Here is an 82027-nt window from a genome sequence, read left to right as displayed (position 1 = left end):
AAACAAAATAGGAACGTGTCCATAGACTTGGCAAGTGTTGAAGATGAGGAAACTCTCCTCTCAAACGCTTCGATGTCACTCCTTTAATTTTCGCCATTGTGTCAGCAGGACTAAGTGTTGGTAGTGTGTTTAAGAACAAGTGAACGTGGTCTTTGTCGCATTCCATTGCGACAATAGCAACATCCATTTCTCCGCATATTTCTTGAACCAACTCTTTGAAACGTTCTTCTACTTTTGTGTTAAGAAAAATCTTTCTTCTGTATCGCGGGCAAAACACAAAATGGTAGTTAATTAATGACACAGTTGTTTTGGTTCTTCTATAACCATTTATCATATTCACATTGTATCAGTTTTACTTTTAAACTACACCACAAAAGATACCAATATTTCGGATACTTAAAGTACCACAAACTTAGCGATTTTTAGTGGTACTCCGTATCCAACCTCACTTTCATCCCATGCCTAAAGGCGATGGGCTTTCCCGTTCGGAAAGAGCTGTAATAATGTCATTTGCAGCATGGAGTGCAATTTTCACGACTTTAATAGGGGCAATATCCGGAGCAATTTTTGGTACAATCTCCTCTAGAAATTAAAGCAAAAATGAAATACTTACGTAAAAACGAATTTCTAAAAAAACTCTATACAAAAAAATAGCCTATAAAGTTTTATAGGCTATTTTCCATTTCATCATTATTACTTAGCTAATTCTTTCGTACCTTTCATTACATCAACGAAGAATCCCCAGTTATTCACAACAGAAGAAATACTAATATGTTCATCTGGGGTATGGACGTTGAATATATCTGGACCGAATGAAATTGCATCTAATTCAGGCATCTTTTGAACGAATACACTACATTCAATCCCAGCGTGTACAGCGAAGATTTCAACATCTTTATTGTATTTTTCTTGATGCACTTTTTCAAATAAATTACGAATTTGTGAATTCGGATTGTATGGCCATTCTGGATACTCTGACTCGATTTCAAATGTTGCACCAACTAATTCGGCAATACATTTAATCTCATCTGCAATATGTTGTTTTAAACTACTTACAGAACTTCTCACTTCGTTACGTAATTTAATTTCATCTTGCAACGTTTCAATAACACCTAAATTTGTTGAGCTTTCTACTAGACCTTTAATATCCATGCTCATACTTTGAATGCCGTTCGGAATTAAGAATAATGATGAAATAAGTTGCTTTTGTGTTTCTTTAGCAAATACTTTTTCTACTTTCTCATCTAATTTTGTAAGTGTAACATGAACATCTGGATCAACAGCACGCATTTCTTCTTGTAATACTCGTGTCCATGATTCTAGTTTTTCTTCTACTTTCTCTACATCTTCTGTACGTAATACGATTGTAGCTACACTTTCACGCGGAATTGCATTCGTTTTTAATCCACCGTGAACTTCACTTATATCAAATTGAATATTTACTGATAAATCATGTAATACTCGTCCTAATACTTTGTTCGCATTACCACGTTGTTTATCAATTTCCATACCCGAATGTCCGCCTTTTAAACCACCAACATATAATCGGTATGCATCCGTATTCGATGGAGCTTCATCCCAAATTACTGGAATTGTTTCAACAGCTTTCGCTCCACCTGCGCTACTTACAAGTAATTTATGATCTTCTTCAGAATCAATATTAATAAAAATCTTTCCTTCAAAATGATTTGAATCAACAGCGAAAGCTCCGCCCATTGTCGTTTCTTCTTCAGTAGTAATAACTACTTCTAGTGCTGGATGTGGAATGTCTTTTGAATCTAATAAAGCTAATGCATATGCAACTGCAATACCATTATCAGCTCCTAAAGTCGTTTGATTTGCATATAACATGTCCCCGATAATTCTTAATTCAATTGGATCTTTTTCAAAATCATGTACGGTTGCTTGATTTTTTTCGCAAACCATATCCATATGACCTTGAATGATAATAGCTGGTACATTTTCATAACCAGCAGTTGCTTCTTTTTTAATAATGACATTTAATGCTTCATCTTGAATCACTTCTAAATTACGCTCTTTCGCAAAGCCAACTAAAAAATCACTAATTTCCTTTTCATTACCTGATCCTCTAGGAATCTTTGAAATTTCTGCAAAATGATAAAATACAGGGTGCTTTGTTAATTGTTCTAAAGTAGAATACATTTTTAAGCTCCTCTCAAAATAACAAAATAATATGTAAGTCTTTTATCATTATACCATGATTCATAATTTTACTTTTCTTTTAACTTTTAATATGATGTTCATTTTATGTACAACACTATTACAACATTGTAAGGATGTTGTAATTTATATCGATTTTTCTCATTTCACAATAATCATATACTGTGTAAAGAAACAAATTGAAGGAGATAAAGAAAATGAAACAGTTTGTAGCAATTATTACACTATGTTTATTATTTTCTAGTTTTACTATTGACTGTGAGAGAGCATCACTAAATCGAATTGGTAAAGATGTATATTACGTACAGATACAAGGCGAGGGAACTATCGAAAAAGTTGAAGGTAAAAACTTAAGAAACTACACACTGCCTGCTTATGACGAAGACGGAGTAAAAAAACAAATTACATTTAGAAGTAAGAAAGCATCAAACGAACAGAAATTAAATGAAAATGCATTTTTATGTCTTTATGTAAATCAAGATGATAAGAGCAAAAATGAAATCTCATCAATTGAAGTGAAGTCATATGAAGAGGTTCAGGAAGCTGAGTTACCTGCAAAAGTAAAAGAAAAATTAAATGCTAAATAAAAAACAAAAGAAAATGCTCTATGCATTTTCTTTTGTTTTTTTCACCCGTATATATTTTGAACTGCTATTATTCATCAGTTTCTCTAATCGATTTATATTTTCCGTTAATGCACCTTTCACAAGAGAGAAATCTGTATTCGGTTCTTCTTTTTTTTCTTTAAAAAATGAAGACTTTTGTATATTTACTTCAGCCATCTCTTCTCCCCCTTTTCAAAAAGATACAACCTTCTATTTATATTATATCGTAAATGTAGACAGCCTGTACACGTATCATTTTCTTTTTAATTCTTCTTCTAAATCTTCTACTTGCTGTAATGTATCTCCTTTTATTAACGAGAAATCCGTTGTATCTTCATTGTCTTCTTTAAAAAAATCATTGTCATTATTTTTTATCACTACAATCACCTCTACGTGCTAGTGTAGGAATGATTGTCCGATTTTATACAAGTTTGTCTAAATTCGCTTTACCTTTATGTATAAGTGAAAAGGACAGAAAAAATTTCTGTCCTTATTTACTAAAATAACTATGATGTATTGTTAAATTATATACATTTTCAAAATCTCGATCTTGCAGGTTATTTTTCTTCCCATCAATGACAATGAAAACATCACTCACTATTTTTGCTGGTATAATTCCGACATTTTCTACTTGTACTGCTTTCTGCTCATTCAATTGCTCAATGTACTCTAATGGAATAATCGTACTAAATTGAGAACGGATACCGCGAAAGTTTGTATTTAATTCCTTTACCGCTTCAAATACAACAATTTTTGCTCCAATCTTTTCCCCATACGAATCTAAAAATGCGTTTAAGCTTTTTGTATATTCTTCCTCCGTATGCCATTCCATCGTACCGAACACTGCTGGATTGACATTTTGAATGATTGTTGTGTATATTTCTCCTCTTGCTTTAGAAGCAATTAATGACCGTTTTATCGATTGAACTGTCTTGCCGATATCGCTAAATTTCGCTCCCCATATTTCTGAAATATTAGGTGTTAAAATAAATGCAATATCAACGAAAATAACCATTGCAGTGAACATTAAAAGATTTTTCCAGAGGGTTAAATCAATTCCTTTTATCATGAAATACACGGTGACTGATATTATAAACAACCCATACCAAGTCTTTCTAATACGTTGCTTCTTCTCCTCGTACAACTCTTCGTTTTTCCAATAAAAGAAAACAAGTACTAGAAAAACGATTGCTAAAATAAATAAGCCGATTCGAATGTTAGAGATCACCAATGACATCACCCTCCATTCAAAAACTACTCACGATATCATTACATGCACAAGCAACTCTCTTTATGACAAAAGACGTGGACAAGCTTCTAAATTTAGCTACATTGCATATACATTAGAAGGTGCCACGTCTTTTATCCTGAATCTACATTGTATATGTAGACAAGCATGGGTTTCAAATTTTCATGTTAAAAAGTAATATGTTTCGGAATTTCTCCTTCAGGTACTTCTCCATCCATACTTAAGTAATAATGGCGAATCGGACGTAAATTTTCGTCTAATTCATACACGAGCGGAATACTCGTTGGAATATTTAATGAAACAACACCATCACTTGAAAGATTGTCTAAATATTTTACTAGCGAGCGAATTGTGTTACCATGCGATGAAATGATTACTTTGTTACCATCCTTTAATTTCGGTGCAATTTCTGAGTGCCAATAAGCAAGTACTCTTTTCTCTGTATCCACTAAACATTCTGTCAATGGAAACTCACCTTTTTTCAGTGTTTTATATCTTGGATCATTCATTTCATACCTAGGATCATCCTCAGTAAGAGCAGGTGGTCTTACATCAATACTTCTTCTCCAAATATGAACTTGCTCCTCACCATATTTTTGCGCGGTTTCATCTTTATTCAAACCTTGCAATGCACCATAATGTCTTTCATTTAGCTTCCAAGATTTATGTACTGGTACCCAGGCAAGATTCATTTCATGAAGTACAATCCATAACGTCCGAATTGCTCGTTTTAATACAGATGTATAAGCTACATCAAAAGTATATCCATTTTTCTTTAATATCGCTCCTGCTTCTCTCGCTTCACTTAATCCATTCTCTGATAAATCTACATCTGTCCATCCAGTAAAACGATTTTCAAGATTCCATAAACTCTGTCCGTGACGAATAAGTACAAGTTTTATCATTATAATTCCCCTCTCGGAAATGTGAATTTTATTGTTCCATTGCGTACACGTATAAAGTATCTAGTAATGTATCTTTTTATCCATTCACTCTATGATAGCTCCATAGTTGCCAAATGTATGGATAAAATTTGTTCTTTTTCAAACTATAAAAACAGATATATTTCTTTTTATTTTTGATCGATTGCAACTTCCCTTTTCGATATCCAAGCATCAAAACCTGATCGGCTATGTGCCATTTCATTCATAACTTGATGCCAATTTTCTTCACACGATTCACCAAATTTTGAAAAAATGGCACCCATTTGTTGTCTTTGTACATCACTCAGTTTCTTTTCTAAATCGGCACCTTTTTCTGTTAAAGATAACTGTTTCACACGGCGATCATGTGTAGCTTCATTACTCTCAATTAAGCTCTTTTCCACAAGTTGTCGTAATGGTCCGTGAAGAGCTTGTTTACTTATTTCTAGTAGTGATAATAACTCATTTACACTTATCCCTGGAAAGCGTGCGATAAAAAATAAAATTCGATGATGTACTCTTTGAATACCATACTCTTTTATAATTTCATCTGGCTTTTCAGTAAATGTTTTATATGCAAAGTAAAATAAGGCTAATGCTTTATTCATCTGTTCTTCTTTATGTTGTGTCATCTACTTTCCCCCTGTATGTAAATTATACCACATTCTCGTAATGAATTTTTAAATCCATACTCTAGAGCTACTTTCGTTTATTACAAGACAGCAAAACAACGAGGAGATGATTCACTTGAAAACGCAATATACTGTTAGTACTTATTTATTAGACCGACTAAGCGAATTAGGAATTGAACATATTTTTGGTGTCCCTGGTGATTATAATTTGGCTTTTTTAGATGATGTAATAGCACATGAAAATGTAGAGTGGATTGGTAATTGTAATGAATTAAATGCGGCATATGCTGCAGATGGATATGCTCGTATAAAAGGAATCGGTGCTCTTATTACCACCTTTGGCGTTGGGGAATTAAGTGCCATTAACGGAATTGCTGGTTCATATGCTGAAAATGTACCCGTTATAAAAATAACAGGTTCGCCAACAACAACTGTAATGGAAAATGGAGAGCTCGTTCATCATACGTTAGGCGACGGAAAGTTTAATCACTTTTCCAATATGTATCGAGAAATTACCGTTGCACAAACTAATTTAACCCCAGAACATGCTGCTGAGGAAATTGACCGTGTGTTACGTGCATGTTGGAATGAAAAACGCCCTGTTCATATTAATTTGCCGATTGATGTGTATAATAAACCAATTAATAAACCTACAGAACCAATTTTACATAAACCGATTTTAAGTAATAAAGAAACACTGGATAAAATGCTTCTACATGCCATTTCAAAAATAAATAGTGCAAAGAAACCTATTATTTTAGCTGATTTTGAAGTGGATCGTTTTCATGCTAAAGAATATTTATATCAATTTGTAGAAAAAACAGGGTTTCCTATTGCAACGTTAAGTATGGGAAAAGGAATATTTCCAGAAAAACACCCTCAATTTATAGGGATTTATACTGGTGATGTAAGTTCTCCATACTTGCGTAAAAGAATTGATGAATCTGACTGTATTATTAGTATTGGTGTGAAGTTAACTGATACTATTACAGGTGGCTTCACACAAGGTTTTACGAAAGAACAAGTTATTGAAATTCATCCCTACACTGTGAAAATTACAGATAAAAAATACGGGCCAGTTGTAATGAAAGATGTTTTACAACAGTTAAGTGATGTAATTAAGCATCGAAATGAAGAAACGCTTGATATTAAGCCATTTATTTCAGAATCGCTATCTATGACAGAAGAGTTCAATCCAAAAGCACAAATGGTTACACAAAAACGCTTTTGGCAGCAAATGTACCATTTCTTACAGAAAAACGACGTCTTACTTGCAGAGCAAGGAACACCTTTCTTTGGTAGTGCCGCTATCCCTTTACCAAACAACACTACATATGTAGCGCAACCATTATGGGGATCGATCGGCTATACATTACCTGCTCTACTTGGTACACAGCTCGCTAATATATCGCGGCGCAACATTTTAATTATTGGCGATGGTTCTTTCCAATTAACTGTCCAAGAGTTATCGACCATGCTTCGTCAAAATTTAAAACCGATTATATTTTTAATTAATAACAATGGTTATACTGTTGAACGTGCAATTCATGGTCAAATTGAACCATATAATGACATACAAATGTGGGAGTACACAAAACTAGCGAACGTATTCGGAACAGAAGAGAAAAGCCTAACATGTAAAGTGGAAAATGAAATAGAGTTACAAGAAGTCTTAACTAAAATAAGTAATGATAAGGATCAACTTACCTTTGTTGAAGTTGTAATGAGCCAAGGGGATCAGCCTGAACTGCTAGCTAAACTTGGGAAAAGATTCGGCCAACAAAATTCTTAATATAAAAAGCATAACCTAATTATATAAAAAGAAAAGGATGGAAAGTTCCACCCTTTTCTTTTTATATATACTATTTTAAGAACCTTCTTCGACTAACGTCTCGTGTGACAAGTCAAAATTCTTAATCAACCTTTAACTTTATAGCTTTTGTAGCAATAAATGTTTTAATATGCTTATCTAATATCCTTGTTCCACCAAAATCATCCTCATAAAAACCTGTTATAATAAAACCCGCTTCAATTTGGCCTTGGATTTGATCTTCCAGTGTATGCGCATATTCTATTGTTTGATTTGAATCGATGTAATCTTGAACTTCATCCTTTGGTAAATAATCCAATGTCGATGAAGGGATTGAATGTTTTACATCAAGAATACCTTTTTGTTCTTGATTATCATCAAAAATCCATAGTAACGGATTTGTAAATCCAGAAATGAGAATACCTTTATTCTTTAAAACCCTTGAAACTTCATTCCATACAAGATGTACATCTTTTACAAATAAATTAGAAACAGGATTTACAACAATATCAAAATATTCATCCTCAAAATCACTAAGGTCTGACATATCTCCTTGAACTGTTTTTAAAGTTAACCCATCCCGTTCTGCTACCTTTTTATCTTGTTCCAACTGCTTTCTTGATATATCAGTAACTGTTACATCCGCCCCAGCAGCAGCTAGAACAGGTGCTTGTTGCCCTCCACCTGACGCTAAGCAAAGTATCTTTAATCCATCTAATGATTTTGGAAACCAATCTCTAGGAACTGATTTTTCTGTGGTAACTGTGATTTCCCATTCACCTGATTTACTTCTTTCAATAACCTCGCTACTTACAGGTTGTGTATATCTAGAACCTTCTTCAACCTTTTTATCCCATGCATTACTGTTTTGTTGAGTTGTATCCATTATAACTATTCCCCCTAGCTATCTTGTTACATTTTAAGTGTAAGATCATTTACTATTTATGCTTTTTTTCTATTAACCTAACCAATAATTAATACATATTTTTCTATATTTATATTAACAGATAAAAAGTAGTAAGAAAAATAAAATATTCTAAATAGAAAAAATACAAATTCATTTAAACAAATAAAAAGGCATTCCAAACTTGTTGACGGTTGGAACACCTTTTTATTTGTTATTTAAATTTTCAACCTCTTAACTACACCCATTAAACAAATCAATTACAATTTATTCCGCAAGCGTTAACTGCCAAGACACACCATACTTATCATTTAACCAACCAAATCTTTTGCTAAACGGATAGGCACCTAAAGGCATAAGTACTGCTCCATCCTCCGCTAGTTTATTAAAAGCTGTTTCAATTTCTTCTTCCGTATCACAAGTTACATAAAGAGACATAGCTGGAGTGAACGTAAAATTATGATTTACATAACTATCAATACACATAAACTCTTGGCCATTTAGCGTAAACGTTGCATGAATTACAGTACCCTCTTTACCAGGTCCGTTTTCATCGTAGCGAGAGATATTTACAATTTCTGATTGATCGAATAGCGACGTGTAAAAGTTCATCGCTTCCTCAGCTTTGCCTTCAAACATTAAAAACGTAGTAATTTTTTGATTTGTGTTACTCATTTAGAGACAACCCCTTGCTATGTATTTATGCAAAATATACATCGGTTAACAAAAACGAACATACATTCTCATAAGTGTATTGTCCATAAAAACGATGAGTTTGTCAATTATCTACTTTCTTAATTCTTCTTAAATAATGCTGTCCAAAGAAATGATTCTCCAAACATAGTATTTGGTTGTTCAATCTGTTCCATCTTTCTAATTTCAATCACTTTAAATCCTTTAAATATCTCTCTTAATTTTTCTTCCGAATAAGCAAGACCACCTTGTAGACTCCATCCTCTATATACGTCCCAATCTGTTATTTCTGATCCATTTCGCTCATCTAAATCACCTGCCGCAAAACATGTTAATCCGAAATAACCACCTGATTTCAATGCGTTTTTAATTAAATCTACATAATTCACTCTTCTATGTGGTGGAATATGATGTAAACAGCCCGAATCATATACAAAATCAAATTCATTTTGAACCTCTAAATTAAAAATAGAATCACAAATAAAATTAATTTCTATTCCTTTTGCTAACGCCCTTTCTTTCGCCCAATTAATGCCCTCTATAGATAAATCTACTGCTGTTACATCAAACCCTTCATGTGCTAGATAAATTGCGTTTCTACCCGGACCACATCCAAGTTCCAGTACTTTCCCTTTTGAAACCCGTTTTTTTTGTATATACGAAACTAGATTCTCATCTGGAACATTTTCAAAAAACGGAACATCTTTTTCTCTATTCGCATAAAATTCATTCCAAAATGGTTCTGCTGGTCTTAATAATGAATCCAGCATTTTAATAATATCTTCTTGCGTGTGCAACGTTTCATTTTTCATTTGCACCCCTCCAATTTTAATATTCAGAAAATTATTATATATCTTTTAGAACTTTAAGACAAAGAAAAAACTCCTACATTCAATAGGAGTTTTTCTCTTTAAAATCCAAGTACAGCTAACCAGTTTAACAACTTCTCTTCTCGCGCTTTTAAATCATCGTTCCTAAGCTTACCTAACTGTAACTCACTAACAATTTCTCCGTCCGCCATAAAGAGCACTCTTTCTGTTTTTGCTGCTACTTTCACATCATGAGTGACTAACATAATGGTCGTTCCACCACGATTAATATTTAATAATATTTGCATTACTTCTTCTGTTGATTTTAAATTTAAAGCACCAGTCGGCTCATCTGCAAAAATAATATTTGGATTATTAATGAGCGCTCTACAAATAGAGACTCTTTGTAATTGCCCCCCAGATGCTTCGGTTATATAATGAGATGCTATATCACTTATCCCCATATTCTTCATTAGCTCTAGAGCACGTTTATTTACTATTTTCTTACTCTCACATTTCGCTAAATATGCTGACAAGATGATATTATCAAATAGGTTCAAGTTTCTAAGAAGGTTGCTCTGCTGAAAAATAAATCCTATTTCAGTAAGGCGTAATTTCGCTAACGCTTCTTCTTTCATACATGATAATTCTTTACTATCAATTTTTACACTTCCTGATGACATTTGATCCATTCCACTAATATTATATAGTAACGTCGATTTCCCAGAACCAGAAGGCCCCATGACCGATACAAATTCTCCCTCATAAATCTCTAAATCTATATTTTTTAACACGTGATAATTTGTATTTCCATCCATTGAATATGTTTTGTTTACTTGCTTTACTTCTAAAATTTTTTTCAAGTGATACACCCCTACTCCCCATTTGGCTTTACATCGTTTGTTTGCTTCATAGTAAAACTACTGAAAAGCGTTGTTGCAGTCACACATATACATAATATAGCTGGACATATTACATAAGAAACGATAGGATTCACGACAAACTTTATATGAGCAGCTCCCATAAAAGACCCTAACCAACTTACTAACATTTCACCAAACGTAGCAGCTATACATGTCCCTATCACAATGCCTAATAATACAATGACGATAGAACGTGTTATATACTGTATACGAATATCTTTACTAGAAAAACCGATATTTTTCATAATTAAAATTTGCGAAGAATCTTTTGCTAATAACATTTTAAAAAACATTGCAGTAATTAAAACTGATATCGATATCGCAATCAAAATAGCCACTTGTGTCACGAGTCTTAATTGTTTAATTGTTTCTCCTAAAGTTTGCGTTACATAATCATTTGTATCTGTTATTTTTACAGAACTAAAATTTTGTTTATACTCCTTCACTTTTTCTTGCAAATCCACTTTAGGCTTCATATCTACATTTACTACATACCATAATATATTTTCATTATTATTAGAAAAACTAGCTTTAGCTGTTTTCCCACCATTCGTTACATCTTGATACATACCACTAATCGTTAGTGTTTTCTCTTTCCCATCAACAAATAAAACGATATGATCCCCTACATTCTTTTTTAATTCATTTGCGTTCATATAAGAAAGAGCAATTTCATTTTCATTTTTTGGTTCCCTACCTTGCATATAGTCTAATGGAAATGTAGTGAAGTCTCCCACTTCTACATTTAAGTTTTCATGTGTACCATCAGCGTTTACCATTTTAAGTGTACTCGTAACAAATGTTGCATATTTTTCTACTTCTTTATCATTTTTTACATATGAAATAACACCCTTAAAACGTTTCTCTATATTTTCAGTTTGCTGTAAATCTATTCGAATATCACTTTTTCCTGTCCCCATATAATTTACAAAATTCGGTGACTGAATCGTATACAAAAAGTTAACGGGTACAACAATCATAAACACAGCTATTATTAATACGATGCTTAATACACGATATAACTTAAATCTTTTTATAACATCTTGTATACCAATAAATACATTTACATTTTTTAATTTAGACCGATTGAGTGAAAAGGAGTTTCTAATTTTTCTCTTTCCTAGTTTATCTCTTGATTGTAAAGCGTCTATTGCTGTAATTCCCCTAAAATTCCGCAAAATAATACGACAGAACAGGATAACGACTAAAAATAACAATGTTGTAATTATGAATGGCACAATATTGTGTAAAATGCTTTTATTTGCCGCCCCCATATAAAGGGTGATATTTGAAGTGAAGATTTTTGTAACAAATAGTGAGAGTATATATCCACATATACATCCACCAGCTGAAATCACAATATATTTTGTTATATATAATTTTTGAATATCTTTGTTATGAATCCCAATTGCTTTCATAACACCAATTTCTCGATACTCTTCTTCCATCGAAGTAATGATCGTAAATCTAATACATAACATTGCAATTAACATTAATAATCCACTTATTATGATAAGTACGGCAGCTATTATTCCATCTGTTAATGAATTGAGTGTTTTAAATAGTGAATACGTAATAGAGGGACCTTTTTGTGGTAAGTTCGATGACTTATATAGATTTTCAAATTCATTTATTTTATTTTCGTCTGTTAGCTGGAATTCAATAAGATATTCGCTTTCTCCAAAATTTCTTTTTATTCTTTCGAAATCTTCATTGCTTATTACAAATCGTTTTGAACTAACGATTGATGGGTTCATTTGAACATCACGAACAAATGCTGAAATCGTAAATTCTAGTTCATTATTATCTTTAATAACCCATATTTTATCTCCCATACGCAAATTATATTTTTGCATATAATAAATGGGTACACCTATTTCCCCTTTCATAACATCGACCACTTCATTATTTAAATTTAATAAAAAATCAAACTTACTATTTTGTTTCGCGAAACTAATGTCCATTACACTATTATGTTCTGCTTGATTTTTCTTTTTAATAAAAATGTTAGATCCATTTATTTGAACCATTTCAGCCGTTTGCTGTTTTTTTACAAACGGATTTTTTTCTACAAAGGAATCAATTGACTTTTGATTTACTTCTCCGGCATGCATTTGTACGAAGTGCGGTGCGTTTGATACTTTAACCAATTGATCCATTGAGTTCAATAGATTTATAACATTACTTGAAGCACTAGCCATTAAAAGACTTGATAACATGATAAACATAAATAAAATAGTAATTATCATTTTATTTTGAGAGAAATTTCTTTTTAACATTCTCCTAATCATATAAAGCTAGTTCCCTTCATTCGATAGTATTTTCTTCGTCACAACTGCTATTAATAACATTATGAAACTAATAACTAATATAGGTAAATAAATTTTCATACTGAATTCTTCAAACATAAAACCATAAACGACTTGCCCAATCGGTGCCATGCATTGGGATACCGCTGTTATAATTGCCATTATTTTTCCTAAGTTCTCATTTGGTGTTTTCTTTTGAACTACAGTAATCACATAGATGGATACAATTGTCATGATCATTGCAATTAAAATAGAAGAAAGTATAAAGAGGATAAATGGTGGATAGTGTCCTAAATTAAGAATAAATGGTGTGACCGATAGCGCCACCGGTATTACTAATAGAGCTATAATAAGCATCCAATAATATAATGTTTTCATCTGTAACTTTTTAGCAAAGAAACCGATTGACAATGCACCTAATATGGTGGCAAAATCAATTAACCCCATCCCGATTCCATACATCGTATCGCTAATCTGCATAGTTACTCGTAAAATAATAGGTCCTCCAACAATAAATAACGGTGTCAAAATTAAGTTTAGTAAAGCTGCAAGTAACATAGCCTTCAAAATAAATGGTTGTTTTAAAACATATATAAACCCTTCTTTCATATCCTTTACAATTGTCGGTATGATATGGCTTTCTTGCACTCTCTTTATAAAAGGTATTGTAATAAACATTTCTAAAATCGCAGATAAAAAGAAAGCAAGACAACTTATTATCAAGAGCATTTTCAAACCAATTATGCCGTACAATATTCCTCCTAATACAGGAGCAACTATATTAGATAATGCTTGCACACCATTTACGATACCGTTCGCTTGTTCTAATTTTTTCTCTGGAACTAATTGCGGAATACTTGCCATTACAACTGGTGCGTACATTGCATTAACGATTGCTAGTAAAAACATAATTGTTCCGATCAATAGAATAGATACAGATCCAGTAAATAACAAAACTATAAAGCTTAATACAATCGCAGCGTTTATAAAATCAAATATAACCATTACATTACGACGATTGAAACGATCTGCTATCGCTCCGCCAAGAGGAGCTAGCAAAAACGGAATACTCGTTATCGCATATAATCCTGCGAATATATCAGCACGCCCTGTTAAATCTAGCACATATAATGACAGAGCAAAACGTAAAAGTGTTGAACCCAAAATAGTAATAATTTGCCCACTCACCATTAAATAAAAATCTTTCATCGAAGGTTTTATACTAATAGATATCATAATCACACCCTTCCCTTAATTTAGACCGACTGTCGGTCTATAATAAACAAACAGAAAAAATATTATTTCTGTTTCATTAAAACCTCCAGCATATAATTAAAGGATCCTTCTTTCGCTCCAACAGATACTTCCATCATTTTAATATAAGCTTTCACTCTCCTCATCATTTCTTCCGGCTTCCATTGGAATAACCCATCATCAAATATGACTTGCGCTGAAGATAGTAATAGTTCAATCGTTTCTTGTGGATATGAAGTCGAAAATATCCCTTCTTCAATTCCTTGTTCTAAAATTTCTGTTAATACAGGAGATAAATGAATAATAGATTGCACTAAACTTTTTTGATGCATTTCTGCATTATTTGGTTGATGAAATTGCTCAATCATTTTATCTTTTATATCACCTGATTTTGGAGATTGCTCCATTAAAACTCGAAATAACTTTTCTAATACTGGTATATTTGGATTAGAAACGATTACTTTCGCTTTAGCAACATCTTCTTTAATAATCCTCATAATAATCTCATCCATTACTTCTTCTTTCGATTTAAAATAATGATAAAACGTCCCCTTTGCTATCCCTATCTCTTTTAAAATGTCATTTACTGTTGTTTTCGTATAACCTTTCGTAATAAATAAACGTTCAGCCGTTTCTAAAATTTCTTTTCTACGCTCCTCATATTCCTTTACTATTCGCATTCAAGTTCCCCTTCCCATCAGACCGACTGTCGGTCTATTTAAATTATATGCTTAGTTAGTAAAAAGTTTCCTATTATCGTATATATACAACTCCCTACTTTCTATTTCCTTTATAAATTTTTATTTTTTAACTTCCGTTTAATTTGTTTAAAATGTATCTCATGTTTCTTACCGTCACCTTTCATTTGAGGAAAAGAACGATGCCCCCGCTTGATCCTATTTTTCTTGATTCTTCATTCAAACGCACAATACTTTGTAGTTTTTCAGCTCCTTTACCACAAATCTACGCATCTCCTTTTCATCGATGACTTCAAAAAATGACAATTGATTCATACGAAACGGTTTCCCTCTGTTCGATCTATTTACTTATGAATGGATTATTTTGTTAAGTTCCAATATGTAATTTTGCATATTTCATACTTTTAATTTTTGCACATGCGATAATTTATTTATAAAAATATAAATTATTAATAAGGGTGATTTATATGAGCAAGTTCCGAAATAAGATGATTAAATATTTGCAAACATTTTGGGGATGCTTAGCATTTGGTGTATTAATGTTTGCTATCTTCTTAATTATGGATTTAACAGATGCATCTTTAAATACATTAAGCTGGAGAGACTGGCTAGGTTCTGTAGCAGGCGCAGCCATTTTATCTGTTGGGATGTTTACTTTAAATAAATTGGATTTAAAATAAATATTCGGTCAATACTGAATGTAGGCTGTATGCCAACATTCATGTAAAGTAGTCTTCTCTGTATCTCCTTGTATTGAGCAGTTAGCTTGTGCTAGCTGCTCTTTTATTTTGATCCAGTCCTTACCTCTTAAAGAAGTCTTTAACTACGCTTTCCCGATTAGTCCATATATCCATTCTCCTTTTCTATAAAATGAAATTTTTATTTTGTTATTCACTTCTATTCGTTCCATATGCATTCGCCCTTTCTCAACTATTAACCGGACAAGCATATATTATTGTATGGAGGAATCCACTCATAAAACTCTACCTTTCTTGTCAAAGAGCATGCTTATATGTATGTTCCTTTTTATTATGTTTCCTTTCATTTCTAAATAGCATTTTCAACTCTATTCATACTATTTTTTCAACTTTAGGTTACAAACTATTTCTGTAAGCGTAGTATCTCCTTTGTACAATAGGCAATTAGTGTTACCCATAACAGTACACCTCTGCACTATTCACTATAAATTTTCATATATTGTATTGTGCTTGTCCAAAACGTGAGGTTGTTACTCACGCAATCTAAATGAAAGAAAGGAGTGAAAATATGCGATCATCTAGTCGTAAGCTCACAAACTTTAATTGTAGAGCACAAGCCCCCAGTACACTACCAGCTCTCGGTTTTGCTTTTAATGCTACTTCACCTCAATTTGCCACACTATTCACGCCACTACTACTACCTAGTACGGGCCCAAATCCAAACATTACTGTCCCTGTAATCAATGATACAATTAGTACAGGAACTGGTATTAGAATTCAAGTAGCTGGTATTTATCAAATCAGTTATACATTAACAATCAGCCTCGATAATGTTCCAGTAGCCCCGGAAGCAGCGCGCTTTTTCTTAACACTAAACTCATCAACTAATATTATTGCAGGATCAGGAACCGCAGTCCGTTCTAATATCATTGGCACTGGTGAAGTAGATGTATCCAGCGGTGTCATTCTAATAAACTTAAACCCTGGTGATTTAATTCAAATTGTACCCGTTGAAGTAATTGGTACAGTAGATATTCGTTCTGCCGCTTTAACAGTTGCACAAATTCGTTAATAAAAACAATATGCTTGGCTAATTAACATTTAATATTCCTTATACACCCCAAAATATATGTTATAGATTTGACACACATTTATATCAAACAAGCATATTTTATTGTATGGTGACTATGTAGTCACACAAATCTAAAGCGTTCATAAGAGCACACTTATATGTGTGCTTTATTTTTTATGAAAATTAAGCTTTAGTATTCCATGTTTCTTCACCCCTTGAATATTTTTCAAATAAAAATACATACTATTTTCAAGCCGCCGTGTCCACAGCTAATACTTCTTTCTTTTGTTACAGCAGAAGCAGATAGATTTTTCACTTATCTGCTTTCTCTGTATATTTTTTAGGGAATCGAAAATAATACGAACAAGCTGTTTGAACTAGCAGCTTCACTCTTCTCGCAATGGGGATGCAAATTATCACAATTAGCTAACTCATTGAGCTCACTAGCAGACAACCAAAATCGTTGTCTGCTTTTTGTATGAGATTTTTTGTTTTACATATACTACTTTTGAACCTGCAGACCAATACGAGCCATTTTGGTGCTTGGGATTTCCCTTCCGGGGATAAGTATTTTTTACTTATCCCTTTTTTTGTATAGACACTTATATTTAGGGTAAAACTAATCACAAGCAGATTTTCTGTTTATGCGTAGTTCTAAACAAGATTACTTTTTCTCCTATTAAAGGACAGCAGGTACGACTGCTAGTCCTTTTTCTTATTTCGCATACTATCCCTTCTGTTAACTTCACACTACATTACCTTCATCGCCGTAGTAAGTAACTTCCCAATAAGGATGGCAGTTGTGCATCTCGAGTTCCCATCGAACAAAACTAACAAAGTTACAAATTTCTTTCACCAAATCGGCCAATTCTTTGTTTGCAAAAGATGTTTTTATATCGTTATACCAATTGATTTTTTCATAATTCGTATCATCATCAGAGGGGCTAGTACGAATTGCTTTCTCTCGATTTTTTTCGATTAAATATTGTCCATACGTAAGTTGCACTTGTTCTTGAATTACGACATGGTTGTAATACCCTTGTTCTACTGGTTTTGGACTATAAACTTTCCTTTGTAAGTTTTAAATACGGTGAATGAAATTTCCGTTTTTTTCTTGCTATCATCCTTGTTCTATACAAACAAAAAAAGAGCCACAATATTTTGCGACTCTTTACAATTATAACTATTTAACGACCACGTCTTTGCTGACCTTGCTTTGTACTACCTTTTTTATTACTTGGCTTATTAAATGATCGGTTGTTTTCATTTCTTGAACTATTTCTTGCATCACTTCTTGAGCCATTTCTCGAACCACGTCTTGAATCACTTCTTGAACCTTCACGGCTATCTCTTTGACGATACTCGCCTGATTTCTTCGGAGCCGGCTTTGGTAGCGGTTTTCCATTTTCATCTACACGTTTTATCTTCGGTTGTTCGATTATTTCTCTTTGTATTGGTGCGCCAAGCGTTTTTTCAATTTCTTCTAAATGTTTTTCATCTTTCGCTGCAACGAACGTAATTGCAAGACCTGATCCACCTGCACGTCCTGTTCGGCCAATGCGGTGAATGTAACTCTCTACATCTTCAGGGATATCATAGTTAAATACGTGCGTTACACCATCTACATCAAGTCCACGAGCTGCTACATCCGTTGCGATTAGGTACTGAATTTTAGCTTCGCGGAAACTCTTCATAACTCTTTCACGTTTCGCTTGAGGTATATCACCATGAAGTTCAGCACAATTATAACCTAGTCCTTTTAAATTATCATAAAGCTTACTCGCTCTAACCTTTGTACGACAGAAAATAACTGCTAAAAATGGCTGATCACGATCCATAACAAAACGAAGTGCATCTGGCTTTGCACGATCTGTCGTCTCAATGACACGCTGCTCAATTGTATTTACCGTTACTTCTTCACTTTGTACTTGAATCATTTGCGGCTCATCCATATAACGCTTCGCCAATTTTTTTATATCTTTTGGCATCGTTGCTGAGAATAACATCGTTTGTTTACTGCCAGGTGTCTCATCTAAAATATCTTCAATATCATATAAGAAACCGAAATAAAGCATTTGATCCGCTTCATCTAGTACAATCGTTGACAGATTACTTAAATCAATTGTTTCACGTCGTATATGATCTAATAATCGTCCTGGTGTCGCTACAACAATATGTGTATTACCTTTTAACTTTCTCAATTGTTGCGCTACATCTTGCCCACCATAAATCGCTAGAACATTAATATCTTCTCTTTGCACAAGCATTTTTTTAATTTCAGTTGTAATTTGCAGTGCTAGTTCCCTAGTTGGTGCAACAATTAAAGCCTGAACATCGCTACATTCTGGATCGATTTTTTCTAAAATCGGTAACACAAATGCTAACGTTTTACCCGTTCCTGTTTTCGCCTGCCCAATAATATCTTTACCTGACAGTATAACAGGAATTGCCTGCTCTTGAATTGGGGTTGCTTCTGTAATTCCATTTTCACGTAATGTATGATTAAACGTTTCACTAATTCCTAATTCTAAAAAGTTTTTCACATTGACCACTTCTTTTCCTTATTTTTCACATTAGCTTTCATTGTACCATTTGTTTCCCCAAATATGAAAAATAAAAAAATTCTTATCTTCTTTTTTTATATTCATCATGTACTAGTTGGACAAGTTCTTTTTGTTTTTTCTCAGAATTTATTAATGCTTCCATGTTAGTAGAAGACAAAATGAACTTCTTAACTTTTCTATTACTCCAAATTAATCTTGTATACTTTGTATCTTCGTGTAACTTTCGAAACCACTCAAATTCGCTTAATTTGGCAATATGATGTTTTAATTTCATGTCATTTTGAGGGGAAAATAAAATGATATCTGCTATTACATCAAATAATAAACTCATCTTCTCCCCCTCCTGTACATATATATTTCAATGTTACGGAAATATAGTTATAGGGTGATAAAATTGACAACTACATTCATAAGGATCTTTTGCATATTTTACTTACTATATTTTCAATCCACCACAATTATAACGGCAAAATCTCAAACAGATGTAATCAGTGAATTCAAACATGCTTTGCTCAAAAATGATAAAGAATTAATGCAGTCCTATATAACAGAAGGGATTGAACTACAATGTTAATGATTTGATTAGAATTGCGGAATCTATGAATTAAAAAACCGATTTTTTCGATATAAGAAAGATCAGCTTTTTAATATTTTATATCATGAGCTTTCCTCCGTGATAACAATAATACTTTACAGCTTTAAGGTCTTTAATCCTCTTTAAAGACTCTTCCGCTTTTTCTATATCTAAACAAAAATTCGGATTAGCTATTACTAATTCACCATTATCTTGAACGGCTGCATCTCCTGTAATTACACTGTGTAAGTCCGGAAAATATAATGAAATATGCCCCGAAGTATGTCCTGGTGTTGCTACTATTTGACATTCATTATTCAAAATCATTTGGCCATCATGTACTTTTTCATCGACGAAAATATGTCTTATATTTTTTAACTGTTGTATAAACCATTTACCAAATTCTTTTTCTTCATTTGGCATACGTTCTAACATTTCTTCTGCTTGAACTAATCTCTCTGATTTTATATCACCATTAATATAGTTAGATTCAATTTCACTAGCAATAATATGAACGTGAGGATATTTAACTTGGAAATCATATAAAGATCCTATATGATCGTCATCATAATGAGTAATAATTATATTTTTTAAGTTTTTCAGCTCATACCCATGTTTTAATATTGCATTTTCAATTAAAGGTAAAAAATTTGTATATCCTGTATCGACTAATGTTAATTCATTATGTAATATAATTAAACTTGGAAAAATACATTGTTTTTTCCCGTTAAATTCGAATTCAATTGGTAGTTCTATTATCTTCATTTTTCTTCCCCCATACCGCTTAATAAATGTTTAATAAATTAAATCATCTACATACATTTCTTTCAAATTCACGTTTAATGTGTACATTCTATATAACAAAGAAAAAAGCATCCGTTATGAATGCTTTCCTTATCTTACCTGTTCAACTACATAAATTAACTTAGGCCTATCCGAAACCTGATATGTATAGTCTTTATTTTTATGCATATATGTTTCTATCCTATTTATCACTTTAAACATTCTGTCTGAATTCGCACTGAAACGAGATACTGAATCACATAAAACTATTGACCCTTTCTTGTAAAAATTTACAATTTCATAAATATCTCGTTCTAAACAAACTTCTCCTACTTGCAAATCCTCTTTCGCTTCATAGTTATAGATTCCCATTCTCATTCCCCCAAAAAATTATATTTTTTCTTACAACATCCCCTTGTTACATAAATAATACCACGATAAAATTCTAAAACTCAAACTCATCGGATTTATCTGAGAAAATAAAAAAGCCATTAACGAAGCGACAACTTTCAAAAAGATGGGAGAAAAGTGAGAAAAAAAGGGTTCAAAACAAAGTAACACCTGAACTGCTAGATGAAATGGCCAATCGTGCAATTAATACCAGAATCACATTAGCAGCTTATGAATCACCAGCGAGTAAAGGGGCTATTCAAGAATTACTAAATTTCTCACCAATAGATTATTTAGAAGTAATTCAACATTGTACGAATGCAGAGATTAATGTGAAAAATTAACTTTAATACGTATTACCACCAAACGTTATCTACGTAGTACCTTTACTTGGAACGAACATATACACTGTGAGTCGTTACATAACCAACATTCTATTATTTTGAACAGGTAATTCCCTATTTTTATTGAAATATACATTAAGAAAAACTATAAAATTGATTAGTCTCTCACTTCTTTGTCTATCCTTTTAAAAAATCTATTTTTTGTAAAAGGAGTGTTTATATGGAAAAACAGACACTTTGGAAAAAATTCAAGAAAAGCTCAGCAAACCTCGGTAAATCTAGTGTATATGAAAGTATTATTTTATATTACATAATGAGAAAAAAAGGGTTACCTACTAAAGCGAAATTCATCATATTAGCCGCTTTATCCTATTACGTATTAACAATTGACTTCATTCCAGATATAGCTGCTATTATTGGGATTGGCTTATTAGATGATGTTTTGGCGATCGCTGTAGCTCATAAATACGTGATGCGCCATGCAGACGCTGAAATTCGAGAAAAGAGCAAAGTAAAAATGGAGTCATTATTTACTCCCGCACAAACATAATGAAAAAGGAGCTAATATAATTTCATTTAGCTCCTTTTTCATAAAACTATTTCACTTCATTCGCCACAAAAAATTGTTCACAAACACTCGATATGCGCTGTAAGTCTACGTTCCCACCAGATATAACTGCTACTACTTTTTTCTCTTTAATATATGTATCCACTTTCCCTGCAAGTAGAGCAGCAGTAGCTAATGCGCCTGCACCTTCTACAACAGCTTTCCCGCGTTGTAATAAGTCTTTCATCGCTAATTCCAGCTCTTTTTCTGATACTGTTACAATATCATCTACTAATTCTTTTACAACTTCAAAAGTTAAATTGCCTGGTATTTTTACCGCGCAACCATCTGCTATCGTAGGTGCCTCATAATGTTCTATAATTGTACCTTTGTCATAAGATGCCTTCATCCCATGAACATTTTCTGCTTGGACACCAATTATATGAATCGACGGATTAAAAGATTTTAATGCAACAGCAATTCCAGAAATAATTCCTCCTCCACCAATTGGTACAATGACCGTATCAACATCCCACATATCATCAAGAATATCTAATCCTATTGTACCTTGACCAGCCATTACTTCTACATCGTCATATGGATGTAAGTATGTTTCACCTGTTTCTCTAATAATCTCCTCACATTTTGCCTTCGCATCATCAAAGGTTTCACCATGTAAAACCACTTCAGATCCATATCCTCTCGTTGCATCAACTTTCGCTTGAGGGGCAGAAATCGGCATTACAATTTTACTTTTAATACCGAGTAAATGAGCAGATAAAGCAATTCCTTGCGCATGATTACCAGCAGAACAAGCAATTACTCCTCTCTCTTTTTCTTGATCTGTCAGCTGTGACATTTTATTAAACGCACCACGGAATTTAAACGAACCTGTTAATTGCATATTTTCTAATTTTAAGTGAATTTCTCCACCCGTTTTACTAGTCAAGTAAAATGATTTTACTAATGGAGTTTTACGAGCATTTCTATCCAGAATACTTTGAGCTTTTTTAATATCGTCTATATGCAATGGTAGTTTTTTAGTTATCATACTAACACCTCTTCCAATGTTCTATTCCTAAGTTTTCGTAAGTCGCAGCTCCTTTATACGAAATGAAAAAGTCTTTATATATGTACCCCACTCTGTAATACATACATCTGAAAACAATTTAACATCCTCTTCATATCACGTTCTTTATAATGATTTAGGCATGCGATTTGGATCCAGTTATTCTTTTGTAAGTACGCTGATTCATAATGGACAATATATCCTTGTAATGCTAACGCATCACCGACCGCTTTAGAAGAAAGACCTTCATTTAATTGAATCGTAAGTATAATTGGTGCGGCATGTTCTTTAGGTGAAACAAGTTTTAGGCCTATACTAGTCATAGCTTCTTCCATATAATCATATGTCTCTTTTATTTTTACAAATGCTGTTTCATCTTCAAATCTCTTCAATGCTTCTTGCAAAGCATAAATTAAATTCCATGAATGAGAATATGGAATACTTTCATTTTCTTCGTACATACCAATGTCCATATAGGCCGGTACTGCTTCATTTATTTTTACAATATGGTTATGAAAAACAAAAGATAATCCTGTATATGATTTAATCGCTTTTCCACTAACACCGCTTGCAAAATATATATCCTTTAAATCTATCGGTATTGCTCCAATCGAACTGATACAATCTACACATAGTTTCAGTTGATACTTGTTACTTAGAGCATTTAGCTCGTCTAAATCATTTAACATTCCGGTAGATGTTTCATGGTGAACAAACCAAAGCCATTCATAAATTCCACTTTCCATTACTTTTTCTAATTCTGTATAAAGAAATGGTTCCCCCATTTCTTTTTTATACGTATCAAAATGTAACTCTGCGCGTGTTGCATGCCCGACTAATCTATTACCAAATTCCCCATTTGTTAATACGAGCCCCTTTCCTTTTAAAGAACGTAACTGTAAAGCAATGGCATCATTCGCTAATGTCCCTGTTCCTAACATGATTTGCACACGTTTTGCTTTTGTCATTTGAAGTAATCGTTTCTTTACATTATCCATCGTCACTTGAAATGACTTAGAACGGTGTGAAATAGGCTTAGTAGAAAATGCCTTTCGAACATTCTCTTCAATATCTACTGGGCCGGGTAAAAACGTATACTCTTTCGTCATAATTCCGCCAACACTCGACGCTTCAAACATAGCAGGGGTAACATACATTGGCTGGAATGCTGCTGCTTCTGTACCAACTAACGAATGGAAAGATTTGAATCCCATTTGCTCATATAAAGGTAGTTCACGTGTTGTTGCAGAAATGAGTGCCAATTCATATCCATTTAGAAGCAAATAACGATGTAAAAAGCGAATTAAACCTAATAACGCTCTTCCATTTCGATATTCACTTTCTACTGAAAGTAAACGAATTTCATATACGTTTTCTCCATGTACTTGCAAATAAAAATCTAGATTTGAAATTTTATAATCTAACGAGAATGGTCGTTTTCCTCGCAACGCAACCATACCTACTAACTTATCGTCATCTAAACAAATTAAATATGTATTTTCTTCATGAAAACGATCTATACGAACACGATCTTTCGTTTCTTCATGTTGCGGAATTTCTTCTACAAATGTTTTATAATTCAATTTATGTATACTTTCAAATTCCCAAACTTGATCAGCAACTTTATAAATTAACCCCATGCCCTATCTCCTTTATCTATTTAATAAAAAATGATAAGTGGAGATTACCCCCACTTATTAAATGTTTATTTCATTCGCGATTTACATATAAAATAAGTACAATGATGAGTGCACTTAAAATAGTCGTAACAATTGAGTAAGAATACAAAATCATGCAAAGTGGTAAACAAGCAATTGTAATTAGTCCTGGCTTCGTAAATCCTTTAAAGATTAAATAAAATATAATGAAAACTGCAACGAGGGTAAGCGCTATCAAATAATCAAATGCGATTAGTCCTCCGATAAATGTTGAAATGCCTTTACCGCCCTTACCTTTAAATAAAACTGGATAAATATGTCCAATTATTACAGCCAATAATGTTAGCATTACGAATGTAGAATCTTCAAAAAGGTATTTTGCAATAGAAACTACGATTGCCCCTTTGATCGCATCACCTAAAAATGTAGCAACGAAATACCCTTTTCCATATACGCGCCCCATGTTTCTTGCGCCAGGATTACCACTTCCTTCATCACGAATATCAACGTTATGTCTCCATTTCGTTACTATATAAGCGGTCAATATGTTTCCAAATAAATAAGAAGCGACCAAATACAAAAATTGCATACTATTAATCATGTAATCATTCACTTTCTACGTAGGAGTACTTATACAATATTCAAGAACTATGTATATTGTACGTTTCTATCCACATCCCTTTATACATTTTAACATCATATATTTACAAATCATACAAAAATTCTCATACAGCTATTTTTTAAAATATGTATTTTTCATTAAATAATATGTTCCTTTCACTGCAGATTGTGATTGTGATATAAATGTAACTTTTCCTATGCTTTTCTCACAGCATTTCTTAAATTCATCATATATTTCAGGAATGAAACGTAATATGCTGCCACTTACTGCAATTGAAGTTGATAAATCAAACTGCATCTTGTTATAAACATTTACCGTAATCCTTCCTAATTCATTTCCAGCTTGCATCATAATTTCATGTGCAGCATCATTCCCATTTCTAGCTTCCCGAATAACTAATGGTGCGATTGCTGCAACTTTATCTTTTGAAGAACTATAAACTAGTCTTTTTATATGAGACGATGTTAATAATTGAAACTCATCTTGAATCCTTAAGCTTAATGTACAAAGTGTAACGCCTTGATCAAATTGATTTGCCATTCTCTTTAAAGCTTGTAATGCAATCCAATATCCACTTCCTTCATCACCTAAAATATGTCCCCATCCCCCACTATACTCGTACACTTTTCCTTTCTTTCCAATACAAATTGCACCTGTACCACCAATGGTTAATATTCCATCTTTCCCTTTTAAAGCAGCGGCATGTGCTATCATTGCGTCATTAAAAACTTCAATTTGTATTCCGTACTTCTGTTTTAGACGTAATGTTAATTCATTTATATTTGCGCCACTTATACCTGCTAATCCTAAACAAATACAAACGCAATGTCCTTTCACTACATTTTTCTGGCATTGATCAATCGCTTCCATAATATGCACAAGAGCTTCTTCAAAATCTATTAATATATTTCCAAAACCGCTCTTACCACTTATAATTTCCTTTCCGTCTTGATCGAAGGCAATTGCTTCTGTCTTCGTTCCGCCACCATCTACTCCAATCATATACTTCATATATGTTCACCTCATTTTCTTCATACCGGAGGGAATGTTATATTCCCTAAAACTACAGATTGCTTTGCACCTGTTGCGCTTGGCACATTACTCGGATTGCAATGATGCGTTTCGTTTGCTAAAATTGCAAAGGCGATAGCTTCTTTCGCCTCTGAAGAATAGCCTATATCTTCTTGAATGAATATTGCGCAGTTTTCATCCTTCAATCCATTTCGCAACATTTCAACAAGTGTGCTATTATAACTGCCACCACCGCCTAATATCACCTCATCGATTTCATAATACGGCAAGATAAACTTCTTATAATGATGAACAATTGAATTTGCAGTAAACATCGTGACAGTCGTCAATATATTTTCTTTACTATGCTTTTCAAACCGCTTCAATAATTCACTTGCAAATTTTTCTCCAAACTGTTCTCTACCTGTTGATTTCGGTGGATTCATTTTCAAAAATGGATGACTCATACAATATGTCAAAATTTCATCTACAACTCTACCCTGTTTTGCAATTTCACCATTTTGATCATATGGCAACTGAAATAACCTTTGACATACTTCATCAATTATCATATTCCCTGGACCAGTATCAAAAGCTATAACGTTCTGATCACTTTGTTGATTTGGTATTACTGTAACATTACTAATCCCACCAATATTTTGTAGTAGTCTATTTTTACTTGGATCACGATACAAAATGACCTCTGAATATGGCACAAGTGGTGCACCTTGTCCTCCTGCTGCCATGTCCATCGTTCGGAAATTTGAAATAACCGTCGTGTTCGTTTCGTATGCTATTACTGCAGGTTCCCCAATTTGCAATGTGGAAGGTATCCTATTACCATCTTGTTTCGGCTGATGATAAATCGTTTGTCCGTGAGAACCTATCAAATCTAATTGTTCCAAAGAAAAATTGGCCTCTTTACAAACTTCCTTTACAGCATTGGCAAAACATAAACCGAGCTTAAAATTCAAACTACATATGAGTTCGACATTTGAATTTTCTATTGATAACGCTTGTTGTATTTCACTTTTTATATCATTACAAAATGGAACTGTAGTAAAATGGATGAGTTCGACCTTAGACTCTACACCACTCCCTTCTATACGAACGAGCGCTACATCTATTCCATCTAATGAAGTACCGGACATTACCCCTGCAATATACATAACATGCATGACCTCCTATTTACTAAAAAACAATCATGTAAGTTACAAATGTACAACCGATCGAAAACAATATAAATCTAAAAAACAACTGAGCTTTCGATGCAAACGATCCATCAATGAAAGAAACAACTACTGTAAGCAAAATACTTGCCGCAATGCTTGTAACGAGCCATATACTATGCATTTGTGATAGATGTAGCATTCTTAATATAGGCACAAAAAGTAAATTCGCACATATCACTCCAAATAATAATAAAAATACACCTTTATAACTAAATTTTATATTCATTCAATTCACCCTCTCTCAACTTAATGTGAAAGAAGTGATAGACAAAAAGCCTATCACTCACAAAATAAAGCATAAAGATTATGGATTAACAGATTCCCCTTCACCATTCTTCTCAATTTCAAGCATATTTTTGTCGTACATTTTAAAGAATGGTAAATAAATAAGGAATGATATTGCTATATTTATTAAGACTAATACAATTGCACGCCAATCTCCTCCTGTAGCTAAATATGCACCAATTGGGGCTGGTAATGTCCATGGCGGCATAATATGAGTTGGCGTTACAAATCCCATTGCAGTTGCAGCATAAGCGATAGTCGCTGTTACTAGCGGCGTAATGACGAAAGGAATAATTAAAATTGGATTCAATACAATCGGCAAGCCGAATATAACTGGTTCATTAATATTAAAAATCCCAGGCACAATACAAGTTCTCGATAATGCCTTCGAATATTTTGATCGACCAAATACGATCATCGCTAACACAAGCCCTAACGTTGCACCCGAACCACCAATCCAAATAAACCATTGATAAAACGGTTCTGGTGCAATGAATGGAAATTGACTCGCACCACTTGCTACAGCTTCACCATTTTTCCCTAAATATACATCCCAAAGCGGTCTCGCCACAGTACCTACAACCGATACACCATGTATTCCGAAGGACCAGAAGAATGTAATTAAAAATACAGGTATTATAACGCCAAAATAACTATCACCAGCTTTGACTAACGGTGCGGCTAATTTATCCACTACGTAATGTACATCAACTTTAAAAACAACTGTAATAAGACTCATAATAATAATAACGAATGCAGCAGGTATAAGTGCTTCAAACGAACGTGATACTGACGGCGGTACTTGTTCTGGCATTTTGATCGTTACGTTGTTCTTCTTACAAAATCTTAAAATCTCAACTGATAAAATAGAAACAATCATTGTCACGAATAACCCATGACCTCCGAGATTTGTCATCGGAAGCATAAATCCTTTTTTATCAATTAATTCAGGAGTTAATGTTAATAGCAGTGAACATACTGCTAGCTGAGCTCCCGATAAAGCATCTAATTTATAACTTTTCGCCAAATTATATCCTATTCCAAATGCTATATATAAAGACATAATAAACATCGTTAGGCGATACGGTATTAATATACTTGTTTGATTTTTTAATGCCCAAACAGATATGAAACTATCTTTCGGTAATGGTGGAAATGCTACGATTAAAAAGAAACTTCCTACGATGATAAATGGTAATGCTGAAATAACTCCATCACGGATTGCTTGTAAATGTCTCTGTTCAGAAAGTCTTGCCATCGGTCCAGATAAGTTTTTATCGAGAAACGTGACAAACTTATTCATAACGGTTCCCCCTAACGAATTAAATCATTTACAGTCTTTAATAAAGTCGGTCCACCAAGAGGTGTATATGCTTGCGGCGGTATAATACCGCACGGGATAGATTCCTCTTCTGCGAATTTTTTAACAGAATCAAATCGATGTCTAACTTGAGGTGCAACCATTACAACGTCCCAGCCATTCTTTACTTCTTCCTCTACCTCATTTGTTCCAATCGCATGCACTTCCATGTTCATACCCTTTTTCTCCGCCTCCTTTTTTAAAGCGTTTACAACAATTGCGCTGGACATTCCTCCAGAACAAACGAACAAAACCTTCATTTATGAATCCTCCTATAGTTATAATTTACTACCCTTCAAATGAAAGGAAGTTTCACTTTACTAACAAGCATATGAAGTAGTGAAAGAATTTAGTTATAATGAAAGTAAATTTCAGTAAAAATATTTTTCCTATTAAATTAATGTTTCAATATTTATTTTTCTCAATTGTAAGAACAACCTCATCTCGGATATCATAATAGTTAACCACATAATAGGGAGGCGTATAAATGATTGTTAAACGTTTATTAATGATATGTTGTATCGTCATCTTTTTTATTCCTTTCACTTTCATTTCCCCTCACTCTACTTATGCTGAAGCTAATACTACGTATAAAAAACATGAATTACGTGCTGTATGGATCGCATCTGTTCTTAATATTGATTGGCCCTCAAAAACCGGCTTACCCATCGAAAATCAAAAACAAGAGTTTATTAGATTATTAGACGATGTAAAAAAAACCGGTATGAATGCAGTCGTTGTACAAATCAAACCAACCGCTGATGCTTTCTATCCTTCAAATTACGGTCCTTGGTCTGAATACATTACGGGCACACAAGGAAAAGATCCTGGTTATGACCCACTCGCATTTATGGTCGATGAAGCACATAAAAGAAATATAGAATTCCACGCATGGATTAACCCATACCGAATAACGATGAATCACACTGATATAAATCGATTATCAAATAATCACCCTGCAAAACAACACCCCGATTGGATTGTACCTTATGGCGGGAAGTTATATTACAATCCCGGTATTCCAGAAGTGAAAAAATTTATAACTGAAGGTGCTTTAGAAATCGTGCAAAATTATGACATTGATGCGCTGCATATGGATGATTATTTTTATCCATATAAAGTAGCAGGTGAACAATTCCCCGATCAAAAAACGTACGAAACGTATAATAACGGTAGATTTACAAATATAGAGGATTGGCGACGTAACAATGTAAATGAACTTGTAAAAGATTTAAATACTGCTATAAAACAAGAAAAATCATATGTAAAGTTTGGCATAAGTCCGTTCGGCGTATGGCGAAATATAGCTGACGATCCAACTGGCTCTAACACAACTGCAGGTCAAAGGAACTATGATGACCTTTACGCTGATACACGTGAGTGGATACAAAAAGGATATATTGACTACATTACTCCGCAAATCTATTGGAATATTGGTTTCACACCAGCTGCATATGACATTTTAGTAGATTGGTGGGTAAAAGAAACAAATAATAAACCGATTCACCTCTACATCGGTCAGGCAGCCTATAAAATTAATAATAATTCTGTCCCAGCTTGGTCTGATCCAGAAGAATACCCAAGACAAATTGAATTAAATCGGTTATATCCTGAAATAAAAGGTAGTATGCATTTTAGCTTGAAAGATATTAATAACAATCCACTAGGAATTAAAGATAGACTCTCAAAAGACATATATAAATATCCTGCATTAATCCCCTCTATGCCTTGGCTTGATCATGATCCACCAAAACAACCGACTTTAAAAGGTGCTATTCCAAGAGATGAAGGTATTGCTGTAGGTATCATTGATAATAGAGAGAATGATTCTGCTTATTACGCTATTTACCGCGTGAATGGAAAAAGTGAAGTGAATATAGAAAATCCGAAAAATTTACTTACTACTGTAAGAAAGACAAAGCCTGGAGAAATTTATGTAGATAAAACGGCTATTCCTGGAGAAACATATACGTATGTAGTAACTGCGGTTGATCGATTGCATAATGAAAGTGTTGCATCTAGTCATACTACCGTTAAAGCAAAATAACAGCTAATAAAAAACGCCTTAAAGCTAAGTATTAAAGCTTTAAGGCGCCTTTTTTATTTATTTTTAAACTTCTCAGTCGCTGCTCTCATCTTCACATTCAAATCGTGATCAATCGAGTCACGAATATCCCGCTCTACTACTTCCATTTCTTTTTGGAAATTTTGTAAGTAGATTTTCAATTCTTCTTCTTTTTCGGGACGTTGTGATGGTGGTAGTTGCACCACTAAAGATAACATCGCTATTAAATCTTTCATTAAGAACGTTTCAAGTTTATGTTGTTGTTCAAACATACGTTGCTCTTGATAGTACGGCAGTGCATTTAATACTGAAATTGTAATATCATCAACTGTTTTTTGTAATGAAGGATTTATTGAACGCTTATACGCTTGAATTGTATTTAATGCATCTGGATATCGATCATAAAAATACAATTTATAAAACGATAAATCTGTCGGTTTTACTGTTTGCTGCGTTTCTTGTCTTAAAAAATCTTTTACTTTCATCGCCGCTACATCAATATCTTCATTTGTAAGTTTTTTCGTTGTTTTTGCCATTACATGTACTTTTTTCTGTTTTTCTTTCGGTAACATTGAGAATACTTGCTCTCTCGTACGTTGACCCGATGCACAGAAAAGCGTGTTTAATATATGTTGTTCTTTCTTTCCTTCCGTACGAATCCAGCGATAAAAGAGTGGATGTTGTGTAAATTCTTGTAGAAACGGTAATGATTTATTCGATAACTTTTCTAAAGAATCGTGTGCTCTTTTATATGGCTTCGTCCATGAAAAATACAGTTTTCGTCCGAAATATACGACTAAAACAACGACCGTAAATGCGATTAAAAGCAATGTACCGAGTAATAATAGTACGGTTTGAATGAAACTCATTTTTTCACCTCCTCTAAAAGTCTGCTATTTTCTTGGACGCTGAATGAGTTTTTGTTTCATTTCATCATTAAATGTGTCTAGTTCAATAACAAACTTCTTACTTGACTCGATAATACGTTCTGACGATTTTTCAGAAGCTTCAATTGCAGCAAATACGTTTTGGAATGATTCACGTAATTTATCCATGCTAATTGCAGGATTTTCAAGTAATTTCGTTGTTTCTTCTGTATTTTGTTTTAATGCCTGAGAATTACTTAATACCATAGACTCAATTGCTTCATTTGTTGCATTCACTGCATCAATTGTTTTACGCTGATTTGTTAATGCTAACTGGATAGCAGCAGAAACTGTTACAACGTTTTGCGTCATCGTAATTGCATTACGAATTGCCTCTGTTAACTTTTCATTATTTTTCTTAATAATGTCTACTGATGCGATAGATTGTAATAACACACTTTTCGCTTGCTGCATATTGCGCGTACGCACTAAAATCTTTTCTAATGCATCATTAATTAATGGAATATCCCTTTGACGTTCTGGATTTTGTTTCTCAGCTTCCAGCATGCCAGCAAGTTTTTTCCCTAAGTATACTTGCTTATCAAGCGCGTGAATTTTATCGTGTGATTGCTCTTTAAGCATTTCAAGACCGACTGTATCTTCTTGTAAATTATCACGACCAATTAGAAGCGATCTTATAATCTCCTCAATTTGCTTATCTATAGATTGATATTTATGCACGTATGTTTCAAGTGGATTTTTCTTGAATACTTTAAACATAATTTTCTTCATGCCACTTGCTTTTAATGAGTTCGGATCAAGCTCTGATACTACTTTACGTAATTCTAACAATGTATTTGGAATTTCTTCATTTTTCCCGTTCATCATCGCTGTGACAGGACGTTTTAATGCTGATAACGTTTGTCCTGCTGCTTGTTGTTCTTTATCCCCTAAATCTCCTAGCTGAGACAATACTTTCGATAAATCTGTATTTTGCTCGCTATTTAACTTTTGTACATAAAGATCGGCTTCTTTATTTAGTTCCTCTAATTCTTCATCTTTTATAACTGTATCAACTACTACTTCTACATTATTATCTTTCACAATTGATACGGGTTCTTTTTTCTCGAGTTCAGTCAACAAAATCGCTCCTTTATTTATATGTGCGAATTTATGTGCACTATATTTCATCTAATATATTGTATTTCATGTGCAACCAGCCTATATGAAATCAATTTTCAAGAAATACCTGCTTATGCAGTCATTCCCTGTTTCTTACTATAAGTATACCTGTTCTCAACATTATTTTCCTCAGACTTAAGACCTAGAGAACAACATACTGAAGACGGATTCTTCGTATGTTGCATATATAAATTACGTCCTTCCCACCCTACTGTACTCAATCTTTTGACATACACCCTTTTTCAATGTGATAATTATATTGCGCTCAATTCTATTGCTTCTTACGCGCTACAAATGCACCATTTTGAAATGCCAGTAAAACTGTTTCAAATCTTTCATCCTCTTCAATCATTTTTATAAACTCAGCTAATTCACTCGCATGAGAAGTAGCATTATCGACAACAAGAAGACCTTTTGGTTGTAAAATGCGTTTTATATGCTCAAGCCACCACATGTATTGCGTACGCTCTGAATCTAGGAAAATAAAATCAAATGAATGATCTAGTTGCGCATCTAAAAATGCCCCTGCTTCTTGATTGTGAACATCAATCCTTTGTAAAAGGTTTGCCTTTTCAAAATTGACAAGTGCCTCTCCAACTCGTTCTGAAGAAAGCTCCACAGTTGTTACATTTCCATTTGTTTCTTCTACCGCATTAGCTAACCACAATGTAGAATAACCATTAGAAGTTCCAATTTCTAAAATGTTTATTGCGCTACACCCTTTTACTAAAATTGATAAAAACTGCCCCATCTCACGAGAAATATTCCGTAATTTTTCTTCCCGTGTTTTTTTATTTCGATCATGCTCTTCTCCATATTGTTCAAGTTGAAGTAATAATGAATCTAACGTATCCATTCTTTTCATCGCCTTTCCAAAGCAATATGATGAGAAAGCTCTCGTTGCCCGTCTACTTTCATTATATGCGAAACGAAAACCTTTTTCTCGTTATATGATAAAGATTTGCAATTTTTTATAGCATATTGTTTCGTTTTTTGGTAAAGTTAATTTCTACGTGCAATTATTCCATTCATACTATTTTTATTTCAATTGCAGTTGTTAAATCATATAAACCTCATTTAAATGAATCGGTATTTCAAATTCAATTAAGCGCCCTTTCCGGACGCATTTTCTTTTGTTTATATATTTATTAGAAGAAAGGATGCTTACAATGAACGTGATTAGCTTAGATGCCGCTCGAAAGCGAAAGCAGCATAAAAAATTAATGATTACTATACCGATTATTTCACGTATTTATGAAGAAGACGGGGAAATTAAATTTGAGGTAGCTGGCGAAAAAGACGTACCTCTTGAAATGTTAGAGAAATAATAAAAAGACGCACTTCTAAAGAAATGCGTCTTTTTTATACTATTCTATTTAAGTGCATAAGTTTTTCAGGATTAACCATCATATAAATATTTGAGATTTTCTCATTCTCAAATGTGAATGAAAGTACATAAGTCACTTTGTTTTTCACTTTAACAATAACACCTGGGGCACCATTTACTATCTTATAATCAACATTGTACGCTGATGGGAACTTACTTCTAATTCCAGAGAATAAACGAATAATTCTATCTGCAGAATAGATTGGATGAATTGCAGTTGTAACTTTGCCACCACCATCAGCTTTCAATATCGCATCTGTTTTTAATACTTCTAACATGCCTTGCGCATCTCCACATTGTAATGATGATACAAACTTTTCCACATAAGCAGCCATTTGTTTCGTACTTAACTTTGACTGCTTCGGCTTATCTAAAATACTTTTTCGTGCACGTTGAAAGATTTTCCGGCAATTCGCACTACTCCTATCAACAATCGAAGCGATTTCTTCGTACTCATAATCGAAAACTTCTCTTAATATGAAAACAACCCTCTCTACTTCAGACAATTGTTGTAAAAGTAATAAATATGCCGTAGAAATTGATTCTTTCATTACAAATGACTCTGATGGGTCATCAGTCTCTTCCACAAATGGTTCTGGTAACCACATTCCGACATATACGTTCCGTTTATGTGCTGCTGAACGTAATTTATCAATGGATCGATTTGTTACCATTTTACATAAATATGCTTTCATATTTTCTATAGATTGAACGTCCTCTATTTTATTTAACGAGATAAAAACGTCATGAACGATATCCTCAGCATCCATAACACTCCCAAGAATTCTGTATGCTAATGAAAATAATAATGGTTGATATGCTTCATATAACTGCTCCGTTTCCATGATGAACTACCTCACTTTCGGAATGCTTTAAAATGTGTAAAGCTGCACGTTTTCCGCTTGCCACTGCAGCATCAGCTAATATTTCATCATGCCCTACCCAATCTCCTGCTACATAAACACCTGGCATTTCAGGTATATTAGGACCTGGTTTTTCAACTCGGTTTATATGAAGAAAATCATATACTACTGTTATTTTCGGTAAATATTGCTGTGCAACAACTTCTCTTTTCCAATTTGGATGTAGCAAATCCATTGTACTTTCTAACAGTTCTTTATCTTCATGAGTATGTTTCATCTCTAGTACAGGATTATGGTACTTAATTAAACTCACTGCAATTGATCCATCATCACTTAATTTAGCTGCTCTTGATTGATTCGTGAAAAATATAGGCTGATCTAACCCTAATGCAAATTGATGTGTCGGATTAGGTAATCGTCTCAAACCAATATCTAATGCAGCAACGGTAACCGGTACTGATTGTTCACTCCACCTTTGCAAACTTGTTCCTTCAGCACCTTTTATCATTTTACAAGCCTCTTTCGGTGGGGTTGTTACAATAACTGCATCTGCTTCAAATACTGCATCGTCAAAACAGTATATTCTTTGTTCCCCTTCACAATGCTCTATTTTCAAAACATGCTTTTTAGCTAGAATTTGCACACCATTCGTATTCGCTATATCCCTTAAAGTTGTTATTATCGTCTCCCAACCACCATCTACATAAAGTACTCCTTCTTTCATAGAAAGCTGTATCTGCTTTAGTACTGAAGATGCTAATTGTATTGTAGGAGCATACGTATATGTCGTTGTTCGGCATAATGCATAAAATATATTTCGAACCATTGGATCTTTAATTTCATTTTCTACCCATGTAGTTAGACTCATTTGGGGAACTTTTCCTACATCTAAATTTCCTAAATGAATCATAAGCCGAGCGAACTGTACTTTTGCAGACCATGAAAGTAACGGTGTTGATAAAATTGAGCGAAAATCTGTTGGGAGGGTGAAAATATCTCCTTTCCATATTCCGTGTGTTTTTGTAGATGGGATTCCACCTGGAAGATTTATACCTAACTCATTAAAAGTTATAAACGCTTCTCCTCCTCTATATAAAGCATGTGCACCAAGGTTCATACAAATGCCATTTTTATTTATAGTCATCCCTCGACCACCTAAGTGACTGGACTTTTCTAATACAATAACTTTCTTTCCAGCTTTCGCTAAATATATAGATGCTGCTAATCCAGCAAGCCCACCACCAACAATGGCTACATCAAATTTCTTCATAATAAAATCCCTCCTTATCGTTCTACATACAAGACGAACGATTAAGGAGGGATGTGACATAAAAATATATTTTTACTCATCTATTTTATTTCATTATTTTTTTATTCGGTCATATTGCATACGAAATAACTCAATTGCAAATGGTATATCCTCTTCACTCTTTATATAATAACTTATCCATCCTGATTCAGGTAATACGTGATGTGGTTTGACCAATCCTTGTTTTACTAATTCATCCCGCTTTAACTTTGGAAATGGTAAATCAACTAACTTATCTCCATGCAGATGACCAAGTTCTTTCTTGCCATAATTTATTTCAATGCCGCCAAATCGATGCGGTTTTTCAGAGACACCTGCCCAGCCAAGCACTTCATTTCTAATCATTTCACTAAATGACATGAACCTTCACCCCTTATTAATGATTGATGTAATATTAAATTAACACGTTCTTTACTTTTTTCCATCAATCCAAAGTATGAATGGATATACGAATATAGTTTCATCTCAACACCTTTATTTTTTACATAATTAAAATAATTTCAAAGGGGATTTATTCTATTATATTGAATTACTATTAAAAATAATTTTAAGGGACGGATTTATATGAGCGAGGTATTATTACAAAAGGCAAATTATCTACAATCTAATGAATTAAAACTCTTGAAAAAAGCTATATATTTTGCAGAGCAAGCACATGATGGACAATACCGTCAAACTGGAGAACCATATATTATTCATCCTTTCGCAATTACAGAAATACTGCTAAATTATAAAGCTGACATTACAACATTGATTGCTGCTTTATTACACGATGTTGTAGAAGATACCGAATATTCTCTAGAAGAAATCGAATCACATTTCGGTGCGACAATTCGATATATTGTAAATGGATTAACAAAAGGGAAAAAACAACAAGATCAAAACAAAGTATTATACGAAGCAATTAATTTTAAAAAACTACTATTATCCTCTCAACATGATATACGTGTTGGCATTATTAAAGTTATAGATCGCCTTCATAATATAAAAACTTTGAATGTTAAAAAACCCGCGAAACAAGTAGCATATGCGAATGAAACATTAACACTTTTTGCGCCACTTGCAAAGCGACTTGGATTATATACAATCCAGTATGAATTAGAAAATCTTGCTTTTCAATATTTACATAAAGAAAGATATAGCAAGGTACTTAAATTCTTAACGGGATATGTTCCACATCTTCAAAAAAATATAACCGATTTAAGCAAAGGAATTCATTCTTTTTGTGATACTAACCTTTCATTTGAAATAAGCTATGAGTTCTCTCCGATTTATACTGCTTACTCACAATTACAAGAAATACAAAACGTATCAGAGGTTTCGCAAATTTGTATTACAACTACAAGTGTACTAGATTGCTATAAAATTCTTGGAATGATACATCAATTATACAATCCAACTATAAACTATTTCGAAGACAATATAGCACTTGAAAATAGCTATTTTAATAACAATTTAAAAACTAAAGTCAATATGAATAGTAATGAACAAACAATTATCATTCAAACACAATTAGCAAAAACATTAAAAGATAACGGCATTTTTTCTTTATTAAATAATAGAACTGCAAATGTCCAATCCATATCTTATAAAATAATGAATGATACAATTGTGCATAACAATTTATTAACTACAGATCCAATTGCGTTCCACAATCTAGTATCGTACGAACTATTTGAAAATACCATAACGGCTTATACTTCAGATTTACAACCTATTTATTTACCAGATGGTGCTACAATTATTGATTTTACTTTCTCTGCATTTCCAAAAATTGCACATAAAATGAAAAATGCAAAAGTAAACGGTATACCTGTTCCACTTAAAACAAAGGTATCTCATTTTGACATCATAGAAATCCATTTTGGTTTAAAACAAAACTTGGCATTAGAGTGGCTAAATTACGCCAATACCGCTAAAGCACAATTAATTATTCAGCAAAAGCTATCTTGAATAACAGACCAATACCTCTATGAAAAAGGATTGGTCTGTTATTCAAAATGCGAAATACAACCCATATTCTTTATGGAATAGGCAAATTTATTATGATACCAACAACTGCACATAACAAATACTAGACACATATCCTAATTTTATAACCTTACTTACTAATAGAAAGGCAGGTAATACAATTGACTTCTAATATCGACTACACCTCCCCCTCAACTAATTTCACTTATGATTTAAATAAAAGTAATTTTTTTCAGAAAGATGCTCAAAATTATATAAACGTACTTGGCATGAAACAATTAAATACGTTAGAAAACACTTCTTTATTAGATATTTATTTAAGTTCAGGTAATGTTGTAGAACCACATATTCATCAAAATGCAGCTGAACTTGTTTACTGTATTTCAGGATCTGCGGTTGTTTCTTTACTTAATCCATTTACGAATCAAATATTAAACTTACCGATAAAACCAGGGCAAGTTGCCAACATTCCACAAGCGTGGTGGCATTATGAAATTGCTACAGCAGATAATACTCATTTATTAGCAATTTTCGATGCCCCAACACCAGAAGTTATTTTTGGTTCTGATATTTTAAGATTAACTCCCGCTAATATAATGGCTCATACTTACTGTCTCGATGAACAACAATGGAAACAAGCGGTATCCCCTATTCAATCCACTACAGTAATTGGTCCTCCAGCAAATTGTAATCAGAACCGCAGAACGATACCCCCTGCAACTCAGCCTCCTAATCCACAACAAAATTTATATTATCCAGATTCATATTATTTCCCTCTTTACTGGGGATATTAATTCATATTGTGAAGGGACAATTATTTATCTCCTCGGGAAATACGTAGGAGATTTTTTTATTGTATACCCATTCCTATTTATTATCGTAACAATCAATAGAGTACATACATATAATATTTATATATTTAATTGGAGGTGATAGTACTATGAGTAATTATAACTATCGAAAAAACTACTCTCATAATAAAAATAGTAGTTCATCAACATCCTCTCAGTCTTCGAATTCTCAATCTTCCAATTCCCAATCACAAAGAGACTTAGCCGAGCAAGGCTATGTAAAGAAAAAAGGATGTAACTGTAATAAAAACAAATAGTTTATTATTAATTTGAACAATAACATTGCAACGCTCACGATAAATAATGTACTTCCCTTTTATTTAAAAGATGAATTCTATTTCTAATAGAATTCATCTTTTTTATTTATAGATAATTTTTCATATCCTATAACTTATTCCATAAACAATAGATTATAAATCATAAATTTTGATTTTTTTAACAAAGAGTACTTTCTCAATTGATTTATCGCCTATCTTTCCATAAAATATAGCCCTTCCTAATACAATTAGGAAGGGCTATATACAAATGCCAGTTCAAATTTCTAACAGACATTACAGTAAACTAGACGATATTAATACCTGCACTTACAAATCCAGCTACTGCAGCTATTGGACTTGCTGCTGTTAAGGAAACATATAATAATACTTTATCCCCAGCTGCTACTGGAATAGCTTCAGGTATGATCCCTGATGCTGTAGAACCAATTGCTATCGCAGCAAATGCTGGTGTTAATAATAGAGGTGCGCCTTGTACTGTAAACGTATTACTTGCAGCTGGTGCAGTTAATATTTGTATCTGCACTTGAACAGGTGATAATGGAGATAATGCAGCTGTTGCACTAAAGAAACCTGCTAATGACGTAATAACACCTGCGCGTGGTGCTACAAATGCATAATCACCTACACCTAACGCTAACGTGATACTTGTTCCACCAGCTAATCCTATACCAGGCTGACTAAATCCAAATCCAAGTAGAGTTCCTGTATTAGCTATTAACGCGTTAACTAACGCAGCTGGTGTTGTACCCGAAGCGAATGGAATAATAGCTCCGCCACCAGTTGCTCCTGTTGCTCCCGTTAGGCCTGTTGCTCCTGTCGGGCCTGTTGCTCCTGCTAGACCTGTTGCTCCTGTCGGGCCTGTTGCTCCTGCTAGACCTGTTGCTCCCGTTGGACCTGTTGCTCCTGCTAGACCTGTTGCTCCCGTTGGGCCTGTTGCTCCTGTTAAACCAGTTGCACCACCAGTACCTGCTGGACCCGTCGCTCCTGTTGGACCGGTTGGACCTGTTGCTCCTGTTGGACCTGTTGCTCCTCCTCCTGGACCCGTTGGACCGGTTGGACCTGTTGCTCCTCCTCCTGGACCTGTTGGACCGGTTGGACCTGTTGCTCCTCCGCCTGGAGTAGCACCAATTAGTTGAACTAATAAGTTTAATAGAAGTTGTAAGCTTGCAGGATCAAGAATTAAAGAGAAGAAGAATGGTGCAAGAGCACTGAAGAATTGTTGTAATAAAGAAAGTAATTGACTTAGATTTGGATTAGGGGATTGAAGTAAGTTAATAATACTTTGAATTAATTGTTTTAAGAAATTTCCTTCTGGAGAAGGTGCTAATTCATTTAGCAAGTTCAATAGCTGAGTAAACAAATTGAGTAAAGCTAATCTGTTTGCATCACTTGGATTTGCAAAAAACGCTGCAATAGCCGCAATTAAAGAGTTTAGTAAAGTTATTAATCTTCCTAATTGTTCGCTAGTAATTGGAACTGTTTGTGGATTGTTACAACAATCTGGTGTGAAAACAATCGGATTATTGCAGTTGTTATGACCAAAACAATCGTTATGTTTCATTTATTTCCTCCTTACTTATTTTTATAGTTGAGTGTTTTCCTATTATAAGAGTTAAAAAAGATCCAATCGAAAAAAGTAATTGAGTTATTTGTTCCGCTTAAAATAGGAAACATGAACGATAATTAAGCTTGAAAACATTATTTAATTATGTTCATGACTCACATATTAATTATATGTTTTTAATAATTGACTGCTTAGATTAAACACCTAAACTTAAGAGTTTATTTTATTTTTCCACGTTTATCTCTTAGGTCCAAAAGCACATTTTAACTTGAGTATAAAAACTAAGCATTAGCATATAACCACCAAGTAACAACAATACCTTTACTAAAATTGTGTTCCCTCTACTATCATGAAGCCGTTTCTATTATCAAAAACTTTCATACAATATATTGGACAAGTTATCCCATACTTTGTTCAAAAATAATTTAGGGAGTGAAAAATAATTGCCAATTATTCAACCATTTATGGCATCTAGAAGATTCACATCTACATTAGGAGCTGGTACAGGAACAGGTGCAGCTTTTGCAATTGCTGCTACAGCTTGTTTAAACGATGCTGGTACTACTGCAACTGCTTTTCCGACCTTTACGTATTACAACTTATATGTAAACGGCATTCTTCAACCTAGTGTGAATTCGAGTGTTACTACTGGACCTACTGGTGCTATTACAATTCCTGGCGGAGATGCATTAGACGGTGGAATTCCAATTACAATTGAATTTATCGTCACTTAGTTTTAACTACTTTAATGTAGAGCAAAAAGACAGATTCTTTTTATTTAAGAATCTGTCTTTTTTAATTAATAATGATAAATTGTAAAATAATTGAAGAACCTTGTGATGGTGGTTGATTATCTAATAAAGTTAGCTGACCAGTACTAACCTGATATAATGGTTGTGGTTGAAGTATTCCATTAATAAACAAATTAATATACGAAACCTCATTAGGAGATAATATGTGAGTTGTACCATATTGAGCTAGCCCATCTGAATCTGTATATATAAGTTTTTCTCCATCTGAAAAAGTGTAAAATAATAAATTAGTTGTTGTTATGGGGCCGATAACGCCAGTTGGACCTGTTGTTCCTGTTACTCCCGTTGCTCCTGTTACTCCTGTTGCTCCTGTTGTCCCTGTTACTCCCGTTACTCCTGTTACTCCCGTTACTCCCGTTGCTCCTGTTGTCCCTGTTACTCCCGTTGACCCTGTTGCTCCTGTTGCCCCTGTTGCTCCTGTTGCTCCTGTTGCTCCTGTTACTCCCGTTACTCCTGTTGTTCCTGTTACTCCTGTTACTCCCGTTGCTCCTGTTGCTCCTGTTGTCCCTGTTACTCCTGTTGCTCCTGTTGTCCCTGTTACTCCCGTTGCTCCTGTTACTCCTGTTGCTCCTGTTACTCCTGTTACTCCCGTTGCTCCCGTTGCTCCTGTTGCTCCCGTTGCCCCTGTTGCTCCTGTTGTTCCTGTTGATCCCGTTGCTCCTGTTGCTCCTGTTGTTCCTGTTACTCCCGTTGCTCCTGTTGATCCCGTTGCTCCTGTTGTTCCTGTTACTCCCGTTGCTCCCGTTGCTCCTGTTGTTCCTGTTGCTCCTGTTGATCCCGTTGGAATATAAATTGGCGGAAGAACCGGAAAAGTAGGTCCAATATTTTCTGGTCTTACCATACCTTTATTCAAAGATAATTTTTCATCGCTGTTCAATTTACTACCTCATTTCACATTTTGTTTACTAATTAACAAAATAAAACCTCTATCATTTTAGAAAAATTCCATAACTACTTTTTCATACTCAAATGATTTTACATAAAGTAAACTTTTTACCGTTACTATAACTAGTAGTATTAATATAATAAAATGATAGTTCCATTCCAAAATACTAAATCGGTTACATTTTAATTTAAAAATGAGGTGATTTATATTCAAGATAAGAATGAAAAAATGAAAAAAGGACTATTATCAATAGCTCTTGAAATTATACTTCCATACAGGCTTACAGGTCCTACTGGTCCTACTGGGCCTACAGGCATCACCGGACCTAATATTACAACAAACTCCATGTTCGCTAATAATACGTCAGGTGGTCCCATTTCAGTTATATTAGGCGGAACTAATATTCCACTTTCTAATAACCAAAGTCTCGGGAATTTTACAGTGAACGCTTCAAATAATATATTTACAATTCCTGTTACTGGGAGATATTATTTAACTTATCAAGTTAATACGACAACTGCACTACTTGCTGGTACAAGGCTACTATTAAACTCTTCGACTCCACTTTCCGGATCTATTTTTTCTCCCGCATTATCAACTTCAAATTATAATAATAATTTAATAATTAATTTAACTGCTGGTAATACAATTTCACTTCAACTATTTGGCGTATTATCCATAGTTAATTTAGTTGGAGGTGGTTCAACAGGTACCTCTTTAACAATTATACGAATCGATTAAAAAATGATTCATTCTTTTTATAATAATCATTCTTAAATGCTAAAATAGTAACTACTAGGTCATTCCTTTAGTTTATATTTTAATAACTTCACGTAAGTGATTATGCAATAAGAAATACTTTGTACTATATTCATAGTACAAAGTATCTATACTAAATTTTCCGTATATACATTATCAATTTACACTCCTCACAGCTAATGTTACATTGAATATGAAGATAGTTTCTCAAATGCGAACCATCTCAAAACATATTTGAGAAACATACTCCAATCCTATACGCGAGAGCAATACTATGTTGACACTCAAATGAGTGTCTTTTTTTGTGGATTATAAAAAATAAAACCATCTCTTATAGATGGTTTTATCATTACGTCTTTCTTTGTTTTTCAAGGTAGCTGTAAATTTATGAAGTTGAATAATAAATAGTCATATTTAACCGGGTTTGCGTTCTTCCAAAATTACGATAGGCATGCGGTCTATCCGCCTTAAAGCGAATTGAATCCCCGCTATTTAATTTATACTGACAATCATTTATTTCAATTGTCAATTCCCCTTCAAACACCGTTATAAATTCTTCAGTCCCTTCTTTATGACCTTCCGAATTTAACTTTCCTTCTGTTTCAATTTCAACCGTATAGATTTCAAAGTTCCTTTCATCTTGGAAAGGAAAAGAAGGATACACTTTATATCTTCCATTGTCTTCTGATAATACTTGAACATCATTTCGTAAAACAACTTTCGTATCCGGTTGCGGATTATTGATTAAAGAAGTAAAAGACACTTTCAAACCATTCGCAATTTTCCATATCGTTGTTAATGTTGGACTTGACTCTCCACGTTCAATTTGTCCAATCATCGTTTTACTCACACCTGTTAATTGGGAAACCTTTTCTAAACTTAACTTTTCCTTCTCTCGTATTGTCTTTAAATTTTTCGCCAAAATAAGTTGAATTTCTTCCATAAGAAACACCCCTATACTATATACAATATAACGACCGTTATGTATAATAAAAAGCACACGTTATATTGTTCTTTTCGGTCATTATAACATACAAAATAATTAGGGGGTTTTGAAATGCCTATATTTTCTTTTTTGTTATTTGTTTTTATAAGTAGCTTCACACCCGGACCTAACAATTTTTTAGCGATGACATACGCTAATCAACATGGTTTAAAAAGGAGTATGCAATTTTGCTTCGGAGTAGCTTTCGGTTTTTTCATCCTAACTTCCTTATGTAGTTTCTTTAATATTGTACTAATTAAAATCCTACCTATAATCGAATTCCCTTTAAAAATCTTAGGTGTAGCATATATGCTATATTTAGCTCTTAAAATACTCACAAGTAAAACTAGCATAAATCCCGATGAAAAATATAATAAAAATTTATTTACAGTTGGGATTTTCCTTCAGTTTATTAACCCTAAAGGAATACTATTCGGACTAACTGTAGTATCAACTTTTATTCTTCCTTACTACAATTCATATTCAAGTTATCTACTTTTTTCATTATTTCTAGGTGTAGTTGGATTAATGAGCACATTTAGTTGGACATTATTCGGTTCCATGTTTCAAAAACTTTTGTTGAAGCATACTAAATCATTTAACATCATTATGGCCGTTTTATTAGTTTTCAGTGCGCTTTCCATTATAACCAATTAAATTTCCTTTATAAAAAAAGAGGATTACTCAATAAAAGTATCCTCTTTTTGAGGCCGAGTGATTTTTCTGTTTCACTAAAATAAAATCTTTACTTAATTTCATACGACCAGCCTCTACGCTCAAGGTAATCCGTCATTCCTTTAAGTTGCGGCCTCTACTTTTTATCATTCATTTTAAAATCTCTTTATAATAATACAGAAAAATACGCTATAATATAAGTTATTGTTCTTTAGGAGGGGTTTAATGGCTGATAAGTATAAATTTTTAATTCTTGTTGTTACAGCATTTTTTCCTTTCTTTTCCTTAATAAAAGATTTCCGTAACACTTCAAAAAGTTTCTTTTGGGGAAGCTTTGCAATCCTAACAAGCTTTATATTATTATTAACACACGCTTTAGAGTTAACTCCAATACTTCTCCATTCAGCCCAGATAGCTCTTGAGATTATTACAATACCTCGTAAATTATTGTTCCCGTCTGGCACTGAAGTTGCTAGTATTTGCTAACAATTCGTGTATCTAAAAAATTTCAAGTCTATATTTCTAATTATCTTTATAAATATAAAAATGCGGTTTCTCCTTTCTAGAGAAACCGCACCCTATCAAAAATTCTTCTTAAAATTTAAACTGACTCGTATACAGATCAAAGTAAAATCCTCTATCTTCCATGAGAGATTCATGGTTCCCTTTTTCCAAAATACTTCCATCTTTTATAACAAGGATTTGATCTGCTTTTTCAATCGTTTTCAGTCGATGAGCGATTACGAAACTTGTTCGACCTCTCATTAAATTGTTTAGTCCTTCTTGTATTTGTAATTCTGTTCTCGTATCAATATTAGATGTTGCTTCGTCGAGAATTAATATATCTGCATCTGCTAAAATTGCCCGTGCAATCGCAAGAAGTTGTTTTTGTCCTTGACTTAAATTCGATCCTTCTGAAGCAATTTTCGTTTCATATTGATTCGGTAAATGTTTTATAAAAGAATGTGCAGATGCTGCCTTAGCTGCATTGATTACCTCTTCATCACTAGCATCTAATCGACCATAACGTATATTATCCATAATCGTCCCAGCAAATAAATACGTATCTTGTAAAACTACTCCTATTTTACTTCGCAACGAATTCATATCATATTCTTTTATGTTTTTTCCATCAATATGAATTTGCCCTTGCTGTATATCGTAAAAGCGCGTTAGCAAATTAATGATTGTTGTTTTGCCCGATCCAGTTGGACCTACTAAAGCAATTGTCTCCCCTGGCCGCGCTTTAAGACTCACTTCTTTTAAAATCGTTTTATTTTCCTCATACCCAAATGAAACATTCTCGAGTGCAACATGTCCTTGTAAATTTTGTACAACGAATGCATCTTTTTTATTTTTGATTTCCGGTACTTCATCCATAATTTCAAAGACACGTTCCCCACCAGCCACTGCCGCTTGAATCGTATTCATTAAAGTTGCGAATTGACTGAGTGGTCTTGAGAATTGACGAGAATAATTAATAAAAGCTGCAATGACACCTACTGTTGTCATTCCATTTAAAACCATTACTGACCCAGTCCCAATTACAAGTCCCATACCTAAGTTGTTAATAAAGTTCATACTCGGAAAAATAAAAGCTGAAAATGTATCCGCCTTCGTTGCAGAAACTCTTAGCTGTTCATTAATTTTATTGAAATTTTGTACGGTTTCTTTTTCTTTCCCATATAACGTTGTAACATCCGCACCTGTTATAGCTTCCTCAATAAATCCATTTAATTCGCCTAAATCTTTTTGACGCTTTGCAAAGTTTTTACCACTATAAGCAACTAGTTTTTTTGTAACGAAAAACATAATAGGTACTGTAATTAAAGTAACAATCGCTAAAATCCAATCTAATGCGAACATCGCAATCGTCACACCTATAAAAGTTAGCGCTGATGAAATAATTTGTACAACACTTTGTGTCAACGCTTGATTCAAATTATCTATATCATTTGTTACACGACTCATTAAATCCCCTTGAGAACGTACATCAAAGAACCGTAAAGAAAGCGTTTGGATTTTCTCAAAAATATCTTGTCTTATTTTTTGTATCGTTTTTAATGCAACGTTAACCATGACAAATGTTTGTAACCAAGTTAAAAACACTGTAATACCATAAATTGCGATAAGTAACATGCACATTCTTGCTGTGCCATTTAAATCTTTCGGTACAATATATTGATCTATAATTACTCCCATTAAATAAGGACCTAATAATCCAAGTAACGTTGTAGCAAATACTAAAAATATAACGAACGTAAGAGCAACTTTTTGATACCCCATATAGTTCCATACTCGCATTATAGTTCCTGTCGTATTTTTAGCTTTCCCTAACTTAGGCGCGTTACGTCCACCTTTATTAGCAAATTGCCCTTGAAAATTACGCATGTTCTTTCCCACCTTCCTTATACAAATTGCCACCTTGGGAAAGATAGATTTCTTGATAAACCTCGCATTGTTCTAACAGTTCTTTATGTGTACCATCACCAACTAATTCACCATTATCTAAAACGAGAATTTTATCAGCATCTATTATTGATGAGATTTTAGAGGCAATTAATAATGTTGTTGTTCCTTTATATTCTCTCCTTAATGCTGATTGAATGTTAGATTCTGATTTAGCATCAACTGCTGATGTAGAATCATCTAATACAAGAATAGATGGCTTTCTCACAAGCGCCCTTGCAATGGATACACGTTGTTTTTGTCCACCTGATAAATTCGTCGCACCTTGTGTTACATGATATTGATAAGAATCTTCCAGTTTGTTAATAAACTCAGTCGCACAAGCTGATGAAGCCGCCACTTCCAGCTCTTCCTTCGTTGCATCTTCTTTTCCATAACGTAAGTTCTCTTCTATACTACCTGAAAACAACAATGCCTTTTGAGGTACGAACCCGATTGAACCACGAAGTTTTTGTAAATCGTATGCCTTAACATTTATTCCATCAATACATATTTCACCTTGATCAACATCGTATAAGCGTGGTAACAATTTTGCTAAAGTAGATTTACCACTTCCTGTAGAACCGATAACCCCTACTTTTTCACCTTTACATATGCGAAATGAAATATCTTTTAAAACATATTCATTATTTTTCGTATAACTATAACTAACATTTTTAAAATCAATATTCCCCTCAATTTCCTTAGGTACAAGCGCATTTGTTTCGCTCGTAATATCAACCTCAGTATTTAAAACTTGCTGTACTCGATCCGCAGACGGAAATGCTCGCGCGATTTGCATAAATACCATACTGATAGACATAAGTGACATTAAAATGATATTCAAATAATTTATAAACGCTAATATAGCTCCTACTTGAAGAGTCCCGTTAAATACTTTTTCTCCACCAATCCATAATGTTGCGACAATCCCTCCGCTTACAACTAACATTATGATTGGCATCATTAAGGAAATAAGCTGCACCGCTCGAATATTTATCTTCGTTAAATTTGTATTAACATTTCCAAACTGATTAATTTCATATTTTTGTCTTACATACGCTTTAATAACACGTACTCCAGATAAATTTTCTTGTAACTTTGTATTCACTTTATCTAATGCTTCTTGCACCTTTTTGAACGTCCCGCTCGCTTTACTCGCAATGAATATAATCGCAAGTAATAAAATTGGAACGACTACGAGTAATATAGGAAATAACTCGCGTGCTGTTACAAAAACAATTATGATACTTCCCATAAATAACAAAGGACCACGAACAAGAACACGTAATGTCATCGTCATCGCCGATTGAATAGATGTAATATCATTTGTCACTATCGTTAATAACTTTCCAGTTCCAAACGAATCACGATTTTCACTAGAAAATGTTTCTATTTTCGCAAACACATTTTTTCGTATGTCAGTAGCGAAATTAACAGCTGCTTTTGTAGAATACATCATACACCCAAGCCCTCCAACTAAACCGAGTGCTGCAGCTCCTATCATAAGAAGTCCCATTTTTATTACATAATTCATATCCCGATTTGCTATCCCAACATCAATAATATGTTGCATAATAGTCGGTTGAATTAAGTCCATCGCAACCTCAAGTACCATAAATAGTGGTCCAATAATAGCGAAGAACATGTATGGTTTTAAATACTGTAATAATTTACGAAATGATTTCATACATAATCTCCTTTTCCCATGAAATTACCCCCGAATAACTCATATCCCTCCTTATTTAAGCGCTGTAGTTTGTAATTTCTTTCTTATTCCTATTATATTATGTAAATTAATATTTAACATTATTAAATGATAAGCATTAATGACTTTACGGTCAATAAATGTGCTTTTTATTATATACATATAAAAACCGCATTCCTAATGAAAAGAATACGGTTTTTCATCTATATTTTTTCAGTTGTAAACTCTAAAAACTCAGTCTCAAATCCATTATTTTTAGACGGACTACACGTGTAAAAACCTATTTTAATAGGCTTATTTCCTATATCCTCCATCAAATGAGCGATTCTTATTTGTTCCCATTGGTGGATCTTCTTCACATATATTGTATAATCACCACGTTTACGAACAATTCGAAAACGAAGTTGCTCGTTAGCTAATTCTGTCGGAAAGTCTTGCGTGGACCAATCGGAATATCCATTATTCGTTACGACTGCTCCTAAATGAGATGGACCATCTGGAATATATTCTAATGAAGTTTTCAGCCAACACTTTTCCGAAACCATAACAAAAAGACCAGCTTGATCGAATTTTGAATTTGGATTCATACGCAATTGAACTTCAGCTTGAAAGTCTGTCGTCGTCTCTGTATAAAACACATGACCATTCATTACTTCGAATCCATAATGTGTTTTAAGCCAAAAATCTGTTTCGGCTTTCGAGCGGACAATAAGCGCATGATTGTTATTAAGCTTATAATACTCAGGTACATTCATTATAGTAAGTTGCTCAATATGTTCTGGTATATGTGATATTTTCATAGTTCCTCCCTAATAAAGCATCTATATACACATTTAAAATTCTACTAATACTGGGAATTTATAACCTTTCAAATCCAACTCTCTATTACTTCGAACCATTAAATACTTACTTGACTGTAATTCTGTAAACTGTACATCCTCAACCCCTAATTGATCTGGAGAGAAGTAAAATTCGATTTCTGTAAATCTTTCAGCAATTTCCCCGCATATTTCATCTAAAACTGGAATTACTGGTGCAAACACTCCATATAATTTCAACTTTTCATTATCTACTTCATACACAATTAGAGCATCTAGCTTCTCTGAATAATACAATTTTCCATTCCATTCCGAATCATACATATTCAAATAAAACGAAGGATGGAAGTTTAATGTTGAAAAATTATTTGAAAGTCTTTGGCTACTATCTATAGTTTCATGTATTAATTTTCTATCCTCTTCCATATAATAATCTAGCTCTCTAAGTAAGGAATCATTATTATTCTTTTTATCATATGGAATAGTCATCAAATACTCCTGCACAACTTTAAAACCATATGATGTATATAGTTCAGGTTTTTCCGTAAACAATAATGTGCATTCACATTTCTTATCGATTTCTTCTATCATTTTACTCATTAATTGTGTCATGAGTCCTTGTCTTCGAAAATTAGGGTGTGTCATTACCGATTGAATGCCTGCTGCATTTATTCTTTCACCATTCACTAGCAATGGTAACGAGAATACCGCAACGTTTGCAATCGCTTTATCTTCTTGTAAAAATGATAAAGCTTTATATGTATCATCCCAATAACCTCTCTCTGAAAAATCATGCAATGTTTGACTTGGAATCCCAAACACTTCTTCAAATAAAGGAAATAACTGCTCTCTTTTCGGTTCTTCTAAAAGAAGTTTTTCAAAACTTTCAACATTCCCCATGTTGTCCCTCCATATGTTAATTCCATCAAATTAGATATAGTTGTAGAACCTGCTCTTAAAGTAATAGGTCTTACCAATCAATATACTATCATAAAATATAAAAAAAAAGTCTAATTAATTTTATGTTTCGACTATTCTAAAATAAGTCGAATAAAACAATATTAGGATTTTTGAATATTAATGAGTTTATTATATAAAAATAGCGCTTTCTAATTAGCTTTTACTAATAGAAATACACTATTTATAATAAAAGATTTTTATTCTTTTATCCCTTCAAGTCTTTCCTTCGTATTAATTTCTTCTCCACTTATACGCTTTTCAAAAGACTTTCTCCAACTACTTGAAAGTGCATTTACTTCTAATATCCTTTTTACCCCTTCAATATTTTGCTTTTCCTTGTGCATGATACGGTTAGCAAACGCTACTGAAACACCTTTTGGATCAGACTGTAGTCTTTTTAAAGTATCGACTGATGATACCCACCCTTCTTTTAATACACGAAAATAAAATCCTGTATATCCTGTTTCTTGAAAATATAGTGGTAACTTTGGAATATTATATTTTTTTGCTAATTTAAAACAAGGTTGCCTTGGTTGTGTTACCTGTACGATTGCCTGTCCGAGCTTAAACTTATCACCAATACAAACATCCTCTTCGCGCATACCACTAACTGTTATATTTTCTCCGAAAGCCCCATATACAAGATCTTGATTCAACTCTTTTTCCCAATATGGATAGTGATCACCAGTATAAACACAAACTGCTTTATCTACTCCTCCATGATGAACTAAGTCAGCTTGTCCATCCCCATTAAATTTTACAAAAGATAAATATACCGGTTCCTTTACTTGTTTCTTATTTATGCCTGTATGAATTACTTTTCCGCCGTATGTAACCTCTTTTGGTAATCCTATATTTAAAGATAATAATTGATATTCATTAGCCATTCTATTTCCTCCTTTAAAGGTGTTACATGTATTTTCTCTCGGTTAATTTTTACAACCCTCTCTGTTATATAAAAATGATTATAAAACCTCTAAAATCATTGTTCAATTCAATTATTTATATAATAATGATAGGTATAACCTATTATTATACTTGAGGTGATTCCAATCGAATTACGACAACTTGAATACTTTTTAGCTGTTTCAAAAGAATTACATTTCACAAAAGCAGCTGAGAAATTAAATATTTCACAGCCTTCACTAAGTCAACAAATACGTGCATTAGAGCATGAAGTAGGAATGCCCCTTTTCGATCGAATTGGTAAAAAAATATCTTTAACCGAAGCTGGGAGGATTTTATTATTACATAGTAAAACAATTTTTCATGAAGTTGAACAAGCCCGTTCTGCTATTCAAGATTTAAACGGATTACAACAAGGTTCCTTAACAATTGGATCATTATTAACCGTCGTAAATTACTTACTACCACCAGCTATTTTAAATTTTAATAATTTATATCCCAATATAGAACTTTCTGTATTAGGACTTCGCACAGGAGATATTCGTGAAAAATTATTACAAAACGAACTAAATATTGGCATTACATTTCTACCGGTGCAAGATAAAGAAATTATTTCTATCCCTCTCTACAAAAGTGATCTTATAATAGTCGTACCAACTGGTCATCAATTAGCTGAACATAATCATGTATCTATTGCTGAATTACAGAACTACCCTTTAATTCTTTTACCTAAAAATTTCTTTTTAACCGAACTAATTACATCTCATTGTCAAAAATTCAACTTTAAACCAAAACCAATTTTAGAAATTAGTACAATGGAATCTTTAATCCAAATGGTTTCAAAAGGCATGGGAATTACAGTTTTACCAAAACCGTATATAGACTTTTTACAAAATACAAACATTCAAGCTATTAAAATAGAAAATCCTACTCCAACAATAGAAATAGGGCTTATTTATAGAAAAGATAAATATATGTGTGCTGCAACTCGAGAATTTATTAAACAATTGAAACTAACCGTACATTCTTTACAAAATTAAACGAACAAAAGAGATTATCCTATGAAGTCATTTCATAACGACCTAGTAGAATAATCTCTTTTCATAATGAAATAAAGTATTAACTATAAGTTTCAGTGTACCTTTTTGGAAATTGGAATATATTTTGTAAAATAAGCCCCAACTAACAATAATACGATTGAAAATAGCACTGTCAACATACCACCGAACTGAAACCAATATGCGAACAAATTAAAAATTGCAAGTGAAAAGAAACAAATTGAAGTTAATGCACTCTTCAATCCTTTTATTTCTGCTTTTTTTCTTTTTTGATACGCAATATACATGGAAACGGCTAAAAAAATGATAAAAACAATCATTAATAAAATGTTTAGCATCGGTAATCCCTCCAGTATAAATAACCTCCTTCGGTGCTACCATATTACCCCATTTACCCTTTTGGAATCAATTTATTATTCTCTTCTCTCCAAAAATCAGTATAAGTTTTATTTTCAAAGTTCACATTCACCTCAGAAAAAGGAAGACTCTCTCCAACCTCCAACGAGTACCAGTCATTTAAAAGTGGAGACCCGAAACAAATATTCATTGTGCATTCATGCAAATCAAACAATACGGAATGTAAAGTTCCAAACCATTCTTCATAATTATGCACCGTCAGCCCGGCAGGATATTCTTTTTGTACTAATCCTTTTAAAGACTCTATACTCACTTGTTCATTTCGATTTAAATGTTCATACAATGTGTGATATCGGTTTGTAGATTGTTCTAATCTTCTACTATTCAGTTTTTGAATAGGTAAACTAATTGCATGGTTTGTTGATACGATAAAATCTTGGCTTTTCTCAACAATTGTGATTATTGATTTATATCCATCAAATATTTCAATACATACTGCATCTAAAGGGTCGGCTACTATTAGATTCATATTACTAGCAATTGGTATTTCTTCTATTAGTGACTTAGCCTCCTGCACATTTTTGCATTTCTCCAATAACAGTCGAATTACTGCAAAACATTGTAAACCACTTACTACTGGCTTTCGTAGACCTTCAATATTTCCTACTGGTTGACCACATGCTGAAAATGTAACAGCTAATCCATGCTCGTTAACCCCTTCCGTTCGGCCAAAATATTGAGTAGAAAAGCCACTATGTGCATACGCACCTTCAACATGAGTTGAACAAAAACGCATATCATCTATTTTTGGTGACAAATCATAATTTCTTAATACATAAGTATGCTTTAAATCTGTCTTTTTAGGTAAAACAGCACAATGGCTACAACCTGCTTTTAATAGTGTTTGATAATAATACATCATATTTTCAGATGGAATTTTTAATACTTCACAAAATCCTTCAATCTCTTCATTAATTCCTGGACAATAATTATGTAATATGTTCCTAGATTCTGTCCAATGCTGATGCGATATTAACTTTTCTTTCTGTATAAATTGCGGAATAAGGTAAGGATGTTGTTTTACAAATTCCCCTTGTTGCTTACCGATTTCATAATGACTTCCTTTTAGCGATGAAAAATAACCCTTTACTTGATACATCTAATTCCCCCTTATTGAATTTATCCATATCGTACCAAATAAACTGTATTCATTCTTGATGTTTTTTACTGTCTCTCAAATTAAATACGGCTGGAATAAAGCGAACAGTTATAAAATAAAAACTAGGAAACTGTAATCTTTAACAGTTCCCTAGTTTCCTTCATACTAAATGATTCCCTCTTCCACCATCGTTTCTGCAATTTGCACCGAGTTCCACGCCGCACCTTTTAATAAATTATCGGAAACGATCCAAAGATGGAATCCGTTTGGTGTATCAGGATCTTTTCTAATTCTACCGACAAATGTATCTATTTTCCCTTCTGCGTATAATGGCATTGGATACAGCTGTTCACTAGGGTTATCCTGCAAAATAACACCTGGTGCATCAAACAATACTTCTTTAATTTCTGCAACAGTTGCTTCTTTTTCAAGCTCTATATAAACCGATTCTGAGTGACCTGATATGACCGGAACACGCACACAAGTAGCTGCCATTTTCAAGTTTGGGTCTTCTAAAATTTTCTTCGTTTCTTGTATCATCTTTACTTCTTCAAAGGTGAAATCATTATCCGTGAATATATCTACTTGAGGAAGTACATTAAATGCAATTGGATAATGTTTTTTATCTTTTTTCGCTGGTAATATAGTACTCTCCACTTCTTCACCTGCAAGTATTGACTTAGCCTGTTCTTTTAATTCTTGAATCGCATGAATACCAGAACCCGATACAGCCTGATAAGTGGAAACGATAATTCGTTCTAATCCGAATACTTTTCGTATTGGCTGAAGAGCTGTTACCATCTGTAATGCTGAACAATTCGGAACTGCTATTATCCCTTTATGTTCCTTTAAAGTGTGCGCATTCACTTCCGGAACAACGAGCGGTACATCATGTGCCATTCGGTATTCGCTTGTGTTGTCAATGACGATGGCACTGCTAGAGACAGCTTGATTTACAAATTGTCTAGAAACTTCTCCTCCAGCGCTAAAAAAGGCAATATCTACCCCTTCAAAACTATTTATTTTTGCTTCTTGTATAATGATCTCTCGCCCTTTAAATTGTACTGTCTTACCAGCTGATCTTTTTGACGAAAGTAACGTAACTTCAGCTATATTAAACTTTGTTTCTTTTTCTAACAGTTCAATAATTTTCTGACCTACTGCACCCGTAGCCCCAACAACAGCTACATGATAGCCCTTTTCACTCATCTTTTCTCCTCCAATGTTAAATGAATAAATATTTCTACAATTTCATTTTATAAGGAATTTAATCATTTGGAAAATTGAAATACGTGATATAATCATTCACAAATCATGATAATAAAAGAGGGATTGTTTATGGAAATGAGACACGTTAAAACATTTTGTGCGATTGTTAAGTATGGTGGTTTTTCTAAAGCTGCTCATGCATTAGGTTATGCGCAATCTACAGTTACAGCGCATATGAAAGCATTAGAGAACGATTTACATATTCCTCTTTTCGATCGGTTAGGAAAAAAAGTACTTCTTACAAAAGCAGGTCATCAATTTCATCCTTATGCTTTAGAATTACTTGCAATTTATGAAAAAGCGCAAGAAATCCCTCAAAATACCGATCAATTAGAAGGTACATTGAGTATTACATCAAACGAATCATTAGCAGTGTACCGTTTACCACAATTATTACGCGCTTATAAACAGAAAAATCCGAAAGTAAATATCGTACTTGAAACAAACACAAACGAACAAGCATTACAAAAATTACGTGAAGGAGAAACAGACGTTGTCTTCATAATTGGAGAAAGTATAGAACATAATGATTTTATTACACGTACTTTTAGTAATGAAACATTTGGATGGATTTTACCTCCCCATTACTGTATACACTCTAACCCATTTTATTTATTAAAGGATACTCAGTTTATTTTTACCGAACAAAGCTGCGGTTATAGACCAATGGTAGATCGTTTTTTACGTCAAAGCGGGAATATTCCAGCTAAAACATTTGAAACGTCCAACGTTGAAGTTATTAAACAATCTGTTATGTGTGAGTTAGGAATTTCAATTCTTCCTTACATCGTTGTACAAGAAAGTTGTCAAAAAGAGCAACTCTGTTTTCAGCCTATTGAAACTCCAACAGTTATTCAAAGCCATGTAATCTATCATAAATCTAGATGGATTTCCCCTGTAGTACAGTCGTTTCTTTCACTATTAAAGGTTATGAAAGTATAAAATAATATGAAAGAAAACATGAGTTGAAATCCTTTAAAGAATATCAACCCACGTTTTCTTTACTACTACTTATATAGTCATCTTCTTTTTATTAGGTGATGTTTTTTCTTTAACTAGAACAAATATGATTGGAAGGACAAGTAAACTAGCAATTGCACAGATTGTTCCTAAAGAAGAAAACGGAAATCCATTACTTATGGCAAGTGACGCTATGCCAGAAGCAATAGTCATCCCAATATACATGGCAGAGCTATTTAATGCCATTACAGTCCCTCGCACAGCTGGTTTTAATTCTGAAATTAGTGCCGTTAATGATGCTTGGCCAAATCCAATAAATAAACTCCAAATAATATGTACAATAATTGCAATTACTAGATTTCCTGTGGAAAGCGAGAATAACATTACACTAATTGAAGATACAATACTCGCAATGACTATAACATTCTTCTTTCCTATTTTATCAGCTAACTTTCCACCTAAAATATTACCAGCTACACTACCAACTCCCGCCAAAAAGATTACAATACCTATTTCACCAACGGAAAGGCCAAAATTATCCCCATAATAAACACCTATGTATGAAAACATGCCGTGTAATCCAATTGTCCATAGAAAAGTTGCTAATAATGCAAATAAAACTGATATATTTACTACAGTCATTTTCAATGGTGCATCCACCGTTTCCGTTAAAGAAACATGCACATCATCTCTCTCTTTTTCATTTCTTAATATGTGATTAATTAGTAATGTCAGAAATAAAGTTAAAAGTCCTATACTATAAAATGTCCATTGCCAATTTCCTACTTCAGATAAAAATGCACCTATAGGTACTCCAATGACTGTCGAACCTACCATTGCTCCCATAATCGTTCCCATCGCTTTTCCTCTTGACTCATATGTAACTTTATCTCCCACTAATGCAAAGATACTTGGCATAATCATCGCACCAGATAAACCTGTTAGACCGCGAAATAATAAAAGAATTTCAAAACTCTTCGCTAATCCCGTACAAAATGTAGAAATAGAAAAAATAATAAACCCTATTATAATCATACGTTTCCTTCCAACTCTATCAGACATCATTCCAAATACGGGTGCAGTTATTCCATAACAAAGTGCATAAATAGTAATTAATAACCCTCCACTTCCATCAGGAATACTAATTGTTTCTGTAATTACTGGTAATAAAGGTGCGACTAATAATGAATCTAATCCAACAAAAAAAGCTACAATTGCCAAAATGCGTATCATTGACTTTAACTCCATATATAACTCCCCTTTATTTCATATATAAAATAACTCTTTATTATGACCTCTTCTTCAATTTTTACTACTCTACATTTTATTTCATATATGAAGTATTTATATAAATAAAAATGTAACAGAGTGTTACATTTTTACTATATTTAATTCAAGTGCTTCTTCCACTTTAATAATAAATCCTCTAAAATCCCTTCTTCTTCTTTCGTAAAACAACCACAATTCTCTTTTAAAAAATCACTATATTGCACATCGACTTGCTTTTTCGTCTCTTCACCTTTTTTAGTTAAATAAACGAGCGTTTCACGTTGGTCATTCGGGTTCTTCTCTGTCATTACGTAACCATCACGCTTCATCCGTTGAATCATTGTTGTCATATTACTTGGAACGCATCCCATGTTTTCAATTAACTTTGACATAGATACTTTCCCAGATTTTGCGAGTACTTGAATCACTCCAAATTGTACGTAACTTATATCATACTGTTCAATTGCTTTATCTAGATTTTTTTGTAGTAAATGATAAACATCACGGATATTACCGTAAAGCTCTCTGTTATTCATATGTATATTTAAGCCCCTCTAATTTATTTCATATATGAATCATATTCCCATTTATTTCTTGTGTCAATAAAAAACACCTTTGTAATAATGACAACAAAGGTGTTTCAACATATCTCTTATTTATTAGTCTGTCCCCCACCTGCAATTAATTTACTGCCTGAATATGTACTTTTTTGCATAAACAGTTGATTAATTAACTCTTTTTGTTCGGCTTCTGACATTACACCTTTTCCTTCGCCTAAATTTCCACTTTGTAATTTCCAAATCTTGTTGTGATCCGCGTCCATTTTTTCATATTTCCCTTGTTTCCATCTTTCTAAAATATCTGCATATGTTTTTCCTTGTACTAGATCATTGCTCTTTACAATATCAAGTAAACTTTCAATACGTTCTTGTGTAATAAAAATATAGCCCCACTTTTGATCAGCTTTCGTTTTTTGATGTGCCATTTCATGTAACGCTGTCTGTATTTTCTCATCTGTCCATTTAAAATTTTTATTAAAGCTGCTATTTGGTAATGAATGATTGCCATTTTCTAAAACCTTTGCATCTTCAGCTTTTACATTACTATCAGCCAGCACTTCTGCTGCCGGAGCAGCTGGTGATGCCTTTTTCGCAGCTGGTTTACTATTATTTAAATAATACAGCATACCATATGTTAAACCTACTCCGATTACCGCCATGCCAGCTATAATTCCAATTATTTTAAAGAATGTTTTCATCTTGCTTGTTTCCTCCCGCATATCTCATTTCATATTTTCTATTCCCTAAACCACATATGTATTTCCTTATATTATATTTCTTTCTTTTATAAATTGAAAGATTATTCTGTCAAAAAACACCGTCTTTTTCAAATGCAACTTCACCTCTAAGCATTTCATTTTAATTTTATAAAAATATGTGCTAGCCTATCTATAAAGGAGATGAATAAATATGAGTTTATTGCATAACGGTTTAACTTTTTTAAACTTTGATGATACGTATTTATTACAAAATAAACTACATTCTTATTCACATGAAGATATTGATTTTACTCATTTAGAACACGCAAATCTATATTGCGAAAACACTTCTTTAATGCATATAAAAAGAGCATTAAATCGTAGAAAGAATAAAGGAATTACTTTTATAGGTTCTGGAAATTATCATTATGTATCTCATTTATTATTAGAAGAAATAAACAAGCCTTTTACCCTTATACTATTTGATCATCATACTGATATGAACTTACAGGGAGCGAATGAACAGACTCTTATTTCCTGTGGATCTTGGGTATCATTTTCTCTTCGAAATAATGATAATTTAAAGAAGGTAATCATTATTGGGCCTTCTTCTCTTACAATTCATTCTAATGATTGTCCATACGTAGAAATTTTTCCAATTGATATATCACATGAAGTATCCATACATACAATACTTTCACATATTCATACAGAAACAATATATGTAAGCATTGATAAAGATGTTTTAGATCCAAAAGTTACTATTACCAATTGGGATCAAGGGCACATGAAATTATCTAGACTTTTACAATTTATTCATTCTCTAATTATGAATAAATCTATTTATGGTATTGATATTTCCGGTGAACTCCCAGTTTATCCTTCTCAACTTTTCTTACCTAAATATAAAAATGCTATTCATAAAAATGAACAAGCAAACTTACAAATTTTAAAAACAATTTATGAAACGAACTTACATATTCAATATGCATAAAAAGAACGAGTACCTTATAAGGTACTCGTTCTTTTTATGCGCGATTTTCTTTTAACCACTTCGTAATCGCATCTAATCTCGAAACATCAAAACGACTCTCTTCACACACATGTAAACTGTTTAAGTTATTTACAATTTCTAGTTCATTCGTTTTTACACTTTTTGCCTCAATTAATTTACAGTACCCGTCTGTAACGGTATTTAAATTTTCATAATAACGTTGAAACGCTTTTGATATATGTAAATGCTTTTCAAAGTTTCTTCTTCTTTTTGTCTCGTCAGATTCTTTCCGTTTTCTAAGTTCTTCATCATTCGTATATAAATAAAAATATTGATCAGGAAAACCAATTTCCCTATGTATCAGCTTTTCTTTATAAAAGTTTTCTATTAAAGATAATGGCTGATCAAATATTTCAAAATGGAAACACCAATTATAACTAAGCGGCTGATAAATGTCTCCATCAAGTATTATTAATTTATATTGCTCTGACTTCTGCATTGCTATTTTCCAGCGCTCTACTTGTTTTTCAAAATACCATGTTCTATGTTCATTTTTTGGTCTTTCAAATAATAAATTCACTTCAGGTATAATATAAGCACCATAATTCTTTTCTAACTCACGACACGTTGTGCTCTTACCAACCGCACTTGCTCCCTCGAACGCTATAATCCCCATAGTTTCTCCCTCTTTCATTAACTAAAATCTCTTTGTTTCGCTTTTCTCCCCCATAACTGTTTCCATAAAACAATTGAAGCGATGGAGAGCATTATTGTTGTAATGATACTGCCTTCAATACCAAATTTGCCTCCATGCAATATTTCTGGTCCATTTGTTATAGACTTAAAAATCGGAGTGGAATACACATTTGTACCACTAACGGCGAAACCATATACATTATATTGCGCCCAATTCCAAATTGAGTGCCATGCACATATTCCCCATAGACCATCTTCTTTTAATACGTATAAAGCTGCGTATACTCCAACTAATATTATATTCGATATAGATAATATTGTAATTCCCGGATTAAGGAGATGAAGAAATCCAAATAAAAAAGAAGTAACAATTATTCCAACCCATATACGACCTCTAATAGAAAGAACCGGAAATAACCAACCTCGCACAATAATTTCTTCAGTTGCCCCTTGTATTAAAAATGCAACTAAGGATCCTAATATACCTACTATTACTGTTGAGGTAATATGTTGTACTTGTAATTTTACACTTCCCATTAGTAACAGCAAAATAACTGGTATTGAAATAAATACAAACCCTATTAACGCACCTTTTAAATACTTTCTCATCCATTTCTCTTTCCAAAAACCAATGGATGAAAATGGCCTTTTTTCTACAAAACGAATCCATATAAATAAAATGAGTATAGCTCCTCCAAATGTTAACAACATTCTAATATTATCATAAATCCCTTTCATGAATGTTGTTTCAACTTTCGGTAAAAATAACATAAACAACATAAATAGTTCACCTAAAGTCAAAAATATAATGGCTAATATTACGGCAAAGATTGGATGGACTTTTTTTCTCCCTGTTTTTGCTGCTTCAATTATTTTAAATGAATTATTTTTCACTCTCTTTCCTCCTTTTCCTTTATTAATATTTAATTCCCACCAGTTAACAACCATATTTTACCACAAGTGACCTATTAATAATATTTCACTCCATTTTTTACATGATTTTGCATAAACCAAAATTAGGAATAATATATAAATAAAAGAGATGTTTTTGTGTCTTTTACCATCCTATTTCAGACTGGTATTACCAGCACTTGCTATTTCCCACCATTTGTTGTAAGATAGTAATTAAGGTCAATTTAACAGTATATTTTCTTTGCATATTATCAAGTATCAATCAGGAACATTTTATATTCCTTATGGGTTTTTGATAATATGTGAAATTTTATTTTTCATTCAAATAAGGCCGAACATATTGTAATCTTTTTAATTTTTAGGAGGCATTACCATGACATTAACAGGTAAAGTAAAATGGTTTAACAGCGAAAAAGGTTTCGGTTTCATCGAAGTTGAAGGTGGCAACGACGTATTCGTTCACTTCTCAGCTATCACTGGCGACGGCTTCAAATCTCTTGACGAAGGTCAAGAAGTTAGCTTCGAAGTTGAAGACGGTAACCGTGGACCTCAAGCTAAAAACGTTGTAAAGCTATAATTCAAACAATAAAAAGGTTGTTACCAGCACGGTTAACAACCTTTTTAATATATAACTAAATTTTTTTACATAAAAGGAGTGGTTACATGTATCGCAATCGAAAGAACGATGTAGCAGAAGTACCACCAGAACAAACCCCTGTTTGGGAATGTGAAGCAGAGGATTGTTTAGGATGGATGAGAAAGAACTTTTCATTTGAAGAAGAGCCTAAATGCCCTTTATGTAAAAGTAGCATGAAAAGCGGAGAACGTTTATTACCTAAGTTAGGTTAATTTTTACTTAACCCCTCTTATTTAAGAGGGGTTTTTTATTATAAATTTAAATCTTCAACATCCGTTCGAACTATAGAATACAATAATGCATCATGTTGCTTATTTCCTTGATGAATATATCCACGTAATAATCCTTCTTTATGAAAACCTATTTTACATAACATTTTACAAGAAGTAACATTTTCAGGGTATGTAATAGCACCAATTCTAAATAAGCCTAAATCTTGAAATCCATAACGAATAATTTCCCTGGCTGCTTCTGACGCATAACCATTCCCCCAATAACGAGGATGTAAGTCATATCCAATTTCAGATCGTTTACTCCATAATTGTAAATTATTTAATCCAATTGTACCTATTAAAGTATTTGTTTCTTTTAATACAATCCCCCATCGTATTGCCTTTTTCTCAAAGTAATTTTTTGAAAAAGATTCAATCATACGTGAAGCTTGTCCAAACTCTGTAAAAGAATTCATACCGTAATAACACGTTACCTCATCCAATGAAAAGATTTCATATATTTTTTGACAATAAGATTGTTCTATTTCAACTAAACGCAAACGTTCTGTTTCTAATATAGGAAATGCCATAGGATCACTCCTTTCTTTCTACTTATTCATTATAGCAGAAAACATATTTATAATTAGGAAAGTCCTCAATGTCCCATTAATCAAATATTTCAAGAGTAGCCTACCCTCTTAATTCAATACGAACTAAGAGTAACCCTTCTTGCATTTACATGATGCGAAAAATAAAGAGATGATCATAGTACACTGATCATCTCTTTATTCCATACTCACTTTTCCCTTCTAAAACAACACCCTACCCCATACATTTATGGTAAAATATAGTTAAAATAAATTTTGTTATGGAGGTGATATTTTCTATGTATATATTCATCGGTTTATCCCTCTTACTCATATTACTCATATTTTTATTCGCAAAAAAGTTCACTCCAAACTCATTCATGATGACTAGTTTTAAAGGCAATAGCTTTAAAACATTTTTAATCAGCATTTTTATCGCCGCTACTCTTTCTCTTTCATATGGAATCTATCACGCAGCAACATATCAACCTAAACATCTAGATATCACATTACAAAATCAAAACTTTACTGTTTTCGGTAACGTTGGAGAGCTTGGATATTTCTCAGAAGAATTACTAAAAAAAGATACAGAAGTTAAGCTACATTTTGCCTCTTGGAAACCAATGCAATTAAATAATCCAGAAATAATAGTAAACTATCCTTCAGGTAAACAGGAAACATGGAAACCGAACATAACATTACTTCCTGCCAATAAATTAAAAGAGAAACATGGTATAAAAGAGCTTTACCAACTCTCATCATATTCATTTAAAGAATCCGGTAACATAACATTAATGATTACTGAGAATCATACAACGAATAAAAAGATCTCAATTCAAGTGAAATAAATAAAATGTCCCTCCAGCATAACGGAGGGACATTTTATTTATATATGTATGCTATATTAATTTGTCGGTTCATTTAATGTTGCAATGATTTCATTTGCAATGTTCTTTCCATTTCCAATACACGCACCAATACCGACACCGTAATATGAGGCACCTGCTAAGTATACATTAGGATATAGATCCGTCATTTTTTCTTGTAATGTTTGAACTGCTTGATTATGTTCTAAATGATATTTCGGCATTAAATCTTTCCATTTTGTCACTTCAACTACTTCTGGTTCACCTTTAATTCCGAGACTCTTTTCAATATCATATAAAGCGACTCGTACTAGTTCTTCTTCATTATAATTTTTAATCGTTTCATATACCGGATTAGTACTCTTATAAAACATTCTCACTAATAGCTTTTGGTTTCCAGATGTATGTTTCCACTTCCGGCTTGTCCATGTACAAGCATCACAATGTAAATCACTGTTTTCTGTTACGATAAATCCTGTGCCGTCCGCTGGTAATTGTTCATCTAGTATGTCAAATCCTAAGTAAATACTTATAAGTGATGAATTTTTAAATGTATGAAACTGCTCGTTTAACTCATTAGACTGTAATAAAGTTTCTGCGATATCATGCGGAGTTGCTAAAACAACATAATCAGCTTGGATTGATTCTTGATTTGCAAAGGAGACTTCATAGCGATTACCTTGTTTACTTACAGCTGTCGTTACAACACCCTTCTTAACAACCGTCTCAGTCAGCACTTCTTCTAAACGATCAATAATCGTAGATAATCCACCTTTAAATGATACGAACTTTTTATTTCCTGCTGATTGAAACTGCTTTTTATTCTCTTCAAAACCTTTAATAATACTTCCATATTTATTTTTATAATCCAGTAAATACGGTAGTGTAGACGCCATAGTAAGCTCATTCAATTTACCAGAATATACACCTGAAAGCACCGGAGCAATTTGTCTTTCTACTAACTCTTTCCCTAAAAAGCTTTCTAAAAATACAGCAAGAGAAGTATCCTTCGTAAACTCTTTATTTTTCGTTATGAAATCTTTTAAAGCAACAATTTTCCCTTTCGTTGATACTAGCGTACTGCTAAACAACGACTGGACACTCATCGGTATCCCAAATATAGTATCAGAAGGAATTGGATGTAAAGTATTATCAGAATATATGTAAGAAATACCCGTTTCGTTATACACCATTTCTTCTTCTAAATTTAAATCCTTTATAAGCGGCATGACATGTTCATTACGAGCAACGATAGAATCTGCTCCGGATTCCATAATAAAATCCTTTTCTTCTACACTATGGATTTTCCCACCTAAGTACTCTTCTTTTTCTACAAGGATTAAATTTAAATCTATATTATAATCCTTTTTTAATTTTTCTAAATAAAACATAGTAGAAAGTCCCGTTATACCTCCACCGATAACAACAACTGTTTTCATATGTATTGCGCTCCTAACCGATACAATTAATAATTCCTTTATTATTATACCCAAAAGTCCTTATATTCGACTAGCAACTTGCGCATTCTGTAAGAAATTAGACAATATATCCGAATAAATTTTCGGTTGATCATTATGTACTAAATGATCGGCAAACGGAATAACGGCAATATGAATATTTCCGTTTAATTGTTTGAACGTTGTAGCAGCTGTAACTTCATCTTCTGAATCTCCCCCAACAATACAGAGTGTAGGTATTTGAAGATTCGCTACATCACCAGTTTCATCGAAAGGATACCAATCTTTAACTTGCCACGATTCAAGCAATGCTTTCCAATCACTTTTTTCATGAATTTGATTCATATACGTTATAACTTCTTCATTTTTCATCAATTGCTGATGACACTTCGCTTCATACTCCAGAGACTCTTCCCAATTATCCCTCTTAACTGGAAATATACCTGAAAAAGTTAATGTTCTCACTTTCTCTGGATACTTTTTTGCAAATAATAAAGCGACTAATCCTCCTAGTGAAACACCAGCTATATGACATCTATCAATTTGTAGATGCTCTAACGTATCATATAAATCCTTTGCAGAACGTAGGAAATAATTCTCCAATGTCCCCCCTGATTTTCCATGCCCTCTTAAATCAGGGCGAATGACTTGATAATTTTGTTCTCGAAAAAATGCTACCTGCTCTTCATATTCTACTAAACCTGTCATACCACCAGAATGTAAAAGTACGATTGGTTCCCCTTCTCCTGAAATGTACGTATGTAATATCATGTATCCGCCTCCTCTAAAACAGAATATTCCATCTATTATTAGTATATAGAATATACATCTGAATTTCCAAATAAAAAAGAACTATAACATTTTCACATCATGTCATAGTTCTTCCTATTTTAAAAACATAAAGTAATTAATCAGTTTGTCTATTTCTTGACTTAATGCCAATACTTTTTCATGTTGAATTCCGTAATCTGATACTAAATATAAAAGTTCTTCTTTCTTTATTTCAATTACTTTTTCCAATTTCACTAATTCCATGTCGTTTTACTTCTCTCTCCAATACTAAAATGTATGTATTTTAGTATAGCCTATTTACATAATTAGTAAAAGTAAAATACTCATGTAAAATCTTACATATTTTAAAATAATATACTAACAACAAATAAATTTATATTTTTGTACCTTAATACAGACCATTAGGCTTCATTACGTATTCATAACAAATCGGAATTTCTCTAAAGTTATATCTTTATATTTTGGAGCCCTCTTAATATAATCAAAGTAACTATATGAGAATTTAAAGACATGTCCAAAATCCCAATCAATTGACAAGCCACCTTTTAAAACACTTTTATTTTCCATCTTTCTATCCCCCGTAAAAAAATCACTTTATACTCATCCTAAAGATGGCGTCAATACAAATAAAATATGATTGGATTCGTCACTTTTATTCAAAAAACGATGTTTCACATTTGGCGGGATACGTACAACATCTCCTTCTTCTAAGAAGTACTCTTTGCCTTCTAACTCCACATAAACTTCTCCTTTCATAACAACAGCAATTTCTTCTTTATCTTCATGTGAATAGTGATTTTCCGTTGTATTTGCTTGTTTATTTAGGTCCATCATTAACATTTCAATACGCGCTTTCATAAAATCAGGTGTTAATACATCGTATACGATGTGATCGTTATTTTCTCGATATACTTTCTTTCTATCTTTCTTCTTAGAAATGAGTGAATCTGTATCAATCTCATTAATAAATAGTGTAAATAGCGGTACATTTAACGCTTTCGCTATTAATTCCAATACACTTAACGAGGGATTCGCATGTCCTCGTTCAATTTGACTAATTAATGAAGTACTAATTCCTGCATAATCCGCAAATTCGCGAATTGTCATCTTATTTTTCTTACGATAACTTAATACAGTTTGTCCAAGCCTATCATGTATCATAGTAAATCCTTCCTTCGTCCATCATAATATATATTTCATCGCTTTTGTGTTGACTTACTAAACAAAGGCAAATAATCCTTTTCTATCGTCTCCGAGACTTATATACTTACCTTTGTACATTTTATCGTATTTAGTTAATTATAATAGACAATCTATCGGAGGGACAAACTTTGAAATCACCTATTCTTTCATATTGCATCTTATTTTTCGGTGTATTCGCCTTATCAACTTCAGCGATTTTTGTAAAATTGGCAGATGCTCCTGCAACTATCATTGCTTTTTATCGATTATTTTTCGCTGCATTAATTCTGTTGCCATTATTACTTTTTAATCGAAACAATCGAAACGAACTAAAAACAATAACAAGAAGACAATGGGGATTCGGATTCATTTCTGGGCTATTTTTAGCTGCACATTATGTACTATGGTTTGAATCGTTACAATATACTTCTGTAGCAAGCTCTACTGTTATCGTAACGTTACAACCTTTATTCTCAATGATTGGTGGTTATTTTTTATTCAAGGAAAGGTTTACGAGAGGCGCGATTATCGGTTGTCTCATTGCTATTTCAGGAAGTATCATCATTGGCTGGCAAGATTTCCAAATTAGCGGGGAAGCCTTATACGGAGATATTTTAGCATTTATTGCGGCAGGAATTATTACCGCATACTTTTTCATTAGCCAATATGTTCGTAAAGATTTGTCACTTATACCGTATTCGATAATTAGTTATGGGAGTAGTGCCTGTTTTCTTGGTGTATTCTCTTACATGCAAAACGAATCTTTCATCCACTACTCTACACAAACTTGGCTGTGCTTTATTGGCTTAGCATTTATTGCTACGATTTTAGGGCAAACGATTTTTAATTGGTTATTAAAATGGATGAGTGCTACTGTAATCTCCATGAGCATTTTAGGAGAAACAATTGGGACTTGTATACTAGCGTACTTTATATTAAATGAGACTATTTCTTTACAACAAGGACTAGGCATTACAGTTATTTTTATTGGTCTTGCATTATTTTTATTACAACCAAATTCTAATAAAAAAGCATGACATTATACTGTCATGCTTTCACTATCCATTATGTACAATTAAACCATCAGGTCTAAAACGACTCATCATAATTTCATTAATAAACTTTCCGTGAGCTTTCAAATTTCCTACCTTTACTCCCTCTTCTATAAATCCGAATTTTTCATATAGAGTTTTCGCTTTAGGATTCGTTTCTAAAACACCAAGTTCCACTCGCTCTAACATTAACCAATTATCAGCCAAATCAAGTATTTTTGTAAGAAGAGCTTTTCCAATGCCTTTATTATGATATTCACTATCTACCCCGATAAACAAATCACCCGAATGAGATCTACGTCCTGGACTTTGGGTTAACCCAACAAATCCAACAACTTCCCCATCATACTCTGCAACAAATTCAAATTGATTTGACGCTAAATTTCGAATTCTATTTTCCATCGCATCTACACGCATGCTAGGTAAGAAAACCATATAAGGTAAAACGTCATCTTGTATGCATATACGGTGAATCGCTCTGGCATCTTGTATTTCTACTGCTCTTACTTTGATCGTCATATTTTCTTCCCTCCATATTCTTAACAATACATATTCATTCTAGCCTCCTGCATAAAACCCCTTCTCTCCTTTGTTTCTTTATGTTATTTTTATATAATTATTTCGGCATAATATTAGATTTACGAACAAACTTATCTACATTAGGTTAACTTTTTACTTTATTATATAATGCAAGCAGCTTTTCCATTGGAATACCATTTACTTTCATACCGGCTATATCACAATTTTCTATTTCAATATTCTTCAAGTTACTATTATGTATTACACTACCTTGTAAATCACAATTATCAAATAAAATAGGTTCCTTCTCATCTCCAAGACTTGTATCTTTAAATTGAACTCCACCTAAAGTCACCAAACTAAATTTACTGCCAGAAAGATTTAAATCTGCAAATAAAGATCTTTTAAAGTTTATATTTCTAAACTTAGATTGGCTTACATTACAATTACTCATATTCATATGCATTATATTACTACCAATAAATGCACTGTTTTTTAAATTCACTTGATAATACTCTGTATTTGCTAAATTACAGTTTTCATATTGGCTGTTTTTTATATTTTTATTTTTTATTAGGTTCTCTTCAGCTGACTCTACAGTGATTCTTTTTACATAACAATACTCATCATCAGATTTAAAAATTATTTCATAGCCCATTTTTTTATAAAAATGATGATTATTAAGTTGTCTACTAGATGTTTCAAGATCCCAAATCCTTATGCTTGGATATTCCTCTTCTATTAATTTAATAACATTCGATCCAATTCCTTTCCCTTGATAAACAGGCTCTACAAAAATACGATCAATTCGGCCATATGACTTACCTGAGATCGTAACTATAATTCCCCCGATTATTTTTCCATCCATTATCACTTTGTAACAATTCAATTCTTCGATTGAATATCTCATCATTTCTACTGAAGAATACCCTGGTGGTTGGATGTTATAGTCAATAACATCACCTTGACCACATAACCATCGTTCTGCTTCTTCATCAAATGTTCTTGTCATTATTTCTGTTAACTTTTCTGCATCTAAAATTGTAGCTTTTTCTATAGATATTATTGTCATTTTTGTTTTCCCCTTTATTATTACAAGATAATAACCTTTACGAACGAAATAATTATCAATTCACTTTTGTTTTTAATGTTTTTCCCATTATTATATATGGAATATCATTTTTACTTGGATGGAATGGCTCCAATATATTTACCCACTCTAATCTTTCATATAACGAACGCGCTTTTTCATTGTTTATTTGTGTTGTTAAAACACTCGTTCTATTTGAAATCCCTTTTAGTAATTCATTATGTAATTTCGTTCCAAGACCTTCATTTTGATATTGTGGATGAACTGCTAACTCTACAAATTCAAAACAATCTTGTAACCACTCTTCTACTTGTTCTAGATTTAACGCTTCTCTCATTAATTGATTATAGTACTGTCCTTCTAATGAGCGATAACCATAAGTAAAACCAACCACTTCATTTTCATCATTTATTGCTAATATACCTTTAAAATCTGCATATTCTACATGTCTTTTCATTCGCTCAATCATCTCATTGAAATTTGTTTTCTCAAATGCTTTACAATACACTTTTGCCATATTCTCAATTAGGATCTCTTCTTTTTCAATACTTACGAATTTCACTTTACTCCCCCCTATTAAATCATTTAAAATTTCATCTGATTGAAAATAAAAAAAATTAAAACAATATCTCTCTTTACTATTAAACTACAAATCAACCTATATTTTCCACTGTTGCTTAGTATTAATGAATAAAAAAGAGACCATGCAATATAAACATGATCTCTTCTATTATTTATTTTCACTTGTATATAATTAAAAATTAGTTTTTATTTCAGCCACTCGTTGCAACTATTACTTAACTCCTGTAAATCCTCTATAAATCGACTCGCATGATATCCATCACAAACCGAATGATGTACTTGCAATGAAACTGGTAGCATAATCTTATTTTCTTCATTAAAATATTTCCCACAAGTTATAATCGGTAATAGAAAATCACCATCATTATTAATGTTAAGATTAAATCCAGTAAAACTAGTCCAAGGTATGCTAGAAATCGGAAATACATTAGGCGGAATATTTTCTTTCGTGAAAAGACCATGAACATTAGCATAGCATCTCATATCGTCTTCATAATTTTTATAGAAAGTGCGGAAATCACTTGAATAATCCGTCCATATACTTGAAAAAGACTTATCCTCTTTATGAAAGATTGTATAACTCGGGATCATTTCCTCCCAATAGCCTAAAACTCCTTCATCGTTAAAACATGTTTGAAATTCTTTATGTTTATTTATTATTCTCGAAATTATATAAATAAAAGTCGGATAAAATTTAATTCCCTTTTGATGTACTTTCTTTATCAAAAGCGTAATATCAACATTTACTGTCATACTAAACGTACATTTTAATTCTAAATAGTATTCAAAATACTGCTCTCTATTCCAATTTTCTCTATCAATTACATGAAACTTCATTTTAATAGCCTCCTAAAATTTTCTTTTTATTTTAGGAGGCTAATTTCCTTGCTTTCACCATAATTGTTCACTCCTAACAGTTTACATTTCACCCTAATTGTTTATTTAATTATATTACATCTATAAGAATCAATTCACATATTTCTGGAAATCCATCCACATACTATAAATAAATCAAATAAAATTTGGAGGATTCACACATGAATAACAAAAATGTAAATAAAAAAGAAAATGTTACCGAAAACGCTACACCTATTCAAAATGATAATACTGCAAATCTTACTATCGAAGAACAAGCAATGAACGGCTTATATGGAATGCCAGAAACTGCTATTGAAGATGCTGATCACGCTGAAACCGAAGATTTGACTTCAAAAAATTAATAAACTACATAGAAGAAAGCCAAGGAAAATATCCTTGGCTTTCTTAACTATGCATCCACCTTTTGTACTTCTTCACTCTTTCTTGAAAGTTTCCCTGGCCAAAAAGCAAAGCGGCCTAACACGACTGTGATTGCCGGTACAAGTAATGGTCTTACAATAAACGTATCTAGTAATACGCCAATTGCTGTTACAATACCAAATTGAACGAGCACTTGAATTGGAAGTGTACCTAACACTGCAAAAGTTCCTGCTAAAATTAAACCTGCAGATGTAATGACACTACCTGTTTGTATAACACCATTTTTTACTGCATCCAAATGATTTTGTGTCTTTCTGTTTTTCCATATTTCTGAGACCATAAAGATATTATAATCTTCCCCTAAAGCAACTAAAAATACGAATGCGTATAACGGTATCGCACCTTGAATGGCCGGAGCTCCCATACCATAATGAAGTAATAGCCACCCTGCTCCTAGTGCCGAGAAGAACGATAATACAACAGTTACAATTAAATAAATCATCGCGACAATTGATCGTAAGTAAACAAGTAATAATAAAGCTATAATACTAATCATTACTGGAATAATAACCGCTTCATCACGTTCTGTAATTTGCTTTGTATCATATAATGAAGCCGTTTCTCCGCCAATCCATAGTCGATCTTCTGCATTACTAACCCCAGCATCTTTTAATACTTTTTCTACACGAGTTTTCAATTTAGGGATTTGATCTAACGCTTCAATTGAGTATGGATTTTCAGCTAAGGAAACCTCATACATTTGTATTTGCTTATTTTCTTTACCCTCTTTTGGGTCTTTAACTGTATTTACAAAAGAAAATTTCTCTAGTTCTTCTTTTATAGGAAGCTCTTTTCCTTTCGTGTCAACAACAACTTTTACTGGCGCTAATTCACCAGCTGAGAAATGATCACTAATTAACGTAAACCCTTCGCGTGAAGGCATATCTTTAGGAAACGATTCTAATAAGTCGTATGTGTATTGAATACGTGGTACAAATGATGCCAATCCACCTAATACAAATACAGTGAGCATAATGATTGTCCACGGTCTTCGTACTACAACATCTCCAAGTTTTTTACTAAAGGCGCCTTTTGATTTTTTAACTTTTACTACTTTCTTTTTCCTTCTTGCTAATTCTTCATTCATCGAAATTGTTCTCGGTACAAACGGGAAGAATGCAGTTCTACCGAAAATTAATAAAAATGCTGGTAAAATCGTTAAAGCAGCAATTCCCATTATAAATACAGCTACACTAAATGGCACTGCAAATCGATGAAAGGCACCATAATGAGCAAGTAATAATGTTCCTAATCCAAGTACAACTGTTAACGCACTCATTATAATTGCTCCGCCAGAAGCTTTAATTGCAAGTTGCAATGCCTTATATTTACTTTCTTCTTCTAGCAAGTATTCCCGATATCTCGAAATTAAAAATAGACAATAATCCGTTCCAGCACCAAACAATAGTACAGTCATAATTGATATCGCCTGTGCATCTACTTTAATCCATCCGTGATCAGCTAAAAACCCAAGCGTCGGACTAATAATACCGTATGCAAAGCCAACAACAAGTAAAGGTAAAATTGCTAAAATTGGTGAACGGTATAGCAAAATTAATAGGACTAATACAAGTAATACAGTAGCAACTAACAATTTCACATCTGCTTGACTAAATAAACTAACTGCATCTGTTTGAATGCCTACTGGTCCAGATAATCGAACATGTAATCCAGAATCACTTATTTTTTGTTTAAATGGATCTACATCCACCTTACTATTCACTATCTTTCTTAAATCATCAAGATTTCCTTTTAATATATCTGTTCCAGCTGACTTGTTAAAGAATACTGGTGTAACAAATGATGTACCATCTTTTGATGCACTTTTTGATAATACTTGTTCCGGGATTGTATCAAATGGTGGTAACGTTGATTGTTCCTTTAAAGGACTAGCTTTTAACTCTTTATAAACGTCTTGTATGAGTTTATAATCCTGCGACTGTAATCCACCATCTCTATACCATACTACTAATAAAGGATTCCCTGCATTATTCGGAAACTCTTTTTTCATAAGTGCTTCCGCTTGCTGCGACATAGCTGTTTCGGGTAAATTTTTCGGGTTCGGTTCTTTCGTACTATTTACTTGTGGTAACGTAAATGAAAGTAATAATGTAATAAGAATCCATACCGATAAAGTGATCCATTGCGTATTTTTCCCTGCTACAAGCCTCCCTAACATATGTAACGGGTGCTTTTTCATAAAAAACCCACCTTCCTTTTTTCCTCCACTATTAATTATATATACTGGTCGGTTAATTAATCAAGAATGAATAAAAATTATGTTATAATTATCTAAACAATACATGTCAGGAGCGAATGGATTTGGAACAAAAACAACGCCCTCTCGGAAGGCCTCGTCAAAATAAAAATACAAAATCTACAAAAGAAACCATTTTAGAAGTTGCAACTCGGTTATTTCTTACTCAAAATTATCAAGTCGTTTCTATGGAGGAAGTAGCAAAAGTTTGTGGTGTTACGAAAGCAACCGTCTACTATTACTATTCAACAAAAGCAGATTTATTTACCGCTACTATGATTCAAATGATGGTACGTATACGTGAGAATATGTCGCAAATCCTTTCTACAAATAAGACTTTAAAAGAAAGATTATTGGACTTTGCTAAAGTTTACTTACATGCCACAATGGATATCGATATGAAAAATTTTATGAAAGATGCAAAACTATCTTTATCTGAAGAACAATTAAAAGAATTAAAAAAAGCTGAAGATAGCATGTATGAAGTATTAGAAAAAGCACTCGATAAAGCGATGCAACTTGGAGAAATCCAAAAAGGAAACCCTAAATTTGCCGCTCATGCATTCGTATCTTTATTATCAATTGGGAATTTTAAAGATGAAAATGACAATCCTATTCTTACAAATATAGATGAATTAGCACAAGAAATCGTTTCTTTTTATTGGAACGGATTAGGTCATTCATATTAAACAGATTTCCTTTAATAAAAAAGCATGTTTGAATTTTTTTCAAACATGCTTTTTTATAATTTAGCATCCATTATCAAAAAATTATTATCTTCGACTTTTACAAATTTTGAAGTTGAATCTTTATATTCCCCTTACTTAATCCCCCATGGTAACAAACTACAGATTCAATATCTAGATTTAAATACTTCTCCAAAGACTGCTGTGCTTCCATAATATTTAAAGTTGTTGGGGCGTGAATTCCTCCTAACTTTCCATTCACACTATACATCGAGTCTCCTGCAATAAGAGTTTTACTTTGTTTCAAATATAAACTAATATGACCAGGAGTATGCCCTGGAGTATGGAGAATTCGTATTCCACCGCAATACGGAAGTTCTTGCCCGTCAATCACTGTGTCACTCACTTTTCCTTTTGGTGGATTCTCTACATGTACATCTTTCAATAAAGGTAAATCCCCCTCAATATATCGTTTATCTAACTCGTGCGCATAAACTTTAATATCGCTTACACCATTCTCCAATACATCAGGAAGGCTACCTATATGATCTATATCCTGGTGTGTCAAAATCACAACTTTTAGCTTATCAACAGATACCCCAACTCTCTTCATCTCTACTTGTATATCTTCAAATTGTCCAGGAAAACCAGTATCTATTAAAACTGCCATTTCATCATTCCATAAAAGAATTGGGTGAATTATAAATTCTTGAAATTCAAGTTGTAACATTTCTACCCCTTTTGCAATCTCCATACAGCAATTCTCCTTTATAATGAAGTTTGAAAATATGTACGAGTAAACTGAAAATATAAAGCACCGCTATCTCATAATATGTTTTGTCATCCCAATAGAGAATGCTTCAAAACCTATAGATTCATAGTAAGATTGCAATTTTTGTACACACATAAGTTGTGGAATAACTTTGCTTTGTTCACATCGCTGAATTAACCGTCCTACTATTTCTTTTCCAATACCAATGGACTGATACTCTGGCATTACACATACACCGCAAATAACGCCCGTTATTACACCATCTGATATAATACGCCCCATTCCTACTAACTTCTTATCATCAAATGCATAAATTGCATACCAACTTTGTTTACACATTTGTTCCAATTCATTAACCGTTAATTTAAGAGAATTCCATCCTAAAGATTCGTATAAAGCTAATAATCCATTAAAATCTGTAGGATGTTCACTTGTGTAGCGTATACTATTTTCCATGTAAATACTCCTTATTCTATAGTTTGTTAATGCTCCATAAAATTCCCCTTATAAAAATTGCAATTGACGTGAAAATAACTAGAATAAACTTCAATAAGAAAAATAGAATTCCTTCTCAACATAAAATAAAAAGAAGTTATCTCACTTGAGATAACTTCTTTTATATAAGACTCTCATTATATTATTAACCAAAAATTATACAACTACATACGATAAGCACAAACACAACTAATAAACCATTTGAGAAATAACCCATAGAATACTGCCCCTTTATTAAATTATGTAAAAGATTTTATCATAAAATGATTTACAACATAATAACTGAAAAAGACATTGGGTTCATTAGTTATATATGTTTAGTAATATTTTATTTTCGGTCGTATTCTTCTTAACTTAAACCACTTCTCATCCCCCTTATACTTAAGTTTTGATAACCTCAGAACAAAACATAAGAAGACCTCAACTTATTGACATCTTCTTATTGACATCTTCTTTTCAACTACACTAATAGCTAATTCACGTTTTTTTATCGAATATATCTAAACCCTTCACTAACAGAGACATATATGAAATGCGTTCCCCACTACATAAACATCTATAATCTGATTATTAACATCCTTATAATCTTTAAATCTCATCCTCGGTTATTCTAATAGCTCTCTTATTCGAAAAGATATTTTTAAAAATTCCTACTCCAAAAATTAATAAGCCTATACCAACTAACTTATTTATTTGTAATGGGACGCTCTCCATTCCGAACAATCCAAATGTATCAATGGATAACGCCACGACCAATTGAGTAATAAGACTAATTAGCACCGTATACGCTGGACCTAAATTCTTTATTGCAATCATTATACAAATTATTAACCCGATGCCAAACAATCCACTTACATAAAACAAATAATTTGTAGTATACGCTTTAATGCTAATACTGTTTTCTGTAATGATATAAAATACAATAGAACTTATGAGACCTATTCCAAGAACACATGCAGTTGTTAACCACTGCCCTACATTTTCATTCACTTTTGTATTAAAAACAGATTGTAAGCTAATTAATACTCCAGCTAATATAGCTAAACTAAATCCACTCATCATCCTTCTCTCCCTTTTATTGCTCATATATATTATCTTTCGCGACTTCCTTCATTCTAGAAATTTCTTTAATTATAATAACTCCATTACTCTTTTCAATTAATTTTTCATTATAAAATTTTTGTAACACACGAATTACGTGTCTATAGCTTACTCCTATAAAATCCGCGATACTTGATACCGAAGTTGCATCCAAATCCTCTTTATACATATTCCCGTTACTATCAGTAGAAATAGAAAGTAAATAACTAGCTACACGTACTTCTACTGGATAAAGTAAATTAAGAGCTGTAAAACGAGTCGATATCTTTAATGTGTTCGCAATGTTTTCAAGTAGGAAGTTCATAAATATAGGATCCTGTATTAACTTGTTTCTAATTACAGCATTAGAAATGGAGATAGTTATAACATCTGAACAAGCTTCAACGACATTATGCGTCTTACTTTTTTGTATTAATTCAATATCGCCAACAACTGCCAATGGATTAATAAAACGAAGGATGAGTTTCTTTCCTTCTGGTGTAATCGTGTAAACTTTTACTTTACCTTTAACAACGAAATATAAACGATGAATTTCCTCATCTTTATCACAAATAAGTGTACCTTTTTTAAAGTGATTTACTTGCAAATAATCTATATCTATTTCCGAAAAAAACTCAAGCAATTTATAAGTTTTCAAATAATGCATAATTAATTCTGATCTATTCTCCACTTTCATTTCCTCCTTTCATTTACATATTAAATACAGCAATACCTATAATCATTACTATTGTTCCCACAATGTGATATCTCTCCATTTGTATCTTCTTTATACGAAACAGCCCTTTCATTTCAATAACAGTTGCTGTTAACAATTGAGCAACCATAAGTGTTCCAGCTGTCAATGTAACTCCCAATGAATATATCGCCATTGTTTCTGCACAAATAATGAATCCACCAAATGCACCCGCTACTAAATATACTTTTTTCACACTCTTTAATTCCGTTACTTTCTCTTCCTTCTTTAACAAAAATACAGTTGTTGCAATAATAAATCCAATTAAATGCGTTACAATACTCGTTGACCATATACCTATATGCGAACTAAGTTTTGCATTAAATGTACCTTGAAGTGTAATAAATATGCCAGCTAAAACAGCAAATATAATACCTTTCAAAAAATCATCTCCTAATCTTCTATTTCTAACTTAATTAAAAGCTATAATCCTATAAAGGCAAAAGGACAAATGTCACATCAGTTTGAAATAACTAGGGATGAACAATAAAAACACACCTCAAAAATGTGAGATGTGTTTTTGTTTTATTTATATATAATGTTTTATAAATAAAAATTACGCTACATTAACAGATTTCTTTTTCATAACAAACTTTGCAAATAAGAAACGCACAAGCGGTCCCATAATAATTAATTGCAACGGATAAGCCATAATAAAATTTTTAATAAAAATTGAAAAATATATTGAAACAAATGAGTCCCCTTGTAGCCCACCATGTAAATGCATCATAATCATTCCGAAAAATGACATAAAGAACACCATTCCGATTACCATTGCTGTCGCCATGGCAATAATAATATTTATTTTCTTTGATTTATCAAACGGTAGCATGAATACAATTTTTTTCGCACAAGGTCCAACAATACTTATTTCAATTAATAGCGCAATAATAAATCCAATTAATAGTTCTAATGCAATCTCCTTAATATGAATTGGCCCTCCTGATCCATTCATTAGTAAATTGTAAAACGTCATTACGATAACCATCCCAAGGCACATCATCATACCAAATTGGAGGTTTTCCTTTCTTGTTGTTGGCAAAATTCATCATCCTTTCTCTTTGAGTCTTTGTCATTATATCGATATTGGAAACCTCTTCGTAAGTGAACATTTTGTGAACAAATTTAAAGCGTTTTCATATATTTTCTTTACTTTCAACTCAAATTCTCGCTTTTACTTATAAAGGTTTTATATATTTCAATGTTGAATTACTAAATTTAAAAATTACTACTAGGAGGAGAACCATGAATGAAGCAAAATTTTATGCATATCACATCGTAACAAAGAGAAAAATGAATATCGGACAAATCATTCATTTTAACAAAAATCAACATAATACTCTATATCACTTCTTTTTTGAAAAGGAACAATTAAATGCTAGTGGTGAAGATGGCATGAAAATTATAAATAATCACTATAAAAATGAAGAATTACATATAAATAATGAAAATGCTCCAGTCGTTATGAATTACATGGATCAAACAATTAGAGCCATTAGAGAAACGATTGTGGAAATGGTTAGACTACAAGAATATCCTAATTATCCGTCAAGATTGTCTTGTTTATATGCTGCTAAAAGCTATGAAGATGCTTTAAAATGGAAAGCATTATTTGACTCTTACAATCGAGAAGTTTTACAAATTGTTAAACTACGAGTAATTGGAAGTTCTTTTGAAGGTGACGGTAACCTTTTACCGAAAGAAGATGGGATTCCTTTCTCTCAAAAAATAGAACAAGCTAGAGAGTATTGGAAAGGAAATAGCAAAAACGAATTACCTGAGCTATTGATTAATGGAAAAATTGAGGTAGTAGAAATAATCAATGATTTTTCCAAAATGAAAATTTAATTTCTAGTTAAATATTAGAGAATGGAGATTACAATGATGAAAAAAGTGTACTTCAATCATGATGGTGGTGTAGATGATTTAGTTTCACTATTTTTATTACTCCAAATGGATAATGTAGAACTTACAGGTGTTTCAGTTATCCCAGCAGATTGCTATTTAGAACCAGCAATGTCTGCAAGTCGAAAAATTATTGATCGCTTCGGCAAAAATACTATTGAGGTAGCAGCTTCTAATTCTCGTGGAAAAAATCCGTTTCCAAAAGACTGGCGGATGCATGCATTTTATGTAGATGCTTTACCTATTTTAAATGAGTCTGGAAAAGTTGCAACGCACGTAGCAGCAAAGCCTGCGCATCATCATTTAATTGAGACTCTTCTACAAACTGAAGAGAAAACAACTTTATTATTTACAGGTCCTCTTACCGATTTAGCCCGTGCACTATATGAAGCACCTATAATCGAAAATAAAATTAAACGTTTAGTTTGGATGGGCGGTACATTTCGTACTGCAGGCAATGTACATGAACCTGAACATGATGGAACAGCCGAATGGAATTCGTTTTGGGACCCTGAAGCAGTAGCTCGCGTATGGGAAGCAAATATAGAAATCGACTTAATAACGCTAGAAAGTACAAACCAAGTTCCCCTAACTATAGACATACGTGAACAATGGGCAAAAGAGAGAAAGTATATCGGTATTGATTTCCTTGGTCAATGTTATGCAATTGTTCCCCCTCTCGTTCACTTTGCAAAGAACTCTACCTACTATTTGTGGGATGTATTAACTGCTGCCTTTGTTGGGAAAGCTGATCTAGCAAAAGTACAAACGATCAATAGTATCGTTCATACATACGGGCCAAGCCAAGGGCGTACAGTGGAAACTGATGATGGGCGGCCGGTACATGTTGTTTATGATGTAAACCACGATCGATTTTTCGACTATATAACTCGGTTAGCAAAGAAAGTCTCTACTTAAAAGCTTATGTATATAAACAACAAAAAATGGTGTAGCTTCAAATTGTACATAGTAAAAAATAATTAGAAATTGCTTGGAACTTAATATTAAAAAGAGTATTGAATTAACTTTCAATACTCTTTTTATGTAGTCTAAAATTATTTGATTAAAGTTGTGTTTTATAGATTCACCATTTCATAACCATTGACAAAATACGTTATTATTTCTAATTCATCTTCATTTAATTCTCTATCTAGCCCTTGTTTATATGCTGCCTTTATCTTCTCTTCATCGCCTTTATGAGCTTCTGTATAAGTTCCTACTGTTTTTAGCAAATGAATTTCTTGTAAAAATTCAGCTCGATCTATTGCTTCCCCATGAGAAAGAATATAAGTTTCAGCATCGAATTTCTCCAATTCTTCTATTAATTTAAACATTCTTTTCGTCGTATAGTTCCACTTAGAAGAAAAAATATCTGCATA

Annotated in this window: 91 protein-coding genes and 2 pseudogenes (1 of these 93 cut by a window edge); 26 read left to right on the top strand and 67 right to left on the bottom strand. The window is 32.9% G+C overall.

Annotated features, from left to right (window positions below):
- Both tnpA and pepD read right to left on the bottom strand, forming a co-directional pair.
- Nucleotides 1–334 (bottom strand): IS200/IS605 family transposase (gene tnpA / locus RCJ96_RS14070; protein WP_446699805.1); only part of this gene is annotated, 334 nt, incomplete at its 3' end.
- A gap of 359 nt (nucleotides 335–693) precedes the next feature.
- Nucleotides 694–2163, bottom strand: coding sequence for a beta-Ala-His dipeptidase (gene pepD, locus RCJ96_RS14065; protein WP_048554381.1), 1470 nt, complete (start codon nucleotides 2161–2163; stop codon nucleotides 694–696).
- A gap of 215 nt (nucleotides 2164–2378) precedes the next feature.
- On the opposite strand from pepD, the gene RCJ96_RS14060 reads away from it, so the two are divergent.
- Nucleotides 2379–2768, top strand: coding sequence for a YxeA family protein (locus RCJ96_RS14060; protein ID WP_416503824.1), 390 nt, complete (start codon nucleotides 2379–2381; stop codon nucleotides 2766–2768).
- Nucleotides 2769–2786: 18 nt separating this feature from the next.
- Here the strand turns inward: RCJ96_RS14060 and spoIISB are convergent, their stop codons facing one another.
- From spoIISB to RCJ96_RS14035, 5 genes are all read right to left on the bottom strand, one after another.
- On the bottom strand, nucleotides 2787–2963 hold the full coding sequence (gene spoIISB, locus RCJ96_RS14055; RefSeq protein WP_000852590.1) for a stage II sporulation protein SB: 177 nt from the start codon (nucleotides 2961–2963) through the stop codon (nucleotides 2787–2789).
- Between the two features lie 75 nt (nucleotides 2964–3038).
- Nucleotides 3039–3164 (bottom strand): D-alanyl-D-alanine carboxypeptidase, encoded by a 126-nt coding sequence (locus RCJ96_RS14050; protein WP_139302694.1) that lies wholly within the window; start codon nucleotides 3162–3164, stop codon nucleotides 3039–3041.
- Nucleotides 3165–3276: 112 nt separating this feature from the next.
- Nucleotides 3277–4014, bottom strand: coding sequence for a type II toxin-antitoxin system SpoIISA family toxin (locus RCJ96_RS14045; RefSeq protein WP_139302696.1), 738 nt, complete (start codon nucleotides 4012–4014; stop codon nucleotides 3277–3279).
- Between the two features lie 188 nt (nucleotides 4015–4202).
- Nucleotides 4203–4940, bottom strand: coding sequence for a 2,3-diphosphoglycerate-dependent phosphoglycerate mutase (gene gpmA, locus RCJ96_RS14040; RefSeq protein ID WP_000594156.1), 738 nt, complete (start codon nucleotides 4938–4940; stop codon nucleotides 4203–4205).
- Nucleotides 4941–5107: 167 nt separating this feature from the next.
- Nucleotides 5108–5590 carry a MarR family winged helix-turn-helix transcriptional regulator gene (locus RCJ96_RS14035; RefSeq protein WP_270795038.1) on the bottom strand — a complete coding sequence of 161 codons (483 nt, stop codon included), beginning with the start codon at nucleotides 5588–5590 and terminating at the stop codon, nucleotides 5108–5110.
- Nucleotides 5591–5696: 106 nt separating this feature from the next.
- Here RCJ96_RS14035 and RCJ96_RS14030 point away from each other — a divergent pair, with 106 nt between their 5' ends.
- A complete protein-coding gene (locus tag RCJ96_RS14030) occupies nucleotides 5697–7382 on the top strand; it encodes an alpha-keto acid decarboxylase family protein (RefSeq protein ID WP_270795039.1) in 1686 nt (561 codons plus the stop codon).
- Nucleotides 7383–7503: 121 nt separating this feature from the next.
- Here RCJ96_RS14030 and RCJ96_RS14025 read toward each other — a convergent pair whose 3' ends face one another.
- From RCJ96_RS14025 to RCJ96_RS13995, 7 genes are all read right to left on the bottom strand, one after another.
- The gene (locus RCJ96_RS14025; protein WP_270795041.1) at nucleotides 7504–8286 is read right to left on the bottom strand and encodes a class I SAM-dependent methyltransferase; all 783 of its coding nucleotides are present in this window, start codon (nucleotides 8284–8286) and stop codon (nucleotides 7504–7506) included.
- A 285-nt stretch (nucleotides 8287–8571) separates the two neighbouring features.
- Entirely contained in the window at nucleotides 8572–8979 is a 408-nt protein-coding gene (locus tag RCJ96_RS14020) for a VOC family protein (RefSeq protein WP_044791804.1), read from the bottom strand.
- A 119-nt stretch (nucleotides 8980–9098) separates the two neighbouring features.
- Nucleotides 9099–9809: a class I SAM-dependent methyltransferase gene (locus tag RCJ96_RS14015; RefSeq protein ID WP_270795042.1), complete on the bottom strand. Its 711-nt coding sequence runs from the start codon at nucleotides 9807–9809 to the stop codon at nucleotides 9099–9101.
- Nucleotides 9810–9907: 98 nt separating this feature from the next.
- On the bottom strand, nucleotides 9908–10669 hold the full coding sequence (locus RCJ96_RS14010) for an ABC transporter ATP-binding protein (protein WP_270795044.1): 762 nt from the start codon (nucleotides 10667–10669) through the stop codon (nucleotides 9908–9910).
- Nucleotides 10670–10680: 11 nt separating this feature from the next.
- Nucleotides 10681–13020, bottom strand: coding sequence for an ABC transporter permease (locus RCJ96_RS14005; protein ID WP_416503822.1), 2340 nt, complete (start codon nucleotides 13018–13020; stop codon nucleotides 10681–10683).
- Nucleotides 13021–13026: 6 nt separating this feature from the next.
- On the bottom strand, nucleotides 13027–14274 hold the full coding sequence (locus RCJ96_RS14000; protein ID WP_270795047.1) for an MFS transporter: 1248 nt from the start codon (nucleotides 14272–14274) through the stop codon (nucleotides 13027–13029).
- A 62-nt stretch (nucleotides 14275–14336) separates the two neighbouring features.
- Complete coding sequence (locus RCJ96_RS13995; RefSeq protein ID WP_001223573.1) at nucleotides 14337–14972, bottom strand: TetR/AcrR family transcriptional regulator; 636 nt, start codon at nucleotides 14970–14972, stop codon at nucleotides 14337–14339.
- Between the two features lie 485 nt (nucleotides 14973–15457).
- On the opposite strand from RCJ96_RS13995, the gene RCJ96_RS13990 reads away from it, so the two are divergent.
- Both RCJ96_RS13990 and exsF read left to right on the top strand, forming a co-directional pair.
- Entirely contained in the window at nucleotides 15458–15670 is a 213-nt protein-coding gene (locus RCJ96_RS13990) for a hypothetical protein (RefSeq protein ID WP_000033167.1), read from the top strand.
- 586 nt (nucleotides 15671–16256) lie between these two features.
- Nucleotides 16257–16760 carry an exosporium protein ExsF gene (exsF, locus tag RCJ96_RS13985; RefSeq protein WP_001257912.1) on the top strand — a complete coding sequence of 168 codons (504 nt, stop codon included), beginning with the start codon at nucleotides 16257–16259 and terminating at the stop codon, nucleotides 16758–16760.
- A 745-nt stretch (nucleotides 16761–17505) separates the two neighbouring features.
- Here exsF and RCJ96_RS13980 read toward each other — a convergent pair.
- From RCJ96_RS13980 to RCJ96_RS13970, 3 genes are all read right to left on the bottom strand, one after another.
- Entirely contained in the window at nucleotides 17506–17766 is a 261-nt protein-coding gene (locus RCJ96_RS13980) for a hypothetical protein (RefSeq protein ID WP_270795049.1), read from the bottom strand.
- Nucleotides 17767–17947: 181 nt separating this feature from the next.
- On the bottom strand, nucleotides 17948–19312 hold the full coding sequence (locus tag RCJ96_RS13975; protein ID WP_270795051.1) for a DEAD/DEAH box helicase: 1365 nt from the start codon (nucleotides 19310–19312) through the stop codon (nucleotides 17948–17950).
- Nucleotides 19313–19385: 73 nt separating this feature from the next.
- On the bottom strand, nucleotides 19386–19655 hold the full coding sequence (locus tag RCJ96_RS13970; RefSeq protein WP_270795052.1) for a hypothetical protein: 270 nt from the start codon (nucleotides 19653–19655) through the stop codon (nucleotides 19386–19388).
- A gap of 30 nt (nucleotides 19656–19685) precedes the next feature.
- On the opposite strand from RCJ96_RS13970, the pseudogene RCJ96_RS13965 reads away from it, so the two are divergent.
- Nucleotides 19686–19889 (top strand): annotated as a pseudogene (locus RCJ96_RS13965) (hypothetical protein); the annotation flags it as partial.
- Between the two features lie 87 nt (nucleotides 19890–19976).
- Here RCJ96_RS13965 and RCJ96_RS13960 read toward each other — a convergent pair.
- Nucleotides 19977–20663 carry an MBL fold metallo-hydrolase gene (locus RCJ96_RS13960; protein ID WP_416503821.1) on the bottom strand — a complete coding sequence of 229 codons (687 nt, stop codon included), beginning with the start codon at nucleotides 20661–20663 and terminating at the stop codon, nucleotides 19977–19979.
- A 129-nt stretch (nucleotides 20664–20792) separates the two neighbouring features.
- Nucleotides 20793–21053, bottom strand: coding sequence for a hypothetical protein (locus RCJ96_RS13955; RefSeq protein WP_416503820.1), 261 nt, complete (start codon nucleotides 21051–21053; stop codon nucleotides 20793–20795).
- A gap of 206 nt (nucleotides 21054–21259) precedes the next feature.
- Between RCJ96_RS13955 and RCJ96_RS13950 the strand changes: the two are divergent.
- Together RCJ96_RS13950 and RCJ96_RS13945 are read left to right on the top strand one after the other, a co-directional pair.
- Nucleotides 21260–21412: pseudogene (locus RCJ96_RS13950) on the top strand (SMI1/KNR4 family protein); the annotation flags it as partial.
- Between the two features lie 223 nt (nucleotides 21413–21635).
- A complete protein-coding gene (locus RCJ96_RS13945; RefSeq protein ID WP_000415071.1) occupies nucleotides 21636–21965 on the top strand; it encodes a YkvA family protein in 330 nt (109 codons plus the stop codon).
- A gap of 46 nt (nucleotides 21966–22011) precedes the next feature.
- On the opposite strand, the gene tdcB is transcribed toward RCJ96_RS13945, so the two are convergent.
- The 8 genes from tdcB to RCJ96_RS13905 form a co-directional block, all read right to left on the bottom strand.
- Nucleotides 22012–23013 (bottom strand): bifunctional threonine ammonia-lyase/L-serine ammonia-lyase TdcB, encoded by a 1002-nt coding sequence (gene tdcB / locus RCJ96_RS13940; protein ID WP_000628910.1) that lies wholly within the window; start codon nucleotides 23011–23013, stop codon nucleotides 22012–22014.
- 74 nt (nucleotides 23014–23087) lie between these two features.
- The gene (locus RCJ96_RS13935) at nucleotides 23088–24671 is read right to left on the bottom strand and encodes an aminotransferase class V-fold PLP-dependent enzyme (protein WP_416503819.1); all 1584 of its coding nucleotides are present in this window, start codon (nucleotides 24669–24671) and stop codon (nucleotides 23088–23090) included.
- A 70-nt stretch (nucleotides 24672–24741) separates the two neighbouring features.
- On the bottom strand, nucleotides 24742–25290 hold the full coding sequence (gene plsY / locus RCJ96_RS13930) for a glycerol-3-phosphate 1-O-acyltransferase PlsY (protein ID WP_000610858.1): 549 nt from the start codon (nucleotides 25288–25290) through the stop codon (nucleotides 24742–24744).
- A gap of 132 nt (nucleotides 25291–25422) precedes the next feature.
- Nucleotides 25423–26322 carry a BadF/BadG/BcrA/BcrD ATPase family protein gene (locus tag RCJ96_RS13925; protein WP_074608374.1) on the bottom strand — a complete coding sequence of 300 codons (900 nt, stop codon included), beginning with the start codon at nucleotides 26320–26322 and terminating at the stop codon, nucleotides 25423–25425.
- 20 nt (nucleotides 26323–26342) lie between these two features.
- Nucleotides 26343–27491, bottom strand: a complete 1149-nt coding sequence (gene anmK / locus RCJ96_RS13920; protein ID WP_242303895.1) for an anhydro-N-acetylmuramic acid kinase AnmK — start codon at nucleotides 27489–27491, stop codon at nucleotides 26343–26345.
- 22 nt (nucleotides 27492–27513) lie between these two features.
- Nucleotides 27514–27780 (bottom strand): hypothetical protein, encoded by a 267-nt coding sequence (locus RCJ96_RS13915; RefSeq protein ID WP_001021954.1) that lies wholly within the window; start codon nucleotides 27778–27780, stop codon nucleotides 27514–27516.
- Between the two features lie 78 nt (nucleotides 27781–27858).
- Nucleotides 27859–29142 (bottom strand): PTS sugar transporter subunit IIC, encoded by a 1284-nt coding sequence (locus RCJ96_RS13910; protein ID WP_001032291.1) that lies wholly within the window; start codon nucleotides 29140–29142, stop codon nucleotides 27859–27861.
- 11 nt (nucleotides 29143–29153) lie between these two features.
- Nucleotides 29154–29459 (bottom strand): PTS sugar transporter subunit IIB, encoded by a 306-nt coding sequence (locus RCJ96_RS13905; RefSeq protein WP_000865887.1) that lies wholly within the window; start codon nucleotides 29457–29459, stop codon nucleotides 29154–29156.
- A 227-nt stretch (nucleotides 29460–29686) separates the two neighbouring features.
- Here RCJ96_RS13905 and RCJ96_RS13900 point away from each other — a divergent pair, with 227 nt between their 5' ends.
- Nucleotides 29687–31246: a glycoside hydrolase family 10 protein gene (locus tag RCJ96_RS13900; protein ID WP_074608368.1), complete on the top strand. Its 1560-nt coding sequence runs from the start codon at nucleotides 29687–29689 to the stop codon at nucleotides 31244–31246.
- A gap of 53 nt (nucleotides 31247–31299) precedes the next feature.
- Here RCJ96_RS13900 and RCJ96_RS13895 read toward each other — a convergent pair whose 3' ends face one another.
- From RCJ96_RS13895 to RCJ96_RS13885, 3 genes are all read right to left on the bottom strand, one after another.
- On the bottom strand, nucleotides 31300–32133 hold the full coding sequence (locus RCJ96_RS13895; RefSeq protein WP_416503818.1) for a DUF3974 domain-containing protein: 834 nt from the start codon (nucleotides 32131–32133) through the stop codon (nucleotides 31300–31302).
- A 24-nt stretch (nucleotides 32134–32157) separates the two neighbouring features.
- Nucleotides 32158–33270: a toxic anion resistance protein gene (locus RCJ96_RS13890; protein ID WP_000137407.1), complete on the bottom strand. Its 1113-nt coding sequence runs from the start codon at nucleotides 33268–33270 to the stop codon at nucleotides 32158–32160.
- 313 nt (nucleotides 33271–33583) lie between these two features.
- Nucleotides 33584–34177: an O-methyltransferase gene (locus tag RCJ96_RS13885; RefSeq protein ID WP_416503817.1), complete on the bottom strand. Its 594-nt coding sequence runs from the start codon at nucleotides 34175–34177 to the stop codon at nucleotides 33584–33586.
- 304 nt (nucleotides 34178–34481) lie between these two features.
- Here RCJ96_RS13885 and RCJ96_RS13880 point away from each other — a divergent pair, with 304 nt between their 5' ends.
- Entirely contained in the window at nucleotides 34482–34640 is a 159-nt protein-coding gene (locus tag RCJ96_RS13880) for a hypothetical protein (RefSeq protein WP_001100983.1), read from the top strand.
- Nucleotides 34641–34674: 34 nt separating this feature from the next.
- On the opposite strand, the gene RCJ96_RS13875 is transcribed toward RCJ96_RS13880, so the two are convergent.
- The 3 genes from RCJ96_RS13875 to RCJ96_RS13865 form a co-directional block, all read right to left on the bottom strand.
- Complete coding sequence (locus RCJ96_RS13875; protein WP_070806012.1) at nucleotides 34675–35544, bottom strand: sigma-70 family RNA polymerase sigma factor; 870 nt, start codon at nucleotides 35542–35544, stop codon at nucleotides 34675–34677.
- Nucleotides 35522–36832, bottom strand: coding sequence for a phytoene desaturase family protein (locus RCJ96_RS13870; RefSeq protein WP_416503816.1), 1311 nt, complete (start codon nucleotides 36830–36832; stop codon nucleotides 35522–35524). The genes RCJ96_RS13875 and RCJ96_RS13870 overlap by 23 nt, the downstream gene beginning before the upstream one ends.
- A 93-nt stretch (nucleotides 36833–36925) precedes the next feature.
- A complete protein-coding gene (locus tag RCJ96_RS13865) occupies nucleotides 36926–37231 on the bottom strand; it encodes a luciferase domain-containing protein (RefSeq protein ID WP_000010316.1) in 306 nt (101 codons plus the stop codon).
- Between the two features lie 204 nt (nucleotides 37232–37435).
- On the opposite strand from RCJ96_RS13865, the gene RCJ96_RS13860 reads away from it, so the two are divergent.
- Together RCJ96_RS13860 and RCJ96_RS13855 are read left to right on the top strand one after the other, a co-directional pair.
- The gene (locus RCJ96_RS13860; protein ID WP_416503815.1) at nucleotides 37436–38824 is read left to right on the top strand and encodes an HD domain-containing protein; all 1389 of its coding nucleotides are present in this window, start codon (nucleotides 37436–37438) and stop codon (nucleotides 38822–38824) included.
- A 179-nt stretch (nucleotides 38825–39003) separates the two neighbouring features.
- Entirely contained in the window at nucleotides 39004–39636 is a 633-nt protein-coding gene (locus RCJ96_RS13855; RefSeq protein ID WP_446699804.1) for a cupin domain-containing protein, read from the top strand.
- Between the two features lie 618 nt (nucleotides 39637–40254).
- Here the strand turns inward: RCJ96_RS13855 and RCJ96_RS13850 are convergent.
- Nucleotides 40255–41532, bottom strand: coding sequence for an exosporium glycoprotein BclB-related protein (locus RCJ96_RS13850; protein WP_446699803.1), 1278 nt, complete (start codon nucleotides 41530–41532; stop codon nucleotides 40255–40257).
- 446 nt (nucleotides 41533–41978) lie between these two features.
- Here RCJ96_RS13850 and RCJ96_RS13845 point away from each other — a divergent pair, with 446 nt between their 5' ends.
- Nucleotides 41979–42269 carry a DUF4183 domain-containing protein gene (locus RCJ96_RS13845; RefSeq protein ID WP_001121647.1) on the top strand — a complete coding sequence of 97 codons (291 nt, stop codon included), beginning with the start codon at nucleotides 41979–41981 and terminating at the stop codon, nucleotides 42267–42269.
- Nucleotides 42270–42330: 61 nt separating this feature from the next.
- On the opposite strand, the gene RCJ96_RS13840 is transcribed toward RCJ96_RS13845, so the two are convergent.
- Entirely contained in the window at nucleotides 42331–43224 is an 894-nt protein-coding gene (locus RCJ96_RS13840; RefSeq protein ID WP_446699802.1) for a DUF4183 domain-containing protein, read from the bottom strand.
- 207 nt (nucleotides 43225–43431) lie between these two features.
- On the opposite strand from RCJ96_RS13840, the gene RCJ96_RS13835 reads away from it, so the two are divergent.
- Nucleotides 43432–43974 carry a BclA C-terminal domain-containing protein gene (locus RCJ96_RS13835; RefSeq protein WP_416503813.1) on the top strand — a complete coding sequence of 181 codons (543 nt, stop codon included), beginning with the start codon at nucleotides 43432–43434 and terminating at the stop codon, nucleotides 43972–43974.
- Nucleotides 43975–44377: 403 nt separating this feature from the next.
- Here RCJ96_RS13835 and RCJ96_RS13830 read toward each other — a convergent pair whose 3' ends face one another.
- Nucleotides 44378–44992, bottom strand: a complete 615-nt coding sequence (locus RCJ96_RS13830) for a helix-turn-helix domain-containing protein (protein ID WP_139302804.1) — start codon at nucleotides 44990–44992, stop codon at nucleotides 44378–44380.
- 57 nt (nucleotides 44993–45049) lie between these two features.
- Here RCJ96_RS13830 and RCJ96_RS13825 point away from each other — a divergent pair, with 57 nt between their 5' ends.
- Nucleotides 45050–45634, top strand: a complete 585-nt coding sequence (locus RCJ96_RS13825; RefSeq protein WP_074608349.1) for a LysE family translocator — start codon at nucleotides 45050–45052, stop codon at nucleotides 45632–45634.
- Nucleotides 45635–45877: 243 nt separating this feature from the next.
- Nucleotides 45878–46138, top strand: coding sequence for a hypothetical protein (locus tag RCJ96_RS13820; protein ID WP_074608348.1), 261 nt, complete (start codon nucleotides 45878–45880; stop codon nucleotides 46136–46138).
- Nucleotides 46139–46246: 108 nt separating this feature from the next.
- Here RCJ96_RS13820 and RCJ96_RS13815 read toward each other — a convergent pair whose 3' ends face one another.
- The 5 genes from RCJ96_RS13815 to RCJ96_RS13795 form a co-directional block, all read right to left on the bottom strand.
- Complete coding sequence (locus tag RCJ96_RS13815) at nucleotides 46247–48043, bottom strand: ABC transporter ATP-binding protein (protein WP_416503812.1); 1797 nt, start codon at nucleotides 48041–48043, stop codon at nucleotides 46247–46249.
- A complete protein-coding gene (locus RCJ96_RS13810) occupies nucleotides 48036–49790 on the bottom strand; it encodes an ABC transporter ATP-binding protein (protein WP_270795072.1) in 1755 nt (584 codons plus the stop codon). Before RCJ96_RS13810 ends, RCJ96_RS13815 begins: the two co-directional genes overlap by 8 nt.
- 221 nt (nucleotides 49791–50011) lie before the next feature.
- A complete protein-coding gene (locus RCJ96_RS13805; protein WP_416503811.1) occupies nucleotides 50012–50608 on the bottom strand; it encodes a DUF1349 domain-containing protein in 597 nt (198 codons plus the stop codon).
- A gap of 33 nt (nucleotides 50609–50641) precedes the next feature.
- Nucleotides 50642–51526: a GNAT family N-acetyltransferase gene (locus tag RCJ96_RS13800; RefSeq protein ID WP_270795075.1), complete on the bottom strand. Its 885-nt coding sequence runs from the start codon at nucleotides 51524–51526 to the stop codon at nucleotides 50642–50644.
- Nucleotides 51527–51783: 257 nt separating this feature from the next.
- A complete protein-coding gene (locus tag RCJ96_RS13795) occupies nucleotides 51784–52473 on the bottom strand; it encodes an MOSC domain-containing protein (protein ID WP_074610300.1) in 690 nt (229 codons plus the stop codon).
- Nucleotides 52474–52629: 156 nt separating this feature from the next.
- On the opposite strand from RCJ96_RS13795, the gene RCJ96_RS13790 reads away from it, so the two are divergent.
- Nucleotides 52630–53532 carry a LysR family transcriptional regulator gene (locus tag RCJ96_RS13790; protein ID WP_074610299.1) on the top strand — a complete coding sequence of 301 codons (903 nt, stop codon included), beginning with the start codon at nucleotides 52630–52632 and terminating at the stop codon, nucleotides 53530–53532.
- Nucleotides 53533–53624: 92 nt separating this feature from the next.
- Here RCJ96_RS13790 and RCJ96_RS13785 read toward each other — a convergent pair whose 3' ends face one another.
- The 3 genes from RCJ96_RS13785 to RCJ96_RS13775 form a co-directional block, all read right to left on the bottom strand.
- Nucleotides 53625–53888, bottom strand: a complete 264-nt coding sequence (locus RCJ96_RS13785; protein WP_000932119.1) for a hypothetical protein — start codon at nucleotides 53886–53888, stop codon at nucleotides 53625–53627.
- A 53-nt stretch (nucleotides 53889–53941) separates the two neighbouring features.
- Complete coding sequence (locus RCJ96_RS13780) at nucleotides 53942–55066, bottom strand: C45 family autoproteolytic acyltransferase/hydolase (protein WP_416503810.1); 1125 nt, start codon at nucleotides 55064–55066, stop codon at nucleotides 53942–53944.
- A 165-nt stretch (nucleotides 55067–55231) separates the two neighbouring features.
- Complete coding sequence (locus RCJ96_RS13775; RefSeq protein WP_074610296.1) at nucleotides 55232–56275, bottom strand: aspartate-semialdehyde dehydrogenase; 1044 nt, start codon at nucleotides 56273–56275, stop codon at nucleotides 55232–55234.
- Nucleotides 56276–56404: 129 nt separating this feature from the next.
- On the opposite strand from RCJ96_RS13775, the gene RCJ96_RS13770 reads away from it, so the two are divergent.
- Nucleotides 56405–57277 carry a LysR family transcriptional regulator gene (locus tag RCJ96_RS13770; RefSeq protein ID WP_074610295.1) on the top strand — a complete coding sequence of 291 codons (873 nt, stop codon included), beginning with the start codon at nucleotides 56405–56407 and terminating at the stop codon, nucleotides 57275–57277.
- 69 nt (nucleotides 57278–57346) lie between these two features.
- Here RCJ96_RS13770 and RCJ96_RS13765 read toward each other — a convergent pair whose 3' ends face one another.
- The 3 genes from RCJ96_RS13765 to RCJ96_RS13755 form a co-directional block, all read right to left on the bottom strand.
- Entirely contained in the window at nucleotides 57347–58543 is a 1197-nt protein-coding gene (locus RCJ96_RS13765; protein WP_074610293.1) for an MFS transporter, read from the bottom strand.
- A gap of 140 nt (nucleotides 58544–58683) precedes the next feature.
- Nucleotides 58684–59100 carry a MarR family winged helix-turn-helix transcriptional regulator gene (locus RCJ96_RS13760; protein ID WP_001065033.1) on the bottom strand — a complete coding sequence of 139 codons (417 nt, stop codon included), beginning with the start codon at nucleotides 59098–59100 and terminating at the stop codon, nucleotides 58684–58686.
- Nucleotides 59101–59216: 116 nt separating this feature from the next.
- The gene (locus RCJ96_RS13755; RefSeq protein ID WP_446699801.1) at nucleotides 59217–59822 is read right to left on the bottom strand and encodes a PRK06770 family protein; all 606 of its coding nucleotides are present in this window, start codon (nucleotides 59820–59822) and stop codon (nucleotides 59217–59219) included.
- A gap of 211 nt (nucleotides 59823–60033) precedes the next feature.
- Between RCJ96_RS13755 and RCJ96_RS13750 the strand changes: the two genes are divergently transcribed.
- Nucleotides 60034–60816, top strand: coding sequence for an arginase family protein (locus RCJ96_RS13750; RefSeq protein WP_074610290.1), 783 nt, complete (start codon nucleotides 60034–60036; stop codon nucleotides 60814–60816).
- 34 nt (nucleotides 60817–60850) lie between these two features.
- On the opposite strand, the gene RCJ96_RS13745 is transcribed toward RCJ96_RS13750, so the two are convergent.
- Complete coding sequence (locus tag RCJ96_RS13745) at nucleotides 60851–61510, bottom strand: AAA family ATPase (RefSeq protein ID WP_139302902.1); 660 nt, start codon at nucleotides 61508–61510, stop codon at nucleotides 60851–60853.
- On the bottom strand, nucleotides 61510–62406 hold the full coding sequence (locus RCJ96_RS13740; protein WP_074610289.1) for a CPBP family intramembrane glutamic endopeptidase: 897 nt from the start codon (nucleotides 62404–62406) through the stop codon (nucleotides 61510–61512). Before RCJ96_RS13740 ends, RCJ96_RS13745 begins: the two co-directional genes overlap by 1 nt.
- Nucleotides 62407–62797: 391 nt before the next feature.
- Between RCJ96_RS13740 and cspD the strand changes: the two genes are divergently transcribed.
- The gene (gene cspD / locus RCJ96_RS13735; protein ID WP_000176368.1) at nucleotides 62798–63001 is read left to right on the top strand and encodes a cold-shock protein CspD; all 204 of its coding nucleotides are present in this window, start codon (nucleotides 62798–62800) and stop codon (nucleotides 62999–63001) included.
- 86 nt (nucleotides 63002–63087) lie between these two features.
- Nucleotides 63088–63273 (top strand): cold-shock protein, encoded by a 186-nt coding sequence (locus RCJ96_RS13730; RefSeq protein ID WP_000286198.1) that lies wholly within the window; start codon nucleotides 63088–63090, stop codon nucleotides 63271–63273.
- A 38-nt stretch (nucleotides 63274–63311) separates the two neighbouring features.
- Here the strand turns inward: RCJ96_RS13730 and RCJ96_RS13725 are convergent, their stop codons facing one another.
- Nucleotides 63312–63863 carry a GNAT family N-acetyltransferase gene (locus tag RCJ96_RS13725; protein ID WP_000885380.1) on the bottom strand — a complete coding sequence of 184 codons (552 nt, stop codon included), beginning with the start codon at nucleotides 63861–63863 and terminating at the stop codon, nucleotides 63312–63314.
- Nucleotides 63864–64159: 296 nt separating this feature from the next.
- Here RCJ96_RS13725 and RCJ96_RS13720 point away from each other — a divergent pair, with 296 nt between their 5' ends.
- A complete protein-coding gene (locus RCJ96_RS13720) occupies nucleotides 64160–64708 on the top strand; it encodes a hypothetical protein (protein ID WP_074610287.1) in 549 nt (182 codons plus the stop codon).
- Between the two features lie 56 nt (nucleotides 64709–64764).
- On the opposite strand, the gene RCJ96_RS13715 is transcribed toward RCJ96_RS13720, so the two are convergent.
- The 5 genes from RCJ96_RS13715 to RCJ96_RS13695 form a co-directional block, all read right to left on the bottom strand.
- Nucleotides 64765–66165, bottom strand: a complete 1401-nt coding sequence (locus RCJ96_RS13715; RefSeq protein ID WP_074610286.1) for a protoporphyrinogen oxidase — start codon at nucleotides 66163–66165, stop codon at nucleotides 64765–64767.
- A 60-nt stretch (nucleotides 66166–66225) separates the two neighbouring features.
- Nucleotides 66226–66954, bottom strand: coding sequence for an alpha/beta fold hydrolase (locus RCJ96_RS13710; RefSeq protein WP_270795085.1), 729 nt, complete (start codon nucleotides 66952–66954; stop codon nucleotides 66226–66228).
- 114 nt (nucleotides 66955–67068) lie between these two features.
- Nucleotides 67069–67218 carry an aspartyl-phosphate phosphatase Spo0E family protein gene (locus RCJ96_RS13705; RefSeq protein ID WP_000424361.1) on the bottom strand — a complete coding sequence of 50 codons (150 nt, stop codon included), beginning with the start codon at nucleotides 67216–67218 and terminating at the stop codon, nucleotides 67069–67071.
- A gap of 168 nt (nucleotides 67219–67386) precedes the next feature.
- Nucleotides 67387–67542, bottom strand: a complete 156-nt coding sequence (locus RCJ96_RS13700) for a hypothetical protein (RefSeq protein WP_270795179.1) — start codon at nucleotides 67540–67542, stop codon at nucleotides 67387–67389.
- A gap of 33 nt (nucleotides 67543–67575) precedes the next feature.
- Nucleotides 67576–68136, bottom strand: coding sequence for a helix-turn-helix domain-containing protein (locus RCJ96_RS13695; RefSeq protein WP_000581022.1), 561 nt, complete (start codon nucleotides 68134–68136; stop codon nucleotides 67576–67578).
- Nucleotides 68137–68306: 170 nt separating this feature from the next.
- Between RCJ96_RS13695 and RCJ96_RS13690 the strand changes: the two genes are divergently transcribed.
- Nucleotides 68307–69194 carry a DMT family transporter gene (locus tag RCJ96_RS13690; protein ID WP_270795086.1) on the top strand — a complete coding sequence of 296 codons (888 nt, stop codon included), beginning with the start codon at nucleotides 68307–68309 and terminating at the stop codon, nucleotides 69192–69194.
- A gap of 21 nt (nucleotides 69195–69215) precedes the next feature.
- Here the strand turns inward: RCJ96_RS13690 and RCJ96_RS13685 are convergent, their stop codons facing one another.
- The 4 genes from RCJ96_RS13685 to catA all read right to left on the bottom strand — a co-directional run bounded on the left by RCJ96_RS13685 (nucleotide 69216) and on the right by catA (nucleotide 72237).
- Nucleotides 69216–69728, bottom strand: a complete 513-nt coding sequence (locus tag RCJ96_RS13685) for a GNAT family N-acetyltransferase (protein WP_270795087.1) — start codon at nucleotides 69726–69728, stop codon at nucleotides 69216–69218.
- Nucleotides 69729–69873: 145 nt separating this feature from the next.
- Nucleotides 69874–70800 carry a GNAT family N-acetyltransferase gene (locus RCJ96_RS13680; protein WP_074610278.1) on the bottom strand — a complete coding sequence of 309 codons (927 nt, stop codon included), beginning with the start codon at nucleotides 70798–70800 and terminating at the stop codon, nucleotides 69874–69876.
- A gap of 55 nt (nucleotides 70801–70855) precedes the next feature.
- Complete coding sequence (locus RCJ96_RS13675) at nucleotides 70856–71380, bottom strand: GNAT family N-acetyltransferase (RefSeq protein WP_270795088.1); 525 nt, start codon at nucleotides 71378–71380, stop codon at nucleotides 70856–70858.
- A gap of 206 nt (nucleotides 71381–71586) precedes the next feature.
- Nucleotides 71587–72237, bottom strand: coding sequence for a type A chloramphenicol O-acetyltransferase (gene catA, locus RCJ96_RS13670; protein WP_270795089.1), 651 nt, complete (start codon nucleotides 72235–72237; stop codon nucleotides 71587–71589).
- A gap of 200 nt (nucleotides 72238–72437) precedes the next feature.
- Between catA and RCJ96_RS13665 the strand changes: the two genes are divergently transcribed.
- The gene (locus RCJ96_RS13665) at nucleotides 72438–72620 is read left to right on the top strand and encodes a DUF4021 family protein (RefSeq protein WP_270795090.1); all 183 of its coding nucleotides are present in this window, start codon (nucleotides 72438–72440) and stop codon (nucleotides 72618–72620) included.
- Nucleotides 72621–72667: 47 nt separating this feature from the next.
- On the opposite strand, the gene RCJ96_RS13660 is transcribed toward RCJ96_RS13665, so the two are convergent.
- Nucleotides 72668–74899, bottom strand: coding sequence for an MMPL family transporter (locus RCJ96_RS13660; protein ID WP_270795092.1), 2232 nt, complete (start codon nucleotides 74897–74899; stop codon nucleotides 72668–72670).
- A gap of 116 nt (nucleotides 74900–75015) precedes the next feature.
- Between RCJ96_RS13660 and RCJ96_RS13655 the strand changes: the two genes are divergently transcribed.
- Complete coding sequence (locus tag RCJ96_RS13655) at nucleotides 75016–75645, top strand: TetR/AcrR family transcriptional regulator (RefSeq protein ID WP_270795094.1); 630 nt, start codon at nucleotides 75016–75018, stop codon at nucleotides 75643–75645.
- A gap of 97 nt (nucleotides 75646–75742) precedes the next feature.
- Here the strand turns inward: RCJ96_RS13655 and RCJ96_RS13650 are convergent, their stop codons facing one another.
- From RCJ96_RS13650 to RCJ96_RS13625, 6 genes are all read right to left on the bottom strand, one after another.
- A complete protein-coding gene (locus RCJ96_RS13650) occupies nucleotides 75743–76396 on the bottom strand; it encodes an MBL fold metallo-hydrolase (protein WP_270795096.1) in 654 nt (217 codons plus the stop codon).
- 66 nt (nucleotides 76397–76462) lie between these two features.
- Nucleotides 76463–76870 carry a GNAT family N-acetyltransferase gene (locus RCJ96_RS13645; RefSeq protein ID WP_000431730.1) on the bottom strand — a complete coding sequence of 136 codons (408 nt, stop codon included), beginning with the start codon at nucleotides 76868–76870 and terminating at the stop codon, nucleotides 76463–76465.
- Between the two features lie 627 nt (nucleotides 76871–77497).
- A complete protein-coding gene (locus RCJ96_RS13640) occupies nucleotides 77498–77968 on the bottom strand; it encodes a DMT family transporter (protein ID WP_270795171.1) in 471 nt (156 codons plus the stop codon).
- 16 nt (nucleotides 77969–77984) lie between these two features.
- Nucleotides 77985–78680 carry a Crp/Fnr family transcriptional regulator gene (locus tag RCJ96_RS13635; protein WP_000431595.1) on the bottom strand — a complete coding sequence of 232 codons (696 nt, stop codon included), beginning with the start codon at nucleotides 78678–78680 and terminating at the stop codon, nucleotides 77985–77987.
- A gap of 19 nt (nucleotides 78681–78699) precedes the next feature.
- Nucleotides 78700–79125, bottom strand: coding sequence for a DMT family transporter (locus RCJ96_RS13630; RefSeq protein WP_000676025.1), 426 nt, complete (start codon nucleotides 79123–79125; stop codon nucleotides 78700–78702).
- 174 nt (nucleotides 79126–79299) lie between these two features.
- Nucleotides 79300–79785 (bottom strand): hypothetical protein, encoded by a 486-nt coding sequence (locus RCJ96_RS13625; RefSeq protein ID WP_001143414.1) that lies wholly within the window; start codon nucleotides 79783–79785, stop codon nucleotides 79300–79302.
- A gap of 203 nt (nucleotides 79786–79988) precedes the next feature.
- On the opposite strand from RCJ96_RS13625, the gene RCJ96_RS13620 reads away from it, so the two are divergent.
- Together RCJ96_RS13620 and RCJ96_RS13615 are read left to right on the top strand one after the other, a co-directional pair.
- Entirely contained in the window at nucleotides 79989–80591 is a 603-nt protein-coding gene (locus RCJ96_RS13620) for a DUF2441 domain-containing protein (RefSeq protein WP_416503809.1), read from the top strand.
- Nucleotides 80592–80624: 33 nt separating this feature from the next.
- On the top strand, nucleotides 80625–81566 hold the full coding sequence (locus tag RCJ96_RS13615; RefSeq protein WP_270795172.1) for a nucleoside hydrolase: 942 nt from the start codon (nucleotides 80625–80627) through the stop codon (nucleotides 81564–81566).
- 158 nt (nucleotides 81567–81724) lie between these two features.
- On the opposite strand, the gene RCJ96_RS13610 is transcribed toward RCJ96_RS13615, so the two are convergent.
- Nucleotides 81725–82027, bottom strand: partial view of an MBL fold metallo-hydrolase gene (locus RCJ96_RS13610; protein WP_270795102.1) — the 3' portion only. It continues 564 nt past the right edge of the window; only the last 303 of its 867 coding nucleotides appear in the window; the start codon falls outside the window, past its right edge; the stop codon is at nucleotides 81725–81727.

It is taken from the genome of Bacillus sp. BSL6 (assembly GCF_052928345.1).
The sequence above is the reverse complement of the archived record's forward strand: the minus strand, read 5'-3'. Positions and strand labels throughout refer to the sequence as shown.

Excerpts from the sequence above, each read along its gene's own strand:
- pepD (WP_048554381.1), bottom strand. The coding sequence starts at position 2,163 with ATGTATTCTACTTTAGAACAATTAACAAAGCACCCTGTATTTTATCAT.
- RCJ96_RS14060 (WP_416503824.1), top strand. The coding sequence starts at position 2,379 with ATGAAACAGTTTGTAGCAATTATTACACTATGTTTATTATTTTCTAGT.
- spoIISB (WP_000852590.1), bottom strand. The coding sequence starts at position 2,963 with ATGGCTGAAGTAAATATACAAAAGTCTTCATTTTTTAAAGAAAAAAAA.
- gpmA (WP_000594156.1), bottom strand. The coding sequence starts at position 4,940 with ATGATAAAACTTGTACTTATTCGTCACGGACAGAGTTTATGGAATCTT.
- RCJ96_RS14035 (WP_270795038.1), bottom strand. The coding sequence starts at position 5,590 with ATGACACAACATAAAGAAGAACAGATGAATAAAGCATTAGCCTTATTT.
- RCJ96_RS14030 (WP_270795039.1), top strand. The coding sequence starts at position 5,697 with ATGATTCACTTGAAAACGCAATATACTGTTAGTACTTATTTATTAGAC.
- RCJ96_RS14025 (WP_270795041.1), bottom strand. The coding sequence starts at position 8,286 with ATGGATACAACTCAACAAAACAGTAATGCATGGGATAAAAAGGTTGAA.
- RCJ96_RS14020 (WP_044791804.1), bottom strand. The coding sequence starts at position 8,979 with ATGAGTAACACAAATCAAAAAATTACTACGTTTTTAATGTTTGAAGGC.
- RCJ96_RS14015 (WP_270795042.1), bottom strand. The coding sequence starts at position 9,809 with ATGAAAAATGAAACGTTGCACACGCAAGAAGATATTATTAAAATGCTG.
- RCJ96_RS14005 (WP_416503822.1), bottom strand. The coding sequence starts at position 13,020 with ATGATTAGGAGAATGTTAAAAAGAAATTTCTCTCAAAATAAAATGATA.
- RCJ96_RS14000 (WP_270795047.1), bottom strand. The coding sequence starts at position 14,274 with ATGATATCTATTAGTATAAAACCTTCGATGAAAGATTTTTATTTAATG.
- RCJ96_RS13995 (WP_001223573.1), bottom strand. The coding sequence starts at position 14,972 with ATGCGAATAGTAAAGGAATATGAGGAGCGTAGAAAAGAAATTTTAGAA.
- RCJ96_RS13990 (WP_000033167.1), top strand. The coding sequence starts at position 15,458 with ATGAGCAAGTTCCGAAATAAGATGATTAAATATTTGCAAACATTTTGG.
- exsF (WP_001257912.1), top strand. The coding sequence starts at position 16,257 with ATGCGATCATCTAGTCGTAAGCTCACAAACTTTAATTGTAGAGCACAA.
- RCJ96_RS13970 (WP_270795052.1), bottom strand. The coding sequence starts at position 19,655 with ATGAGTTTATTATTTGATGTAATAGCAGATATCATTTTATTTTCCCCT.
- RCJ96_RS13960 (WP_416503821.1), bottom strand. The coding sequence starts at position 20,663 with ATGAAGATAATAGAACTACCAATTGAATTCGAATTTAACGGGAAAAAA.
- RCJ96_RS13955 (WP_416503820.1), bottom strand. The coding sequence starts at position 21,053 with ATGGGAATCTATAACTATGAAGCGAAAGAGGATTTGCAAGTAGGAGAA.
- RCJ96_RS13945 (WP_000415071.1), top strand. The coding sequence starts at position 21,636 with ATGGAAAAACAGACACTTTGGAAAAAATTCAAGAAAAGCTCAGCAAAC.
- tdcB (WP_000628910.1), bottom strand. The coding sequence starts at position 23,013 with ATGATAACTAAAAAACTACCATTGCATATAGACGATATTAAAAAAGCT.
- RCJ96_RS13935 (WP_416503819.1), bottom strand. The coding sequence starts at position 24,671 with ATGGGGTTAATTTATAAAGTTGCTGATCAAGTTTGGGAATTTGAAAGT.
- plsY (WP_000610858.1), bottom strand. The coding sequence starts at position 25,290 with ATGATTAATAGTATGCAATTTTTGTATTTGGTCGCTTCTTATTTATTT.
- RCJ96_RS13925 (WP_074608374.1), bottom strand. The coding sequence starts at position 26,322 with ATGAAGTATATGATTGGAGTAGATGGTGGCGGAACGAAGACAGAAGCA.
- anmK (WP_242303895.1), bottom strand. The coding sequence starts at position 27,491 with ATGTATATTGCAGGGGTAATGTCCGGTACTTCATTAGATGGAATAGAT.
- RCJ96_RS13915 (WP_001021954.1), bottom strand. The coding sequence starts at position 27,780 with ATGAATATAAAATTTAGTTATAAAGGTGTATTTTTATTATTATTTGGA.
- RCJ96_RS13910 (WP_001032291.1), bottom strand. The coding sequence starts at position 29,142 with ATGAATAAGTTTGTCACGTTTCTCGATAAAAACTTATCTGGACCGATG.
- RCJ96_RS13905 (WP_000865887.1), bottom strand. The coding sequence starts at position 29,459 with ATGAAGGTTTTGTTCGTTTGTTCTGGAGGAATGTCCAGCGCAATTGTT.
- RCJ96_RS13900 (WP_074608368.1), top strand. The coding sequence starts at position 29,687 with ATGATTGTTAAACGTTTATTAATGATATGTTGTATCGTCATCTTTTTT.
- RCJ96_RS13895 (WP_416503818.1), bottom strand. The coding sequence starts at position 32,133 with ATGAGTTTCATTCAAACCGTACTATTATTACTCGGTACATTGCTTTTA.
- RCJ96_RS13885 (WP_416503817.1), bottom strand. The coding sequence starts at position 34,177 with ATGAAAAGAATGGATACGTTAGATTCATTATTACTTCAACTTGAACAA.
- RCJ96_RS13880 (WP_001100983.1), top strand. The coding sequence starts at position 34,482 with ATGAACGTGATTAGCTTAGATGCCGCTCGAAAGCGAAAGCAGCATAAA.
- RCJ96_RS13875 (WP_070806012.1), bottom strand. The coding sequence starts at position 35,544 with ATGGAAACGGAGCAGTTATATGAAGCATATCAACCATTATTATTTTCA.
- RCJ96_RS13870 (WP_416503816.1), bottom strand. The coding sequence starts at position 36,832 with ATGAAGAAATTTGATGTAGCCATTGTTGGTGGTGGGCTTGCTGGATTA.
- RCJ96_RS13865 (WP_000010316.1), bottom strand. The coding sequence starts at position 37,231 with ATGTCATTTAGTGAAATGATTAGAAATGAAGTGCTTGGCTGGGCAGGT.
- RCJ96_RS13860 (WP_416503815.1), top strand. The coding sequence starts at position 37,436 with ATGAGCGAGGTATTATTACAAAAGGCAAATTATCTACAATCTAATGAA.
- RCJ96_RS13850 (WP_446699803.1), bottom strand. The coding sequence starts at position 41,532 with ATGAAACATAACGATTGTTTTGGTCATAACAACTGCAATAATCCGATT.
- RCJ96_RS13825 (WP_074608349.1), top strand. The coding sequence starts at position 45,050 with ATGCCTATATTTTCTTTTTTGTTATTTGTTTTTATAAGTAGCTTCACA.
- RCJ96_RS13820 (WP_074608348.1), top strand. The coding sequence starts at position 45,878 with ATGGCTGATAAGTATAAATTTTTAATTCTTGTTGTTACAGCATTTTTT.
- RCJ96_RS13815 (WP_416503812.1), bottom strand. The coding sequence starts at position 48,043 with ATGCGTAATTTTCAAGGGCAATTTGCTAATAAAGGTGGACGTAACGCG.
- RCJ96_RS13810 (WP_270795072.1), bottom strand. The coding sequence starts at position 49,790 with ATGAAATCATTTCGTAAATTATTACAGTATTTAAAACCATACATGTTC.
- RCJ96_RS13805 (WP_416503811.1), bottom strand. The coding sequence starts at position 50,608 with ATGAAAATATCACATATACCAGAACATATTGAGCAACTTACTATAATG.
- RCJ96_RS13800 (WP_270795075.1), bottom strand. The coding sequence starts at position 51,526 with ATGGGGAATGTTGAAAGTTTTGAAAAACTTCTTTTAGAAGAACCGAAA.
- RCJ96_RS13795 (WP_074610300.1), bottom strand. The coding sequence starts at position 52,473 with ATGGCTAATGAATATCAATTATTATCTTTAAATATAGGATTACCAAAA.
- RCJ96_RS13785 (WP_000932119.1), bottom strand. The coding sequence starts at position 53,888 with ATGCTAAACATTTTATTAATGATTGTTTTTATCATTTTTTTAGCCGTT.
- RCJ96_RS13780 (WP_416503810.1), bottom strand. The coding sequence starts at position 55,066 with ATGTATCAAGTAAAGGGTTATTTTTCATCGCTAAAAGGAAGTCATTAT.
- RCJ96_RS13775 (WP_074610296.1), bottom strand. The coding sequence starts at position 56,275 with ATGAGTGAAAAGGGCTATCATGTAGCTGTTGTTGGGGCTACGGGTGCA.
- RCJ96_RS13770 (WP_074610295.1), top strand. The coding sequence starts at position 56,405 with ATGGAAATGAGACACGTTAAAACATTTTGTGCGATTGTTAAGTATGGT.
- RCJ96_RS13765 (WP_074610293.1), bottom strand. The coding sequence starts at position 58,543 with ATGGAGTTAAAGTCAATGATACGCATTTTGGCAATTGTAGCTTTTTTT.
- RCJ96_RS13760 (WP_001065033.1), bottom strand. The coding sequence starts at position 59,100 with ATGAATAACAGAGAGCTTTACGGTAATATCCGTGATGTTTATCATTTA.
- RCJ96_RS13755 (WP_446699801.1), bottom strand. The coding sequence starts at position 59,822 with ATGAAAACATTCTTTAAAATAATTGGAATTATAGCTGGCATGGCGGTA.
- RCJ96_RS13750 (WP_074610290.1), top strand. The coding sequence starts at position 60,034 with ATGAGTTTATTGCATAACGGTTTAACTTTTTTAAACTTTGATGATACG.
- RCJ96_RS13745 (WP_139302902.1), bottom strand. The coding sequence starts at position 61,510 with ATGAAAGAGGGAGAAACTATGGGGATTATAGCGTTCGAGGGAGCAAGT.
- cspD (WP_000176368.1), top strand. The coding sequence starts at position 62,798 with ATGACATTAACAGGTAAAGTAAAATGGTTTAACAGCGAAAAAGGTTTC.
- RCJ96_RS13730 (WP_000286198.1), top strand. The coding sequence starts at position 63,088 with ATGTATCGCAATCGAAAGAACGATGTAGCAGAAGTACCACCAGAACAA.
- RCJ96_RS13725 (WP_000885380.1), bottom strand. The coding sequence starts at position 63,863 with ATGGCATTTCCTATATTAGAAACAGAACGTTTGCGTTTAGTTGAAATA.
- RCJ96_RS13720 (WP_074610287.1), top strand. The coding sequence starts at position 64,160 with ATGTATATATTCATCGGTTTATCCCTCTTACTCATATTACTCATATTT.
- RCJ96_RS13715 (WP_074610286.1), bottom strand. The coding sequence starts at position 66,165 with ATGAAAACAGTTGTTGTTATCGGTGGAGGTATAACGGGACTTTCTACT.
- RCJ96_RS13710 (WP_270795085.1), bottom strand. The coding sequence starts at position 66,954 with ATGATATTACATACGTACATTTCAGGAGAAGGGGAACCAATCGTACTT.
- RCJ96_RS13705 (WP_000424361.1), bottom strand. The coding sequence starts at position 67,218 with ATGGAATTAGTGAAATTGGAAAAAGTAATTGAAATAAAGAAAGAAGAA.
- RCJ96_RS13700 (WP_270795179.1), bottom strand. The coding sequence starts at position 67,542 with ATGGAAAATAAAAGTGTTTTAAAAGGTGGCTTGTCAATTGATTGGGAT.
- RCJ96_RS13695 (WP_000581022.1), bottom strand. The coding sequence starts at position 68,136 with ATGATACATGATAGGCTTGGACAAACTGTATTAAGTTATCGTAAGAAA.
- RCJ96_RS13685 (WP_270795087.1), bottom strand. The coding sequence starts at position 69,728 with ATGACGATCAAAGTAAGAGCAGTAGAAATACAAGATGCCAGAGCGATT.
- RCJ96_RS13680 (WP_074610278.1), bottom strand. The coding sequence starts at position 70,800 with ATGACAATAATATCTATAGAAAAAGCTACAATTTTAGATGCAGAAAAG.
- catA (WP_270795089.1), bottom strand. The coding sequence starts at position 72,237 with ATGAAGTTTCATGTAATTGATAGAGAAAATTGGAATAGAGAGCAGTAT.
- RCJ96_RS13665 (WP_270795090.1), top strand. The coding sequence starts at position 72,438 with ATGAATAACAAAAATGTAAATAAAAAAGAAAATGTTACCGAAAACGCT.
- RCJ96_RS13660 (WP_270795092.1), bottom strand. The coding sequence starts at position 74,899 with ATGAAAAAGCACCCGTTACATATGTTAGGGAGGCTTGTAGCAGGGAAA.
- RCJ96_RS13655 (WP_270795094.1), top strand. The coding sequence starts at position 75,016 with ATGGATTTGGAACAAAAACAACGCCCTCTCGGAAGGCCTCGTCAAAAT.
- RCJ96_RS13650 (WP_270795096.1), bottom strand. The coding sequence starts at position 76,396 with ATGGAGATTGCAAAAGGGGTAGAAATGTTACAACTTGAATTTCAAGAA.
- RCJ96_RS13645 (WP_000431730.1), bottom strand. The coding sequence starts at position 76,870 with ATGGAAAATAGTATACGCTACACAAGTGAACATCCTACAGATTTTAAT.
- RCJ96_RS13640 (WP_270795171.1), bottom strand. The coding sequence starts at position 77,968 with ATGAGTGGATTTAGTTTAGCTATATTAGCTGGAGTATTAATTAGCTTA.
- RCJ96_RS13620 (WP_416503809.1), top strand. The coding sequence starts at position 79,989 with ATGAATGAAGCAAAATTTTATGCATATCACATCGTAACAAAGAGAAAA.
- RCJ96_RS13615 (WP_270795172.1), top strand. The coding sequence starts at position 80,625 with ATGATGAAAAAAGTGTACTTCAATCATGATGGTGGTGTAGATGATTTA.